At 61.2% G+C, this 114,389-nt stretch carries 108 protein-coding genes, 3 tRNA genes and 1 pseudogene (1 of these 112 running past the window's edge); 35 read left to right on the forward strand and 77 right to left on the reverse strand.

Translation table 11 applies throughout. The features are described from left to right. Positions 1-78: 78 nt before the first annotated feature. From G533_RS0100300 to G533_RS0100320, 5 genes are all read right to left on the reverse strand, one after another. Complete coding sequence (locus G533_RS0100300) at positions 79-978, reverse strand: 5'-nucleotidase (protein ID WP_027948223.1); 900 nt, start codon at positions 976-978, stop codon at positions 79-81. An 83-nt stretch (positions 979-1,061) separates the two neighbouring features. Next, positions 1,062-2,411 (reverse strand): alanine/glycine:cation symporter family protein, encoded by a 1,350-nt coding sequence (locus G533_RS0100305; protein WP_027948224.1) that lies wholly within the window; start codon positions 2,409-2,411, stop codon positions 1,062-1,064. An 18-nt stretch (positions 2,412-2,429) separates the two neighbouring features. Further along, a complete protein-coding gene (locus G533_RS0100310) occupies positions 2,430-3,446 on the reverse strand; it encodes a 1-aminocyclopropane-1-carboxylate deaminase/D-cysteine desulfhydrase (RefSeq protein ID WP_035525771.1) in 1,017 nt (338 codons plus the stop codon). Then, positions 3,446-3,781, reverse strand: coding sequence for a preprotein translocase subunit YajC (yajC, locus tag G533_RS0100315; RefSeq protein WP_027948226.1), 336 nt, complete (start codon positions 3,779-3,781; stop codon positions 3,446-3,448). Before yajC ends, G533_RS0100310 begins: the two co-directional genes overlap by 1 nt. A gap of 105 nt (positions 3,782-3,886) precedes the next feature. Next, positions 3,887-4,669, reverse strand: a complete 783-nt coding sequence (locus tag G533_RS0100320; protein WP_027948227.1) for an exodeoxyribonuclease III — start codon at positions 4,667-4,669, stop codon at positions 3,887-3,889. Between the two features lie 200 nt (positions 4,670-4,869). On the opposite strand from G533_RS0100320, the gene G533_RS0100325 reads away from it, so the two are divergent. After that, positions 4,870-6,576, forward strand: a complete 1,707-nt coding sequence (locus tag G533_RS0100325; RefSeq protein ID WP_027948228.1) for a class I adenylate-forming enzyme family protein — start codon at positions 4,870-4,872, stop codon at positions 6,574-6,576. A gap of 77 nt (positions 6,577-6,653) precedes the next feature. On the opposite strand, the gene G533_RS0100330 is transcribed toward G533_RS0100325, so the two are convergent. The 12 genes from G533_RS0100330 to moaC form a co-directional block, all read right to left on the reverse strand. After that, positions 6,654-7,103, reverse strand: coding sequence for a nuclear transport factor 2 family protein (locus tag G533_RS0100330; protein WP_027948229.1), 450 nt, complete (start codon positions 7,101-7,103; stop codon positions 6,654-6,656). A gap of 66 nt (positions 7,104-7,169) precedes the next feature. Continuing rightward, positions 7,170-7,934 (reverse strand): glutathione S-transferase family protein, encoded by a 765-nt coding sequence (locus G533_RS0100335; RefSeq protein WP_027948230.1) that lies wholly within the window; start codon positions 7,932-7,934, stop codon positions 7,170-7,172. A gap of 9 nt (positions 7,935-7,943) precedes the next feature. After that, complete coding sequence (locus tag G533_RS0100340; RefSeq protein WP_027948231.1) at positions 7,944-8,816, reverse strand: amidohydrolase family protein; 873 nt, start codon at positions 8,814-8,816, stop codon at positions 7,944-7,946. 168 nt (positions 8,817-8,984) lie between these two features. Next, positions 8,985-10,211, reverse strand: coding sequence for a cytochrome P450 (locus tag G533_RS0100345; protein WP_027948232.1), 1,227 nt, complete (start codon positions 10,209-10,211; stop codon positions 8,985-8,987). Positions 10,212-10,294: 83 nt separating this feature from the next. Further along, complete coding sequence (locus G533_RS0100350; protein ID WP_027948233.1) at positions 10,295-12,469, reverse strand: xanthine dehydrogenase family protein molybdopterin-binding subunit; 2,175 nt, start codon at positions 12,467-12,469, stop codon at positions 10,295-10,297. Continuing rightward, positions 12,466-12,942, reverse strand: a complete 477-nt coding sequence (locus tag G533_RS0100355; protein WP_027948234.1) for a (2Fe-2S)-binding protein — start codon at positions 12,940-12,942, stop codon at positions 12,466-12,468. The genes G533_RS0100350 and G533_RS0100355 overlap by 4 nt, the downstream gene beginning before the upstream one ends. 1 nt (position 12,943) lies before the next feature. Beyond that, positions 12,944-13,420 (reverse strand): thioredoxin-dependent thiol peroxidase, encoded by a 477-nt coding sequence (gene bcp / locus G533_RS0100360; protein ID WP_027948235.1) that lies wholly within the window; start codon positions 13,418-13,420, stop codon positions 12,944-12,946. A gap of 52 nt (positions 13,421-13,472) precedes the next feature. Next, positions 13,473-14,018 (reverse strand): NUDIX hydrolase, encoded by a 546-nt coding sequence (locus tag G533_RS0100365; RefSeq protein ID WP_027948236.1) that lies wholly within the window; start codon positions 14,016-14,018, stop codon positions 13,473-13,475. Positions 14,019-14,040: 22 nt separating this feature from the next. Then, entirely contained in the window at positions 14,041-14,520 is a 480-nt protein-coding gene (locus G533_RS0100370; protein WP_027948237.1) for a flavin reductase family protein, read from the reverse strand. A 51-nt stretch (positions 14,521-14,571) separates the two neighbouring features. Beyond that, positions 14,572-15,063, reverse strand: coding sequence for a molybdenum cofactor biosynthesis protein MoaE (locus tag G533_RS0100375; protein ID WP_027948238.1), 492 nt, complete (start codon positions 15,061-15,063; stop codon positions 14,572-14,574). A 1-nt stretch (position 15,064) separates the two neighbouring features. Continuing rightward, positions 15,065-15,316 (reverse strand): molybdopterin converting factor subunit 1, encoded by a 252-nt coding sequence (gene moaD / locus G533_RS0100380; RefSeq protein WP_027948239.1) that lies wholly within the window; start codon positions 15,314-15,316, stop codon positions 15,065-15,067. Continuing rightward, positions 15,310-15,804, reverse strand: coding sequence for a cyclic pyranopterin monophosphate synthase MoaC (moaC, locus tag G533_RS0100385; RefSeq protein ID WP_027948240.1), 495 nt, complete (start codon positions 15,802-15,804; stop codon positions 15,310-15,312). Before moaC ends, moaD begins: the two co-directional genes overlap by 7 nt. 176 nt (positions 15,805-15,980) lie before the next feature. Between moaC and G533_RS0100390 the strand changes: the two genes are divergently transcribed. Genes G533_RS0100390 through G533_RS0100405 form a run of 4 tightly spaced genes read left to right on the forward strand, consistent with a single transcriptional unit; the run spans position 15,981 to position 21,630 of the window. Then, a complete protein-coding gene (locus G533_RS0100390; RefSeq protein WP_084638719.1) occupies positions 15,981-16,994 on the forward strand; it encodes an LLM class F420-dependent oxidoreductase in 1,014 nt (337 codons plus the stop codon). A gap of 58 nt (positions 16,995-17,052) precedes the next feature. Continuing rightward, positions 17,053-18,357, forward strand: a complete 1,305-nt coding sequence (locus G533_RS19955; RefSeq protein ID WP_035525775.1) for a spinster family MFS transporter — start codon at positions 17,053-17,055, stop codon at positions 18,355-18,357. Between the two features lie 31 nt (positions 18,358-18,388). Further along, the gene (locus G533_RS0100400) at positions 18,389-20,269 is read left to right on the forward strand and encodes a DUF3604 domain-containing protein (protein WP_027948242.1); all 1,881 of its coding nucleotides are present in this window, start codon (positions 18,389-18,391) and stop codon (positions 20,267-20,269) included. Further along, positions 20,266-21,630 (forward strand): phosphotransferase family protein, encoded by a 1,365-nt coding sequence (locus tag G533_RS0100405; RefSeq protein ID WP_027948243.1) that lies wholly within the window; start codon positions 20,266-20,268, stop codon positions 21,628-21,630. Before G533_RS0100400 ends, G533_RS0100405 begins: the two co-directional genes overlap by 4 nt. 22 nt (positions 21,631-21,652) lie before the next feature. Here G533_RS0100405 and G533_RS0100410 read toward each other — a convergent pair whose 3' ends face one another. Further along, entirely contained in the window at positions 21,653-22,072 is a 420-nt protein-coding gene (locus G533_RS0100410; protein ID WP_027948244.1) for an SRPBCC family protein, read from the reverse strand. After that, complete coding sequence (locus tag G533_RS19960) at positions 22,072-23,844, reverse strand: N-acyl-D-amino-acid deacylase family protein (protein WP_084638720.1); 1,773 nt, start codon at positions 23,842-23,844, stop codon at positions 22,072-22,074. The genes G533_RS0100410 and G533_RS19960 overlap by 1 nt, the downstream gene beginning before the upstream one ends. A gap of 184 nt (positions 23,845-24,028) precedes the next feature. On the opposite strand from G533_RS19960, the gene G533_RS0100420 reads away from it, so the two are divergent. Together G533_RS0100420 and G533_RS19965 are read left to right on the forward strand one after the other, a co-directional pair. Continuing rightward, a complete protein-coding gene (locus tag G533_RS0100420) occupies positions 24,029-25,987 on the forward strand; it encodes a pyrroloquinoline quinone-dependent dehydrogenase (RefSeq protein ID WP_051229832.1) in 1,959 nt (652 codons plus the stop codon). Between the two features lie 77 nt (positions 25,988-26,064). Next, positions 26,065-28,074, forward strand: a complete 2,010-nt coding sequence (locus G533_RS19965) for a DUF3604 domain-containing protein (RefSeq protein WP_051229833.1) — start codon at positions 26,065-26,067, stop codon at positions 28,072-28,074. Between the two features lie 44 nt (positions 28,075-28,118). Here the strand turns inward: G533_RS19965 and G533_RS0100430 are convergent, their stop codons facing one another. Continuing rightward, the gene (locus tag G533_RS0100430) at positions 28,119-29,585 is read right to left on the reverse strand and encodes an FAD-dependent oxidoreductase (RefSeq protein WP_027948246.1); all 1,467 of its coding nucleotides are present in this window, start codon (positions 29,583-29,585) and stop codon (positions 28,119-28,121) included. A 196-nt stretch (positions 29,586-29,781) separates the two neighbouring features. Here G533_RS0100430 and G533_RS19970 point away from each other — a divergent pair, with 196 nt between their 5' ends. Next, the gene (locus tag G533_RS19970) at positions 29,782-30,708 is read left to right on the forward strand and encodes a DUF1853 family protein (RefSeq protein ID WP_051229834.1); all 927 of its coding nucleotides are present in this window, start codon (positions 29,782-29,784) and stop codon (positions 30,706-30,708) included. A 68-nt stretch (positions 30,709-30,776) separates the two neighbouring features. Further along, on the forward strand, positions 30,777-31,742 hold the full coding sequence (locus G533_RS0100440; protein WP_027948247.1) for a hypothetical protein: 966 nt from the start codon (positions 30,777-30,779) through the stop codon (positions 31,740-31,742). Here G533_RS0100440 and modC read toward each other — a convergent pair whose 3' ends face one another. The 3 genes from modC to modA are packed head-to-tail and all read right to left on the reverse strand — an operon-like array spanning position 31,743 to position 34,285. Further along, the gene (gene modC, locus G533_RS0100445; RefSeq protein ID WP_035525780.1) at positions 31,743-32,813 is read right to left on the reverse strand and encodes a molybdenum ABC transporter ATP-binding protein; all 1,071 of its coding nucleotides are present in this window, start codon (positions 32,811-32,813) and stop codon (positions 31,743-31,745) included. It lies immediately after the preceding gene. Further along, complete coding sequence (gene modB, locus G533_RS0100450) at positions 32,810-33,496, reverse strand: molybdate ABC transporter permease subunit (RefSeq protein WP_027948249.1); 687 nt, start codon at positions 33,494-33,496, stop codon at positions 32,810-32,812. Before modB ends, modC begins: the two co-directional genes overlap by 4 nt. A gap of 15 nt (positions 33,497-33,511) precedes the next feature. Then, positions 33,512-34,285, reverse strand: a complete 774-nt coding sequence (gene modA / locus G533_RS0100455; protein ID WP_027948250.1) for a molybdate ABC transporter substrate-binding protein — start codon at positions 34,283-34,285, stop codon at positions 33,512-33,514. Between the two features lie 155 nt (positions 34,286-34,440). Here modA and G533_RS0100460 point away from each other — a divergent pair, with 155 nt between their 5' ends. Continuing rightward, entirely contained in the window at positions 34,441-34,833 is a 393-nt protein-coding gene (locus tag G533_RS0100460) for an MAPEG family protein (RefSeq protein ID WP_027948251.1), read from the forward strand. Here the strand turns inward: G533_RS0100460 and G533_RS0100465 are convergent. From G533_RS0100465 to G533_RS0100480, 4 genes are read right to left on the reverse strand one after another with little or no spacing between them, the layout of a single operon-like run. After that, a complete protein-coding gene (locus G533_RS0100465) occupies positions 34,823-35,299 on the reverse strand; it encodes a DUF2894 domain-containing protein (RefSeq protein ID WP_027948252.1) in 477 nt (158 codons plus the stop codon). The genes G533_RS0100460 and G533_RS0100465 overlap by 11 nt on opposite strands. Next, on the reverse strand, positions 35,296-35,943 hold the full coding sequence (locus tag G533_RS0100470; RefSeq protein ID WP_027948253.1) for an OmpA family protein: 648 nt from the start codon (positions 35,941-35,943) through the stop codon (positions 35,296-35,298). Before G533_RS0100470 ends, G533_RS0100465 begins: the two co-directional genes overlap by 4 nt. Positions 35,944-35,960: 17 nt before the next feature. Next, positions 35,961-37,808, reverse strand: a complete 1,848-nt coding sequence (locus tag G533_RS0100475; protein WP_027948254.1) for a hypothetical protein — start codon at positions 37,806-37,808, stop codon at positions 35,961-35,963. Further along, positions 37,808-38,545, reverse strand: a complete 738-nt coding sequence (locus G533_RS0100480; RefSeq protein WP_027948255.1) for a DUF3348 family protein — start codon at positions 38,543-38,545, stop codon at positions 37,808-37,810. The genes G533_RS0100475 and G533_RS0100480 overlap by 1 nt, the downstream gene beginning before the upstream one ends. A 127-nt stretch (positions 38,546-38,672) precedes the next feature. Between G533_RS0100480 and G533_RS0100485 the strand changes: the two genes are divergently transcribed. Then, positions 38,673-39,431, forward strand: a complete 759-nt coding sequence (locus G533_RS0100485) for an SDR family NAD(P)-dependent oxidoreductase (protein ID WP_027948256.1) — start codon at positions 38,673-38,675, stop codon at positions 39,429-39,431. A 92-nt stretch (positions 39,432-39,523) separates the two neighbouring features. Here G533_RS0100485 and G533_RS0100490 read toward each other — a convergent pair whose 3' ends face one another. After that, on the reverse strand, positions 39,524-39,832 hold the full coding sequence (locus tag G533_RS0100490; protein ID WP_027948257.1) for a hypothetical protein: 309 nt from the start codon (positions 39,830-39,832) through the stop codon (positions 39,524-39,526). Between the two features lie 395 nt (positions 39,833-40,227). On the opposite strand from G533_RS0100490, the gene G533_RS0100495 reads away from it, so the two are divergent. Continuing rightward, positions 40,228-40,686, forward strand: a complete 459-nt coding sequence (locus tag G533_RS0100495) for a hypothetical protein (protein ID WP_027948258.1) — start codon at positions 40,228-40,230, stop codon at positions 40,684-40,686. 343 nt (positions 40,687-41,029) lie between these two features. On the opposite strand, the gene G533_RS19975 is transcribed toward G533_RS0100495, so the two are convergent. Further along, the gene (locus tag G533_RS19975; RefSeq protein WP_144079742.1) at positions 41,030-41,650 is read right to left on the reverse strand and encodes a hypothetical protein; all 621 of its coding nucleotides are present in this window, start codon (positions 41,648-41,650) and stop codon (positions 41,030-41,032) included. Between the two features lie 588 nt (positions 41,651-42,238). Here G533_RS19975 and G533_RS0100505 point away from each other — a divergent pair. Together G533_RS0100505 and G533_RS25290 are read left to right on the forward strand one after the other, a co-directional pair. Next, complete coding sequence (locus tag G533_RS0100505) at positions 42,239-43,648, forward strand: tyrosine-type recombinase/integrase (RefSeq protein ID WP_027948259.1); 1,410 nt, start codon at positions 42,239-42,241, stop codon at positions 43,646-43,648. Then, entirely contained in the window at positions 43,649-43,906 is a 258-nt protein-coding gene (locus G533_RS25290) for a phage integrase central domain-containing protein (protein WP_420835520.1), read from the forward strand. A gap of 93 nt (positions 43,907-43,999) precedes the next feature. Here G533_RS25290 and G533_RS0100510 read toward each other — a convergent pair whose 3' ends face one another. Beyond that, positions 44,000-46,144: a molybdopterin-containing oxidoreductase family protein gene (locus G533_RS0100510; RefSeq protein WP_027948260.1), complete on the reverse strand. Its 2,145-nt coding sequence runs from the start codon at positions 46,142-46,144 to the stop codon at positions 44,000-44,002. Positions 46,145-46,201: 57 nt separating this feature from the next. Continuing rightward, positions 46,202-47,509 carry an FAS1-like dehydratase domain-containing protein gene (locus G533_RS0100515; RefSeq protein WP_084638721.1) on the reverse strand — a complete coding sequence of 436 codons (1,308 nt, stop codon included), beginning with the start codon at positions 47,507-47,509 and terminating at the stop codon, positions 46,202-46,204. A 220-nt stretch (positions 47,510-47,729) separates the two neighbouring features. On the opposite strand from G533_RS0100515, the gene G533_RS0100520 reads away from it, so the two are divergent. Further along, complete coding sequence (locus tag G533_RS0100520) at positions 47,730-48,503, forward strand: FadR/GntR family transcriptional regulator (RefSeq protein WP_027948262.1); 774 nt, start codon at positions 47,730-47,732, stop codon at positions 48,501-48,503. Between the two features lie 33 nt (positions 48,504-48,536). Further along, positions 48,537-49,355 (forward strand): enoyl-CoA hydratase-related protein, encoded by an 819-nt coding sequence (locus tag G533_RS0100525; RefSeq protein ID WP_027948263.1) that lies wholly within the window; start codon positions 48,537-48,539, stop codon positions 49,353-49,355. A gap of 14 nt (positions 49,356-49,369) precedes the next feature. Here the strand turns inward: G533_RS0100525 and G533_RS19980 are convergent, their stop codons facing one another. Genes G533_RS19980 through G533_RS19985 form a run of 8 tightly spaced genes read right to left on the reverse strand, consistent with a single transcriptional unit; the run spans position 49,370 to position 58,061 of the window. Further along, a complete protein-coding gene (locus G533_RS19980; protein WP_035525784.1) occupies positions 49,370-50,146 on the reverse strand; it encodes a FadR/GntR family transcriptional regulator in 777 nt (258 codons plus the stop codon). A gap of 3 nt (positions 50,147-50,149) precedes the next feature. Continuing rightward, positions 50,150-50,581 carry a Zn-ribbon domain-containing OB-fold protein gene (locus tag G533_RS0100535; protein WP_144079743.1) on the reverse strand — a complete coding sequence of 144 codons (432 nt, stop codon included), beginning with the start codon at positions 50,579-50,581 and terminating at the stop codon, positions 50,150-50,152. A 2-nt stretch (positions 50,582-50,583) separates the two neighbouring features. Further along, positions 50,584-51,777, reverse strand: coding sequence for a thiolase C-terminal domain-containing protein (locus G533_RS0100540; protein ID WP_027948265.1), 1,194 nt, complete (start codon positions 51,775-51,777; stop codon positions 50,584-50,586). Positions 51,778-51,821: 44 nt separating this feature from the next. Then, entirely contained in the window at positions 51,822-53,372 is a 1,551-nt protein-coding gene (locus G533_RS0100545) for an AMP-binding protein (protein WP_027948266.1), read from the reverse strand. Positions 53,373-53,395: 23 nt separating this feature from the next. Then, positions 53,396-54,601, reverse strand: coding sequence for an acyl-CoA dehydrogenase family protein (locus tag G533_RS0100550; protein WP_027948267.1), 1,206 nt, complete (start codon positions 54,599-54,601; stop codon positions 53,396-53,398). A gap of 26 nt (positions 54,602-54,627) precedes the next feature. Beyond that, entirely contained in the window at positions 54,628-55,713 is a 1,086-nt protein-coding gene (locus G533_RS0100555) for an acyl-CoA dehydrogenase family protein (RefSeq protein ID WP_027948268.1), read from the reverse strand. A 37-nt stretch (positions 55,714-55,750) separates the two neighbouring features. Further along, a complete protein-coding gene (locus G533_RS0100560) occupies positions 55,751-56,953 on the reverse strand; it encodes an acyl-CoA dehydrogenase family protein (RefSeq protein ID WP_027948269.1) in 1,203 nt (400 codons plus the stop codon). Between the two features lies 1 nt (position 56,954). Further along, positions 56,955-58,061 carry an acyl-CoA dehydrogenase family protein gene (locus tag G533_RS19985; RefSeq protein ID WP_035525790.1) on the reverse strand — a complete coding sequence of 369 codons (1,107 nt, stop codon included), beginning with the start codon at positions 58,059-58,061 and terminating at the stop codon, positions 56,955-56,957. Positions 58,062-58,299: 238 nt separating this feature from the next. On the opposite strand from G533_RS19985, the gene G533_RS0100570 reads away from it, so the two are divergent. Next, complete coding sequence (locus G533_RS0100570) at positions 58,300-59,094, forward strand: enoyl-CoA hydratase/isomerase family protein (RefSeq protein ID WP_027948270.1); 795 nt, start codon at positions 58,300-58,302, stop codon at positions 59,092-59,094. 59 nt (positions 59,095-59,153) lie between these two features. On the opposite strand, the gene G533_RS0100575 is transcribed toward G533_RS0100570, so the two are convergent. Then, entirely contained in the window at positions 59,154-60,170 is a 1,017-nt protein-coding gene (locus G533_RS0100575; protein ID WP_144079744.1) for a DUF2889 domain-containing protein, read from the reverse strand. Positions 60,171-60,299: 129 nt separating this feature from the next. Here G533_RS0100575 and G533_RS0100580 point away from each other — a divergent pair, with 129 nt between their 5' ends. Beyond that, positions 60,300-61,352 (forward strand): NAD(P)-dependent alcohol dehydrogenase, encoded by a 1,053-nt coding sequence (locus G533_RS0100580; protein ID WP_027948272.1) that lies wholly within the window; start codon positions 60,300-60,302, stop codon positions 61,350-61,352. Between the two features lie 52 nt (positions 61,353-61,404). Here the strand turns inward: G533_RS0100580 and G533_RS0100585 are convergent, their stop codons facing one another. Next, on the reverse strand, positions 61,405-62,085 hold the full coding sequence (locus G533_RS0100585; protein ID WP_027948273.1) for a hypothetical protein: 681 nt from the start codon (positions 62,083-62,085) through the stop codon (positions 61,405-61,407). Further along, entirely contained in the window at positions 62,082-63,392 is a 1,311-nt protein-coding gene (locus G533_RS25055) for a phenylacetate--CoA ligase family protein (protein ID WP_027948274.1), read from the reverse strand. Before G533_RS25055 ends, G533_RS0100585 begins: the two co-directional genes overlap by 4 nt. 204 nt (positions 63,393-63,596) lie before the next feature. On the opposite strand from G533_RS25055, the gene G533_RS23225 reads away from it, so the two are divergent. Both G533_RS23225 and G533_RS23230 read left to right on the forward strand, forming a co-directional pair. Next, complete coding sequence (locus G533_RS23225; RefSeq protein WP_205622515.1) at positions 63,597-64,292, forward strand: TetR/AcrR family transcriptional regulator; 696 nt, start codon at positions 63,597-63,599, stop codon at positions 64,290-64,292. A 65-nt stretch (positions 64,293-64,357) separates the two neighbouring features. Then, a complete protein-coding gene (locus G533_RS23230; protein ID WP_051229839.1) occupies positions 64,358-65,098 on the forward strand; it encodes a FadR/GntR family transcriptional regulator in 741 nt (246 codons plus the stop codon). Between the two features lie 37 nt (positions 65,099-65,135). On the opposite strand, the gene G533_RS0100605 is transcribed toward G533_RS23230, so the two are convergent. From G533_RS0100605 to G533_RS0100630, 6 genes are all read right to left on the reverse strand, one after another. Beyond that, positions 65,136-66,230, reverse strand: a complete 1,095-nt coding sequence (locus tag G533_RS0100605) for an amidohydrolase family protein (protein ID WP_027948275.1) — start codon at positions 66,228-66,230, stop codon at positions 65,136-65,138. A 191-nt stretch (positions 66,231-66,421) separates the two neighbouring features. Then, positions 66,422-67,402, reverse strand: a complete 981-nt coding sequence (locus G533_RS0100610; RefSeq protein ID WP_027948276.1) for an NAD(P)H-dependent flavin oxidoreductase — start codon at positions 67,400-67,402, stop codon at positions 66,422-66,424. Positions 67,403-67,441: 39 nt separating this feature from the next. Continuing rightward, positions 67,442-68,521, reverse strand: coding sequence for an acyl-CoA dehydrogenase family protein (locus tag G533_RS23235; RefSeq protein ID WP_051229840.1), 1,080 nt, complete (start codon positions 68,519-68,521; stop codon positions 67,442-67,444). A 3-nt stretch (positions 68,522-68,524) separates the two neighbouring features. Next, entirely contained in the window at positions 68,525-69,712 is a 1,188-nt protein-coding gene (locus G533_RS0100620; RefSeq protein ID WP_027948277.1) for an acyl-CoA dehydrogenase family protein, read from the reverse strand. A gap of 27 nt (positions 69,713-69,739) precedes the next feature. Further along, positions 69,740-71,260 carry a class I adenylate-forming enzyme family protein gene (locus G533_RS0100625; protein WP_027948278.1) on the reverse strand — a complete coding sequence of 507 codons (1,521 nt, stop codon included), beginning with the start codon at positions 71,258-71,260 and terminating at the stop codon, positions 69,740-69,742. 173 nt (positions 71,261-71,433) lie between these two features. Beyond that, entirely contained in the window at positions 71,434-72,198 is a 765-nt protein-coding gene (locus G533_RS0100630; RefSeq protein ID WP_027948279.1) for an SDR family NAD(P)-dependent oxidoreductase, read from the reverse strand. Between the two features lie 194 nt (positions 72,199-72,392). Here G533_RS0100630 and G533_RS0100635 point away from each other — a divergent pair, with 194 nt between their 5' ends. Further along, on the forward strand, positions 72,393-73,895 hold the full coding sequence (locus G533_RS0100635; RefSeq protein ID WP_027948280.1) for an AMP-binding protein: 1,503 nt from the start codon (positions 72,393-72,395) through the stop codon (positions 73,893-73,895). Between the two features lie 60 nt (positions 73,896-73,955). Here the strand turns inward: G533_RS0100635 and G533_RS0100640 are convergent, their stop codons facing one another. The 4 genes from G533_RS0100640 to G533_RS0100655 form a co-directional block, all read right to left on the reverse strand. Beyond that, positions 73,956-76,304 (reverse strand): TonB-dependent receptor, encoded by a 2,349-nt coding sequence (locus G533_RS0100640; protein WP_027948281.1) that lies wholly within the window; start codon positions 76,302-76,304, stop codon positions 73,956-73,958. 292 nt (positions 76,305-76,596) lie between these two features. Further along, positions 76,597-78,177 (reverse strand): MFS transporter, encoded by a 1,581-nt coding sequence (locus G533_RS20010; RefSeq protein ID WP_051229842.1) that lies wholly within the window; start codon positions 78,175-78,177, stop codon positions 76,597-76,599. A 46-nt stretch (positions 78,178-78,223) separates the two neighbouring features. Continuing rightward, positions 78,224-79,006 carry an SDR family NAD(P)-dependent oxidoreductase gene (locus tag G533_RS0100650; RefSeq protein ID WP_027948282.1) on the reverse strand — a complete coding sequence of 261 codons (783 nt, stop codon included), beginning with the start codon at positions 79,004-79,006 and terminating at the stop codon, positions 78,224-78,226. Positions 79,007-79,072: 66 nt separating this feature from the next. Continuing rightward, positions 79,073-80,098 carry an AraC family transcriptional regulator gene (locus G533_RS0100655; RefSeq protein WP_027948283.1) on the reverse strand — a complete coding sequence of 342 codons (1,026 nt, stop codon included), beginning with the start codon at positions 80,096-80,098 and terminating at the stop codon, positions 79,073-79,075. Positions 80,099-80,219: 121 nt separating this feature from the next. On the opposite strand from G533_RS0100655, the gene G533_RS0100660 reads away from it, so the two are divergent. The 4 genes from G533_RS0100660 to G533_RS0100675 all read left to right on the forward strand — a co-directional run bounded on the left by G533_RS0100660 (position 80,220) and on the right by G533_RS0100675 (position 84,267). Beyond that, positions 80,220-81,344, forward strand: coding sequence for a nitronate monooxygenase (locus G533_RS0100660; protein WP_027948284.1), 1,125 nt, complete (start codon positions 80,220-80,222; stop codon positions 81,342-81,344). Between the two features lie 14 nt (positions 81,345-81,358). After that, on the forward strand, positions 81,359-82,528 hold the full coding sequence (locus tag G533_RS0100665) for an acyl-CoA dehydrogenase family protein (protein ID WP_027948285.1): 1,170 nt from the start codon (positions 81,359-81,361) through the stop codon (positions 82,526-82,528). Positions 82,529-82,539: 11 nt separating this feature from the next. Next, complete coding sequence (locus tag G533_RS0100670) at positions 82,540-83,679, forward strand: acyl-CoA dehydrogenase family protein (protein ID WP_027948286.1); 1,140 nt, start codon at positions 82,540-82,542, stop codon at positions 83,677-83,679. A gap of 75 nt (positions 83,680-83,754) precedes the next feature. Then, positions 83,755-84,267, forward strand: a complete 513-nt coding sequence (locus tag G533_RS0100675) for a hypothetical protein (protein ID WP_027948287.1) — start codon at positions 83,755-83,757, stop codon at positions 84,265-84,267. 17 nt (positions 84,268-84,284) lie between these two features. Here G533_RS0100675 and G533_RS0100680 read toward each other — a convergent pair whose 3' ends face one another. Genes G533_RS0100680 through G533_RS0100690 form a run of 3 tightly spaced genes read right to left on the reverse strand, consistent with a single transcriptional unit; the run spans position 84,285 to position 86,886 of the window. Then, on the reverse strand, positions 84,285-84,605 hold the full coding sequence (locus tag G533_RS0100680) for a 2Fe-2S iron-sulfur cluster-binding protein (RefSeq protein WP_027948288.1): 321 nt from the start codon (positions 84,603-84,605) through the stop codon (positions 84,285-84,287). 28 nt (positions 84,606-84,633) lie between these two features. Beyond that, positions 84,634-85,398, reverse strand: coding sequence for an SDR family oxidoreductase (locus G533_RS0100685; RefSeq protein ID WP_027948289.1), 765 nt, complete (start codon positions 85,396-85,398; stop codon positions 84,634-84,636). Between the two features lie 36 nt (positions 85,399-85,434). Further along, positions 85,435-86,886 (reverse strand): aldehyde dehydrogenase family protein, encoded by a 1,452-nt coding sequence (locus tag G533_RS0100690; RefSeq protein ID WP_027948290.1) that lies wholly within the window; start codon positions 86,884-86,886, stop codon positions 85,435-85,437. A 153-nt stretch (positions 86,887-87,039) separates the two neighbouring features. On the opposite strand from G533_RS0100690, the gene G533_RS0100695 reads away from it, so the two are divergent. From G533_RS0100695 to G533_RS0100705, 3 genes are read left to right on the forward strand one after another with little or no spacing between them, the layout of a single operon-like run. Further along, the gene (locus G533_RS0100695) at positions 87,040-87,648 is read left to right on the forward strand and encodes a TetR/AcrR family transcriptional regulator (protein ID WP_027948291.1); all 609 of its coding nucleotides are present in this window, start codon (positions 87,040-87,042) and stop codon (positions 87,646-87,648) included. Between the two features lie 44 nt (positions 87,649-87,692). Further along, positions 87,693-88,886 (forward strand): protein kinase family protein, encoded by a 1,194-nt coding sequence (locus G533_RS0100700; RefSeq protein WP_027948292.1) that lies wholly within the window; start codon positions 87,693-87,695, stop codon positions 88,884-88,886. Continuing rightward, positions 88,883-90,067 (forward strand): cytochrome P450, encoded by a 1,185-nt coding sequence (locus tag G533_RS0100705; RefSeq protein ID WP_027948293.1) that lies wholly within the window; start codon positions 88,883-88,885, stop codon positions 90,065-90,067. The genes G533_RS0100700 and G533_RS0100705 overlap by 4 nt, the downstream gene beginning before the upstream one ends. 63 nt (positions 90,068-90,130) lie before the next feature. Here the strand turns inward: G533_RS0100705 and G533_RS20015 are convergent, their stop codons facing one another. Together G533_RS20015 and G533_RS0100715 are read right to left on the reverse strand one after the other, a co-directional pair. After that, the gene (locus G533_RS20015; RefSeq protein ID WP_051229843.1) at positions 90,131-91,729 is read right to left on the reverse strand and encodes an acetyl-CoA acetyltransferase; all 1,599 of its coding nucleotides are present in this window, start codon (positions 91,727-91,729) and stop codon (positions 90,131-90,133) included. A gap of 53 nt (positions 91,730-91,782) precedes the next feature. Further along, on the reverse strand, positions 91,783-92,544 hold the full coding sequence (locus tag G533_RS0100715) for an SDR family NAD(P)-dependent oxidoreductase (protein ID WP_027948294.1): 762 nt from the start codon (positions 92,542-92,544) through the stop codon (positions 91,783-91,785). A gap of 215 nt (positions 92,545-92,759) precedes the next feature. Between G533_RS0100715 and G533_RS0100720 the strand changes: the two genes are divergently transcribed. Beyond that, a complete protein-coding gene (locus tag G533_RS0100720; RefSeq protein ID WP_027948295.1) occupies positions 92,760-94,382 on the forward strand; it encodes an AMP-binding protein in 1,623 nt (540 codons plus the stop codon). 48 nt (positions 94,383-94,430) lie between these two features. Here the strand turns inward: G533_RS0100720 and G533_RS0100725 are convergent. The 6 genes and pseudogenes from G533_RS0100725 to G533_RS0100750 form a co-directional block, all read right to left on the reverse strand. Continuing rightward, positions 94,431-94,649: pseudogene (locus tag G533_RS0100725) on the reverse strand (aldo/keto reductase); the annotation flags it as partial. Between the two features lie 1,329 nt (positions 94,650-95,978). Then, a tRNA-Ser gene (locus G533_RS0100730) sits at positions 95,979-96,066 on the reverse strand. 81 nt (positions 96,067-96,147) lie between these two features. Beyond that, positions 96,148-96,555, reverse strand: a complete 408-nt coding sequence (locus tag G533_RS0100735) for a DUF1761 domain-containing protein (protein WP_027948297.1) — start codon at positions 96,553-96,555, stop codon at positions 96,148-96,150. Positions 96,556-96,711: 156 nt separating this feature from the next. Then, positions 96,712-97,533, reverse strand: a complete 822-nt coding sequence (queF, locus tag G533_RS0100740) for an NADPH-dependent 7-cyano-7-deazaguanine reductase QueF (protein ID WP_051229845.1) — start codon at positions 97,531-97,533, stop codon at positions 96,712-96,714. 3 nt (positions 97,534-97,536) lie between these two features. Further along, a complete protein-coding gene (locus tag G533_RS0100745; RefSeq protein ID WP_027948299.1) occupies positions 97,537-98,310 on the reverse strand; it encodes an ABC transporter permease in 774 nt (257 codons plus the stop codon). Next, positions 98,307-99,224, reverse strand: a complete 918-nt coding sequence (locus tag G533_RS0100750; RefSeq protein WP_027948300.1) for an ABC transporter ATP-binding protein — start codon at positions 99,222-99,224, stop codon at positions 98,307-98,309. The genes G533_RS0100745 and G533_RS0100750 overlap by 4 nt, the downstream gene beginning before the upstream one ends. Before the next feature lie 71 nt (positions 99,225-99,295). Between G533_RS0100750 and G533_RS20020 the strand changes: the two genes are divergently transcribed. The 3 genes from G533_RS20020 (at position 99,296) to G533_RS0100765 (ending at position 99,947) form a co-directional block, all read left to right on the forward strand. Next, entirely contained in the window at positions 99,296-99,673 is a 378-nt protein-coding gene (locus G533_RS20020; protein ID WP_051229846.1) for a PA2817 family protein, read from the forward strand. 102 nt (positions 99,674-99,775) lie between these two features. Continuing rightward, a tRNA-Glu gene (locus G533_RS0100760) sits at positions 99,776-99,851 on the forward strand. Positions 99,852-99,871: 20 nt separating this feature from the next. Continuing rightward, positions 99,872-99,947, forward strand: a tRNA-Gly gene (locus tag G533_RS0100765). Between the two features lie 154 nt (positions 99,948-100,101). On the opposite strand, the gene G533_RS0100775 is transcribed toward G533_RS0100765, so the two are convergent. The 5 genes from G533_RS0100775 to G533_RS0100795 are packed head-to-tail and all read right to left on the reverse strand — an operon-like array spanning position 100,102 to position 103,116. Next, positions 100,102-101,229, reverse strand: coding sequence for a 4-phosphoerythronate dehydrogenase (locus G533_RS0100775; protein ID WP_027948301.1), 1,128 nt, complete (start codon positions 101,227-101,229; stop codon positions 100,102-100,104). After that, entirely contained in the window at positions 101,229-101,828 is a 600-nt protein-coding gene (locus G533_RS0100780) for an elongation factor P hydroxylase (RefSeq protein WP_051229847.1), read from the reverse strand. Before G533_RS0100780 ends, G533_RS0100775 begins: the two co-directional genes overlap by 1 nt. Continuing rightward, positions 101,828-102,064, reverse strand: a complete 237-nt coding sequence (gene tusA, locus G533_RS0100785) for a sulfurtransferase TusA (RefSeq protein WP_027948303.1) — start codon at positions 102,062-102,064, stop codon at positions 101,828-101,830. The genes G533_RS0100780 and tusA overlap by 1 nt, the downstream gene beginning before the upstream one ends. After that, complete coding sequence (locus tag G533_RS0100790) at positions 102,061-102,315, reverse strand: YheU family protein (RefSeq protein WP_027948304.1); 255 nt, start codon at positions 102,313-102,315, stop codon at positions 102,061-102,063. The genes tusA and G533_RS0100790 overlap by 4 nt, the downstream gene beginning before the upstream one ends. Before the next feature lie 3 nt (positions 102,316-102,318). Beyond that, positions 102,319-103,116, reverse strand: coding sequence for a class I SAM-dependent methyltransferase (locus G533_RS0100795; RefSeq protein WP_027948305.1), 798 nt, complete (start codon positions 103,114-103,116; stop codon positions 102,319-102,321). A gap of 71 nt (positions 103,117-103,187) precedes the next feature. On the opposite strand from G533_RS0100795, the gene G533_RS0100800 reads away from it, so the two are divergent. Further along, complete coding sequence (locus G533_RS0100800) at positions 103,188-103,721, forward strand: glycine cleavage system transcriptional repressor (protein WP_240472330.1); 534 nt, start codon at positions 103,188-103,190, stop codon at positions 103,719-103,721. Here the strand turns inward: G533_RS0100800 and G533_RS0100805 are convergent. The 3 genes from G533_RS0100805 to prmB are packed head-to-tail and all read right to left on the reverse strand — an operon-like array spanning position 103,707 to position 106,031. Continuing rightward, positions 103,707-103,925: a hypothetical protein gene (locus G533_RS0100805; RefSeq protein WP_027948307.1), complete on the reverse strand. Its 219-nt coding sequence runs from the start codon at positions 103,923-103,925 to the stop codon at positions 103,707-103,709. The two genes, G533_RS0100800 and G533_RS0100805, sit on opposite strands and share 15 nt — an antisense overlap. Positions 103,926-103,933: 8 nt before the next feature. Beyond that, entirely contained in the window at positions 103,934-105,052 is a 1,119-nt protein-coding gene (gene aroC / locus G533_RS0100810; protein WP_027948308.1) for a chorismate synthase, read from the reverse strand. 40 nt (positions 105,053-105,092) lie between these two features. Continuing rightward, on the reverse strand, positions 105,093-106,031 hold the full coding sequence (gene prmB, locus G533_RS20025) for a 50S ribosomal protein L3 N(5)-glutamine methyltransferase (protein WP_240472331.1): 939 nt from the start codon (positions 106,029-106,031) through the stop codon (positions 105,093-105,095). Positions 106,032-106,184: 153 nt separating this feature from the next. On the opposite strand from prmB, the gene folE reads away from it, so the two are divergent. Continuing rightward, positions 106,185-106,733, forward strand: coding sequence for a GTP cyclohydrolase I FolE (folE, locus tag G533_RS0100820; protein WP_027948309.1), 549 nt, complete (start codon positions 106,185-106,187; stop codon positions 106,731-106,733). On the opposite strand, the gene G533_RS0100825 is transcribed toward folE, so the two are convergent. The 3 genes from G533_RS0100825 to htpG form a co-directional block, all read right to left on the reverse strand. Further along, positions 106,730-107,305, reverse strand: a complete 576-nt coding sequence (locus G533_RS0100825) for a DUF4892 domain-containing protein (protein ID WP_205622516.1) — start codon at positions 107,303-107,305, stop codon at positions 106,730-106,732. The two genes, folE and G533_RS0100825, sit on opposite strands and share 4 nt — an antisense overlap. An 8-nt stretch (positions 107,306-107,313) precedes the next feature. After that, on the reverse strand, positions 107,314-108,366 hold the full coding sequence (locus G533_RS0100830) for an NAD(P)H-dependent glycerol-3-phosphate dehydrogenase (protein WP_027948311.1): 1,053 nt from the start codon (positions 108,364-108,366) through the stop codon (positions 107,314-107,316). Positions 108,367-108,444: 78 nt separating this feature from the next. Further along, complete coding sequence (htpG, locus tag G533_RS0100835) at positions 108,445-110,364, reverse strand: molecular chaperone HtpG (RefSeq protein WP_027948312.1); 1,920 nt, start codon at positions 110,362-110,364, stop codon at positions 108,445-108,447. 128 nt (positions 110,365-110,492) lie between these two features. Between htpG and G533_RS0100840 the strand changes: the two genes are divergently transcribed. Next, positions 110,493-112,019: an alpha/beta hydrolase domain-containing protein gene (locus tag G533_RS0100840; protein ID WP_027948313.1), complete on the forward strand. Its 1,527-nt coding sequence runs from the start codon at positions 110,493-110,495 to the stop codon at positions 112,017-112,019. Between the two features lie 96 nt (positions 112,020-112,115). Here G533_RS0100840 and sucD read toward each other — a convergent pair whose 3' ends face one another. From sucD to lpdA, 3 genes are all read right to left on the reverse strand, one after another. Beyond that, complete coding sequence (gene sucD / locus G533_RS0100845; protein ID WP_027948314.1) at positions 112,116-112,991, reverse strand: succinate--CoA ligase subunit alpha; 876 nt, start codon at positions 112,989-112,991, stop codon at positions 112,116-112,118. Position 112,992: 1 nt separating this feature from the next. Beyond that, entirely contained in the window at positions 112,993-114,162 is a 1,170-nt protein-coding gene (gene sucC, locus G533_RS0100850; RefSeq protein WP_027948315.1) for an ADP-forming succinate--CoA ligase subunit beta, read from the reverse strand. A gap of 110 nt (positions 114,163-114,272) precedes the next feature. Further along, a protein-coding gene (gene lpdA, locus G533_RS0100855) for a dihydrolipoyl dehydrogenase (RefSeq protein ID WP_027948316.1) crosses the window boundary here: on the reverse strand, positions 114,273-114,389 show its end. The gene runs 1,323 nt beyond the window's last position; the window shows 117 of its 1,440 coding nt (coding positions 1,324-1,440); its start codon lies off the right edge, out of view; it ends in the stop codon at positions 114,273-114,275.

Consider the following 114,389-nt stretch of genomic DNA (forward strand, 5'->3'; position numbering starts at 1 on the left):
CTTATACAGAATAGTAGTTAAAGCTGGCTGTTGCCAAGAGCAATGGAATAACAGACCCGTAGAATAAGAAACCGTGGGCTAGCGGTTGGCAACGCCGTGTGGCACATGGCCGGTGGCAATGTGCGGACTGGCGAGCTGGCAGTGAGTCTCCTGATCGTCAAAAAACACATCCGCCTGGTAGGCGCGCAGGAACTCGGTCTTGTTCAGGCCGCCGAGAAAGATGGACTCATCAATACGAATATTCCAGGCACGCAGCGTGCGGATGACACGTTCATGCGCCGGCGCCGAGCGCGCGGTCACCAGCGCGGTGCGTATGGGTGCCTCACTGGCGGGAAACGCCTGCTGCAGGCGATGCAGCGCCGCGAGAAAGGGTTGAAACGGCCCGCCACTCAACGGTGTGCGCGCTGCCGCGCGTTCGCTGGCAGTGAAGGCTTCCAGCCCCTGCGACTTGTAGACCTGTTCGGCCTCATCGGAGAACACCACGGCATCGCCGTCAAAGGCGAAGCGCAGCTGGTCGGTGCCTGAATTGCCGCTCTTATTGGACACCAGCGTGGCCGCGGCCACCCCACAGGCGAGCGCATAGCGCACATCCTCGGCTTCGTTGGAAAGAAACAGCTGGCACCCGAAGGCGTTGATATAGCGCCAGGGGCTTTCGCCGCCACAAAAGGCCGCCCGGGTGATCGGTAGCTCGTAGTGCTGGATGGAGTTGAACACGCGCAGGCCGGTGTCGGCACTGTTGCGCGACAGCAACACCACTTCCACGCCCACACTGTCGCCCAGCAGGGAATTCAGCCGCAGCATTTTCTGCACCAGCGGGAAGGCCTCGCCGGGTGCCAGCGGTTCTTCTTCGTGCGCGATCTGGTATTCGGAATAGGCCTTCAGGCCGTCCTGTTCGAACACCTGATGGCTGGCATCCAGATCAAACAGCGCGCGCGAAGAAATCGCGATAACAAGCTTGTTGGGGTTTTCATCTGCCATGGCGGGCAGTGTAACCGCAACCCTCCTGCGCGCCTAGCAACCGTGACACGGGATGCCGGGGCGCCCCGAAAGGCCGCTGCAGCTCAGGCCTCCGGTGCGGGCTGACCGTCGAAATAGGCCCGGCTGATGCGAAACACCAGCGGCGCCAGCAGGATCAACGCAATCAGGTTGGGGATGGCCATGAAGGCGTTGAGGGTGTCGGCAATCAGCCAGACCAGCTCCAGGTCGATCAGCGTACCCACCGGAATGGCCAGCACCCAGAGTAGGCGGAAAGGCAAGCTCGCACGGATGCCAAACAGGAAGACGGCGCAACGCTCGCCATAGAACGACCAGCCAATCATGGTGGTGAAGGCAAACAGGCAGAGCCCCAGGGTCACCACGTATTCACCCCCGGGCATGCCCTGGGCAAACGCCATGGATGTCAGGCTGGCGCCACTGACCCCGGTGGGCAGTACATCCATGATAACAATGACCAACCCGGTCATGGTGCAGACGACCAGCGTGTCGATGAAAGTACCCAGCATGGCGATCATGCCCTGCTGGACCGGCTGACTGGTCTGCGCCGCAGCGTGTGCGATAGGCGCGCTGCCGAGGCCTGCCTCGTTAGAGAAGATGCCGCGCGCGACGCCAAAGCGAATCGCTGCCCAGACCGTCGCCCCGGCAAAGCCCCCCGCTGCGGCCGAGCCACTGAAGGCTGCGTTGACGATGGTGACCACGGCCGCCGGAATCGCCGTAACGTGGGTGACCAGTACCAGCACCCCCATGATGATGTAACCCAGTGCCATCATTGGTACCAGCCAGCTCGCAACGCGCGCAATCCGCTTCACGCCTCCGAGAATCACCGCGGCCACGAGGCACATCAGCACCAGACCCGTTGCCAGCGGCGGTACAGCGAGAAAATCCTCGAGGACCTGTGACACCGAGTTGGACTGCACCGTGTTGGCAATACCAAAGCCCGCCAGGGTACCGAAAATCGCAAAGGCCCAGGCCAGCCAGTGCCAGCGCTGGTGCAGCCCATTGCGAATATAGTACATGGGCCCACCACTGTAGTTACCCGCTGCGTCCTGCTCCCGGAAACGCACAGCGCAGACTGCTTCGGCGTATTTGGTTGCCATACCCACCAGCGCCGTAATCCACATCCAGAACAGGGCACCAGGGCCACCGAGCACGAGTGCAGTGGCGACCCCGGCGATATTACCGGTACCGATGGTTGCCGAGAGTGAGGTCATGAGTGCGCTGAAGGGAGAAATATCACCCTGCCCCTGCCCTCCCCGGCCACTGAAAAGAAGGCGGAATGCGCGCGGGATATTGCGCAGGGTGAGGAAGCGCAAGCCTATGCTCAGGTAGAGGCCGGTGCCCAGCAGGAGAACCAGCATCACAGGGCCCCAGGCCCAGCCATTGATTGTGGTGACGAATTCGCCGAATGCCTGCATCATTATTGTGACCCTGAATTAACCGCTGGCGGCGGTGTGCAAGAAACCGAACTGGTCCGCCTGCGGGAACACACCGAATACGCCCCCGGAGTGCAGAAATACAATATCGCGTTGATCGTCGAAACGGCCCGTCGGCAGCTCCTTTACGAGCCCATGGAAGGCCTTGCCGGTATACACCGGATCGAGCAATACGCCCTCCAGTGCCGCCAGGTCTGCGATAACCCGCAATACCTCAGGGCTCGCCACACCGTAGCCCGCACCGACGTACCCATCGATCACACGCGGTGTGACCGTTGCTGCGGGTTGGCCGGGGAAACGGCTGCGCCAGTCCGCAACATCCGTCGCAACCTTGTTGAGGAAATACGCTTCATCGTCACAGACGTTGACGCCCCAGACCGTGAGCGGCAGAGCGTGCAGGGTCGTGCCCAGGGTGAGGCCAGCCTGGGTGCCGCCGGAACCCGTGGCGGTCACCAGATGGGCCGACTCGATATCCGCCCGGGCGAGGTCCTCGCGCAGTTCCTCGCAGGCGGCAATGTAGCCCCAGATACCCAGCCCATCGCTGCCGCCGGTGGGAATCACCAGCGCCTTTTTACCCCGCTCTGCATAGTGTACGCGCCAGGCTTCAAGCAACGCAGGCAGTTCGGCAACATAGTGGCTCTTGGGATAGCAATTGATGGTGGCACCGGCCAACTGACCGAGCAGATAGTTGCCCTGCCCCGTAAGCGGTGTGTCCCCGCGCAGCACGAGGTGTGCCGAGAGGCCGGCCTGTGCCGCGGCAAAAGCCGTTGCGCGACAATGGTTGCTTTGCAGACCACCGCAGGTGATCAGCGTGTCGTAGCCTTCGGCGAGCGCATGCGCAACGATAAATTCGAGTTTGCGCACCTTGTTGCCACTCAGCAGACAACCGGTCAGGTCATCGCGCTTGATCCAGAGCCGCTTGCCACAGCCCCAGCGCTCAGTGGCCCGGGGCAGGTACTGCAAGGGGGTGGGGCGCTGGGCCAGCGCAATCCTTGGCGGCAGCGCAAGCCCTTTCATCAGCCGATCGACTTGAGGGTTCCTTTCGGCAACACCGCGTGGATATGGATGCGCTGGAACTTCATGTCGACATTATTCGCTACGTTCAAGACCACATAGTTGTCGTCGAGCCCGGTGATACGGCCGAGGATTCCGGAGCTGGTCACCACTTCGTCACCCTTGCCGAGCGCGGCCACCATCTGCGCATGCTCTTTCTGGCGCTTGCGCTGTGGACGGATGGCGATGAAGTAGAACAGCGCGAAAAGCCCCACCAGAAACACAATCTGGAAGATCTCGCCGCCACCCTGGGCGCCACCCTGGGCCTGGGCGTGAGCACTGGCAATGAACAAACTCATGACAACTCCTTGCAGCCTGCGCCGACTGGCGCGAGCGGTAACGGGGGGAAAATAACAGGCGCCAAATGTACAGCGAAACCCTCGGTGCTGCAATCTGGCGGGCAGTCAGGACTGCAGCTCAAGGTCGTACACCATGATTTGTGGCGCGTGATCGGAAAAACGCTCGGCCGTGTAGATACCCGCGTCGCGCACACAGCCGCGCAAACCCGGCGTAATCACATGGTAGTCCAGGCGCCATCCCACGTTCTTCGCCCAGGCTTGCCCCCGGTTGGACCACCAGGTGTACTGATCGGGTTCCTGGTTGACCAGGCGGAAAGCATCGCTGTAACCGAGCTCGTCGTACACGCGGTCCAGCCAGGCGCGCTCCTCGGGCAGAAAACCGGAGTTTTTCTGGTTTGCTTTCCAGTTCCTGAGGTCGATAGGCTGGTGGCAGATGTTCCAGTCGGCGCAGATAATGAACTCGCGACGCTTGCGACGCAGCCCGCGCAGGTGCTCGTAAAAGCGTTCCATGAAGTCATACTTCTTTGCCAGCGCTGCTTCGCTACTCGAACCCGAGGGCATATACAGGGAGATGACGCTCACCCCATCGAAGTCTGCCTGCAGGTAGCGCCCTTCGGTATCTGCAGACTCCCAGCCCAGGCGAGTTGTCACAGCTCGCGGTTTCACACGCGTGTAGAGCGCCGTGCCGCTGTAACCCTTGCGCTGCGCATCATTGTAATAGCAGTGGTAGCCGGGCGGCGTGAACACCGGATCCTGCAGTTGCTCTTCCTGCGCCTTGGTTTCCTGAATGCACACCACATCGGCATCCTGCTGCGCCAACCAGTCGAAGAAACCCTTGCGCGCGGCGGCGCGTATGCCATTGGTATTGCAGGTTATGATAGTCGCCACTGCGTGTCCCCGCTGTCAGGCCCGTGAGCGTTGGCACGAGGTACCTGCGCAGGGCAAAGCGGGGCAGTGTAACGGAATGGACCGGCGCCGTTCAATTCGCGACGGGGCTGCGGCAATACTGCCCATGCCAACGCCGCTTGTGTATCATGCCCCCACTTCACCCCGCATCCCCTGACGACGACTGGAGACTACTGACCGCCATGAATGATGTCGCCGCCCTCAGCGCGAGCCTGCGCGCCGCCGCCGAACAACTGACTGCTCCCGGAGCACCCTTCGAACTCAAAGACTGCAGCGTGAATGGCATCACCATGCGCTGTTACGCCAATGCACCGTCCACCCTGCGCGAAGCGCTGGACGCCGGACGGGCCCATGGCGACAAAACGGCTATCACCTACGAAGATGAGCGCTACACCTTCACGGAGTTCTTTGCCGCGGCCGACCGCTTTGCACACTATCTGGTGCACCAGGCGGGCATTCGCAAGGGCGACCGGGTTGCCATCGCCATGCGCAACTACCCGGAGTGGATGTTCGCATTTGTCGGCATTCAGGCAACGGGCGCGATCGTTGTCCCGCTCAACAGCTGGGGCCGCGCGGAAGAACTGGGCTATGCATTGAACGACGCCGGGGCGCGTCTGGTGGTCTGCGACATAGAGCGCCATACGCTGGTGCGTGCGCAACTCGCCGAGCTGGATTGCCAGGCGGTGGTGGTGCGCAGCGGTTCCGCAGACATCGACGCTGCTACGCGCTGGGAAGCGACGCAGGAAAGCCCGGCACAGGCGCCAGAGGTGGCGCTGGATCGCGAAGACCTGGCAATGATCATGTATACCTCGGGTACTACCGGCAAGCCGAAAGGTGCCGCTTCGACCCACGCCGCCATCTGCCAGGCACTGCAGAACTTCGAGCTGATGGCTTACGTATCCGCCATGACCAACCCCGAAGTCATCGGCAAGATGATGGGTTCCGGCTTTGAACCCTGCACCCTGCTTGCGGTACCGCTGTTCCATGTGTCCGGCTGCTACGCCATTTTCCTGCTCAACCTGCGCGGCGGTCGTAAAACCAGCATTCTCTACAAGTGGGACCCGGAAGAGGCGCTCAAGGTCATCGAGCGTGAGCGCATTACGGTGTTTACCGGTGTGCCGGCCATGACCATAGCCATGCTCGAATCACCGGCCTTTGAGCGCACCGACACGCGCAGCCTGTTTTCCCTCGGCGCCGGCGGCGCGGCCTGCCCACCGCACCTGAAGGATCTTATCTACCGCAAGGTGCCCGACGCCTACCCCGGCACCGGCTACGGCATGACCGAAACCAATGCTACCGGCAGCAGCTGTACCGGCGAGGCCTACCGGTTGCAACCGACCGCGGCAGGCACCATTTCCCCTATCGTCGATATGCAGAGTGTGGACCCGGACGGCACTGTGCTGCCACCCGGCCAACCGGGTGAACTGATGGTGCGCAGCCCGACCAATGCGCGCGAATACTGGAACCTGCCCAAACCCACCGCGGAAACCTTTGTCGATGGCTGGGTGAAAACCGGCGATATCGGTTTTGTGGACGAACACGGTTTTGTTCACGTGGTTGACCGCATCAAGGACATGGTCATCCGCAATGGCGAAAACATTTACCCGGTCGAAGTGGAAGGCGTGTTGACCGCCCATCCACAGGTGATTGAAGCGTCAGTCTATGGGCTGCCCCACCCGGACCTGGGCGAGGAGCTGGCGGCCACAGTGAATGGCGCAGCCAATCTTGAGGTTGACCAGCTGGTGAGCTACCTGCGTGAGCACATGGCAGGCTACAAGATACCCACCCAATGGCGCTTTACGCAGCAACCGCTGGTGCGCAACGCCACCGGTAAACTGCTGAAACCCGATATTCGTGCCGCGCACCTGGCAGAGTGGCCACACCGCTAGCGGGCACCGCACGCCACACGGGTGCCTCGTTGGGGCACCCGCAGCAACCCGGGGTTGGCGGTGATCAAGCGAGTGTTTTAGAGCCCCATGAAATCAGGGGCGTTGAATACCCAGCTTTTCTCCTCGACGCGGCGCCGAATGCGCCAGCCCTGAGCCGTACGCACATACTCGTCGACATACCACAGTCCCAGCAGGAACACGTGGAGCCCTCCTTCGGGCAACGCCATTTCCATCGGGTTGAAGCACATGACGCGGCCGGTCGCCGTGTCGCCATTCACCACGAACTGCAGGTTGGCGTTCAGGTGCTGGCTGTTGGGAAAGATGCCATCGGAAACCGCATCCTTCAAATAGGCGATGGTCTCCTCGAGGTTGCCGACTGAACCACCGAAGGCCGAGTAATCAACGTGTGCGTCCTCGGTGAATACACCGCGCAGGTCATCGAAGGCCTTGCTGTCGATCAGGTGTGAGTAGTGAAATACGAGATCCTGCAGTTCCAGCCGGTCTGACAGTTCCTGTTGTGAAAGCATGACAATTCTCCCTTGTTGTTATCGTTCATGGTTGTACAAAAGCACGCCGTTCGCTATCGCCGGCGCCTAGAAATCCATTGGCAAGCGAATGTGCTCGCGGTACATGGAATCGCGGTGCGCCAGCAGCCGCGGCCTGAGCCAGCGGGTGGTCTTCTCAGCACCGGACGCATACATGCCACGCAGGTAATCCGGCATGGGATTGACCTCCGGGGGCAGCGGCAACACCATGCCGACAAAGTTGGCCCAGTAGAAATCCACCGCGGTGACGCCCTCCCCAACCAGCCAGGGGTTGCCGGCGGCCTCCTGCGCGGCGAGGCGCTCATCCAGCAGTCCGGCGATGGCAGCCATGCGCTGGTCAGCCTGCGCGGCTGCCTGCTCGCTCCAGCCGTACTTGCCGGCCATGCGCACAATCGACTCCGGGGGCTCGGCCAGCGCCATGCCCGGCACAAACAGCTGCAGGCGGCGCTGCCAGCCAAACCCGTCAACGCCGGCAATCAGCGCCGACAGGCCGAGTACTTCGGCACGCTGTGCCGGATCCGCGGGCAACAGCGCCGGCGTCGGCGCCAGTCGTTCAGCCAGGTGCAACAGGTCCAACCAGTGGCACACGGGCGGCAGATCCTCGAACACGGCGACCGGCGCGGAGCTCTGCCCGGTCCAGGCCATCAACGCGGCGTTTTCGCCGCCCCCCTCCTGACGCACCGGCAGGTACTCGAGCCCCTTGTACTCGAAGAGCGACTTCGCGGCTTCACCCCAGGGCCCCGGCACACCAGCGGTGAGAACCAACCGCAGCCCGGGGGCATTTACCGCCTGTTCGACTTCGACGTATTCCATCAACGGTTCCTATTTATCCAGTTTGAATACACGCAGCGCGTTCTCGCGCAGGAACTTGGGCCACACTTCGTCCCGGAAAGGTACATCCGGCATTTCGCGGAAAATACGATCCAGCGACAGGCCCATGGGGAAATAGCCGGCATACATTACTTGATCGGCGCCGCGCGTGTTGGCGAAATGCACGATGTCCTTCGGATAATGCTTGGGTGCAAACGCGCTGGTCATGTAATGCAGGTTCGGGTATTTCAACATCATTTTCCAGGCCACGTCGGTCCAGGGCTCGCAGCCATGACGTGTGACCACGTTGAGCTCGGGAAAGAACCACAGCACCTCGTCAAGCAATTCAACTTTCTGCGGCCCAAAGGGCAAGCGGGGGCCGGGAATACCCATGCAGGGGCAGAAGGGTATATCCAGTTCGACAAGTTTCGCGTAGATGGGGTACCACTTCTTGTCATTCACGGGCACCGGCGGACAGATCATGGCAGGCGATGCGGTAACAGCCTTGATATCGAACTCTTCCTTCAGTGCGACAATGGTGCGCACCTCGTCCATGCCGTTGTTGGGATTGGCTTCGTAACAGGCAAAGAATCGATCGGGGAACCTGCGCAGGGCTTCCTTGTGCTGCTCCGCGTACGGTCCGACCCCGATCATGGCGCGCTCGATATTGTGCTTGTCCATCTGCGCCACGGTGTAGGCCACGTAATCGTCCTGCCCGTCGATCTGCGGAATGTCCTTGAACATGTACTGCGCGGGCATCTTGAACATCTCATGGCTCTGCTTGTCCATGAGCATGGGCTTGATCCACTCGTAGAAATTACTGTTGTCGTCGCCGGGTACGGCCAGCATGAGGTCGATAACACCGATATCGGTAGGCATGGACATGGTCAGTTGCTCCTTCAATGACAGACCCGCCATTGTGCTGCGAGCACGCCGCTACACCAAGGTCAGGGCTCTCGCCGCGGCCAGAATTCAACGTCGGGCACAATAGCATGAACCGTGGGCCAGCCCCACGCGGCCCGCACCCGGCGACCGGGTGCGAGTGGCGGTCCCTCAGGCCACGTCGAACACGATGGGCATGTGCTTGATCCCGTGAATGAAGCTTGAACGCAGCCACTGGATTTCACCGTCGAGGCGCGGATTGCGCATGCGGCGCACAATTTCCTCGAAAATCACGGTCAGCTCCAAACGGGCCAGGTGAGAGCCGAGACAGAAATGCTGCCCCACACCGAACGCACGGTGGCCATTGCGCACATCCTCGCGCTGATTGCGCAGGATATCGAAGCGATCGGGGTCATCGAATACGGTCTCGTCAGCACTGGCTGCACCGTAAAACAGCTGCACCAACTCGCCCTTGCGGATGTTGCGGCCACCCAGCGTGGTGTCCTCCGTCGCCGTGCGCCGGAACGCAATCACCGCCGGGTTGTAGCGCAGGAATTCCTCGATGGCATCGGGCACCAGCGCCGGGTTATCAACCAGCGCCTGAAACTGCGCTGGGTTCTCCAGCAGCATGCGCATGCCCTGGCTGGTGACTGTGCGCGTGGTTTCATTGCCCGCGACAATCAGCAACATGAAGAAATTACAAAACTCTTCATCCGTGAGAGGTTCGTCTTCCACGGTGCCGTCCAGCAATGTGGCAACAATCCCCTCGGATCCGTGCTCCCTGTGGGCTGTGGCCAGCTCCATACCCAGCATGAACATCTCGACCATGGCGTTCATGCCATCCTCCGCCGAGGTGGTGAGGTCAGGGTCGTCCATGCCGAGCATGATATTCGTCAGCTCAAACAGGCGCTGGCGCTTCTCCAGCGGCACCCCCATCAGCTCGCAAATGGCAATCAGCGGCAACTCCATGGCGATATCTTCGACAAAGTCACAGCGCCCCGCGGGGAGCGCGCGGTCCAGAATTTCCCGGGCGATTTCGCGAAACCGCGGTTCGTAGCTGTCCACTTTGCGCGGTGTGAAGGCGGAGCGCACCAGGCGCCGGTACTTCAGGTGCTTGGGAGGGTCCATATTGATCATCAGCGCCTGCATCATCTCCACCTCGTCCGGCGTGGGATTATTCAACATGCAGGTACGTTCGGCGGAGGAAAACAACTGCGGGTTTTTCGACACTTCGTCGATTTCCGCCTGCCGTGTGACCGCCCAGTAACCCGGGCTGCCATGGCTGGGCTCATGCCAGTACACCGGCTCTTCGCGCCGCAGGTAGGTGAAAGTGTCACGCGGCAACCCGCCCCGGTAGCTTTCCGGGTCGTTCAGGTCAAAGTGTGGGCAACGGCTCATGGGTCTCTCCTCGGGCAGATACCGCCATTAGACTAATGCGCATTAGTCTGTACCCGAAGCGAGACCCCGTCAAGGCTTTGCCGTCAGCCCATGCGCAATGGCAGGCGCCGCTGGCGCTCTCCTGTGGCCGCGAACAGGGCATTGGCGAGTGCGGGAGCCGCGGGGGGCGTGCCCGGCTCACCCACCCCGGTAGGCGGCGCCGCACTTTCGACCAGCACTACCGTCATGGGGGGCGTATCGGTCTGCCGCAGCAGCTGGTAATCGTGGTAGTTGCTCTGCTCCACCGCGCCGTTTTTCAGCGTGATTTCACCGTGTAGCGCAGCGCTCAACGCAAATACAATGCCGCCGATCATCTGGTCACGCACTATGTCAGGGTTGATCACCTGGCCGCAATCGATCGCGCAATACACGTGTTCCAGTTTGGGCTTGCCATCAACCAGCGATATTTCCACCACCTCCGCAACGCAGGACTGGAAGGAATCGTGCACGGCAATACCCTGGTAATGGCCCGCAGGGGCATTGCCCCAGCTTGCCGCGGCGGCTACAGCATCCAGCACCCGGCGCTCGCGGGAGTCGGCGGCAAGATGTTTGCGACGAAATTCCAGCGGGTCAACACCGGCCGCATGCGCGAGTTCGTCAACGAAACTCTCTACCACAAACGCATTGTGACTGTGCCCAACTGACCGCCAGTATCCCAGCGGCACCGGCACCTGCACGTTGTGGTAGCTGACACTGACACCGTCGAACTGATAGGGCAGCTCTTTGGAACCCTCCACCGACGCGAAATCCTTTTTGCCGACAAAGTCGCCCACCAGTTGCCGCGGTCCACCCGGAATCCACTGGGGCAACATGGCGCCCATCATCACCGGCAAAACCTGCTGGTTGATACTGGGCCCCGCAATACGGTGTTGCCAATGGCTGATGCTGCCGTCGGCGTGCACGCGGGCTTCAATGGCACCCGCCATGGGCGGCCGGTACCAGTCGTGGCGCATGTCGTCTTCGCGACTCCACACGAGTTTCACCGGGCGTTTCAGTTCCCGTGCGATGGCGACGACCTCGGCAACGTTATCGGCCGCGGCGCGACGGCCAAAGCCGCCGCCGAGAAACTGGTTGTGAATAACCACTGCCTCACGCGGCACGTCGAGCACGCGGGACGCCGCGTCCTGCGCCAGGTCCGGAGCCTGCGAGCCCACCCAGACCTCGCAGCCGTCCTCAGTCAGACGACAGGTGGCGTTGAGCGGCTCCATGGCGGCGTGCGCCAGAAACGGTACGGCGTAACGCCCCGACACCAGCGTGCCCTGCCCCGCCTCGGTGCTAGCCGGATCGTCCCGTACACTGGCGAAATCATCGCCATCCAGTGCCGTGGTGAGCGCCTCGGTAATTGCCGCACTGTCGCGCAGGCCACCGCCGGGCGGAGTAAAGGTCACCTCGACCTTGCCCGCCGCCTGCCGGGCCGGCCAATAGCCTTCGGCGACCACGGCAACCCCGTGTTCAGTGGCAAATACCGCGACCACCCCGGGGTGCTCCAGCGCTTGTTCCGCATTGAAGGACTCGACGGCACCGTCAAACCACGGGCAGCGCAGCAACACCGCGGTCAGGCAGCCGTCGGGGCTTGCATCCATGCCGAAGCGCGCGCTGCCGTCCGTCTTTGCCTGTGCGTCCACGCGTTGGTCGTAATGGCCGATCCACTGCCACTGATCCGCCGGTTTCAGCGCTACATCGCTGGCCACAGGTAGTGCTCGGGCGATCGCCACCAGATCCGCATAGGCGAGGTCCACCGCTCCATCGGTACTGCGCACGCGCCCGTCCCGCGCTTCAAGGCTGGCCCGGTCGAGTCCACTTTGCTGCATGGCAGCGGCAACCAGGGTCTCTCTGGCTGTGGCACCCACCTGACGCAGGATTTCGTGGTAGACGCGGATGGAGGCACTGCCGCCGGTAATCTGCAGGCGCATCTCGGGGTCGGCGAAGGCGCTGTGCACGGGGGCCATGGCATAGCCAATGCGCTCCGGGTGTACCTCCAGCTCCTCGGCGACCAGAGTCACCATGCCCGTCACCACACCCTGCCCCATTTCCGCCTTGGGAATCTGCAGGATGATGGCGCCATCGGGCTCGATGCGCAGGAAAGCATCCGGCTGGAAGTCCGCCTCACTCCCGAGTTGCAGGGGTTTCCCCGAACACGCGGTAAGCTGGAAGCCCAGCGTCAGAGCACCACCGGTCACGGAGACATTGCGAATGAACTGGCGTCGGGTCAGGCTCATGATGCATCCTCCGCGGCGGGCTGCCAGTGCTCTACCGCCGCCACACTCAAGATCGCCCGCTGCACTTTGTGATAGGTGCCACAGCGGCACAGGTTGCCCGACATGGCCTGGCGAATGTGCTCTTCGTCAGGCTGCGGGTTGGATGCCAGCAATGCCGCGGCCGACATGATCTGCCCGGACTGGCAATAGCCGCACTGGGGTACGTTGTGTTCGACCCAGGCCCGCTGTAGCGGGTGATCACCACCGAGGCCTTCAATCGTCGTCACACTGCGCCCGGCAGCCTGCGACACCGGGGTCGAGCAGCTGCGAATAGCCGCGCCGTCGAGATGCACGGTGCAGGCTCCGCAGAGCCCCATACCGCAGCCGAAGCGCGTGCCGGTCAGGCCCAGATGATCCCGTAACACCCACAGCAACGGCGTTGCAGGATCCACCTTGAGTTCAACGTTGCGCCCGTTGAGGCTGAAGGCAACCACGTTACAACCCGAGCTCTTTGATCAGGGCGAGCACATCATCGTGGTGGCTTTTAGTCTTCACTTTATCCATCACGTGCTTGAGGCGTCCGTCCTTGCCGATGATGAAGCTGGTACGCAGGATCCCCATGAATTCGCGGCCCATGAATTTCTTCAGCCCCCAGGCACCATATTTCTCGGCAACCGCGTGATCCTCATCGGACAGCAGCGTGAAATTGAGGTCCTGTTTTTCGATGAATTTTCCGAGGCGCGCTACCGGGTCAGGGCTGACGCCAAGCACCACGGTATCGGCCTTCTCCAGGGCCTTCTTGCTGTCACGGATACCGCAGGCCTGCACCGTGCAGCCCGGCGTCATGGCCTTCGGGTAAAAATAGAGGACAACGTTTTTCTTGTCCCGGAACTGCTTCAGGGTGACGCTGTTGCCGTCCTGATCGAGCAGGGAAAAAGCCGGGGCCAGGTTACCAACTTTGGGGAATGCCATGGGGTGTTCTCCTTATGTATGCGAGTATTTTCCAGCGCGGTGATGGCGATTATCAGCCCGGCGGTCGACGCCGCTCTATGGCCGACACCCGCACGGGAAAATGCCCGGATGCGCTGTCGGCAAAAAACTCCTGAAGCGTTTCCTGAACCACTGGAAAGGCGATTTCTCCCCAGGGAATATCTTCCTGGCGGTAAAAGCCACTGTCGGTGCTTTCCGGCCCAACGCCAAACTCCCCGTCGACCACGTTGCAGCGGTAAAACATGTACACCTGGTTGATGTGTGGCACATCAAAGACGCGGTAAAGCTCGAGCTCTGTGACCCGGGCACGCGCTTCCTCCCAGGTTTCACGCGCCGCCCCCTGCACTGTGGTTTCACCGTTTTCCATGAACCCTGCGGGCAATGTCCAGTAGCCCAGACGCGGTTCAATCGCGCGCTTGCACAGTAGAATTCGCCCCTCGTACACCGGAACGCAGCCCACAATGACGCGCGGATTAACGTAGTGCACCACGTCGCAGGCGGTACAGACAAAGCGCTCGCGATCGTCGCCCTCGGGGATCCGCAGGGCTACGGTTGCGCCGCAGAGCGTACAGTAATTCATGCGGTCAACGCCCCGTCCAGCCTCATGCCAGCGCGCGATAGGCGCCGCTGTAAAACACCAGCGGTTCGCCTTCCACTTGCGCGTGCATAGCGTGCACCCGGCCCACGATAATCAGGTGATCGCCGCCGGGGTGTGTCGCATCCAGACTGCATTCGAACTGCACCAGCGCATCGTTGATCAGCGGTGCCCCACCGTGCTCGCCTGCCGTGAAGTGCTCGGCATCCAGCACATGGTCGCCCTTGCGGGCATAACGCGAAGAAAGCTCCTGCTGATTTCCCGCCAGCACATTGATCGCGAAGTGCCGGGCCTTGGAGTAGGTGGTGAAGACGTCCGAGTTGTTCTGCAGGCTCCACAGCACCAGGGGTGGGTCCAGCGACACCGAGCTGAAAGAGTTGGCGGTCAGTGCCAGTGCCTCCCCCTCCTCATTCACTGCGGTGATCAAGCAAACGCCCGTGGCAAACCGTCCCAGAGCGCTGCGCAGCTCCCGTCCATCCAATTCCATAACCTGCTCCTGTGCATTGTTGTAGTAATACTGTTTTCGGACGCTACAGGTTCACCCGCCAGGGGCCCCGTCGGCATCCCCTGTTCGGGGTAACTGCCAGCGCTGAGCGCGCGCAACGTCGCTGGCGCGGGCATCCACCCAGCGTGCGCCCTGTGGCCCGTGTTCTTTTTTCCAGAAGGGTGCGCGAGTCTTGAGTGCATCCATGATGAATTCACAGGCTGCAAAGGCCTCGGCCCGGTGCGCGGCGCATACCCCCACCCAGACAATAGCCTCTCCTGCATCAAGACGCCCAACCCGGTGCACCACATGCGCGGCCGCGAGTGCCCAGCGCGCCGCCGCCTCCTCGGCAATCGCCTGCAGACTGTGCTCGGTCATGCCGGCATAATGCTCCAATTGCAGCGAGTCGACCGCTCCTCCCGCTCCGGCATCGCGCACGTTGCCGGTAAACGTCACCACCGCCCCCGCTGCGGGCAGCGACCGCTGCAGCTGGTCGGGGCTGAAAGCCGCCTCCTGCACCCGCACGCGACAGTCACTCTGTGTCACGTCAACCCCCGGTAACCGGCGGGAAAAAGGCGACTTCATCACCCGACACAAGCGGGGTTCCCGGCTCGGCGAGCGACTTGTTTACAGCGGCCAGCAGGTTTGCGTCTGCCAGCGCTTCTTTCCACACCGGTCCGCGCTCGGACAGAGCCGCGCGCAGAGCCGCAATACTGTCGATGCCGGGTTCACTGGCCAGCTCCAGCGCCTCGCAGCCGAGCTGTTCACGCAGCCTGGCAAAGAACAGGACCCTCAGCATGCGGCGTCATCCGGCGACCGCTCCCAGCTCCCCGAGTTGCCGCCATGTTTCTCCTGCAGCCCCAGGTTCTGGATCAGCATGCCGCGGTCCACGGCCTTGCACATGTCGTAAATTGTGAGGGCTGCCACCGAGGCGGCGGTCAGGGCTTCCATCTCGACTCCCGTCTTGCCGGACACACGACAGCGGGCAGCAATGTGCACGCAGCTGGCGTCGTCATCGAGCGTGAAATCGAGATCGATACTATTGAGCATCAAGGGGTGGCAGAGCGGAATAAGCTCTGCGCATTTCTTCGCGCCCTGAATGCCGGCAATCCGTGCCACCGTAAGCACGTCGCCTTTGGCGTGCGCACCCTCGCGCAGCAGGCGCAGGGTTTCGGGCTGCATGCTGACGCTGGCCGTGGCAACCGCCTCGCGCCGCGTTTCCGGCTTGGCCCCCACGTCCACCATGCGCGCTGTGCCCGACGCATCGAGGTGCGTCAGCTGAGACATGACATCATATCCTTTCCCGGTTCCAACTGCCGCGCAAGTGTATCCAATGGCCGCGCAGAATAACACGCCTGCACACTTGCGACAGGCCCCATGGCCGTTTTCGCGCATCACCTTGGGGCGCGATTGGGGTAGAGTAGCTCGCACAATAATGCACACCCAAAGTGAGGAAACGCAACATGGGCAAATTGACGCTGGGACTGCAACTCGGCTACTGGGGCGCGCAACCGCAGCCAAACATGGTCGAGCTGGCACAAGAGGCGGAGCGGCTGAACTTTGATTCGGTGTGGGTCGCGGAGTCCTGGGGAAATGACTGTTTCACTCCCCTGGCATGGATTGGCAGCCAGACGTCTCGCATTCGGCTCGGCACGGCCGTCGCACAGCTTTCCGCGCGCACACCCACCGCCTGCGCGATGGCCGCCATGGCCCTTGACCACCTTTCAGGCGGGCGCATGATTCTTGGCCTCGGCGTTTCCGGCCCCCAGGTGGTGGAGGGCTGGTACGGCCAGCCTTACAGCAAACCGGTGACACGCACACGGGATTATGTCGATATCATTCGCCAGGTACTGGCGCGACAGGCACCTGTTACCAGCGACAGTGAGTTCTACTCCCTGCCCTACCACGGCCCAGGCGCCTGGGGCATGGGTAAACCGCTCAAGCCCATCCTCCACCCGCTACGGGCTGACTTGCCCATCTTTATTGGCGCCGAAGGCCCGAAAAATGTCGAACAGACCGCGGAGATTGCCGATGGCTGGCTGCCACTCTACTACTCCCCCTACCGTCAGGAGGTCTACGCCAGCCAGTTGCGCAACGCCAGACCCGGCTTCGAAATTCCCGCGCTGGTACTGTGCAACATCAACGACAATCTCGACGAAGCGCTGTACCCGGTCAAGGCCATGTTGGGCTTCTACATTGGCGGCATGGGGTCCAAAGCACGCAACTTCCACAAGGAACTGATGGCGCGCATGGGTTTCGCGGATGAAGCCGAGCAAATTCAAGAACTATTTTTCGCCGGCAAGCGGGACGAGGCAATTGCCTTGGTGCCCGACGCCTTCGCCGACGAGATTTCGCTCTCGGGTCCCCGTGACCGCATCAAGGAAAAGCTGCGCGACTGGGAAAACTCCCCGGTCACCAGCCTGTTGATCAATGGCGACACAGCACTGCTGCGCGCAATGGCGGAGCTGGTAAATTGACCTGAATACCGCTTCCGTTATATTGGGCACACTATAAAAAGACAAGGATGCCACAGCCGTGACTACAGGCCAGCCGGACTACTCTCCCGCGTACAAGCGTTTTGTACTGGTCATGCTGACCATGGTCTATGCCTTCAATTTCATCGACCGGCAGATTCTGGTGATTCTGCAGGAGCCGATCAAGGCCGACATGGGCCTGTCCGACACGCAGCTCGGCCTGCTCAGCGGTTTCAGCTTCGCCCTGATCTACGTCACCGCCGGGATCCCCATTGCCTACTGGGCTGACCGCGGCAACCGGCGTAATATCGTATCGCTATCACTCGCCGTGTGGAGCGGCATGACCGCGCTGTCCGGGTTTGTGCAGAACTACGCCCAGCTGCTGGCGGCACGTATCGGTGTGGGACTGGGTGAGGCCGGTGGCAGCCCACCGTCGCATTCGATGATCAGCGACTATTTTCCGCCGGAACAGCGAGGGCGTGCGCTGTCGTTCTATTCCATGGGTATTTACGTCGGCATACTGCTGGGCTTCATGTTTGGTGGCATGATCGCGGAGGCCTTCGGCTGGCGCGCGGCTTTCCTGATCGTCGGTATTCCCGGCGTGCTGTTTGCCATCGTGTTGCGTCTCGCGGTGCAGGAACCTCTGCGCGGACGGTGGGAAACCGCCGCCGACAATGCCGCCGCCCGGCCCTCCCTGCACGACACCCTGACACTGCTGCGACAGTTGCCTTCCTTCTGGCTCATCGCAGTGGGCTGCGCCCTCACCGCCTTTGTCAGCTACGGCGTGGGCAACTTTTTCCCCTCGTTCCTGATTCGCAGCCACGGCCTGAGTGTGGCGCAGGTGGGTGTCGTGCTCGCTCTGGTGTCCGGGATTGGTGGCGCACTGGGTACCTATCTCGGTGGGTATCTCGGTGATCGCTTCGGCGCTCGCGATCCTCGCTGGTATCTGTGGGTGCCCATGCTTGGCGGTCTGATCGCCTTTGGGCCCTACCTCTACGTGCTGCTGACTGACAATACCACCCACCTGCTGGTTATCCTGGTGTTCACCAATATCCTGACAGCGATGTACCTGGGGCCCTGCATCGCCCTGTCACATGCCCTGGTGCCGCCCAATATGCGCGCGCTCACCTCGGCCATACTGTTCTTCGTCCTGAACATGATCGGCCTCGGCCTGGGCCCCTTCCTGACGGGGCTTGCCAGCGACCTGCTCGCGCCGCGCTTTGGCACTGACAGCCTGCGCTACGCCATGGTCCTCGCATCACTGTTTGGTCTCGTTGCCATCGGCCTGTTCTTCTTCGCGGCCCGGCGACTGCCTGAGGATCTCGCCAGACGCCGGCGCGCCGCAGAGGCATACAGCGTAGCCTAGCCACATCAACACACCCAATACGGAAACTCCCATGATGCAAAATGTTCCGCTCACCAAGGCCTTGTTCAGTTGTGCGCTATTGCTCGCTGGCACCACCCTGGCCCGCGCCGACGCGTATTCGCCCTGGGCGGACCACGATTACCCACAGCAAGTGTACTGGGGTGACACCCACCTGCACACCGCGACCTCGCTCGACGCCAACCTGTTCGGCGTGCACAACCTGACCGCCGCCGATGCCTACCGTTTCGCCCGTGGCGAAACCGTCACCAGCAGTACAGGCCTGCGCGCTCGGATGAACCAGCCGCTGGACTTCCTGGTGGTTGCCGACCACGCAGAGTACCTGGGTGTCATGCCGCCGCTTCGCGCCGGTGACCCCACGCTCATGCAAAACGACACCGCGCGTCGCTGGCGCGACATTCTCGCCAGCGGCGACCCGGTAGCCTTCGGTCGCATGATGCTGGACATCGGCGCCTCCTACGCCTCGGGAACGCCCCTGGTAACGTTACCCGCCACCCTGCCGTCACCCTGGGAAGCCAATACGCGCATGGCCGATGAAGCCAACGAGCCCGGTGTCTTCAGTGCCCTCATCGGCTTTGAATGGTCGGCCATGCCCAATGGCAACAACCTGCACCGAGTTGTCGTACTGCGCGATGACGCCACGCGTGCCAACCAGGTCACACCGTTCTCCGCTTTCGACAGCGAGGACCCGGAGGCTCTCTGGAGCTTCCTCGCCGACTACGAGCAAAACACGGATGGGCAAGCGCTGGCCATTCCCCACAACGGCAACCTGAGTGGCGGACTCATGTTTGCCGACAAACGTGCCAATGGCGATGCGATCACGGTTGCCTACGCCCGTGAGCGCCTGCGCTGGGAGCCGCTGGTGGAGGTAACGCAGATGAAAGGCGACGGCGAGGCACATCCGCTGCTGTCCCCCACCGACGAGTTCGCAGATTACGGTACGTGGGACCAGTACAACATTGAGATGAGCACTGCGCAGGAAGACTGGATGCAGCGCTTCCAGTATGTGCGCCCGGCGCTGCAGACCGGTTTGCGTATAGAGCAGCAGATCGGCGTCAATCCCTTCCAGTTCGGCATGATTGGCAGCACCGATTCGCACACCGCCCTGGCCGCCGTGGAGGAGGACAACTTCTGGGGCAAAATGTCCAGCCACGAGCCTTCAGCCGAGCGCGCCAGCCGCCTGTGGGGAATACCCGAGGCCGAAATGAGCAGCGCGGGGTTGCTCGCCGCCGGCTATGCCGCAGTGTGGGCAACCGAGAACACCCGCGAGGCGCTGTTTGATGCGATGCGCCGGCGCGAAGTGTATGCCACCACGGGGCCGCGTATGCGTGTGCGCTTCTTTGGTGGCTGGGATTTCAGCGAGCAGGATCTGACGGCAACCGATTCCGCGCTGCGGGGCTACAGGAAAGGTGTGCCGATGGGGGCCGTTTTGCCGACGCGCCAGAGTGCACAGCCAGCGCCCGTCTTCATGGCGCAGGCGCTCAAAGAGCCAGAGGGCGCCCACCTGGACCGGCTACAGGTCGTCAAGGGCTGGGTGGACAGCTGGGGCGAAACACATGAAACGGTCTACGACGTGGCGTGGTCCGGTGACCGCGAACCGAACGCCGAGGGCAAGCTGCCACCTGTCGGCAACACCGTGGACACCGACACCGGGCACTATGCAAACAACATTGGCAGCGCTGAATTGAGCGCCGTATGGACCGACCCGGACTTCGACCCCGGACAGGCCGCCGTCTACTACCTGCGTGTTCTGGAAATACCTACGCCTCGCTGGCCTTTGCACGACCGGGTACGCCTGCAAGCTGACCTTCCGGCGGGCACCGCCCTCACCCACCAGGAACGCGCCTACACGTCGCCCATCTGGTACCAACCCGAGGCGAGCGACACACCATGACCGAGCCCACTCACGACTTGCCGGAAGGCCTGCTGCCCTGGGTCGCCAGCCTGGGCCCGGGACACATATCACGCCTTGAGCGCCACGTTGCGCGACGCGAGGCCTGGGTCGTCGATATCACCCGCGGCGACGGCAGCGTACTCGAAGGTTTTCTGCGCCTCGACCGCGAGCCTGCCGCCGCCCGCAATGTTTCCTTGCAACGCGAAGCGGCCATCTGTCGCACGCTGACGGCTACCGATGTGCCCGTGCCCGCGCTGCTGGGCTGGAGCGATACACACCACGCCGCACTGTTCAGCCGTGTGCCCGGCAGCGCCGACCTCCCGGGTGTCGACGACCCACAGCGCCAACGGCGCATCATGGAGGACTTTATTGGCGCCATCGCCCGCCTCCACTGCCTCGACCTGGACAGTCTGGAGCTGGATGAGATGCTCGGTGCACGCCCCAGCACACCCGCGGAAGCTGCTCTGGGCGACCTCGATGCCCAGCTGCACGCTTTCGCGGCTTTTCTCAAGCACTACCAGGACCCACTGCTCGGCTATGGTGCAGGCTGGCTACGCCGATTTGCGCCCCGCCAGATTGCCCGGGTTTCACTGGTGCAGGGGGATACCGGACCGGTCAATTTTCTGTTTGAGGGTGACCGGGTGAGCGCCGTAGTCGATTGGGAATGGGGGCACTGGGGTGACCCCATGGAGGACCTGGGTAACATTTGCGTACGCGAATTCTGGAATCCCAGCGGCGGCCTGAGTGGGTTGTTCGAACGCTATGAGCAGCTCTCGGGAATCCCCTACACCCGGGCCGCGGCACAGTACTACCGAATCCAGCAGAATGTGCGCGGCATGATCCCGATTCACGCCGCCTGTAGCCAACCGGGTCTGCGCGAGTCCATGGCCTGGTACCTGAGCTACCGCTACGTGGGGGATCGCTCTACCTGCGAGGCGCTGGGCGATGCCATGAACGTTGCCGTGGAGGCGCCGCCCATGCCGGACACATCGGAAGATCGTTCAGTGCTGCTGGCGGCTGCATCCGCCACCCTGCAGCGCGACGTGCTGCCCGAGCTGGGCAGTCCCTTCGCCCGTTCGCGGCTCAATGACGCACGTGTGCTTGTGGCCTGTGCGGAGCGTGAACAGCGCTACGGTGAGGCAGTGCGTGCCGCCTGCTGTGAGGACATCGGACGCCTGCTGAAGACACAAACCCGGCCCTACGAGCAGGCTATTGGACAGCTTGTGGAGGCCATCGCCGAGGAACGCGTTGCCGACGAGCCTCTTATCCAGCTTCTGGCGCGCAAGGCCTATCGGGAGGAGTGGCTGTATCAGCCCGCGGCCGCCCTGTACCCGGAGCGGCGCTGGGCCGCGCTGGACTAGGGGGCTGCCGCGAGCAAGGCGGTCAGGCGTTGGCGGCAACCTCCAGTTTGGCGAGCATATCGGCATAAATGCCTTCGAGCATCGCCTGACCTTCCGTTTCAGAAATGCCCTCGGGCTTGGCGGAGCAATTCCAGCGCGCCAGGGTACGGACGCCGTTGTCCAGAGGTTCCAGCGACACCTCGGCGCGGTATTCGCTCACCGGCATCGGCATTTTCGGAATCGTGTAACTGAACGAGCGACTGGCGGCGTCCATGGCTTCCAGTATTTCGTCAATGGGCTCCATGCCTTCCATATGAATGCGACGTGTCATGCCCGGTCCTTCACCGATAGTCTCCAGATCAGTCCATCCGGGGTACCAGTTCAGGTTGCCGAAATCCTCCAGCAGCGCCCACACCTTGTCGACAGGCGCATTCAATTCACGTTCTACTTTGACTCTGATCATCAGGCAGCTTCCTCTTTGCTGTGGGGTTGGGGGGTGTTCGGTAAGTGGCTATCGCCCTGCTTGCACGCGCGCACGAGGCGTCCTGGCAGTGCCCCTGTCGGCGCACCATCCTGCATGATGACCTCGCCGGACACCAGGGTGTAGCGGTACCCTGTGGCCCCTTGATATACCCGACGTCCGCCCGCGGGCAAGTCGTAAATCACCTGCGGCGATGCGATCGCCAGCTGATCGAGGTCGATAATGTTGATGTCGGCTTTCATACCCGCTTCAAGCGTGCCGCGGTCAGTGAGGCCCATACAGCGGGCAGTTTCCAGCGTGTGCATACGCACGGCCTGCTCCAGGCTGAAGCGCGCTCCACGCTGGCGGTCACGCACCAGATAACTGAGCAGCCAGGTGGGAATACTCGCATCGGAGAGTACACCGCAGTGGGCGCCTGTATCAGCGAGGCTGATGACTGAGCTTTCATCGGCCAGCATTTCCAGCTGACGGTCAAGGCTGCGCATATCATAGCCAAACAGGGGACAGTAGAGCATGCGCTTGCCGTCATTCTCGAGCAGCGCATCGTAGGCATACTCCGCGGGTGTTACGCCGGCGCGCTCGGCCAGGTGTTGAATGCTGTCCTCCCCGGCGGGCTCATAATCGGGGTTTTCTGCCAGCACATAAATGTTGTCGAAGCCGTCGACAATCTTGTCCATGATGTCGTGGCCCATATGCGGCGGCGTTTCGTCGACGATAGCCCTGCGCACAGCGGGATCGCGCAGGCGCGCAAGGCGTTCCTCTGGCGCCAGCCCTGCCAGCGGTGCGTAGTTCTGGTGGAACATGAAGGGGTTCACGGTGCCTTCCCAGCCCATCAGGATATTCACCGGTCGCGCCCCCACATGGGGAATCAAACGCGCTCCCTCAGCACGGGCGTCCTTCACGTATTGCAGCTGTTGCTGCACACGGGGCCAGTCGGCCTCGGAGCGGTAAAAAAGCACAAAGTTCACCTGGCAATCGTTTTCGATGGAAAGACGCTTCATCCACGCCATTTCCTCTTCCCAGTTGCTGAAGTCGGACACCAGGCCGTAGATCCCCTGTCCGGTTTCACCGATCACCCGGCCTATACCCAGAAGCTCATCGGCATCCGCGTAGGTGCCGGGCATGACCTCGCCGTTGCGGGTGGTGTGCAACTGAGTTCGTGAGGTGGTAAACCCCACAGCGCCCGCCGCCAGCCCCTCGCGCACGATACTTGCCATACGCGCCACATCGTCTGCCGTGGCCGGTTCATTACGCACACCGCGTTCGCCCATGACGTAGGTGCGCACGGCACAATGCGGTACCTGTGCGCCGATATCGATGGCGCGCGGCATGCGATCCAGGGCATCAAGGTATTCCGGGAAGGTCTCCCATTCCCAGGTAATCCCCTCGGCGAGTGCTGCTCCCGGGATATCCTCCACGTCCTCCATGACCTCGATCATGCGCTGACGTTCCGCGTCATCCGGCTTGCAGGGCGCAAAGCCGACACCGCAGTTACCCATCACCAGGGTGGTAATACCGTGATTGGAGGCCGGGCTGCAGTAGGGGTCCCAGGTGGCTTGGCCATCCATATGCGAGTGTGTGTCCACCCACCCCGGGGCCACCACCAACCCCCGGGCGTCTATCACCTTGCGTGCCTCACCCTGCACATCGCCCACCGCGACAATGCGCCCGTCGAGTACCGCGATATTGCCGACAAAGGCCGGCTGACCGCTGCCGTCAACAATCTTTCCATCACAAATGAGTAAGTCGTACAAAGGACTATCCTCCGGCAATTGCTTATCTTTTTTGTGTTCGACAGACTACTTCAATGCCCCCGAGGGTTAAAGCAGGTGCATCACGCGATCTGCGGAACCCTGTGCTGGTGCAGAGATTTAGCCTGTTTACGGTCACGGCACGGGCCTGGAATTCACCGGCCTGTACAAGGAGAGTCTGCATACCATGTTCTTCCGCTTCCCTATATCGGCCCTTATCCTGGCAACAGCAGGCTTTTTATTGACGGCCTGTAACGCCAGCGATTCAGAGCCGACACAGCACCAGCCCCTGCCACAGAATCTGGCAGAGAAGCACGCACACTGGGGCCACTACGGCGGAGATGAGGGCGGTGCGCGGTTTGTCAGCCACACCCAAATCACACCGGCGAACGTAGCCGCGCTGGAGCCCGCCTGGACCTATCACACGGGCGATCTGGCACCCGAGAGCTTCCCCGACCCCTTCAACAGCCCCGCATTGCAAACCACGCCAATATTGGCCCACGACACACTGTACCTGTGCTCGCCGCGCAACAGGGTGATTGCACTCGACCCACTCACCGGCGAGGAGCGCTGGCACCACGATGCCGACCCCGCACTGACGGGCCTCTACAGCGTGGCCTGTCGCGGCGTGGCCTTTCATGACAGCAGTGACGCAGGCACAAGCGGTGCGTGTACCGCACGCATCCTGGCCGGCACCCTGGACGGCCGCCTGCTTGCCCTTGATGCCGACAACGGCAAGCCCTGCAAAGACTTCGGCGACTCTGGTGAAATCGACCTGATCGCCGATCTCGGTGATGTGCGTCCCGCCGAATATGCCCTGACCTCAGCGCCGACGGTCGTTGGCGACCGTGTGGTCGTCGGTGCCCATGTCGCCGATTTACGCCGCGGCGGAGTGCCCAGTGGCGTCATACGCGCCTTCGACGTGCGAACCGGTGAGCAGGTGTGGGACTGGGAGGCACTGCCTCCGGAGCAACGCGTGGCAGGCAGTTACACGCCCGGTACCCCCAATGCCTGGGCGCCGTTTTCCGCTGACAGTGCACGGGGCCTGGTCTTCATTCCCACCGGCAATCCGGCGGGGGACTACTACGGCGGCGAACGCAACGGCAAGGATACTTTCGGCAGCTCCGTGGTCGCGCTGGACGCACTCACCGGGGAGCGCCGCTGGTCGTACCAGACGGTGCACCGGGACATCTGGGACTACGATGTGCCCTCCCAACCGCTGTTGATCGACTACCCGGGGCCAGACGGCCCGGTACCCGCGCTGGTACAGGCCACCAAAATGGGTTTCCTGTTTGTACTCAACCGGGAAACCGGCGAACCACTATTACCGATTGAAGAGCGGCCCGCACCGGGTGGCGGGCCGGCGCCCGATGCGCTGTCTCCCACGCAACCCTGGCCGGTGTTGCCGGAGCCGCTGCACCCTACGGAGCTGACTGAGGAGGACATGTTCGGCTTCCTGTGGTTTGACCGACAGGCCTGCATCAAGCAGTTTCGCAGTCTTAATTATGACGGGCTTTTTACCCCGATCAGTACCCAGCCGACACTGGTCTACCCGGGCTTTATGGGCGGCAGTAACTGGGGCAGTGTCAGTTGGGACCCGGTGCGCAAGCTGCTGCTGGCGAACACCTCGCGAATACCGGCCGTCATCGAACTGATTCCGCGCGCCGTGGTGGAGGCACCAGGGTTCAGCGAACCCGTTGAACTGCAGCTGGACACCCCCTACGCGGTCAAGCGCCGCCCCATGCTGTCGCCGCTGGGCGCACCCTGCAACCGGCCCCCGTGGGGTGTGCTCACCGCCATCGACATGACAACCGGCAAGAAGGCCTGGGAGGTTCCGCTGGGCAGCACCCGTGATCTCGCACCCTTTCCGCTGTGGCTCAACCTGGGGGTTCCGAACAGCGGCGGTTCCATGGTGACCGCCAGCGGCCTCACCTTCATCGCCGCAGCCACCGACAGTTACCTGCGGGCATTTGCGACCGAGACCGGGGAAGAGTTGTGGAAAGCCCGCCTGCCCGCAGGTGGTCACGCCACGCCGATGAGCTACACCGGGAAAGATGGCGCGCAGTACGTGGTGATCGCAGCCGGTGGCAACCGCATGCTGGGTTCCACCATGGGTGATGCCATTGTGGCGTTCAGGCTGCGCTAGCCTTCATGGGCAAACTTAACAGGGGCTAAACGCACCTGGCGCCATCCAGCTCCACCAGCAACTCGAGGAGAATAACAATGAACCAGCGCTGGAGATACACGGCGGCCCTTGTGGCACTGTTGTCGCATGCGGCCGCCGCAGACACCATTAACGATTATTTTGGCAGCGCCGCTGCACCGCCTTTCGAAGTCGCCGTGCAGCAGCCCTGTCGCGAGAACAATCCGCACCGCAACGTGCATTTCGGCGCGACCCACATCCATACCACACTTTCTGGTGATGCCAACGCATTCGGCGTGACCAACCGCCCCGATGATGCCTATGCTTTCGCGCGAGGCGCGCCCATCACTCTCCCTCCCCCGTTCAACCAAAGCAATGGCAGCCGTGAGCAGCAGCTCGCGCGCCCATTGGACTTTGCGGTAGTCACCGACCACGCTGAATACCTGGGCGAGGTTGTACGTTGCTCAACGCCCGACAGCTCCAGTTTCAACAGCGCCACATGCAAAATGTTTCGCGGTGAAGAGTTGGGCGGCTGGCCTGAAGAGATGGCCCATCTCGCCAGGATGTTCGCGCTGGTCCTCAAAGGTGACGCGGCACCGCGTAATCCGGATGTATGTGGTGAAGACGGTACGGCGTGTATAGAGGCAATGTCCGGCCCCTGGCTGGAAATACAGCGCGCGGCCGAAACGTGGAATGACGCCAGCGAGGATTGCGCTTTCACCACTTTCGTGGGCTATGAGTATTCACTGGCCATCGACTCCAACAACATGCATCGCAATGTCATATTCCGCAACGCGACGGTTCCATCCTTGCCCGTTAGTGCGCAGGAAGCGGGAACGCCACAGGCCCTGTGGCGCAATCTGGAAAAGAACTGCCTCGACAGCGACACGGAGTGTGATGTGCTGGCGATTCCGCACAACTCCAACTGGAGTGCAGGGCGCATGTTTTATTCCGAATATCCCGGTGCCAATACCCCCGCCGATGAGATCCGCATGGCCGAATTGCGCCAGCGCCTCGAACCGCTGGTGGAGATCATGCAAGTGAAAGGTGACTCTGAGTGCCGCAACGGACTGTACCAGGTACTCGGAAGCGCTGACGAGCTGTGTGATTTTGAAAAACTGCGTGAACCGGCTGAACCCGCAGTGGACTGCGAATTGAGTACGGGTGTGGGAGGCATGCAACTCAGCAGTTGCATCTCACGCCTCAGCTTTGTCCGTTATGGCCTCATAGAGGGCCTGAAAGAACAGCAACGCATCGGCGTAAACCCGCTCAGGCTTGGTATCATTGCCGCGAGTGACAACCACAACGCCACGGGTGGAGCCGTAGCTGAAGCCGGCTTTGAGGGGTCCTCGGGCCAGGACACCTTACCGGCGGACCGCCTTCAAGGTGAAATCAAGGTGGGAAACGTTGCCACCAATTCCCCGGTGCGAAGTAATCCGGGGGGGCTTGCAGGTATATGGGCTGAAGAAAACAGTCGCGAGTCCCTGTTTACCGCGATGAAACGCCGGGAAACTTTTGGTACCAGTGGACCGCGTATTGTGCCGCGGTTTTTTGGCGGTTGGGAGTTCCCGCAGGACATGTGCAAAGGTGGGGACTTCGCCGCGCAGGGCTACGAGCACGGCGTACCCATGGGCGGTGAGCTGCCTTCCACACACGGGCCAGACAGTGCGCCCGTCTTCGCGCTTAACGCCCTGCGAGATGCCAGCGATGAGGGCGCGTCACTTCAGCGCATTCAGGTTGTGAAAGGCTGGGTGGATGATCTGGGCCGCATGCACCAGAATATCTACGATGTGGCAGGCAACGCCAACAACGGCGCCAGCGTGGATCTTGAAACATGCGAACGCAAGGGCAAAGGTCACGCACAATTGTGTAGCGTCTGGCAGGACCCCGACTTCGACGCCAAGCGTGATGCCGTCTATTACGCCCGCGTTATAGAGAACCCAAGTTGTCGCTGGTCCACTTACCAGTGCAAGCAGCTCAACCCCGCAGACAGGCCGCCCAGCTGCAATGATCCCAACGTCCCCAAGACTATCCAGGAGCGCGCGTGGACATCGCCTATCTGGTACACGGCACCACGTCAGGGCAAGTAATGCCGCCCCTCAAGGCGGCCTGGCACTCGGCCGGCCGCCCGCGCCTATTGTGCAGCAACCTGCCGACCCGCAAGGCGGCCAAAAAAGCTGCCATCACCCAGGGAAATACCGGAACAATACGCCTCGCCCCAGCGCGGCAGGCCACAGCTGGTGCGGCCAGCGGCATACAGCCCGGGTACCGCCACGCCGTCGCCATTGAGCACTTCGCCAGACGCCGCCGTGAGTAGACCACCGAGCGTAAAACCGGTCGCCGGGTAATCTTCACCGGTGAAACTGAGCGCCGCGAAGGGCGGCTCAACCAGTGGCCGCATCCAGTCCGCATGCTTGTGCAGCACCGGGTCCTCACCTGCGGCGGCATAGCGGTTGTAGCTCTCCACCGTGTGCACCAGCTCGCCGGACGGTATACCCAGCTCTGCCTCCACCTCAGCCCAGGTTTCACCGACTGCGGCAATCTGGATATCCGGGTTGAAATCGGGACGCGCAAAAATGCCGTTGTCCATCAGCAACCAGGCGCGGCCATTGGGCTGACGCAGGATGTAATGCGTCGCGCGACCGTGGTACGCGTCTTCATTGATGAAGCGTTGCCCGCGCTCGTTGACAAAAATCCCGAACACCATATTGTCCGGCGGGAACGACGGCTTGGTGGCGAAAAACTCGTTCATGTGGCTCACCGCGCCACCAACGGACATGCCCATGCGAATACCGGAGCCGTCATCGTTGCCGCCGCTGGTAGGCATTTCGGCCGCAGCCAGTGCCCCGGGCGCAAAGCGCTGCACCATATCCTTGTTGCAGATAAAACCGCCAGCGCACAGCACCACGCCCTTGCGCGCACGCACAAAGCTGATTTTGCCGTCAATGCGCGCCACCACCCCATGTACCGTATCGGTAGCGTCAGCCACCAGGCACAGGGTACGTGCGTTGAAGTGTGCCTGCGCCCCGCAGGCCAGCGCACGTTCGGCCAGTTTATCCATGACCAGACGCCCGGCACCCATGCCTTCCATTTGTGCTGCGTGGGCGCGCGGTGCCGGGTCCGACACCTCGGAAAACGGCCAGGCCCGCTCGCTGCCAGACCAGATCAGTGTGTCATCGGTGACCGGCTCCAGCCATTTCCCGGGCAAGTAAGTACCCTTGAACGGGATGCCCTGCTCTGCCAGCCATTCGTAGTGCGCTACCGCTCCATCGGCGTACAAGCGTACTTTAGCCTCATCCACACCGGGACCACCGCTTTGCAACAGGTACTTGAACAGCGCTTCAGTGCTGTCCTCAAAACCCGCTGCGCGCTGCACGGGTGTGCCACCGCCAAGATAAAACTCACCACCCGAGAGCGCCGCACTGCCGCCGTGTGTGCCGGCGACCTCGAGTACGGTTACGGATGCGCCGGCGCTGGCTGCTTCAATCGCCACGCAGGCGCCGGCAATGCCAAAGCCCACGACCACCACATCGGTTTCAATGTCCCAGGCCGGCACCTGGTCGAGCCGGCAGGGTGTTGCTGCAGAATAATTCGCCGTCACAAACGCTTCTCCTTTACACTCTCGATAGCATGGCGACCCCAACGGGCCACAATTTCACCGCGCTGATACTACCCGTTCGCTACCCGCTGTGCCGCTCTCGCCCGGATAAAGCGCGATCCGGTTAAACTCTGCAGACCCGCGAGGACCCCCGCCGCCGGGGCCACCGCACCCCCACAGCCACGAGCCGAGAGGATTGATGGACGAACAGGAAGGAGAGGCCGCATTGGCCGCGCTGGCGTTACAAGAACGCACAGTACGGGACCTCGCCTGGGCCTGTTTCACCCCTGCCCTACTGCATTTACAGCAGGCAGATCTCGGCACGGCAGCGTTCCCACTCACCGGGGCCCGCAGTGCCTGGCTACAGGCGCTGGATCGGGACCCGGGGCCACTGCGGGATTGGTTGCAGCAGCGCCCGGCGACGCGGCTGGGAGTCTATTTCGAGCGCCTGTGGCAGTTCTTTCTCCACAGCGACCGTGATACCGAGCTGATCGCCAGCAACCTGCCGGTGCGCGCGGGTGGCCGGACACTGGGGGAATTCGATTGCCTGTACTGGTGCCAACAGCGGCAACGGGTGGTACATCTGGAACTTGCGGTAAAATTCTACCTGGGCCTGGCAACTGCCACGCCAAGCGCTGGCTACAGCAACGGCTGCGACTGGATCGGCCCCAACACGGTCGACCGCCTGGATCGCAAACTGCAACGACTACTACAACACCAGACACAGCTCAGCCAGCAGCCGGCAGCACAGCCTGTTCTCGCAGCCCTGCATGCGGAAAAACCGCTGCGGGAAGCGAGGGTAGCGGGCTGTCTTTTCTCACCTTCGGCGGCTGTACTGCCGCCCCCCCGAGGCTACAACATGGCACTGCCCCTGGGCCGCTGGCTGCCGCTTGAAGAATGGCGCGCTGAGTGCGCGGGCGACTGGCAGATCATTCCGCGCCTCCACTGGCTGGCGCCCCTGCGCGCCTCGCGTCATGGGCAGGCGGGTGCAACGCTCGCCGCCACGTTGGAGGCGCATTTTCGAGAGGGGGGCAAACCGCAATTGGTCGCAGCGCTGGACACTCACGGCAACGAACGCAGCCGCTGTTTCGTGGCGGCAGATATCTGGCCAGATTCACGCAAATAATTCAGGCGGCCCCCCTTGGCAACTGATAGAGTCGCGGCATTGGCAAGGCCTCCCTGCGGGACACATCGATGCCTAAGCAAACCTGCAAAGCTCTGATCCTGATAGCATTCTGGCTGTGGCTGCCCTGTGCCGGCGTCAGCGCTGAAGAGGACGAAGTCGAAGACGAAGACGAGACACCCTGGCTCGACCAGGGGCACCGTTACGTGTCCACCCGCGCAGATGACCTCGCAACCTGGATGGACAGCTTCTTCGGCGTAAGGCGGGTTGATGCGGAAGCAGCCTATTCCACGCTGCGCCTGCGGCCTTCACTGGAGTGGAGCGAGCAGTACGGCTGGGACACTGGCCTGAGCTTGCGCGGCAAGGTCAATCTGCCCAACCTCGACGAGCGTGTCAGCCTGCTGTTCTCGGACGAGGATAGCGGCAGCCTCGGCGATGAATTATTGCGCGATCAGCAGAATCAATCCGATGATGTTGCCCTGCAGGTCGTGGGCCGCGAGGGCACACACGACCGCATAGACTTCCGCCTGGGATTCAGCTCCGGTATCAACCCCGAGCTGGCGGCACGCTACCGCTACCAGACACCGCTTTCCGAGCAGGTTTCGGCACGTTTTCGCCAGGAGCTGTTGTATCGCACGGACGACCGCTTTGGCACGGACACCCGTTTTGACATCGACGTTGCGGTGAGCGCCGACCGCCTGCTGCAGTGGTATAACCGGGCGCGCTGGGACGAAAAGCGCGACGGCTTCGGCTGGAACACCGGGGTGACGGTAAATCAGCGCCTGAGCAACAACCGCGTTATTGGCGTTTACGGCACGCTCAACGGCAGGACCCAGCCGCGCCACCTTACCCAGGCTTACGGCATGGGCATGCGCTACCGGCAAAACCTCAACCGCAAGTGGCTGTTTCTCGAGGTACAGCCCGGCTACTTCTGGCGCCGCGATGTGCTGGAAGATGAGCGCCGCGGCAGCGCGGAGATTGTCCTGCGCCTGGAAGCGGTCTTCACCGGCGATATCGAAGAAGCCTTCTCGCGTTAACTAGCGCAGTAGCGCCACCGATTTGATCTGCAACCAGAAGCGAGCGCCCGGCTCCACACCGATGCGCGCCTGTGAGTGGCGTGTGATACGTGCCAACAGCGATGTGCCGTTAGCGTCGAGTCTCACCAGCACATGCGCCGGTGAATCAGTAGGAGCCAGTTCGACAACGTCCGCCTGCAACAAATTGACGATAGTGCTCTGCTCGTTGCGCTCGTGCGCAAGGCTGACGTCTCGCGCCAGTACGCGGCAGCGCAAGCGTGACCCTACGGGCTCGGCACAGCGCGCTACCCAGAGGCTGCCGCCGGAAAATACCAAACGCGACAAATGCCATTGCGTGTCGTGCTCGGCCACCTCGGCCTCAATGACGACACCGGCATCCTCTGCCGCGGCCAACGGCAGGTCCAGACGGCTCAGCACGCTTTGCAGGGGGCCTTGCGCAACCACCCTGCCCGCCTCAAGCAACACCAGATAGTCGGCCAACCGCGCGACCTCGCGCAGGCTGTGGGTCACGTAGAGCATGGGCACAGCGAAACGCGCGCGCAGCTGTTCAAGAAAGGGCAGTATCTCTGCCTTGCGCGCCTCATCCAGCGCGGCCAGCGGCTCATCCAGCAGCAGCAGTTGCGGGCTGGCCAGCAGTGCGCGCGCCAGGGCAATGCGCTGTCTTTCGCCGCCGGAAAAGGTCTGTGGGTAACGCGCCAGCAACGGCGCTATATCCAGCAGCTGCACCACCTCGTCCCAGGCGATACGACGCTCGTGTGCGGGTGTCCGCTGTAAACCATAACGCAGGTTGCCAGCTCCGCTCAGGTGCGGAAACAGGCTGGCTTCCTGAAAAACCACACCCAGTGGACGACGGTGCACCGGCAGAAACAGCCCCTCGCGCTGCCATTCGGCCCCGTTGACCGAGAGCGCCCCCTGCGCCGCTCGCTCCAGTCCCGCCACGCAGCGCAGCAGCGTACTCTTGCCCGCGCCGGAAGAGCCGTAGATAACCGTGACACCCTCACCCGGCAGGGTCAGGTCCACATCGAGCCGAAATCCCCCCTGTTGCAGGGCAAAGCGTGCCTCGATAGTCACCCGGGCACCCCCACGACCCGCGCCCGCCGGTTGACCGCGTAAACCAGCGTCAACAACGACAGGGACAACACAACCAGGGTGAGGGCCAGCGCGTGCGCCGCGCCGTAGTCCAGCGATTCCACATGATTGTAAATGGCGATCGACGCCACGCGCGTCTCGCCGGGAATGTTGCCGCCCAGCATGATGATGACGCCAAATTCCCCCAGCGTATGGGCAAACGCCAGCACGGCGGCAGTGAGATAACCGCGCCGCGCCAGGGGCAGGGCAATCGTTAAAAAACGGTCCAGCGGCGATGCACGCAGGGTAGCCGCCACGTCGAACAGGCGCGCGCCTGTGGCCGCAAAGGCGTTCTGCAATGGCTGTACCACGAACGGCAGGGAGTACACCATCGAGCCCACGACCAGGCCGCTGAAACTGAACGCGAGGTGTCCTACGCCGATACGCTCCAGCGTGCCGCCCACGGCACCCTCCGGGCCCAGCAGGAGCAGCAGGTAAAACCCGAGCACCGTCGGCGGCAACACCAATGGCAGGGTGACCAGTGCCTCGACCAATACGCGCCCGCGTACGGCGGTCTGCGAGAGCCACCAGGCCAGTGGCGTCGCCAACAGCAGCAACAATACGGTACTGACCGCCGCCAGTTGCAGGGTAACCCACAGGGCTGTGAGGTCTTCCGCTGACAACATCACAGGGGCTCCCGCTCAGCCACGACGGTAGCCCGCGGCTTCAATGATCGCAGCCGCCTCGGCATCGTCCTGCAGCCAGCGCAGAAAATGCCGCGCGGCTGCTCTGGCGCGGGCACCGCTGAGCAGCACTGCGCCCTGCGTCAGAGGGGCATACAGCTCCGCAGGCGGAATCCAGTGTGACCCCGGTATTCCCTGCGCTGTTTGTACCTGCGCCAGCGCCACGAAGCCCAGCTCAATGGCACCGCTGGCAACCTGGCTGTGGGTTTGGGCAACGGAGCTGCCGCGCACCAGCTGTCGACGCCGCTCCAGCGCATCCCACAGGCCCAGTGCCTCCAGCACACTGCGCGCCGCGGCGCCATACGGAGCGGTGCGCGGCTCGGCGAGCGCCAGATAGCGAAACTGCCCCTGACGCAGCACGCTGGCCTCGGCGTCGATCAGCGCGGCGTCCGGGCTCCACAGCACGGGTATGCCCTGCGCGTAGACAAACGCAGTACCCGCCACGGCCATACCGTGTTCAACCAGTTTGCGCGGACGCAGCTCATCGGCCGCCAGAAACACATCAAACGGCGCCGCGTTGGCGATCTGGCTATACAAGGCGCCGGTGGCACCGGGGCTGATGACAAGCCGGTTGCCGGAAGCCTGCTCATACGGAGCGGCGAGCGCTTCCAATGTGGCCGTGAAATTCGCGGCGACAGCCACCCGGATGTCCACGCCGGCCAGTGTCGGTTGACCCCATAGCGCCAGCCAGCCCGCCAACAGCCACACCCTGCGGAGCGCACTTTGTTTCATCACCAGTTTCATCGCGTGAGCATACTTGCTGAAAGCGGCTGTGGGAATCAGGAGCAACCCATAGAGCCTCAATAACCGCGTCTGACAGGCTGGACGGCAACCCCTGCTCAGGGCATGATCCATCGCTAACAACCATAATAGACAGGAGCAACACCATGACGACATTGCTGCAGCTGGCCCTCTACATGACGGTACTGACGTTTGTCGCTATTCTGCTGGGGGCCATTCTGCGCAACCGCGAGTGGACCGCCGAGGGCCTCAAGGCAGGCCTCAGCAATCGCGACCAGCTACCGACAGCGACTGCACTCGGCGGGCGCGCGGAACGCGCGGCAAACAATACCAAGGAAGGATTCCTGCTCTTCGTACCGCTGGTGCTGGTTGCGCACGTGAGCGGCCATGGCGCAGAGGCCCTGCTCGGTGCACAGGTATTCTTCTGGTCCCGGGTGGTGTACCTGCCGGTCTATCTGGTCGGCATCACTTACCTGCGCAGCGCCATCTGGGGTGTCAGTGTTGCCGGCCTGGCCATGATGCTGTTCGCTATGCTTTAACCGACTTGCGTCGTCGGGCGGCACGGGCGGGGGCGGCCGGCCTGGTCGCCCCCTGCAGACTGCACAACATTTCCGCATGACGCATCAGGCGTTCCACATATTCCGGTGATACGGCCTGCAATCGCGCTAATGCCCGAATCACCAGCGTTTCCGGGTTCAATGGCCCCGGCGCTTCCGGCAACGCGGCGCGGAATTCCAGCAACAACTGGTCTATCACCTGCGAGGCATGCTGTTCCCGGTAACGGCGCGCCGCCACCAAACCGTCTGCTTGCGGCTCAGCGGCAGCAACGCCATCTGCACCACCGAACGCAGCGAACTCCTGCCCCTGCAGCCTGGCTTCCAGCGCCAGTCGCGGCGAGGGTGGCGACAGCGCCTGCACACCGTGTTCAAGCAACCCGGGCAGCGCGCGCAGGGCTTCTCTCCCGGGCCGTGCTCGCAATCCACTCGTGGACTTTTCGCTGCTCATCCAGCGGGCTCCTGCTCCGTGCGCGGCGTGCGCGGCACCGGGGCAATCTCCACCCGCCGGTTGCGCGCCCGGTTGTCGGCGTCCGAGTTGGGCGCAATGGGCTGCTGCTCGGCAAACGCCGAGGCAAACACCAGTTCACGCGACAGCCCGGCGTCCACCAACGCCCGGGTCACGGTCAGTGCGCGCTGCGCCGAAAGCTCCCAGTTGTCGGTGAACACCCGGTTATCCGTGTGAATGGGCAGGTCATCGGTAAAACCACTGACCATCAGCAGATGGTCGGTCTGGCTCAGGTAGTGTGCCAGCGGTGCAGCGAGGCTGGCGATCAGCGCCTGACCCTCCGGCTGCAACGCTGCGGAATTGAGGCCGAACAACAGTTGGCCACTGATGCCGATGCGGCCATCGCGCAGGGTAATGCGATTACTGGTCAGCGGGTCTGCCAGCGCCTGTTCCAGCTCCATGCGGCGCTGCTGCTCGGCCTCCCGCAGGGCCACTTCATCCTGCAGGGAGCGCGTCAGCTCAACCTGCAAGCCCAGTGTCCACACCAACAGCAGCACGAAAATGCCCACCAGTGCCGCCATGAGGTCGCCAAACACCGCCCATACCGGGGTGTCCTGACCATCGCCTTCGTACTCGTATTCAGACATTGTCCAGGCCTGCTGCGCTACACACTGCGGCTGATCTCTCGCAGCTGGTCCAGCAACTTCTGCTGTGCCAACGCACTGTGATCAATCACCTCACGCGCCTGAGCCACATAGTAGGCGAGCTGTTCGTCGCTGCGACCCGCCGCCTCCTCCATACCCTGCGCCAGTTGCTGCAGCGTAGCGGACAAGCCCTGGGCTACTGCGTCGAACTGCGCTACGGCGCTGCCCAGAGCATCGCCCAGTGCAGTCAATCCCTGCGCCCCCGCGGCGAACTGGCCGCCCACCTCGGCGAGCCGGTCGGCTTCCTGCCCCACAGTGGATGCAAACTGGAGGGCTGTGGCATCCAGCGCTGTAGCGGTCTGCTGCGCGAACGCCTCCAGGGTGCTGCGATACGCCGCGGAATCCTGCGCCAGCGCCCCTGCCGTCGCCTGCAGCCCGGTCATCAGCTCGCGCTGGGACTGGAGTAAGGTCTCATCGCGCTGCAATGCGTCGCTCGCTTCCTGACGCACCGTCGCGACCGCGCTATCCAGCCCGGCCATGGTCGACTCCACTATCGGACGCAACGTATCGACCGTGAGCTGTGCGTGGGTCGTCATGGCGGCGGTGAGTGCGCTCTGCACGCTCTCCGCCTGGGCCTCAAGACGCGCCTGCTGCTGCTCGTTGAAGCGCGTGCGTTCCGCCAACCACTGCTGTTCCAGCTGCTCGCGGTGAGCGCTCAACTGCTCGCCCACCTGTTGCAGCATCGCGGTGGCGTTCGCGGCCTGCGTGTCGAGACTGCCGCCGGCATCGCGCACCGTGGCTTCCAGCGCCAGCCGCAGACTGTCCTGCGCGGCTACTGCGGAGGCCTGCGACGCCACCAGCGCGCGGGTATCATGCACGGACTGCGCCGCCTGCTCGCGCACCTCGGCCAGCGCGGCGAGCTGATTGTCCACGCCATCGCGAACGGTCGCCTGCGTCGCCTCGGTTTGCGCCGCAATCGCCTGCATGGTGTCGCGCAGTATTGGCGCCATGCTCTCACCGGCTTCACGCCCGCTGGCGGCAAAGCTCTCACGCAATGACTGGCCCACATGCTCGAACAAGCCCGTGTGCAACGTCACTAGCTTGTTCTGCAAGTCTTCCTGCCCCTCGAGCATGCGCGTATGCAGGCTGTCGGTGGCGCTATCGACGCGGGTCACCAGTGCCTCGACCTGTGCCAACAGCAGCGGTAACTGCCCGGTTTGCGTGCGCGCCTCGTGCAGCATCTGTTGGCGGTAATGCAACGGACCCTGGCCGGGGAACAGCCGCGCGCCCTGCACATCGAGTTCGCGCACGACCGCAAGCCTCTGGCGCCTTGCCATGGCTGACAACAGGCCCAGCACGGCGGATGCCGCCACACCGCCCACCGAGGTACCAAACGCCATGCTCAGGCCCTTGATGGGCGCGGTCAGCCCGGCGCGTATGGCGGCGAGTTCTGTACTGCCCTCCAATGCCCCCACGGCTCCCTGTAGGGCGATCATCATGCCAATAAACGTACCCAGCAGGCCCAGCATCACCAGCAGCCCCGTGAGATAGGGCGTCAGCAGGGGACCCGGGAGCGCAATCGGTTCACCCTGGATGCGCCGGGCAACGGCACTGCGCAAGGCCGACGGCAAGGTCGCCAGCCAGTCTTCAAATTCCATTGCCTCGTCATCACCGGCGTGCAGCGCCTGCCGCAAGCGCTGAGTGTCGCGCTGGAACACCCAGAGTTCCAGCGCGCCCACCGTGTAGGCCAGCGCAATCACCAGCGTGACGACCAGCGCCAACAGGCTGCTGCCGGCAAAGCCCAGCGCGAGCCAGGCGAGTAACCCCGCCCCGAGCAAAAACAGGCATCCTGCGAAAAAACGTATCATCAATTTCCTTCCCCGTGGGCTGTACACGCCTCCACCAGCCCCAGAGCTGGCTGCAGACGCTGCTCCAATTCGGCCAGCAAAAGTTCCCTGAGCTCGCTGACCAGCAGATCCCGACTGCCCGCATCAGCGTGATCCGCCAACAGCGCCTCCCAGCGCGGCACCAGCAGTGGCGGCACATTGGCCAGCGCCGCCTCCCCCGCACGCAACACATGGCGTTCAAGGGCTTCGTCCAATGTGGCGAGGCCCGCCAGTGCCGGGCTCACCCGCCGCAGACGCGCCCGCAGGTCGCGCCGTAGCGCCTGTGTACGCAGCTCCATTTCACGCTGCCAGGCGGCGTGGAAGCGCCGCAAGCGTTCCGTGGCACTGAGGCCATCCAATGCACTGGGCGCGTCAAACCTGGGCAGGGGAAGCAGCGCGCCTTCAGCGCCCGCGAAACTCCGAGCTAACTCGCGCAACACACCGCGCTGCACCGCCAGCAGTATTTCCTTGCAACTGCCAGACGCGTCCGCTGCACCACCCTGCCCCGGCGCAGGCTCGACAGTCTCCTTGCGGGTTCCCTGCGTCGACAGCACGTCAGCGAGCTCACTGGCGCTGTGCAAGTCCAGCGGCTGACCGAGCCACGCCAGCAATTCCCCGCTGGGCACGGCGGCCGCGTCAACCGGTACAATCGACAGGGCTCGCTGCAGCCGGGAGGTGATCGCAGGGCGTTGGGGGTTGTTGCCGGGGGCGCGGGACATGAGTACCGAGGTCGCAAAGGGCGAGCATTCTAACGGAGATCAACGCCTGCGTCCTCCCCACGTTTTGCGTACGTCAGGCAAGCACGGCGGGCTATGATGGGTGGCAGGACCCTACGGAGTAGAAACCATGACAGCTGTGCACTATGAAGATATGCGGAACAAGGTGGCCCTGGTAACCGGCGCTGCCTCTGGCATCGGCGAAGCCTGCGCCCGGCAGTTTGCGGCACAGGGCTGCCGCCTGCTGCTGATGGACCGCGACGAGGAACGCTTGCACGGCCTCAGCCAGGCGTTGGGCGCCATTGCTGCACCCGGCAGCGTGACAGACGAGGCGACCGTGAGCGCCGCGGTGGACAGCTGCCTGCGGCACTTTGGCGGGCTGGATTACGCCGTTAACAGTGCCGGGGTTGCGGGCGCACCGGCAGCCATTGCCGACACCACACTGGACGCGTGGCAGGACGTCATCAATATCAACCTGACCGGGGTATTCCTGTGCCTGAAGCATCAATTGCGGGTAATGCAGGCAGCGGGTTCCGGGGCCATCGTCAATATCGCGTCGGGCGCCGGAGTCATCGCGACACCGCACCTGTCGCCCTACTGTGCGAGCAAGCACGGCGTGCTCGGGCTCACGCGCACCGCAGCCATGGAATTGGCGACGGGCGGTGTGAGGATCAATGCGGTGCTGCCGGGCTCCACCCAGACCCCCATGCTGGAGGCATCGCTGCAACAGGGGCCCCAACTGGAGAAGATGATTCTGGCCAGTATTCCCTGCGGTCGCATGGGCAGCGCCGAGGAAATTGCCGCTGCGGCTTTGTGGCTGTGCAGCTCGCAGGCAAGCTATGTGAACGGGCATTCACTGGTAGTGGATGGGGGTACTTTGTGCCGCTGAAGCGCGGCCGGCGTGACCTATAAAGAAGCCAGGTATGAAAACCGCACTTATTGTTGTCTGCGGTTGATCAAGAAAGGAAAAACTGCGCTATTTCAATTGGTTGCCAGCATTTCTTCACGCTTGCGGAAATCTTCGAGCGCACCGTTGTAGCTTGCGGCAACGGTCTCGGCGCGGTCCACCAGCCGGTTGTGCAGCAAGGGGTGAATCAGCGTTCGGCAATCAAGGTAGGCTTCAACGCCGGTAACGTAGTCGGCAACTGCCTCCTGCGCTATCTGCATCTCAGCGTGGCTGGCGCTGGCGCCGTCCGGAACAACAGGGAGCTCTGCCGGCAGGCTGGCGGGGCAACTGGCCCAGGTGTTGGCGGCAAGGAACAGGGCGGGAATTGTGAGCAGGGATTTCATGGCATACACCTCGTGTGATGAAAATCGTATACATCGAGCTGTTACCCGATGTGTTACTTATATTCCCACATAAAGCAGAGAATGCAACTGTTAATCGGCATGAGATAGAGATTTTATCTCACTGTTTTTTATAATTATTACTGATCGAAATTCTTCCTTCGCACCAATTGGCTACATAAGGTAACACCTGAAAATCCGACTCGCCCGGCAGTGGTGCAGATATCCAGGAATTGGCGCGCACATGCGCCGCATTGCGCCCTCATGGTGCAGGGGAATGCCCATTCGCCACGGCTTGGGGCACGACCGAGCGGGCCGCTAAAGCAGAGCCTACGGCGGGTTGCAAATGATAATGGTTATCATTATATTGAAAGCTCACCTTCACTGGAGACTCCACCATGCTTCTGCGCTTCCTGTGCCACGCGCATCGCACTCTGGTTGAGCAGTCACACTCGCGGGCACTCAGCGTCTGGGACTTGAGCCAGCAAAAAGCGCTGCTCTTCCAGCAGCGAGGGGAGCCGGAGCGAGCCGTTGCTGCAGCGGGCGGCGCCCTGGAAGCGGCCGAAGTGCTGCTGACTATGCACCGACAGGCAACCGTAATCGACCTGCACCGCTTCACCGACGCAGCTTGCCTGACCCTGGGCCTGATCCGAGATTTGCGCCAACCCGAGCTCACGCGGCGCCTGCTTTGTGGCTGTATCGCGAAGCTGCAGCCGCAAGTTGTGAGTGGTGCCCACCAAGGGACAGCACTCGCATGTTGCCAGCGTTTAGTGGAGGCGAGTACTCCGAGTGAGTCTATAGACGCACATGAACCGGTGCCCACCCGGGCAGGAGCCGGCGATCGACTCCTGCATTGAACCGCAGGAGCATTGTGGACCCATGACAGTGGAGACTTCAGCCAGCCGTCTCGACCACACTGAGAACGTGCAGCTCGAGATCCCCGGCCATGTCCTGCAGCGCCTACTCAGCGAGCGCGGATTGTGCGTGTGTGAACTTCGGTGCCTGTCGGCTGAGTCACGGCAGCGGTTGCGGGATATTGTAAAGACCTGTGCCATACGCAAGGCGGGTGGTGGTGGACACCAAAATCGCGACAGGTAAACCTAGGAATACTAACCACCGACCTACCAAGCCAAGACTGCTCTTAACTGAGTCTCCGCGTGTCGGGGCAACACCACAGTGATGGAAACGATATCAGCTCATTCACCTCACTTCGACATGAAAATATTCTGGATCGCGGTCACGGGTCAGCTTGACCTGACTAAAGTAGGAGCGGGACTCCCCTGCATTGAGTTCATCGTTCCCCATATCCGATGAAGTCTCGTCTTTCGCAAGCTGCGCCATTCCAACCTGGACGCCCAGGGCATCGAACAGGATTATGGTAACGTCAGGGTTAATACTCCGTTGACCATCGTTCTGTAGCACAGCAAGGTAACCAAAACGTTTTTGCTGCTCTGTACCTGTCCGTGTGAATCTAATGTTCTTCAGGTAGCGTTCGCCGATGGGAACGATGGCGTCAAACGCCAATGGATTGAGATCGGGAATCCGATTCTGCACCAGACTCGCCTTCTCTTCGCGCAATTTCGATACTTGCTGCTCCAGGGCGGCAACCTTGCTTCTCAGGTTGTCTGCACTTGCATCTTCTCCCCTCACTGCCACCTCGCGGCCAAGAAATAAGTCGTTCATCGAAGAGAGCTTGTATGCAGTGACGATCCAGCCAACACCAGTAACTATCAACAGCGCTCCAAGCACCATGGAAACAAGCATGTACTTGACCGCTTTTCTATAATTGCGGCTGTATCGTCGAGGTACGTGATTTTCCACCAAGAGTTCCCGGTTCAGTTGGAGCCGTTGTTTCGAAAGTCTATTTGGCGCCGCCACACCCGGGGCCGCACCATCATGGTACTAGACATCTATGCTTATCGCTTCAGCATATCCAAATGACAGTTGGTGGCGCAAACTTAATAGCCACCATTTGAGTCTGGTAGACGTCAGGCAACGGTGGCACCAGTCGGCCGCCGAGAAATGATGTCGAGGCGAGCGTATGGATTCAGGAACTTTAAGAATTACAGGCTAAGGGTGCTGACCCACTATGGATGGGCGGTGCGGCGTTCCGCTGGCATTATCAACAGGGTTTAGTGAATATCGGCGCATCCCCCGTTAACTGGGTAGAGCCGGGTAAAGCCGGTAGAGCCACTGGGTAGAGCCGGGGGGCTTTAGAATAGCAGTCGAAAATATGGCGGTGAGGGAGCAAGCCAACTGGCACTACAGATTGGGACGGGTTGCCATCAATAGAGGCAGCAATAACGCTATAAATATAGCGGTTTTCCTGATGCTCTGTTGCATCAGTCCCTCGCAACCAATATCATGACTTCCAATGTTTATTGTTGGTAACAATGTGGGTATCAACAAATGCCGAGAGAAGCCAAGCGATTAAGCGACCGGCAGGTCGCTGCGTTAAGGGCTCCCGGGTTCTACCCCGTCGGCGGGGACAAATCCAAAGGGTTGGCGCTGTCAGTTGCCCCTAAACGTAGCAAGGGCGCGCACGGCATGGCGCGCTCATGGATTTTGAGAGTAGCTACCGGAGAGACTCGACTCAGCAAATCGGGCAAGCCATTTGCTGTTCGACGAGACTTCGGGCTGGGCAGCTATCCCGAAGTAGGATTAGCCGAAGCTCGAGAGCGCGCCGCGGAACTTCGGGTACAGCTACGCAGCGGAGTGGATCCCGTGGAGAAGCGCAAGTCCGAACGGGCCGCAAGGAGGGCAGAGTCTGCCAAGCTGCGTACTTTCGAGGCCGTGGCCCGCGAGTGTCACAAGCTACGACAGTCAGAATTCAGGAATGCAAAATATGCCGCCCAATGGCTCGCCACTCTAGAAACGTACGCGTTCCCGAAGCTAGGCAAGCTTTCCGTCGGTGATATAGAGACCGGGCACCTTGTGGACGTGCTGCGGGATATCTGGACAACAAAACACGAAACCGCCAACAACGTCCGGCAGCGCATCGGTAAGGTACTGGACTATGCCAGCGCCTGTGGGCTGCGGACGACGCCCAACCCCGCGGACATGCGCGGAGGGCTGCGGGAACTGCTGCCAAAGTCCGGCGCTGTCCGCAAGAAGGCAGGCGGAAGACGACATCACGCTCGGATTGCCGTGGACGCAATGCCGCGATTCTGGGCCGACCTGACCGCCAAACGGGCCACCAGCGCCAAGGCCCTGCAATTTACCATTCTTACCGCTGCGCGTTCTGGCGAGGTGCGTGGCGCAACGTGGGAAGAGATCGACTTCAACGCCCGCGTATGGCGCCTCAGCGCCGACCGCATGAAGGCCGACCGAGTTCACCGGGTACCTCTCTCCGAGGCCGCTATCAAGCTGCTGGAGGCCATTAAGGCCAAAACCGGAAAGGAAAACCCGAGCGGGCTGATATTCACCAATTACCGCGGTGCTGCGCTGTCAGACATGGCCCTGTCAAAAATGATGAAGGACATGCACGCCTTAGCCATTAAAGCCGGCACCCCCGGCTATGTCGACCCTGACCAGGGACGGGTTGCCACACCGCACGGGACCGCCCGGAGTAGCTTCAAGGATTGGGCGCGGCGTAGCACCTCCCGAGTGTTGGCCGATGGCAACCGTTCCAGCTTCCCGGATGAGGTGTCAGAGCTGGCCCTCGCGCACGTCAATTCCGATGAAACCCGCAGCGCCTACGCCCGCGACGAACTTCTGGAGGACCGCCGCGAGCTTATGCAGACATGGGCCCATTATCTGCAAGCCATCGAGACTGGGGTCAGTACCGCGAAAGTCCGCAAAATAGGATCGCGACCATGAATAACCAATACTGAGTCAGGCTCCACAATGAGTCAGGCTCCGCGGCATATCGAAACCGTTCTCGACTGGGCAACAGTGAGGGGCTATCGGAACGGGGATAACCCAGCTCGATGGCGAGGGCACCTCGACATACTGCTTGCGAAGCCCAGCAAGGTTCGCAAAGTCAAATATCACGCTGCGATCCCATGGGAGGAAGTCGGACGTTTCATGTCGGAGCTGCGCTCCTGGGAGGGGACGGGCTGGGGCGATCAAACATAACCGCGCACGGGTTTCGGTCAGCATTCCGGGAATGGGCCGGTGAGACACCAGCCTACCCTCGTAAGGCAATAGAGCATGCGCTTGCGCACCAGCTCAGGGAAAGGGCAGCACTTCCACTGGCACCGCCGAAAACCAGGGCATGCCGTTAATCTCCTCACTGTAGTCGCCCGCGGGGATGATGTTGTTGATGGCGACACCAAGTTCGGACTGACTATCCTCGGCACCACCCGAGCCGCCCCAGCCATGACAAATGGCGACGGTGCCAACGCGCATGCTCGTATCCGCTTCAACGGTAACCTGCAGCTCGCCATGGGCACTGCGCAGCAAGGCCCGCGAGCCATCCGCAATACCTGCCGCAGAGAGATCGTCCGGGTGCATCCACAGGGGGTTGCCAGGCATGCGCTTGCGCGCAAAGTCCATCTGGCGGTAGCTGGTGTTGATGACTGTCCGTGAACGGCGCACACTCAGCCGCAGGGGAAAGCGGTACTGTTCCCGCCAGGCATTGTGATCCGGAGCCTCAGCCGCCACTTGCGCAAGCTCGGCAAGCACATCTACTGGTGCAAGCTGAAAGCGGTTGCCCCGCCGCTCCGGGCGCGGCGGCTCCACGGTGACGGCTGGCAGGGAGAAAACCCGGCCCCTGGCGTGTTGCTTGACTTCAGCCAGAGGCACTGGAGCAGTTCGCGCAAGAATTTCCAGCAGCTCGTCGGTGCTCGGCGCTGTCGTCATATCCAGCGGGACTCCATCGAACTCGAGTTCCAGCCCCAGCCGCTTCGCCAGGGCCCAGAATACATACCAGTCCTCCACCACGTCAGGGCCCGGCGGGGCGAGCACCGCGCCCGTGTACTGGGTAAACGGCACCGGGTAGGCGGTTTTCTCGAACAAAAGTGGCATGTCCGGGCGCTCCAGCATCATGGTTGGCGGCAGGACATAATCCGCGAGCTGCGCCGTTTCCGACAGGTAGGGATCAATGCAGACAAGCAGATCCAGGGCTCGCATGGCCTCTATCGCGTAGGGGCGATCGGGCAAGGCATTGACCGGATTGCCGCCGTCCACGATGAGCGCCCGCAGCTGCCCGGGGCCGGGCTGCAGGATCTCGTCGGCCAGCGCGCCGGACATTTTCTCGCCATAAAGGGTACCCAGATTGCGCACCCGACTTCTGCGCCCACTCTCCCAGCTCCGCGCAGGTGCCACTACCTCGGCGCGGACGGCTCGGCTTCTGCTCATGGCACCCGGATTCTGCACCTGCTCGCCCGCGCGGATGAAGCGGCCACAAACGACGTTGAGGGCTTCAATCAGGTGCTCGGCGAGATTTGACCGCGGCGCCATGTCAGGCCCCGTACCACTGACGGCGATACCACGACGGGACTCAAGGGCAAACAGCCGAGCCGCATCAAGTAGATCCTTTTCGTCCACACCGGCGCGCGCACTGACGTAGGCCGGCGTGAAGGGCGAGACTGCCTGCCTCAGCTGATCCAGCCCGTCGACGTGTTCAGCGCAGAAGGATACATCCTGCCAACCTTGCTCGAGGATAATATGCAACAGAGCCGCCATCAGGGTGGGATCCTCCCCTGGCAGCAATTGCAGGTGGACATCAGCGAAATGCGCGGTTTCCGTTCGCCGCGGATCTACGACTATCACTTTCATGCCCGCCGCTTTCGCTGCTTTCAATCGCCGCGTGGGATTCAGCACCGTAAAGCCGTTGTTGCCAAGCACCGATAGCAGCGGGTTGTACCCTACAAACATCCAGACATCGGCATCTTCGAAGCGTTGCCTGCCTGCAGCCCAGCTACCGAGACGCTGTTCGGCAACCCACTTGGCGGACTGGTCGATGGTCATGGTTGAGTAGCGCGAGCGGGTACCCAATGCACGAATAAATGCGGTCAGCATGTGAAAGGCTGTGCTGTTGGTATAGTGCTGGGTACCGCGAAAGGTTCCTATCGCATCCGGACCATGGCGCTCACGAATTGCACCCATACGCAATGCAATTCGATCCAGCGCCACTTCTGTCTCGAGCTGCCGGAAGCTGCCATCGGGTTGCCGTTCCAGGGCTCGGGTCAGGCGCGTCTCACTGTGGTGCAACTCGCCCGCCTGCAGCCCCTTGATGCAGGCATAGCCACTGGTCATTGGATGCTGGCGGTCACCACGGATCTGGGTGACCTTGCCGGTCTCCGAATCGACATCCACTTCCAGGCCGCAGCGGCCGGAGCAAAGGCGACAAAAGGTGAAATGGGTTGGCACCGGTTCAACGCAATCGGTGGCTAATGCCCGAGGGCAGCGCCCTGCCCTCGCAGCGGATCACTTCGCGGACAGCTCCGTGTGGCGCGCAAACATCCGCGCCGCCTCCCGCTGCAGTTCCACCGGAACCGGCGGCAGTGGCGGCAGCCCCTGCTCACGGGATGGCAGCGACACAGTCGCGGTCGCATAGGCCGTCTCCACATCACGCTGGCTAACCATTCGCATATCCAGGTCAACCAGACAGCGGCCATCCACTTCGCGCTTGCCAACCACCTTGCCGCTCAGGAACTGGGTGTCACCCATGTAGTTGAACTTACGGATGGAGTCCTCCATAGCCTCGATGAAGGCATCATCACCAGCCCAGTCTGACACCATGTGGTTGAACCAGGCCTGACGCATCACACCATAGTCATAGGCCATGGGATTACCGATGGCCTTGGCCCACTCGGAATCCCAGTGCAGACGCTGCGCCACATCCCAGATACCCTGCTGGTTCTTGATGTAAAACGGCGCAATGCGCTTGCGGTTCTTGTAACCCAGACGCGAGGAACGCAGACCGTAGGGAACAAAGCCGTAACCCCCGGCATGGAAAGCGATAATCTCGGTGACAGTGAGCGGACCCTTGACCATGGGGCACATCTCGTCTCCTATCTGCACGTCCTCAAAATAGCGCTTTTCGGCACCCTGAACACGCTCGTTGGCGTAGATCTCGTCGATCCGCGCATAGTCGTCGTCGGTGTAGCTCGCCGCTTCGATGTCCGCGTACTTGCCTTTTTTCCGGGATTTACCCCGTTCCGCGTAGACACTGAGAATGCGGTAGATCCCCACCACTTCGCCGCGCTGATTGAGGGTCACGTCCTTGCGCACCCGGATCACCGAGCGATCGGCGAACTCCGAGGTCTTCTCTTCAAGACTTTCCTCACCGCTATAGACGAACAGCCGGTCACCAGCGTACAGGGGCCGAAACCATTCCCAGCGACCTCCGGAAACAAATACGTGTACTCCCCGAAACAGGCCTTTCGAGAGCTTTTTCATCTCATCGGGTAGAGGATCGCCCAACATGGGAGTCTTGATATGGCCTACCAACGTGCCGTGACCAATCTGCGCGCCCCAGCGTGTCTTCTCGCCGTAGGCGGGGTCCAGGAACAGGGGGTTGTCATCACCGATACCCTGGGCCCAATTACGGATAGCGTCGGCCGTGGCCACACTATAAAGCTCCTGTTGGCGCAGCGGAGAATACACTCCAAGCAACTCTCGAGCCCGGGCGATGTCTTCGTCCGTGAGCTTGTGCTGCAGTGCGTCCGCAAAGCCCTCTTCCAGACGATCATCTACCTTTAACTTGTCGCTGACGCCGCTTGATTTGCTCATAGCCTGGTTCCCGGTGGAGTCAATGGATACAACCTAGGGCAGGCGATTTACCCCTGCACTTAATTAGCTTAATCATATAACTATTTAACGGAAAGTGTAAAGTCGCGTTTGGGTCCGGTCAGGGAAAATCCGGACCAAGGTTCCATGAATGCTTGTGGTCAATTTGTTTAACTGTTTATACTGTTTTTTACTTCCCACAAGTTCCAAGGCACAATCCAAGATGTCTGACCGCAAGCTCAAGTTCATCACTCCTATCAAGGTGCCCAAAAAGTCCGAAATCATCGCCCGCGAGCTGCGTAACCGCATCATCCGTGGGGAGTTGAGTGAGGGCACCAGCCTGCCCTCCGAAGCGGAGTTGATAGAGCAGTTTGGCATTTCCCGGCCCACCCTGCGGGAGGCGTTGAGGCTGCTAGAGGCCGATGCACTCATAACCGTCAAGCGCGGGGCGCGAGGCGGGCCGACGGTCCACATCCCCGGTCCCGACCTGGCAGCCCACCATTTTGGCCTGGTGCTACAGACGCAGGATACCGAGCTGTCAGACGTTTTTCGCGCGCGCCAGCTGGTTGAGCCGCCGGCGGTGCGTGTGCTGGTTGACGAGGGCGGCGAAGGAGCGGCGGATGCTCTGCGGGAGGTCATCGCCAAGGAGTGGGACGCGCTGGATGAGGACGATTTTCTGGCGCTGACCCAGGCCGCCGCGGAATTCCACGAAACCCTGGTGCGCCTGACCAAAAACAAGACGCTGCTGCTGATCATGCAGATGCTCAACAGCGTCTACGCCAAACATGTTTCATCTGAATACGTGGCAACCAGTGGCCAATTCGACAACCGCAAGGCAAGTCGGCTGTCCATCAAGGCCCACGAAAAGCTTGTGGAACTGATCGCTGCGGGCGATGGCGATGCCGCCACTACCTACTGGCGCGAACACCTTGCCAAAGTGCGTAAAATCCTCTTCAAACAACAGCCGCACAGGCGCGTGATCGACGTGCTTGATTAATCTCCTGCCTGGCTTAAAAAGGAACTGATCACCATGTCCGAACCCGTTCTCCTGAAACAGCGCGATGGCGCCCTGCTGACCCTGACCCTGAACCGCCCGGACCGCCTCAATGCTATCAATGGCGAGTTGATGGACGCGCTGCTGGAGGCGACCCAGCGTGCCGCCGCTGATGACAGCATACGCGCCGTGGTTCTGACCGGAAGCGGCCGTGGCTTCTGCGCTGGTGGCGACGTGCGCGAAGGCGCCAGACCAAAGCAAGCGCCGGTCGCTGACCCAGACAAGCCCCGCGACAAGCGCCAGGAACGTATGGACGCCCACGTAGAGCGCACCCGTACCGCGGAGCTGCTGCACACTATGCCCAAGCCGACTATCGCCCTTGTCCACGGTGCGGCCATGGGTGCAGGCATGTCGCTGGCCCTGGCTTGCGACTACACGCTGATCGGAGAGAGCGCGGTCTACCGCACGGCCTTCGTCAACAACGCCTTGAGTGGCGATTACGGCATGGGTTACTTCCTCGCCGCAGCCGTCGGCGCACCACGAGCGCGAGCCCTGATGACCTTGTCAGAGAAACTTGATGCCAAGGCGGTCATGGCTTTAGGCCTGGCGCTGCGCTGTGTACCGGACGAGGATTTGCTGAGCGAAGGCATGACCTTTGCGGGACAGCTGGCACAGGGCCCCACCGTCGCCTACGCGGGTATCAAACGCTGCATGAATGCCGCAAGCACATTGCCAATTGCTGACTATCTGGTCGTGGAGAGCGAGGCGCAAATTGCCTGCAGCTTTACCCAAGACATCCGCGAAGCGGCGCTGGCCTTCATCGAAAAACGCCCACCGCAGTATCAGGGGCACTGAATACAGGTCAGGAATCAGCCGCGTTCCAACTCCAGCAGCGTGGTTTGCTCATAGCCCTCAATCCACACCCGACCGGCGGTCTCCATGTGCGCATGCCAGTGGGACTCGGCCTCCGCTGCCGCGCCGTTTTCGATGTGCGCCAACAATGTTTCGTAAGAGCGGATCCCGCGGGCCGAATCCCTCATTACCGTGCTTTTGGCAGCTTCCCGGTGTGAGCGGGACACCACCGCCGCCTGGTGCTGCAGAATGATATGGTAGAGCGCGTCAAACAGGTGCAGCAGGGGCCTGTTGCCCGAGGCCACAACCATGGTGCGGTGAAAGTCGGTCACCGCCCGGGAAAAAGCATCGGGGTCACCCACCGCCTCGCGCGCGATTCCGATACAGGCCCGCAGGGACTTGATGGCATCCGGTTTGCGCTGCTCCGCAACCAGTCGCGCCAGCGCAGGCTCAAAGGCACTGCGCGCCTGGTAGATTTCAGCGATCGTCGCATTTTCGGCCTGCAGCACCATCAACAGGTACCGCGACACCAGGCGCGAATCGGGCGCGTGCACCACAGCACCCCCGCGCGCACCTCGATTGATGGTGAGCAGGTTCTCTGACTCCAGAATGCGGTAGGCTTCGCGGACCGTCGGCCGCGACACCGCGAACCGCTCCACCAGAATTGCCTCGGCCGGCAGCTTGTCACCGTCTTTCAGCTCACCCGAAAGAATCTGTTCGCGTACTTTCGCTGCCAGCATTTCCGGCGCTTTCAGCACGCGCACCCTGTCGACATCCGCCCTGTCCGTAGCCACACCCTACTCCGCCGTGGGTCGAAAAATTGGTAGTACCCAGCCGTCGCGAATGGGATTCCAAGCGACCTCCGCCCGCATGCCGATACTGACAGCGGAGGGCTCCACCTCCACCAGGTTGGAAACCAGACGGATACCTGGAGCGTCATCGAGGTCCATCACTACCGGGACATAATGGAACTCTTCTCCCGTGAAGGGCGAGCGGTTACACAGGGCGAAACTGTAGACCGTGCCCTTGCCGGAGATCTCCGTCCACTCCACCTCCTGGCTCTGGCACTGTGGGCAGTAGGGCCGCGGCGGCATACGAAACGTTCCGCAGGCACCACATTTGGGTACTTCGAGCCGATGTTCCCTGGCTGCCTCCCAAAACGGTGCCGTGCAGTTATCCATGGTAATGGAGATGTTATCGCCCGGCAGGGCCTGCGCTATCACAGTCATGTTCATTCACTCCTCAAAATGAGACCCGAAACCGGCAGGGACGCTGGACCACCGGTCACCAGCGCCACCTCGGCGCCGTCAACCTGGTTGACGGCCACACCGCGCAGTTGTTCGACAGCCTCGCGGATATGCGTCATGCCAATAATATAGGCCTCTGACAGTTGCCCCCCGTGGGTATTGACCGGAATTGATCCGCTGCCGTAGCGAATGGCACCGCTCTCGACAAAGGGCCCACCTTCACCGCGTGCACAGAAACCGTAATCTTCAAGCTGCATCAACACCATTGGCGTAAAGTGATCATAAATCAGCGCAACATCAATGTCCGCCGGCCCCAGGCCGGCGTCGGCATAAAGGCGATCGGCAATCGGCCTGTTGCCGGCGGACGCAAAGTACTCGTCGGGCATACCCATCCAGGCAAACGCCCTGCCCCACTCCCGGCGACCGCCATGCGCCGCGGCCCGCACCAGTACAGGCTTGTGCCGCAGGTCCCGGGCGCGCTCGGTGGAGGTGGTGATCACCGCCACGGCACCATCCGTCTCCAGGCAGAAGTCGAGCCGGCACAGCGGATCGGCAATCATCGGCGCTTCAAGATACTGCTCCATCGTCAATGGCTCTCGACGAATGGCGGTGGGTCGATTGACCGCGTTGGCGCGGGTGGAAACGGCAATTTCCCCAAACGCTTCACGACGAGTGCCGTAGAGATGCATGTGCCGCCGGGCCAGGACCGACATCAGGTGACCAGGGCCGACGAGCCCGGATGGCTGCAGGAAGGAGTTGATCGGGTCCGGCGCTGCTGCCGCAAATACGGTACCCAGGCGCTGCTTCGCTTGCTGCAGGGCCATGATGGTCACAACATACCTGGCACTGCCGGCAACAATGGCCGCGGAAGCAAGGCCGATAGAGCCGGCAGAGCCGCCGCCGCCACTGGTGAGCGCGGCGGTGAAGCGCACCTCGGGTATGCCCAGCATTTCCATGATATCGGCGGTATCCATTTTATCGGTGTAACCCGCGCTGGCCCCCGAGTAATAGGCAAAGCCATCTATTTCGCGGACGGATATGCCGGCATCGTCACAGGCCTTGAGCACCGCCTCGCCGATAAGGTCGTAAATGGTTCGCGGCTCGGATTGGCCACGGTAATAATATTCTGTGGCGCCGACCCCAACGATGGCAGTCTTGTCTGCGTGTTCCCAAGTCATGTTGCTGTCTCCCTGCTGATCCGCACACCGGATCCAGTGGTTTGCTAGCGGCTGCGGGTACTGCCGCCAGGGTAATTGCCACCGCCGTGATCGGCGTCGAGTTGGTCGTAATCGACCATTCCGCTGGCCTGACGCGGCAGCGTCTCGACGAACAGCACCTTGCCGGGCTTCTTGTAGGACGCCAGGTGCGCCCGGCAATGCTGCACGATATCAGCCTCGCTCACGGCATGACCGGGCGCCCTGACCACAACCGCGGCCACTGTCTGGATCCACTTCGGGTCAGGCACCCCGATGATGGCAACCTGCGCCACGCCATCCATGCGCTGGATGACCTGCTCCACCTCTGCCGGATAGACATTCTCCACCCCACTCTTGATCATCCGCTGCCTGGGGCCGATGAACACCAGTGAGCCGTCCGGCTCGCGGCGACCGAGATCATTGGTTCGGTGCCAGCCGTTGAGCAAGCGCTGCTCCGGCTCGGCGTGACGCCGATAATATCCCGCCATCACCGAGGGTCCTCGCACCAGGATTTCACCCACTTCACCGGGCGCTACTTCCTCGCCCTCCTCATCGACTATCCTGACGAGCGCGAGCGGCGACGGCCGGCCATGGTTACCGCTCATCTGCGCCGCAAAGGCGGTGAAAGTAATCAGGCCCATGGTCTCGGACTGGCCGTAGCCACCCACACGCCGGTGCCAGAGACTGGTGCCCGAACTGGTCATCGCATTCCAGGCTGGTGAGCCCGGAAAGCCCTTCAGGCACGCAAGATCCCAGGTTCCGTCGCTGTTGAGTGCAACCATCTCCTCCTGGGTGGAGTGCACCAGATAGGCACCCGTACAGCGCTCCCGATGGATAATCTCAAGCAACTCCTGCGCGACTACCCGGCGAACAAAGATATTGGTGCCACCAAAGAGAAACGTAGGCCAGGTCGACATCCAGTTGCCAATGTGGAACATGGGGCCGGAATTGAGGAAGATATAATCACTGTCGATTTCCTGCAGCAGGCCAAACAGGGTTCCCTGATGAATGATGGCCTGATGTGTCATCAGGGCACCACGGGGCTTGCCACTAAACGCAGCAGTGTAGATGGCCATCAGGGGCGTAGCCCCGGTGACCTGCACCCGGGGTAGCTCTACTGTTCCCGCTTTCAAGAACGCTTCGTACTCGCAATCACCTTCGGCATCAATACAGCACCAGATTGCTTCCACCGCACTGTCACTGCGCTCACGCGCCGCCTCGACGGTCGCGCCTATTTCCTCACGTTGCCAGAACACCACCCGGGGACCAAAGTCATCCAGGATGTGTAGCAACTCGTCCTCCGAGAGGCGCCAGTTGGCCGGGCACACAATCGCGCCCAGGCGCGCGCAGGCCAGCACAAGCTCCAGCAGACGGTCGCTGTTCTGCCCCATCCATAGTACGGGCTCGCTGGCACTGACACCGCGCTGTGCGAGAGCTGAAGCCAAGCGGGCGGTGCGCTGCTCCAGTTCACGGTAGGTCTGGCGTCTCTGCCCGCAAACAGTGGCGACTTGCAGCGGATAGCTGGCGGCGTGGGATACCACAATATCGCCCAGCGTGATATCGAACGTGCTGTCCATGGTCTGGTTCTCCTTGGCGGGCCTCAGCGGCCAACGGGCAGTTGGGAAAACGGTACGCCCTTGTCGGCGCGTATTTCTCCCGGCAAACCCAGCTCTCTTTCGGCAATCTGGTTTTTCAGGATCTCGTCGGCACCACCGGCGATGCGCAGGGCAGCGGCCCATTGGTAACCGTACTGAAACCGGGTCACCCGGTGATCCTCAGTGGCAAGGAACGCGGCTTCCAGACCGAGCATATCCAGCCCCATGGCACTGCCGTCCTGCAGTACATTGGCAAACACCAGCTTGCTGATTACGGACATGGGGCCTAGCTGCTCTCCCCGTGACAGGGCGGTAAGCTGGCGGGCCTGGAAATACTTGAGGCCCTGCTCGCGCGCATACAGGGCAGCCAGTTCACGCTGGTTCTTCTCCGCAAGACCGCGCTCCCGCGCCAAGCGCACAAGGCTGGAGACGTCCGGCAGCAGCAGTGATTCGCCGGTCGAATTCGCTCGCTCATTCATCAGGGTGGTCATTGCCACGCCCCAGCCGGCCCCGACCTCGCCGAGACGGCAGCGGTCGGGAATTCTTACATCGGTGAGGAACACTTCGTTGAACTCCGACTCGCCACTGATCGAGCGTATCGGTCGCACATCAATACCAGGAGTACGCATATCCAGCAGGAAGAAAGTCAGGCCCTTGTGCTTGACCTGCTCCGGATCAGTGCGTGCCAGCAGTATGCCCCAGTCTGCCGTGTGGGCCCAGGACGTCCAGACCTTCTGGCCGTTGACAACCCAGTCGTCACCATCGCGCTGGGCACGGGTGCGCACCGCAGCCAGGTCTGAACCCGCAGCCGGTTCCGAAAACAGCTGGCACCAGAGTATGTCGCCCATCAGGGTAGGGTGCGCAAACTGCTCGATCTGTTCCGGCGTGCCGTGGGCGCGAATAGTCGGCACCGCCAGGCCAACACCAATACCGACAAATGGTCCCACCGGTACGTGGTAGCGGTTCTCCTCCTCGGCAAAGATGACTTCCTCGATGGGCGTGGCACCTCGACCACCCGCCTCTGTTGGCCAGCTGATCGCCGCATAACCTCCACGGGCCTTGATCTTCTGCCACTCCCGGCCCATCTCCGCAATACGGATATCGCCCGGCCCCAGTGGCAGGGGCTCCCGATAGGCCTGGGCATTTTCCGCCAGCCAGGTTTTCACTTCCTGGCGAAACGCAGCCTCTTCAGGGGAATCATTGAAATCCATGTTGCTCTCCGCTGTCGCGTAACGACTTATCGAATTGATTCCAGCAGCTCGGCCGCCCATTGGTCAGGGCCACCCACTGCCACGGCCAACAAGCGTGCACGCTGGTAGTAGAAATGGCAGTTGGCTTCCCAGGTGTAGCCAATGCCTCCATGAACCTGGAGGTTTTCCTCCGCGGCCAGGGTGAACGTCTCGGTACCGCTGATGCGCGCGAGCGCTGCAGCTCTGGGCAGCTCCGGGGAGTCGGTGTAGAGTGCCCAGGCCCCGTAGTAGGCGTTGGAGCGCGCCAGTTCGATCGCTACCCGCACGTCCGCCAGTTTGTGTTTGATGGCCTGGTAGCCACCGATCTGGCGCCCAAAGGTGTAGCGCTCCAGGGAGTAGTCCCGGGCCATGGTACAGGCACTGTCGGCGCCGCCGAGCTGTTCAAACGCGAGCAGCACCGCACTGCGCAGGCGCAGCTTATGGTTCAGCGCGACGACCAGTTCACCTCGCGCCAGCACCGTAGTCAATGCCTTGTCAAAGTGGGCAGCGCCCCAGGCAGAGACACTGTCCAGGACCTGCGCTGCAAGCCGTTCCCGCTGCACACCCGGCTGGTCAAGTTCTACTGACAGCAACACCGCCGTCCCGTCCGTTTCGCTCGCCGTCACCAGCAGCACATCGGCGCAATGCAACCAGGCCACCGGTGCCAGCGCACCGTCGAGGCAACTGTTGCCGCCGAGCTCAAGACTGTGGCCCTGGTCAGGATTGGCCACGGCGACGGTACAAGTGCCGGCTGCGATGCGCGCGAGGAGCGAATCCGCCACCTCACCACCGGCCTGCTCCAGTAGCGGGACCGCCTGACAAACTGTGCTGAAGAAAGGCACCGGCGCCAGCACCCGGCCAATCTCCTCGCTAAGAAGGCACAGTTCAAGCACCCCCAGCCCCAGCCCGCCGGCAGCTTCCGGGACCGACAGGCCCGGCCAGCCGAGCTCCACCATCTGCTGCCACAGCGCCCGATCATAGTCCTCACCGGACGCGACAAACTCGCGCAGACGGTCAAAGGTACAGGTCTCACCCAGAAACTGGCGAGCATGATCCGCCAGCATTTTCTGGTCGTCGGAAAAATCAAAATTCATCGGGCTGTCCCTCTGCTGTTCATGGTCGCGCCTCCGCTCAAAGCTGGTTGAACGGCACGCCCTTGTCCGGGCGATGATCCTGCGGCAGACGCAGCACCTTCTCCGCGATCGTGTTCCTGAGGATCTCGTCGGTACCGCCGGCTATGCGAATGGGTGGCGCTTCGATCCAGGCATTCACGGGATCGTTGCTCTGGGCAGCACTGCTGTCATAGAGCAGTGCATCCGGGCCCATGAGATCCATGGCCGCGGCCCCCAGCAACAGGCGGCGCTTGGCAATCAACAGCTTACGGATCGCACCTTCCGGACCCGGCTCGTGACCGGCCGCAATGGCTTCCATAGCACGCCGGTGAATGGATCGCAGCCCCTGGCGTTCTACCAATGTGTCCGCCAGCAATCGTCGCACCTCACCGTCCTCGAGGGCCGGGCGACTGCCGATCCGGGCACGGGCGGCAATATCGATGAACCGCTCTGCGCTGATACCACCGCAGGCCTCGTCAGACACCGCGTAGCGCTCGACCATCAGGGTCTCGATCGCCACCTTGAAACCACCGCCGACTTCGCCCATCCGCTGGCTGTCAGGCACATAGACATTGTTGAAGAAGACTTCATTGATCTCGCTCTCACCCGCCAGTTTGCGGATGGTGCGCACCTCGACGCCCTCACTCTTCATATCGAGGTAGAAGTAAGTCAGGCCCGCATGTTTGGGCACCGTGGGATCGGAGCGGGTCACGATAATGCCCCAGTCCGAATACTGAGCCCAACTGGTCCAGAGTTTCTGGCCGTTGAGGCGCCAGCCATCACCGTCGCGGGTCGCTTTCAGGGTCAGCGCCGCCAGGTCGGACCCCGCCGCTGGCTCAGAGAACAGCTGGCACCAGATGTGCTCGCCTCGAATAGCCTTGGGCAGCAATTCATCTTTCACTGCTTCGGAACCATACCGCAACAGCATGGGCACAGGCATGCCAAGACTGATTCCGAAGTAAGTGTTGGGCAGGTCCCAGGTCTTTTCCTCGGCTTCAAACAGGATCTTCTGCATCTCGGTGCCACCGCCACCGTCATATTGCCTGGGCAGGGTAATGCAGGCGTACCCGGCATCGCTCTTGAGCGCCTGCCAGCGCCTGCCCAGCGCCAGGTCTTCATCCATTGTCAGGCCCTGGCGGGCCTTGCCGCTGTAGTCCGGGGCCTGCTCCTGCAGCCAGTTCCGGGCAGTGGCCAGCCAGTCGTTAAGCTCCTGCGGATTCATCTCAGTACCCCTCTGTCAACATGGCGGCATTGTCGACCAGTAGTTCCCGCCAGTACGGCAGACTCCCCCACTCCAGAGCCAGACTGCGCGAGCGGCGAAAGTAAAAGTGCTCGGTGGACTCCCAGGTCACGCCGATACCGCCATGAAACTGTATGTTCTCTCTCGCCGCGTGCTCGTAGGCCGCTGTGGCACCAATGCGGGCGGCAGCGGCGAAGGCCGGCAATTGCGGACTGGCATTTTCCAGTTTTGCCAGCGCATCAATCGCACAGCCTCGTGCAACTTCCAGATCCGCGTAAATGTCCGCCAAACCGTGCTTGATCGCCTGAAAGGCGCCAATCGGCTGGGCAAAAACACGCCGCTCACGCGCATAATCACAGGCGTCGTGCAAACAGGTCTCCATGCCCCCGATCTGTTCGAAGGCCGTGATCACCGCGGCGGCGGCGGCTAGTCGTCGGGCCGCCGCTACCGGATCCTTGATTGAGAGCACCGAACAGTGGGCGTTCTCGAACGTGAGAACGGCCATGGCACGGGCATTGTCGATGACATTCGGGGTGGATCTGGCAACACCTGTCGCGGAGGTTTCCAGCACAACCCAAACCGGTGATCCAGCGCCACTGTCCCAGGCATAGACAAGGGCGATATCGGCCACAGCAGCAAATGCGACTGCTGTGCTGCTGCCACTCAACAGGCCGTCCGTCAGGGTGGCCAGCGGGCGCTCCGGCAGGCCGGGCTCACCTGGACCAAACAGACTGACACAGGCAATCGCTGCACCGGCTGCCAGCGCCTCGGAATGGCGGGCCTGATCCGCATCAGCTTGCACCAACAAGTCCACCGCAAGACAGGTCTGAAGCAGAGGCAGACTGGCGGCACGCGCGCCCAGCAGTTGATGCAATTCCGCAACCGCGGACCAACCAAGACCCAGCCCTCCCTGCGCTTCCGCCAGACCCGCACCGGGCCATCCCAGCTCTACTACCTGGTCCCAGAGATCGCGGTCAAACGCACCGGGCTGGTCCAGCAGCGCTCTCTGACGCTCGGGGGTGGCCGCCTGCTCCAGCAGGCGCCGCCCCTGATCCCGGATCATTACCAGCGCTTCCATATGTTCACTCATCCAGTTAGCTCTCCTTCAGTCAGCCAAGGCGCCGTAGCTCGATCGTTAATCCGCATAATAATATAGATGATTAGGATATACATCATTGGCCTGCGAATGCGACTGCCCATCTTGCATAACCGCATATACTGGAGAAAAAGCAAAAAAGGCTCATGCTGCGAATCGCATTGCGCGGCACAGATTGCGACAGAAGGTTAAATCATATAGCCTTTTTTCTTTACCCTCGGAACCTGCTGCCATGCACTACGAAACCATTCTCTATCAGGTCACGCCGGACAAGGTCGCCACCATCACCATCAATCGCCCCGAAGCGCTGAACTCATTCACCCTGCAGATGCGCCGGGAGTTTGAACATGTCTGGGCAACAATCAGTGAAGACTGCAATGTCAACGCCGTCGTGTTGCGAGCCGCCGAGGGTCGCGCCTTCTCCACGGGCGTGGATGTAAAACTGGCGGCAACTGAAAACATCATGGGCAGTAACAACCTGTGGAACGGAACCGATCCGGGCGACAGCCTGGGCCCGCGTGCCAACAAGATGTGGAAGCCGGTGGTTACCGCGGTGCACGGGCTCTGCTGCGGTGGCGCGTTCTACTGGCTCAATGAATCTGACATCATCATCTGTTCCGATGATGCCCAGTTTTTTGACCCACATGTATCCTACGGCCTGGTCTGCGCCGTCGAGCCAATTGGCATGAGCTACCACTTGCCCCTGCAACAGGTGCTGCGCATCGCCCTGCTGGGCAATGACGAGCGCATCAGCGCAGAGACCGCCTTGCGCATAGGGCTTGTGAGCGAAGTCCTGCCGAAGGCAGAGCTGTGGGAACGCGCCCATGTCCTGGCGGCAAAAATTGCAGCCAAACCAGCAACCGCCGTTCAGGGTTCTGTTCGTGCCATCTGGGAGTCGCTGGAATTACCGCGCACCGAGGCACTGAATCACGGCTTGCGTTACTGTCTGGTAGGCAATCCGGTGGCAGCACAGGAAATGGATGTGGCCGCCGCCCGGGCAGGCGACAAAAAGTACGAGCTGCGCTGATCTGAAGTAACGCCTCCGCAGCAACGGGGCGCCGAACCGCATGGAACTTCGGGTACCGGCTATTGACTGGCTTTCAGCTTGCGCAGCAGCTGAGGCACTTCGGCCAGGGCACGCAGGGCGTCATTGAGGTGAGTACAGCCGGACGTCGTCCCCAGGCGTTCGAGCACGACCTCCCGAAGGTCCGCCAGCGGCGTGCCTGCCAAGCAAGCAACATTGGCTACGGCTGCGGGACACTCCGGATAGGGCAATACGTGCGGGCGCGGGTTGACGCTGGTGAGGGTCATGCCCGCAAGGTCAGCGGTCGCCGTCAGTGAATATTCATGGACTGCCTCACGTCCACCGTCGGGTAGTGACGCGCTGTCCTGAAACCCCGCATCCATATTCACGACGTCTCCTTCCAGCCAGACATCGATACGTCGTGCGCGGCGCATTGACATACCTGCTTCCAGCGGTAGCGGATGCCACCCCAACGGGTCCTCAGGATTCACCAGCGAGGATACCCGGGCGGTGCGATGATGTTCGGAGCTGCCATACTCCAGTGACATGGCGCTGAGACCAGGCTGGAAACTGATGCATACCCCCTCCATTTTTGCGCGCATGGCCGGATCGCTGCGCAGGGCCTGTTCCAGCTCCGGCGTATAACCGGGCCAACGGGACCAGGCCCAGCCGGCAATCAGGCTGGTACCGGAAAGGTCGTCCAGCAGCAGGTAGAGCGGACTGCCGTCAGCCCGCTCCCGAGGCAGAATGTCCTTGAGTGCTGTCCGCAAGTGGCCACCACCCCGCAGGCCAACCAGCTTGGCCACCGCCTCACGCGGTGGATTGGTGGTGATAGCGAGAAGGGTCCGGTCACGCTGCACCTGCGCTTTCATTGTATCCTCGGCCATCACGATCGGCGGAAGACCGGGATCCGTGGTGTAGACATCTCGCGCCCTACCCAGGAAGGCCATGGGCTTATCACGCCCCTCGGGCCAATTCATGTCAATGGATGAGGTCCGGCGCATGGAGTTTACATGACGCGGGGGCGCGTGGCCGGCAGGGTCTGGCAGGCGCCAGTTACTACTGCTGATCAGGGACAAACTCGTGTTCCTCTTTGGCGTGGAAGGGAAACAGCGCGGGCCCCTTGACTTGACGACACAGCACCATAGGCATACGGTAAATTATACAACTTATATAACTCTTTAATCAAACCTGAGGAGCGCCACACCATGCCACGGATCGTAAAAGGCTATGCCGCACTCGCCGCGGACCAACCACTGGCTCCGCTGGAAATTGAACGCCGCGACCTGCGGGCCGATGACATCCGCATTGATATCGACTACTGCGGAGTCTGCCACACCGACTTGCATTTCGCCCGCAATCACTGGGGCCGCAGTCGCTACCCACTGGTCCCGGGACACGAAATTGTCGGCACCGTCGCCGAAGTTGGCGATGGCGTGACCCGTCATCAGATTGGCGACAAGGTCGCTGTGGGCTGCATGGTAGATGCCTGTCTCAGCTGCCCGGCCTGCCACGCCGACGAAGAGCAGTACTGCCACAATGGCGCCACCCAGACCTATGGCGACAAGGACAGAGTGGACGGCAGCCCAACCCAGGGCGGGTACTCTCGTGGCATTGTGGTGCGTGAAGAGTTTGTGTTGCGTCTGCCGCAAGGCCTGGACTCGGCAGCCGCGGCACCCTTGCTGTGCGCCGGCATCACCGTCTACTCACCGCTCAACTATCACAAGGTGGGCCCGGGTACGCGCGTGGGCGTAATCGGCCTTGGTGGTCTCGGACATATGGCAATAAAGTTTGCCGCTGCAATGGGAGCTGAAGTAACACTATTCACAACATCGGAAGGCAAGGTGGCGGAGGCGCAACGTCTGGGTGCGCATCACGTGGCGCTATCCAAGATTCCCGAGCAGATGCAGGCTCAGCACCGGCAATTGGATATCATCATTGATACGGTGCCCGAACCGCACCCCATGGCCGGCTATCTACAGTGCCTGGCACGCAATGGGAATCTGATACTGGTCGGGCCCGTAGGATTGCTGGAACCACCCATTCACACTGGCATGCTGCTGGCAGGACGCAAGGCCATCTCCGGATCTGCCATTGGCGGCATCGCCGAGACCCAGACCATGCTGGACTTCTGCGCCGAACGGGGCGTCACCTGCGACGTAGAGATGATCCGCATGGATGAAATCGACCAGGCCTATGCGCGCATGGAGAATAATGACGTTCGCTACCGCTTTGTCGTGGATATGCAAAGCCTGCAGTAGCGAACACTCCCGATTCCGGTCGCCCCAGAGGCGACCAGAGTTCAAGCCCGACTCACGCCTCGCGCCAAAGATCGACCCGCGGTGCGATAGCGCCGCAGCCACAGGGTTGAGTCACGATCTCCGCCATCACTCCGGTCGGGCACTCCTGCAGCGAAGGTGCCGGGTCGAGTCTTGACGATACAAGCACACCCCGGGGATCCTTGGCCAACACCCAATCACGCTCACTCACGTGCACGCCACCCCCGAACGCACATTCGAGACCTACGGCGGGCCCGAGCTGAGCCCAGCGCAGCAAAGACTTGCACTCTGCCTCCTGCAGGACTGTATAGGCGCCGGCGTCTGTCACCCAGACATGGGCATTAGCAAAAAGCGTACGGGCATCAAACCCCATCTGCTTGAGTCCCTCGAGCACACCGCTGCTAATACCGAACACCAGCGAAGGCCGCATCCGTCGCATGAAAGCCTCAATCCTTGGCGCCTCAAAAGGTGAGTCCTCTGCATCCATAACAACCTTGCGGTCAGCTATGAGCGCGCGTTGCAGCGGCACCGTCCGCAGCCAGGCGTCATGGGGAGATATCACCAGGGCGCAATCATTGTCGAAGCGGTCGAAGCTCTTCAGCACCCGGCTCACACTGGTCACCATGCGGCTGACTTCGCGCTCGGAGACCTCGAAAAAATGCTGGGTATCACCCATGGAATAGTGCCCGACAAAGAGGGCGTCGCTGTTACTCATGATTTGGTCACCCGCGGAATCTTGTGGGGCGGGCCCAGCTTCAACAGTTCCGCCTCGTCGATCATTTCAATCGCCACAGGAACCCCCGTGACAGCCTTGAGCGCTTCTTCCAGTTTGCCTGCCAAGCTGGCCAGGGGACGCTGCAGTACGGAATTGTCATAACCCACCCGCAGCCTGAGGATATCCATCTCCGGCGCCTCCTTGATAATCTGGAACAGCCCGCTGCGGGTTTCCCGCTCTTCTTCAATGGAAAAACGCACGTCGAGCGGCAGGATCGCCTTGCCCTGCACCAGCAGGCGGTCACCCTTGCGACCGCGCACACGATAGCGGAAGTGAGTGCGGCCACAGCTGCACTGGGAGCGGTCGATCTCCACGAGATCGTCGGTACGGTAGCGGATAAGGGGCATTTCGGGATTACGGAGCGTCGTCACCACCAACTCCCCCAGTTCCCCATCCGCTACTGGCTGGTCGTTTTCCGGATCCAGGCACTCCGCCATGGCCATGTCTTCATAGCCGTGGAGACCAGCATGTGCCCGACACTCGGTCCCGCTCATGACATCGCCAAAACTGGCAGTCTCAAACAATTCGAGATCCCAGGAGTCCGCCACTGCACGAAGCCGCGGACTCAAGGCTTCTCCGCCCGCGATGGCGCCGCGAACGCTGGCAAACACGGCCTTGGGATCAAGACCGCTTTGCTCGAAGAAGCGTTCGAACCAGAGAATCATGGGTGTTGACATCAGAGTGAATGCGGTGGGCCTGAAATGCTGAATCGCTTCCACCATTCGCGGAATCTGCAGTGGGGTATGGGCAAACGGGATGGGAATGATACCCAGCTCAGACAGCGAGGACAGGGTAATTCCTATGCGGAAGGTAAATGACGATACGATGGCATATTCACCGGGACGGATGCCCATTTCCCAATAATCGCGGGCGTAGCCTTCTTCCACCGATGAACGAGCACGAATCGGGAACGGTGTCGGATCACCGGTCGTGCCCGAGGTAGTTTCCACCCGATTGACGTTTGGGTTATCGAGCTCCGCCAGACCACCCAGGGGATGATCGTGGGCGTCACGAAAACTGCGGATATCATCCTTGTCAATAAAAGGCGCGCGGTTGCGGAAGTCCTCTAGGGAGCGGATGTCGCCGCGTCCTACACCGGCCGCCTGCCAACGCGCCTTGATCAAGGGTGAATGTTCCAGCGCATAATCCAGCACGCGGAGAAGCTTCTGCTCCTGGAAGCGTTCAAGCTGCGCCCGGGGCATGGTTTCCACGGCCGGGTTGAGATAGGGGGAAAACTGCTTGCTCATATTATCCGTCTTCTGAGGTTTCGCACGATACGTCAAAGTTAACGGGAATCACGATAATTGTCAGGTGTTACCGGGAAATACGAGAGCACCAGGAAAACAGCTCCGGATATGGTGAAAAGGCCTCGCCTAAACGCGACTATCACGCTTGCCATCCAGTGCGCGTGGGGTAAACTCCAGCGGTATAAAAATAGTAAGGTGTTCGATGTGACTGACGATAAAATCCATGACTCCGAAGTAGACTCTCTAGAGCCACCGAAGCCGCGCAAGCTACCGCAGCAGAGCCGCTCACGCATTCTGTTCGACAGCATCAAACAGGCCTGCCTGATGATCCTCGAGTCGGAGGGCCCTAAGGGCCTGGCGGTCACGCGTATATCGGAGCTGTCCGGCGTCGCCATGGGGTCGATATACCAGTACTTTCCCAATATCGACGCTATCGTGGCGACCGTGTACGAGGACCGGATTCTCGCCAACATCGAGCTGGCAAACAAGCGCGTGGGCCAACGCTACCGCGACCAGACCCTCACGCAGTCTTTGACCTACCTGATAAAGGGCACGCTAACCTTCCACCGAGAAATGCTGGCATTGGACGAGGACTTTCACCGTCGCTTCTATCAGACTTTCGATCTCCAGCGCTGGTTCAATCTCAAGGAGGGTGACCCGCTCGCATCGATACGGGTCATTCGTGAAATACTGGAGGCGCATCAGCACGAGTACCCGATGCGGGACGTGGAGATGGAGGCGTTTGTCATCACCCAGGCTCACCGGGGCACCATACTTGATGCAGTAAAGTACCACCCCGAGTACATTGGCAAGCCCGCATTTGCTCACACTCTGCTGAACATGGCACTTGCCGTTTTGCACCTGCCACCGGTGGATTGCGAACGAGAGAAGGACAGCTGAACCCCTATTAAGGTACCTTTTTCGCTATACTACACGTATGGTCGAGAAGAACAGGGGGGCCCCATATGAGTCGCAGCAACCTGCAACAGGCAGCCAATGAGTTCCGTCACTGGGTCCTGACCCTTGATGACGAGGACGTGTTCCTGGGCTCCGAGAGCGACCTTATCGACCGCTTCAACGTCAGTCGGCCGACCTTCCGCCAGGTGGCGAGACTTCTGGAACAGGAACAGCTTATCAGTATCCGCCGCGGACCAGGCGGCGGCTTCTTTTCCCGCAGACCCAGCTTTGATGGCATCGCCCACATGATGTCCATCTACCTTGTGGCGCAGCGTGCGCGACTCAGCGACATGTTGCAGGTGGGGCGACCGCTACTGGTGGAGGCTGCCCGACTTGCGGCGAACAATAGCAGCGAACTCGCCCGCCGGGCGCCCTCGATCTTTTTACAGTCGCAGCAGCTCGAACTCGAGAGCCGAACCAGCTTTACCCGTCACGCCATCGGCTTCAACAATACGCTTGTCGGAATCAGCGACAACCCCATGCTGGGGATCTTTATGGAAATCATCCAGGCCTTTGCCGGCCATTTCGATTCGCTGCGTGGATTTACCCCCGACCGGGCCAGACGCTACCTAACCGCCCAGCGGCGCCTGGCTCTGGCAATACGGGAGGGGGATGCGGAAATCGCTGCCGTGATGGCGGGTCGCATGAGCGATGAACTGGCCAGCTGGGTAAAGGAAGATACCTCGGAGAATCAAACCTTTGCCGACCTGGTTGGAAGCCGACGCAGGGGACCGAGCGAGAATACCTGATACAGGCAACTTCTCGCACCGGCTCTGCCGCGAACAGTCAGGCGGCGAGCCTTAGGTTCTTGAGTTTGAACAGCTTCGCCGCCGTGCCACCGAGGATGGCGGCGCGCTCCTCGGGTGTAACGTCCACATCCTTGAACAATTCCTCGATCACGCGCTGGGAGTGCGGGAAGGTCCCCTCCTTGTGCGGATAGTCCGAGGCCCAGATCATGGTCTCCAGGCCCATCGCCTTGCGATTGACCACGCAGTTCTTATCGTTCTGGAATGCGCAAACGATCTGCTCCCGCACGATCTGGCTAGGCACGCGGCTCAGCTTCGGCTGGATGAAATGCTCGTGCCCGTGATAGACCTCGTCCATGCGCTCGCCCATCCCGACCAGCCAGGAGGCCCCACATTCGGCGAACACCACCTTGGCGCCGGGATTGCGGTCAAGGACACCGCCACCAACCAGATACATGATGGCATTGGTCGCATCTTCCATCTGTCGGGTGTAATTAATCAACGCGCCACCCGGGCCCCGGGCTGCACGAATGTTCACCTTACCGGTGCCGGTGTGCATGATGATCGGGGTTTTGGTCTTGTCGGACAGAGCGAAAACAGGATCCCAATCGGGCATGTTGTACAGTGCTATCCCATCGCAAGGCACCACCGGCAACATTACCGCCGTGTAGCCCATGTCGATAGCACGCTGCATCTCACTGACCGTGTTGCCAAGATCGCGCACGGGCATGATTGCGGCGGGGACAAAGCGATCAAGATGCTCGCGAAAATGGTTGATACACCAATCATTGTAGGCGCGAGCGGAAATCAGTTCGGCTTCCGCGTCTTCAATCAGGTAGTTGACCAGCCCCAGTGACGGGAAGATCAGTTCGGCGTCGATACCGTCGCGATCCATGTCGATAATGCGCAGGTCTATCTTGTTGGATCCATAACGCTCGTCCGTGACCTGGCCACCGTCCTTGCCCCAATCCAGTGGCACGCGGATGCAGAGCGTGTCGCCGATCATGGTGTCTATGGATTTCTCCTGTTTCACTGCGTTGATCGCATACTGCTGCAAGTGCTCCGGCATGGCCTTAGTGAATAGGTCATAGGGCTCGCGCACATGGGAGTCTGCGCTGAAAATGAAGTCACTCATGATTGTTTTCCTCTGCTGACTGTCAGTTTACGCCGGTGACCCATGCTACCTAGTGTAGCAGAAAGTTCGGACCGGCCCTCACCAAGGACGGTATTAAAGGTACCTTTATTGTACAGGCAAATCAAGAGGCCAAGAATCGCATTTGCCGCCTCAAGGGGGCGGCATAACACCAGAGTCGGCGCCTTCACGGCTCAACGCTGGAACTGTCGCAGGCGCTCATTGAGTATCGCGTCGGCCTCGGCCACGATACGGTCAACCAATTCCTGCACGGTGGGAATGTCGTGAATCAGGCCCTGCACCATGCTGGCCCAAAATACGCCGCGACTGAGATCGCCTGTCTCCAATACCTCGCCACCCGCCTTGCCACTCACCAACGCGGCCACATCACCAAATGTAGCCTCCGGGTTGGACAGAATACGCACCACCTCGTCGGAGACCGCACTCTTGCCGACCCGGGCAGTGTTTTTCAGGCTGCGAAAGATCAGGTTGGTACCCCGCTCGTCGTTGTCGACATAGGCCTGCTTTACATTGGGGTGAATCGGCGCTTCCTGCGTTGCGCAGAACCGTGTGCCCATATTGATGCCATCGGCACCCAATGCCAGCGCGGCAACCAGCCCGCGGCCGTCACCGAAACCGCCGCTGGCGATCATCGGGATTGTCACCTGGTCTGCCGCTGCCGGAATCAAAATCAGCCCGGGGATATCGTCTTCGCCCGGATGCCCCGCGCACTCGAACCCGTCAATGGAGATCACATCGACGCCTTTTTTCTCAGCGGACACTGCATGGCGAACCGCTGTGCACTTGTGCATGACGATGATGTCTGCGGCCTTGAACATGTCCCACAACTCGGCCACCGCGGGCGTGCCCGCGGTTTCCACGATGCGGATGCCACTGTCGATGATGGCTTGGGCATAGGCCTTGTAGTCCGGTGAATTCATGGTGGGGAACACTGTCATGTTCACCCCGAACGGCTTGTTCGTCATGTTGCGGCATCGGGCTATCTCAGCGGCCAGCGCCTCCGGCGTCGGCTGGGTCAGCCCCGTGAGGATACCCAGGCCGCCTGCATTGGAGACGGCCGACGCCAGTTCCGCGACGCCGACCCGCTGCATGCCACCCTGGACGATGGGATGTTCAATCCCCAGCAATTCAGTGATACGTGTTTTAAAGGCCATGGCGGCTCTCCTGCGCAAATTTCAGTGCTTGCTTGTTTGTTATGCCCCTGCTGACTCGCGCATCTGCGCGGCCCGCTCCCGGTGCTGGGCCGCACTGCCCAGCAGGGCAGCGTTGGCCGCGGCGCGGCGAAACCAGATATTCAGGCCATACTCCCACGTGTAACCGATACCACCATGAGCGGCGACTGCGGCTCGGGCCACGGAAACCGCACGGTCGCTGATATGGGCCTTGGCCATGGCTGCTGCATGCTGCGCATCAGGCAGATTCGAGTCCAGCGCGTAAGCGGCATACCAGAGCAGTCCGCGAGCGCTTTCCACCTCCAGCGCCATGGTCGCCAGTTGGTGCTTGAGCGCCTGGAACTGGCCGATGGGGTGACCGAACTGTTCGCGTTCCTTGGCATAGCTCACAGACATTTCCAGACAGCGCTCCGCGCCTCCGAATGCGTCGGCGGCAAACAGCACCAAGGCAGCATTGAACAACCAGTTTACCGTCGGGCTACCGGCATCAAAGGCATGGACAACCGGTGCATTGGCAAAGGTGACTGCGGCCATCTTGCGGCTGCGGTCGGTCGAGGGCTGCGCGGTGATCTCCACCCCCTCTCCCGCGGCCACCAAAGCCATGCCGCCGCCGACAGTGCCCACCAAGAACAGTTTTGCTGCATGGGCGGCCTGCACAAAGCGAACGGTGCCGGTAACGGTGACACCATCGGTAGCCACTTCCCAACCACCGGGTTCGGGTGCATTGTTCCAGGCCAGGGTGGCCACTGAGTCACCTGCGACCACGCCGTCCAGATATTGCTCACGCACCGCGCTACTGTCGCAGCGGCTGAGAGCAATCGCCGTCAGCATCTGGCCAACCAGGGGGCCGGGGGCTCCCGCCTCCCCTGCCACCTCCACCGCCAGGGCAGCATCCACCAGACCGAGGCCGGCACCACCGGCCTCCTCGGCTACAGCAATCCCCATCAGGCCCAGCTCACAGAGACTGCGCCAGCTGGCGGGATGAAAATCATCCTCGCTGTCGACCAGCGCGTGCAGCACATCGCGGTTGACCGTCTCTGCCAGGGTGCCCCGCAGGCTGTCCTGGATGGCAAGCTGCTCTTCGGACAAGTGAAATTGCATCTGCTAAGCCCTCATACCCGGGTCGCGAGGCAGGCCGAGGCCGCGCTCACCAATGATATTACGCTGGATATTGGTCGTACCCCCGGCAATCGAATTGCCCAGTGAGCCCATAATCTGGTCCAGCCATTTCTCCGGGCCACGGCCGCGGGTGCCCGCCGGACCCGGCTCCAGCAGAATATTCTCGCCAAGCAACTCCTGCGCCAGCAGTGCCATGTCATGGCCGATCTCGGTGACCAGCAACTTCATCATCAGGGTTATATTCCCGGGCTCTTCGTTGGCAGCGGCGCAGGAAAATATCCGGTAACTGGAATAACGGTGCGCCAGGACCCAGCCTTCCACCCGGCCCAGGGCCTGGCGAATGGCGGGCTTGAGGATGGCCGGCTCTCCATCAATGTGAATTTCCTTGGCCAGCTCCACCAGCTTGCTGAACTGGAATCCCAGGCCATCGGCTGAACCTATGCTCGCGCGCTCATGCTTGAGTGTGGTGCGGGAGATAATCCAGCCCTTGCCTCGCTCGCCGACGATCCAGTCTGCCGGGGTAGTGGCGTTGTCAAAGAAGAACTCGTAAAAACCGGACTCGCCGGTCATCTGGCGAATGGGCCTGCGGGTTACGCCGGGTTGCTTTAGATCCAGCAGAAGGTAGGAAATCCCGGCGTGCTTGGCTGCGGCGGGCTCGGTGCGAATGAGCGCGAACATGTGGGTTGCATCACGGCCCTGCGAGGTCCATATCTTCTGGCCATTGATCACCCATTCACCGTCCCTGAGTTCGCCTTTGGTGCGCACAGAAGCAAGATCGGAGCCAGTGCCGGGCTCGGAATAACCCTGCCCCCAGACATAGTCACCTTCCAGAGTGGGGCGAATAAAGCGCTCCTTCTGTTCCTCCGTGCCACATTCCAGCAAGGTGGGCACCAACATATTGGTACCATTGCCGCCTACCTCCATGGGCGCGCGGGCGCGGGCGAATTCCTCGCGGATAACCTGGGCACGAATCACGTCTACCGGCTGCTCGGAGCCGCCGTATTGCTGCGGCACACCGCGATACAGGTATCCCTGCTCGACGGCGTCCCGACGAAAGGCGCGAATATAATCCTTCAAGGCCTGGCCTTTATCCGCAGGTCGCCAACGCTGGGCAAGAAAATCTCTTAACTGCGCACGGAACACTTCCGCCTCAGCACCGTAACTCAAATCCATACCGACCGCTCCCTTGTTGTTCCCTGCCTACGAAGACTGGCCCACGGGGCCAAACAATTCCCGTACCTGTGGCAGCGCGGGCTTCATGGATGGTGTACGCGGCACATCCTCGACAAACAAAAACCGGACCGGTACCTGGTAGGGCAACAAATGCTGCCTGGCGAAGCCGGTGAGCTCCGAATCAGAAGGACGCAGCGCCTTCGCCCTCAGGATCAGGGCAGCAACGGGCACAGCTCCCAAGCGGGGATCATCAATGCCGACCACCACGGCCTCACGTATCGCCGGGTGTTGCTCCAGTACCGCCACCACATCGTCAGGGTGCACCTTGAAACCGCCGCGAATGATGGCATTGTCCGCCCGGCCACGGATAAACAGGAAACCATCGGCATCGATCATGGCGCGGTCCGTGGTACGCAACCACTCCACGCCGTTGCCAAACTGCGCCGCCCTCATCTCCAGCACACCCTCCTCCCCGTACTCAAGGACGGCGCCGGACTCCGGGCTCACCACCCTGCCCTCCACACCGGGCTGAAAGCGGCCTACGCTGCCACTCTTGGCCTCGTGAAACTTGTGAAAGTCTCCCAGCGTCCAGCCGGCAACGGCGCCGGAAAACTCCGTGGCGCCGTAGTTTTGCAGCACCGGGATCTCGTATCTGCTCCAGAACTCGCGAACAATCGCGGGATCCAGCGGCGCGGCACCGGTGCGAATGGCAACCAGGCTCGCCAGGTCTGCCTTGGGAATATCTGCATCCAGCAGCATCCGCAAACCGGCGGGTACGGCCGACGCCACCTTGGGGCGATGGCGCACCACGGCAGAACGCCACTCCTCCACGGAGAATTTCTCGACAATGCAGAGTTGGCGCCCACCGAGGATGGTAGTCAGCGCCCCCCACAGTCCGCCGATATGGGTCATGGGATTGGTGAGCAGGGAGATACCAGGACGCAGCTGCGGTGGATCGTCCGCCTTGCGGTCCTTCTCGTAGGACAGCGCGGACAGAAAACTGGTTTCAAACGCCGCTCTCTGCAAGGGGATTCGCTTCGGTGTACCGGTGGTGCCACTGGTGAGCATCTCGATAATCACGGCGGGATTTGTGGCAACGATATTGTCGCCCGTGACCTGCTCAAAGCCCGGCAACAATTCACTCGTGCCCAGGATAGGGTTCAGCTTGATCACTGCAGATCCGGCCTTGAGGATACTGTCGAGCACACCCGGACGCTCCAGGTCCGAGGCATCTGTGACAATCACCGGCAACTGCAGGGACTCGATATCACGACACAGGCGATCATCCGGGTACAGCGGATTGATGGAAACAATACTGCCGTCGGCTGCCACTGCGGCGAGTACCGCCGCCACATTGTCGGGACGATTGCGCATCATCACGCCCACTCGGGCGCCCTCGGCAAGTCCCAGTTGCTGCAGATTGCCGCAGATCGAATCCACGGTGCCCTTGAGGCTGCCCCAACTGTACCACTGACCTTTATAGTCAACGGCCTGCGCCCTGTCATCCAGGGCCAGCACTCCTCGCAACATTCCGGACAAAATCGACATTGATACTCCCACTCCACAATGAAGGCCATCGCCACCGGGCATCTAATTAGTTAAATCATATATATTATTATGCCAGCCTACAAGACGCGCACAATCGCATTTGCCCGAGGCAGAAACCACGACGCCGAATACCCGGGGCTCCAGCTGAACAAATTCATACAAGTGCCGGAAAACTAGCGGCAGAGCATGCCACCATCCACTGGCAGGGAAACACCATTGATGTACCTGGCCGCGTCCGAGGCCAGAAATACGACTGCATCGGCCACCTCCTCCACTTCTGCAAATCGTCCCAGAGGGTGCTCGCGCAGCAATGCTCTCTGTACCCTCTCATTACCTGCAAATGATTCCGTAATCAGGTCCGTGTTAACGAGAGCTGGAGCGACTGCATTGACGCGTATACCGTGGCGGGCATAGTCGATCGCCGCCGTTTTGGTGTAGCCCTCCACAGCGTGCTTCGATGCCGTGTAGTGCGCGGCATATCCCCAGGTGATATGCCCTTGTACGGAGCTGTTATTGATAATGACACCGCCACTACCCTGACTCAGAAATTGACGGATCTCCTGCTTCATGCATAGCCAAAGACCGCGCACGTTAATGCCGAATACCCGATCGAAATCGTCTTCCGATAACTCGTGTAGCAAGCCCAACCCACCCTCGACGCCCGCATTGTTGAAAGCAATATCCAAACGCCCAAAGCGCTGGACTACTTCGGCTACGAGTAACTCGACCTGCGCGCTACTGGCAACATCCGCGCGCAAGAATATGGCATCACCCCCGCTCGCCTCGATCATCGCCACAGTCTCAAAACCTTCCCGTTCGCGGCGTCCACAGACGGCGACCCTCGCGCCCTCTTGTGCCAGTGCCAATGCCGCAGAACGCCCTATGCCGCCTGTGCCACCCGTGACCAGCGCGACACGCCCTTCCAAAACGTTTTGCATACTCCCCCCTGAGTCGGTTGATGCCCAGTTGCCAACTCGACAAACCATTAGTATGCGATAGCCACACAGAACCGAGCAGTCGCATTCGCTGTTGCCGACTCGAAAACACCAGAAATGCGACTGCGCGGGCGCGGATGCAAGTAGCTACTTCAGGTAACATCAACTCGAAACGCAGATGCCGACTGGACACCAACATGACTATCTCACTACACGCGTGCCAGCAACCGGCTACCATGGCCGCGATCATCGAGCAAACCGGCGCCGCTCTGAGCTACGCCCGACTGGAAGAACGGTCCGCACAACTGGCCCGGCTGCTGCGTGCTTCGCTGGCAGAGGGCGACCGGATCGGGGTTCTGATGGAGAATTGCCCGGCCTACTTCGAGGTCTGCTGGGCGGCACGCCGGGCTGGCTTGCGCTGGGTACCCATTAACTGGCACCTGAAGCCAGAAGAGGTCTCCTACGTGGCAGAGAACAGCGACGCTCGCGTGCTCATCGCCTCGCCGGCACTGGCTGAGCTGGCCCGTGCCGCCGCGGCACAAACTCCCACACTGGAGGCCTGTTACTCCACAGGCGCATCTTTCACCGATTTCCGCAACCTGGATGAGGTGCTGGCTGAGCGTGCATGGCCGGACTTCGGCGAAGAGCGGGAAGGCAGCTTTATGTTCTATTCCTCGGGCACCACGGGCAAGCCCAAGGGCATCCTGCGGCCATTGCCGGACGCACCCTTCGGCACGCCGCTACCGATCGAACAGATCATGCAGGCAATGTATGGTTTTGACAGTGATACCGTATTCTACAGTCCCGGTCCCCTCTACCACGCCGCGCCACTTGGATGGACCATGGGTGCGCAGCTGCACGGGGGCACCTCCATCTGCAGCGAGAAGTTCGATGCCGAGCGCGCCCTGGCCACCATTGAAATGTACCGGGTGACTCACGCCCAATTCGTGCCCACGCATCTGGTTCGCATGCTGAAATTGCCGCAGGAGGTTCGCGAGCGCTACGACTGCTCCAGCCTGAAAATGGTAGTACACGCCGCCGCCCCCTGCCCACCTGAAGTGAAGCGCAGCATGATCGAGTGGTGGGGTCCGATCCTGCATGAGTTCTACGGCAGCAGCGAAGGTGCCGGCTTCGCCGCCATCACGTCGCAGGAGTGGCTGCAGCACCCGGGCTCCGTCGGCCGGATCATGGCCGGGGTTCCCCACATTGTCGACGGAAAAGGACGCGAATTGGCGCCAGGCGAGGTGGGCGAGCTTTGCTTCGAGGGCGTGGAGCGCTTCGAGTATCACAAGGATCCGGGCAAGACCGAGGAATACTTTGATGCGCGCGGCTGGGCACATACGGGCGACCTCGCCTTGCTGGATGAGCAAGGGTACCTGTATCTGCAGGGCCGTTCCAGCGGCATGATCATCTCCGGCGGAGTCAACATCTATCCGCAGGAGGTCGAGAACGTACTCGCCATGCATCCGCTAGTGGCGGATATCGCCGTGATTGGCATTGCGGATGAGGACCTGGGGGAAATTGCCCAGGCGGTGGTGCAGCTACGTCAACCCGCTGCAGACCTTGAGGCAGTTACCGCAGAACTGAAGGCGGCCTGCCAGAGACAGCTGGCGCGGTATAAGTGCCCGCGCTCCTTTCGCTACATCGACACCTTACCCCGGTTGCCCAGCGGCAAACTATTGCATCGGTATCTCAACTAAAATCCCCCAGCTACAAAAAGGGCCAGCAAGCTGGCCCGGGAAATACGCTGACCGGAAGAATCAGAATCGGTAGGTGATATCCAGACCATAGCTACGAGGTGCGCCGACACCAGAGCTGTACAGGTCAGCTGCCACACTCAGCACCAGCGGGGAGAGCAGGTATTCCTCGTCGGTCAGGTTCCGTCCCCAGACAGCCACCTCAATACCGTTGTTCAGTGACAGTGCCGCGCGGCCACCCAAGAGGCTCACCGAATCGACAATGCCCGCCTTTGAGTTATCCAACTGCTGCCGGGTTGAAGATGAGTTGGTGTAAAACTCGCCACGATAGGAGTAGTTCAGGTCAAAGTCCCAGGTACCAAAATCTGCCGGCTGACGGTAGTTGACCCGCAGCGTGTACTCCTCATCAGGTACCGAGTTGGAGTAGTCCGCGGGATCCTCGTAGGACCAGTCGATCGCAGCCGCGGTACCCGTGACCATCCACTGTTCGTTGATAACCCACTTCACCTCCAGCTCCACCCCATCGTAGTCCGCTTCACTGGTATTGGAAACGAAGGTGGTGAGACCAGCCGGAGTACTGAGCAAATTGGAGCGCTGAATATCGGTGTACCAGATGTGGTAATAGGCGGCGTTCACCTGCAGTGCATAGTCGAAGAAGGTACCTTTCAGGCCCAACTCAAAATCAGTTGCCTCCTCAGGCTCAAACGGCGTGAAGGTATCAATCACCGTACCGTCTTCCAGTTCCACCAGACCCAGTCCGCGCAAATTCTGCCCCCCCGACCGGCTGGAGTTGGCGGACTTGGCGTACACCATGACGTCCTCACTCAGGTCCCAGTCCGCTCCGACCGTCCAAGAAACAAAGTCATACTTTTCCGAGCTGCTCCAGGTACAGTCATCGAGATTGACGTTGGGCGCGGCATTGACGTCGAAGCGGCAGGCGCTGGTGCCATCGCGGAAGAACGAGCGAGCCTCAACACTGACCGGCTTATCGTCTTCCGTATAACGCACTCCCGCGGTCAGCCCTATTGTGTCTGTCAATTCATAATTGAGCGACACGAATGCAGATTTGCTCTCGTTCTGATCGATAGTGCCGTTGTAGGTCCCGTTCAGCAAGGGCCGCCCGGTGGCCAGGGAACCCAGGTAGCCGTTGATACCTCCCGAGTTGGAAAAGTCGATCCCCTCTTCCTCAAAGTAATAGATACCGGCCAACCACTCGAGACGCCCTTCCAGTGCCTCACCACTCAGTTGCCATTCCAGCGAGCGCTGTTCTGCATTTTGCGCAAATGGCTCCACAAACCAGTTCAGTGGCGCAGCGGTGCCATCCACATCAGAAATGAACGAGGATTCCATGTCACGCCAGCCCAGCACCAACTTGGTCGCAAGAGTGTCGTTGAGATCATACTCAATCGTGAGTGATGCGGTATCGGTCTCATTCCAGGACTCTTGCAGCGCATTGACAACACCACCGTCGTAGATGTCATCCAGGGGAGGAACGAATGCATTAGCCGCCAGAGCGCCAAAGCTGGGCAATGGGCGCACCGCATTGATCAGCAGGGCATTGGCGTAAAAATCGCTTCTTTCATAGGCGAACAGCACGTTGGTGCGGTCATCTGGCTGCCAGTTCACGCCTAAGCGGAACATCTCCATATCGCTCTGACCGGCATCCTTGCGCGCCTCCTCAAAATCCATGTAGGGATTTCCGGGATACAGTGCCGGCAAGCCAGGGAAAGCGCCACCCAGTTCCGGGCCTGCGGGCTTCACCAGCACCGATCCAAAGCCATCCTTGGTTTCATCAGAGAGCGCTGTTAGGCGCACAGCGAGAACATCTTCGATCAATGGAATATTGACCGCTCCACCCAGGCGCTGCTGGTTGAACTTGCCGTAGGTACCGGTGACGAAGCCTTCCACCTCGCCAGAAACCTCTGGTTTGGCGGTAATCAGACGAATCGCGCCGCCTGTGGTGTTGCGTCCGTACAGCGTTCCTTGTGGCCCCTTCAGCACCTCAACACGCTCGAGGTCAAACATGCTGGCGCGGGTCCCCGTAGTACGGGCAAGGTAGACATCGTCTATGTACCAACCAACCGACGGGTCCAGCGTGGACAGTGAGTCCGCCTGAACCTGACCGCGGATAGTAGTCTTTAAGGAAGACAGGTTGTTGGCGGCGTTGGGTTCAATGAACAGGCTAGGCGTAAACGCGGCCAGGTCGGAGGTCTGGGTCATGTTGTAGGCCGCCAGGTCCTCTTGGCTGAAAGCGCTTACAGAAACAGGAATATCCTGCAGCGACTCCGTGCGCTTTCTTGCCGTGACGACGACTTCCTCCAGCGCGAAACCGCCCTGCGCGTTGACCAGGATAGGTGTGCCGGTGGCACCGATTGCGGCAATGGTGGCAAGTGCGAGCTGCTTCTTTAACATGATGTCATACCTCTGCTGGGAGCGTGTTATTAATATTGGTCAGCCCGGTGCTGCATTCAGTTTCACATCATACACCAAGGCGGCTATATATATAACTAATTAAACCTAATTTCCGCTATTCGCCTGCGATCTGCAAGTCGCATTAATGACAGGTGTTGCAGGCAACCCGGGGGATGACCACCCTAGGAAAACGCTTGCTACAGCGGGTTTTCTCCGGCCAGCTGGCTCATCCGGATACAGTGGCAGGTCGTGACCAGGCCACAATCGCATTCGGCGCCACTTGATGCCGGAGCTAGGACGGTGTCTTGTTGACGCGGGTCAACAGCAAGGTCAAGATGGCCGCAAGCGCCAGTACGACATAGAGTATGTATCCAACCTGAGGCAAGGTGGCGGCCATACCGTCCAAGCGGGAGTCCGCAACCAGCTCGGCATAGTCAACACCCAGGATCACCAGCTGCGTATGCAGCTCCGGCGGCACACTGGCCCCGGAACTGGCCAGGGCCTCGGCCAAGGCGGGCAGATAGTCATCGTTCAGGCCCAGGCCGGCTGCACGGACTTCAAGGGTCTCGGAAGTCCTGCGGGCGAGAGTCGCGCCGTACAGCGCCAACCCGACGGAGACCCCGGCCGGGGTACCGAAGTCTCGCATCATGGAAAACATGCCACTGCCGGCTCCCATCTGCTCCCGGGGTACCGCACCCAACGCTATCTTGGTGATCGCCGGACCCTTCATGCCCTGGGCCAGACCCAATACCATGGCAATGGCACAGACGATCCAGATTGATGTATCGAGCCCAATGGTGGTGTACAGGAAGAGACCGCAGAACATCAGCAGGACAATTCCGATAATCACTGTCTTCTCGGCAAACCAGTCCACCAGCTTGCCGCTGATGAGTCCCGCCAGCATGCTGGCGCCGTAGGCAAACATGTTCACCAGGCCAACCTGGGATGCACTGCCCCCGGGGCGATCGTTGACGAAGAACGCCAGCGAGTAGATGGTCCCGCCGTAAACAATCAGGAACAGCAGGTAGATCACGCCCGGGACAAGAAAATTGCGCTGGCGCAGGATGCCGATATCCAGCACCGGAGAAACGGAACGCTGCTGTGAGTGCCACAGCAGGATGAAGCCACCCACTCCACCTGCAAGTGCCAGCAGTGCCTGCCAGGACGCGAAACCGAAATTGCTGATCCAGGTGGGAACGGACAGCAGGGCCCCCACACTCAGCAGCAACAGCAGCATACCCGGCCAGTCCAGCCGCCAGGGCCGGTCATTCCGCGTCGTCTCCGGCACTCTCCAGGCCACCAGCGCGAGGCCCAGCAAGGCTAGAATACCGCTGACCCAGTACACGGAACGCCAGCCCAGATGATCAATCATCAAGCCGCCAATAATGGCCCCGGTGGTAGCCCCCAGAGACATTGAGAACACCATCACGCCCAGTGGCATGCCGCGCTTCTCCTGGGGGAACAGGTAGGCGATATAGGACAGAATTACCGGCAGGATGCAGGCCACGGAGATGCCTTGGAAAAACCGCGCCAGAATCAGCAGCGTGAAGTTGGGAACGGCAGCAGCAGCGAACTCGGACAGCGAGAACATGGCAAGGCCAACCATCAGTATTCGCTTGCGACCGTAGCGATCCGCCGCCCGGCCGAATACCGGGCTGAATACCACCAGCCCCAGGTAGTACACCAGGGCAATGAGTGCCGAGAGCCCGGCGGAGACACCAAAAAAGTGCGCAATGGTGGGAATCGCAGGTGCCTGGAAGGCGGCGGCTTCAATGGTTATGAAACAACTGACCAGCAGAACGATGTAAGTCGGCCAGGGGCGGGCAAGCTCCACCGCTTCGCCGGGAGGAGATGCACTTGAGGTCTGCAACATGGTCCAACATCCTGCTTATATGATTGTGAGGGCTCCCGCCCGCTATTCAGCTGTTGACCGGGGGAAGTACCCCACGAGACAAACGAGAGCCACCGTCAATAACAATACTCTCGCCACTGATGTAACCCGCTTTTTCCGAGGCGAGGAAGACCGCCAGCTCGGCCACTTCCTGCATGCGTCCAGCGCGGCTGATCGGAATGGTTGCCGCAAGCGCCTGTTGCTGTTTGCTATCAAGACGCTCGCGCATCCGATCAGAGGCGATCAGGCCGGGATTGATGGTGTTCACCGTGATGCCGTCTTGCCCCGCCTCCAGCGCCAGGCCGCGGGCAAAGGCATCGAGTCCGGCCTTGGCGGCACCGTAATGAGCCATGCCCGGAATGGCGGTATAGGATCCCGCAACTGAGGAGATAAAAATAATCCGACCCTCGTGCGCAGCCGCCAGCAACGGCAGTGCCGCACGCGACAGGTAGAACGCCGCATACAATACCGAGTGGATGCTGCGGTCAAATTCCTCATCCGCAAGCTCCGCTACCCGGGCATGGGGAATATCGGCCGCACAGTGTACGAGTATATCCAGGCCGCCGAAGGTGTCGTGGGCACGGGCAACAATCGCCTCGCAGTCTGCCTTGACCGTGACATCGCAGGGCTGCAGCACCGCTTGCTGACCGCGGGCGAGAAACTCTGAGAGCGTGGCGTCGCCATGGCTAATGGTGCGCGCACCGAGCACGATTCGCGCGCCCTCTTCCGCCAAAGCCTGGGCAATGGCCTTGCCCATGCCGCGGCCTGCTCCCGTTACCACTGCGGTTTTGCCAAACAACAGATCGCCCATACCACTACCCCATACACAGTGGGGGAACTGTAATCAGCGCGGGCAAGCGAGGCCAGCAGCCGACCGCTAATGCGATTGTTGGCCGGCACCCTGTTCGTAGGCAGACGGTGGATAGCCAGTCCAGGTCTTGAAAGCCCGCGTGAAAGAGCGCGGCTCAGAATATCCCAGTAACGATGCAACCTCTGCCACGGTCTGCCCTTGGCTGAACAGGCGGTCGATGGCCACGCTGCGGCGAAACTCGTCCAGCAGATGCTGGTAACTGCCACCCTCTGCCTGCAGCTTGCGCCGCAGGGTCGCGGATGAGACGCCAAGCTCCGCTGCCATGGTATCCAGACTGTGGTGCAGGCAACCGCTGTCCAGTGAGTAGCGCAGGATGCCACGCACCGTTGCGGATATGCTGCCGTCGTCTACGGGCCAGTGCAGAATACCCGCCCTGACATCCGCCACGTGGACCCGCCAGTCCGCCGCTGTCCGCACCAGCGGCAAATTGACATAGTCCCGGCTTATCAGCATGGCTACCCGACCGGTATCGCTGCGCTGCTTCGCGCGAACAAGAGACGCCAGGCCCGGACCTGGCAGCATCAATGCCAAGGGTATCTCCAGACTCTGGACCGGCACCAACAAGCCTACAATCCAACTCAGGGTACGGTGCCATGAGAACAGCAGGTAATCGATCAGAAAGGGATGGGTGGCCATGTTGGTTCGCGGGGTCATTACCATCGCCAGGTACTCCCCCTCGTTACGGTACTGGCATTCCAGGCCCTCCAGCAGCACACCGTAGAAACGCGCACTCATCTCGCAGGCCGCGCCAAAATGAGCACAACCAAGCAGCGCCTCCACCATCAGGGAATGGGAGTCCAGCGGGATCTTCCGGGCGTCGAGCCCGAAGCAGCCGTCGCTCTGGTGACCCGAGGCAGCAGTCAGTACGGCAACGAACTCTTGCACCGGCACTCGCTCCCGGGTCTGTTGCCAGCGCGGAAATGCCGAAGCATGACGACCCGTGGCCGCCGCAAGCGACATCCCCCGGGAAGCCCAGGCCACTTCCAGCCAGTCCAGCAGATTGCGGTAGAGATCTCCGTTTTCAATCGCCATGCCGATCCTGCAGCCCAACTCGTGAGCATATTTGTGAGCATCGCTGCCTGCTATTGTCATTCGCTTGTTGCAGCACAAGGCATATAGTTAACCTATTTGCAGCGGACCACAAGAACCAGCCATGAAAACACCCGCCACAGAACTGCTCAATATCGAGCTGCCCATCTTTGCATTTTCCCACTGCAGGGATGTCGTCGCGGCAGTGTCCAAGGCCGGCGGCATGGGGGTGCTGGGGATCTCGGCATTCACTCCAGAGCAGCTGGAAGAGGAGCTGGCCTGGATTGACGCCCATGTTGATGGCAACTCCTACGGCGTCGATATCCTGATCCCCAACCGCTATGACCAGGCCGCCTCCCAGCAGATGACCCTCGACAAGGTCCGGGCGCGGGTGCCAACGGCACACAGGGAATTCAGTGATGCGCTATGCGCCAAGGCTGGCGCGGCGCCGCTGACAGCCGAAGGCGAGGCCCAGCTGGCAGACCATATTGGCAAGATCCACATGACGCCGGAAACCGCCGAGGAACTGGTGGCGGTAGCCCTGCGCCACCCGCAGGTAAGCCTGCTGGTGAATGCGCTGGGGACCCCGCCGCGGGAACGCGTTGCTGAACTGCACGCCCGCGGCCTCAAGGTTGGGTCACTCATCGGCAAGGTGGAGCACGCCGCTGCACAGGTGGAGGCCGGGGTAGACCTGATCGTGGCGCAGGGTTCCGAGGCCGGCGGTCACACCGGCAGGATCAGCTCAATGATCCTGTGGCCCCAGGTCATCGGAACTGTATCCCCGGTCCCGGTGCTGGCGGCGGGCGGCATCGGCAGCGGTCGCCAGATGGCTGCCGCCATGGCCATGGGTGCAGCGGGCATCTGGTGTGGATCCATCTGGCTGGGCACCGCGGAGAGTGAACTGTCCACCGCCATGAAAGCACGCCTTTTCGAGGCGCGCTCCGATGATGCCATCCAGTCGCGCTGTCGCACCGGCAAACCCTGCCGCATGCTTCGCAGCAAGTTTACCGAAGCCTGGGATTCGGCGGATGCGCCACCGGCGCTGCCCATGCCAATGCAAACCATGGCCGTGGCCGAAAGCCTGATGCGCATTGAGCGCGCCCACGCCGACGATTACCTGACCTATCCGGTGGGCCAGTTGGTCGGGGACATGCAGCATGAGACCAGCGTGCGCCAGGTTATCCAGGACATGCTGGCGGATTTCATCGATGCCAGCGAGCAACTCAACAAGCTGCTGGCCAGCGCCTGACACAGGAGACGATCATGAATCTAGACCTCAACCCCGACCAGGAATCCTTCCGCCAGCGCGTCCGCAAGTACATGACCGAGGTCATGATGACACCGGACTTTGTCGCCGAGCTGGCGCAGCGTGAATTCAGCCATGGCGGGGGCCCGGTCTACTGGGAGAAACTGCGCCAACTGGGGGCGGACGGCTGGATACGGCTGTCCTGGCCGAAGGAACTGGGCGGCGACGGCGCCGATGCGATAAGCCAGTACCTGCTGGTGGATGAAGCCAAACGCGCCGGCTTCCCCTGGCCCCAGCTCTCCGCCAACTCCATAGGCCCGGTGCTGGCGCGCCACGCTCAGGACGCTATCCGCGAGCGACTGGTAACGGAGATACTGAATGGCGACAGCTACCTCGCCATTGGCTACTCGGAACCTGGCGCAGGCAGCGACCTCGCCGCTCTGAAAACCCGCGCCGAGCGCGACGGCGACGATTGGGTGATCAATGGCCAGAAAATCTGGACCAGCTGCGCCAACTTTGCCCAGTACATCTGGCTCGCTGCTCGTACCGACCCGGACCCGGCGTCCCGACACAAGGGACTGACCGTCTTTCTGGTACCTACCAACACGCCGGGCTACTCGCACACCTTGATCGAAACCATGGGCGTGACCACTACCGCCACCTACTACGACAACGTGCGCATCCCTGACACCTGGCGTATCAGCGGAATCAACCAGGGCTGGTCGCTGATTACCGGCCAGCTCAATATCGAGCGTCTCTCCCTGGCGAGCTATGGCCATGTCGCCAAGCTCTATGACCAGGTCCTGCAACTGCTGCAAGCAGACGCTGCCTGGCAGCCCCTGCTGGAGCTCCCCTGGGTGCAGCGCAATCTGGCCTGGTGCCACGCCAGGCTCGAAGCGCTTCGCGTGATGTGCCTGCAGGCTGCCTGGCGCATGGACCAGGGCAGCACCGGCATGGTCGAGGCATCGACCTGCAAGGTCTACGGCTCCGAGCTGTTCGTTGAAGTCTGCCGCCGACTGGGAGAGATCCTCGGCACCGCTGGCGCCCTGCGCAGCGGCAACGCTGCGGCTCTCGACGGCCTGATCGAGGCCTGGTATCGCAAAGGCTCTGTGCTGACCTTTGGCGGCGGCGCCAACGAACTGCAGCGCACCATCATCGCCAATGCCGGCCTCGGCCTGCCACGCTAGAGGAGATCAACGTGGATTTTTCCCTGAACGACACCCAGCAACAGGTACAGGATCTGGCACGGCGCCTGTTTGCCGACTTCTGCACCCAGGATCGCCTGCGCCAGGTCGACCTGGAGCAGGACCGTTTCGACCCGCAGCTGTGGCAGGAAGTGATCGCGGCCGGCCTGCCCGGTCTCGCCATCGACGAACAGTTCGGCGGTATGGGGCTGGATCTGGAAACCCTGTTACTGGTGCTGACTGAGGCGGGCCGTTATGTCGCGCCCCTGCCACTGCTGCCTACGCAGGCAGCGGGCACGATACCACTGCAGTTATTGCCATCCAGCGCTGACCGCGACAAGCTGCTCAACGAGATCGCGGCAGGGCGCGCGCTGCTGGCGCCCGCCTTACAAGCCGCTGAGGCTGGTGCAAGACCGACCAGCGGTAGCGCCAGGCACAGCAGCATCTGCAGCAACAACGACAGCGGGGACCTGGTTCTGGACGGTAGCCGACTGCTGGCGCCAGGTGACAGCTGCATCACTCACCTGTGGACTGTCGCAGACTACCAGGGTGAAACCGCCATCTGCCTTTTTGCAGCGGATGCGCCGGGTGTGGAACGCAGCCTTAACATCACTACCAGCGGCAATGCCATCGCCACTATGACACTCGTTCAAACGCCCTGCCGTTTACTGACGACGGACGGACCAACCCTCGATTTTTTGCGCCGGGTTGAATGGCTGTTGGTGCTTGGCAACAATGCAATTGCCATAGGGCTTTGTGAGCAGATGCTGCAGCTGGCGGTCGACCATTGCAGCGAACGAGTACAGTTTGGCAAGCCGATAGCCACTTTCCAGGCAGTTGCCCACCGGCTGGCCGATTGCCACATCGACCTGGAGTGCCTGCGCGCCACCCAAGCCCAGGCAGTGTGCCATTACGATTCTGCCACAACCGACCCGGTCACCATCGAACAGGCTGTCCTGAGCGCGCGCATCAATGCAGTGGAAGCCCTGCACCGCATCAGCCACGCCACCCAGCAGGTGCATGGCGGCACGGGTGTGGATCGCGACTATCCCCTGTTTCGCTACTGCCTGTTGGCCCGGGAGCTGGAGATGGCAAGCCCCCACGGCGCCAGCGCGCTGGAGAGCCTGGGTCGCACCATCGCTACCGTCACTTGAAGGGCACCACGGAAACGCGACTGGGGCGGCACGCAGGCAGGGGCTACACTGCAGGTTCGACGCTGGGAGGAAACGATGACGGAGCAACCGCGCACACTGGACCTGGATGACTGGCCGCTGCCGGACAACTATCTAGCAGCGGTCGGCCGCATCGCGCTGCTGTGGGAGCGCCTGCAGCAGCTGCTGAGCCTGGCTAACGCCAATCTGGCGGGGTTCAACAGCCTGGGAGACGCGCGGGTGGATACGGTTTTCACCCGGGGCAGCTTTGCACAGCGCCTGGCGTTACTGGAAGACCTGTGCCAGACACTTCTTCCACAACACCCGGGACTGGCCGATTACCATACTGTTGTGGAGGAACTTCGCGGCGCCGAGACGCAGCGCAACGAGTATCTGCAAGGAGCTATGGCGCCCAACCCGGCGGACGGCACGGTGGAAATGGCAGTCACCACGGGTGATGCGCACAGCTCCCGGCCAGTGTCACTGGCTGAACTGCAGCAGGTAGCGGTGGGCATCGACGCCGCGCAACATGCGCTGTACAAGCTGGTGATGGCGATGAGCAAACCTTCGTCCACCTGGCACAGTGACTGAGCGACAATGCCCCGCGATCAGTACTGAGCGCGCGGCAGCCGCACCACCAGGCCGTCCAGCGCCTCAGTGACTTCAATCTGACAGGACAGACGGCTGTTGTCCCGGGGCTCCAGGGCGCAGCCCAGCAACCCCTTCTCCATGACATCGGGCTCCGGCAATTGCTCCAGCCATGCCTCGTCCACATAGCAGTGACAGGTGGCGCAGCTGCAGCAGCCGCCGCATTCGGCGAGGATGCCGTCTACACCGTTGTCGACCGCAGCCTGCATGACCGTGGTACCAACCGCGGCTTCCACCTCGAACTCACCTCCGTCATGCTGAATGTAATGTATCTTTGGCACAGTTTTTTGCTCCTCAAAAAGTACGCACCTACAGGCGCATGATCCAGCCGCCGTCAATACTGAGCGTCTGCCCGGTTACCCAGTCGCTCTGGGATGAGCACAAGAACAGCAGCCCCCCCACCAGGTCTTTCGCCTCACCGAGTGTTTTCAGGGCTACCGCGTGGGACAGCGCGGCCACCAGCGCGTCGTCATGGTGGCGGGCCTCATGCCCGGAACTGGTATTCATGTGCCCCGGCGCAAGCGCATTGACGTTGATCCCGGAGGAACCCAGCTGCTTGGCCAGGCTGGTGGTCAGGCTGACCAGGCCCAATTTCGACACACCGTAAACCCCAGAGGGGATGAAGGCACCGCCGGAGCTGACGTTGACTATCTTGCCGCGACCCAACGCCTGCATGTGCGGCACCGCCGCCCGAATGGTGCGCAGGGGTCCGGTGAGGTTTACGTCCATTACCCGGTTCCACCAGGTGAGATCCAAAGCCAACGGATCCATGGTCGGAATTTCCTTCATCAATGCAGCGGCATTCACCAGTATGGTCACCGTACCAAACCGGGACATCGACCGCTCAAAAGCGTCAGCGACGCTCTCCTCGGAAGTCACATCCATCGCCACCCCGAAGGCCTGCAAGCCCTCGTTCTGCAGCTCTTCTGCCTCGGTTTCTGCCTTGCTCCCATTGAGATCGGCCAAAACCACACTGGCGCCTGCCTCTGCCAATGCCCTTGCGAATACCGCCCCGAGATCGCCTGCCGCACCGGTGACCAGCGCGACTTCCCCTGCCAGGAGTTGTTTCGTCATGCCTGCAATTCCTTGTCGATGTTATGGAGTGAAAACTCAGCCGAGGATGCCGACCGTTTTGTAGTGCAGATATTCGTCGAGACCCGCGCGGCCACCCTCTTTGCCGAAGCCGGAGATACCGACGCCGCCGAACGGTGTATGCGCATGAATCTGAAAGGCGCCGTTGACGTAAACGCCTCCGGCATGCAACTGCTCCGCCAGCCGGTGGACGCGCGACACATCGCGGGACTGGATATAGGCAGACAAGCCATACTCGGTGTTATTGGCAATCGCCACCGCTTCCTCTTCAGTAGTGAACTTCATCACACACAGCACCGGACCGAATATTTCCAGCTGCGATATCTCGCTCCAGGGGTCCACATCGGCAATAATCGTGGGCTCGATGAAATAGCCGTTCGCAAGCTCACCACCACAGCGTTTCCCGCCCAGCAATATCCGCCCCGCATCTTCATTGCGCACACGATCCAGCATTGCAGTGATACGATCACAGGCTGCGGCGCTGATAACAGGCCCCACCTGCACACCCTCCTCAAGCGGATTGCCGACCTTGTATTCACGGGCAATGGCCACGATCCGCGCCAACACCTCGTCGTAGATATCGTCATGTACCAGCAGACGTGTGGGAATGGCACAACCCTGCCCGGACAGTATGCCGATGCTGCCGCGAACCGCCTCTTCACAAGCACGGTCGAGATCTGCATCCGGAAACACCAGACTGGCCGACTTGCCACCAAGTTCCATGATGGTGGGCTTGATCTGTTCCGCACAGGTGGCCATGATCTTGCGCGCGGTGACGGGACCGCCGGTGAAGCTGATCAGCCGCACGCGCTTGTCCTCACACAGTGCCTGACCCGCTTCTGCATTACCGGGAAACAGGGACAAAACGCCATCCGGGATACCCGCTTCGGCAGCCAGTCGGGCAAACAGGTCCGGGGCAAAAGGGGTGATCTCGGCGGGCTTTACCACCACGCAATTGCCGGCTGCCAGTGCTGGTGCAACTTTCATACCCAGGGAGATCAAGGGACCGTTCCAGGTAATGATGATGCCGACCACTCCGATGGGCTCTGGCACGGTGTAGGAAAACTCACCACGATTCTTGATCGTTCCCAGTACTTCGCCTGTCAGCTTGTCGGCCAGACCGGCATAGTAGCGGAACCACTCCGCCGCCAATTGCACGGCATAGCCACCGAAATGCAGGGGCGAACCTCCATCCAGCGTGGTCAGCCGGGCAAACTCCTCGGTGCGGGCTTCAATCAGATCGGCAAACTTGAGCAGGATCTGGCGCCGCTGCGAGGGGTTCATCCAGCGCCATTCCTGAAATGCTGACTGGGCTTTCGCCACAGCTTTCTCCACCTCTGCCCTGCCAGCCAGCGGTACCGAGGCCTGCCATGCACCGGTCGCAGGATTGTGATGCTCGTGCACACCACCCGACGCCGTGGCCAGCCCCTCTTGTCCTACCCAGACTTTCGCTCCCAGAGCTTGCGACATGACAGTTTCCTCAAAGCACATAGTTGAACAAGACCGTGGCGGGCTTCAGCTTCGACTCGGCCAGACAAAATTCAGTATATGCAAAAAAGCATTTGACATACAATAGTGTATTTGAATACATTTAGGTATGCGATTTTTTCAAAGCGGCCTCTTATGCCACGTCTGACACGGGACCAACAGCGCGAACAAACGCGACAACGCCTGCGGGACGCGCTGGTCACGCTGGTTGCGAAGCGGGGCTTCACCGGCGCCACCATCGATGCGGTTACCGAAACCGCGGGCTACAGCCGCGGTGCCTTCTATGCCAATTACAGCAGCAAGGAAGAGCTTCTGATCGATGCGGCACTGTTGCGTCAGCAGGAGGAAGTGGACTCCTGGATACAGGCAATAGAAGCCTGTGACTCGGTGGTCAGCTTGCTGCCCCTGCTGGAAACGCGCTTTGCGCAATTCATTGCCGATAGCCGCTGGAACCTGTTTGTCATTGAGCTACGCCTGCAAGCCCGAAGAGACCCGGCCTTTGCCATCAGCTATAACGAGGCATCCGATCGCGTCACCCACCGCGTGGGGGAAATGCTGGAGAAGCTTTTCCGCAAGGCTGGAGTAACTCCGCGCCTGCCATTGCGCAAGCTCGTACCCATGATCGCCGCACTGACGGTGGGACTGGCCCTGGGCGATGCTCTGCAAGACCACAAACAGCGCATGGACCACCAGCTGCTGATTCTGTTCCTGGCAGACCAACTTGGTCTCGACTACCCGTCCTGAATGCAAAATCAGCTGAAAATGCCGCCGTAACCAGGAGCCCGATGATGACCGAAGCCAATCAACACGCGCTGCACAAAAATGCCCTCGCCATGCTGGAGACCGCGGACATGGCCTTGGCACATGCGCCGAACCTGGCAGCGGATGGGCCCTGGCATGATACCGACGTGACACCGGCGTTCCTGCAGGAAAGCCTTGCCCACAATGTGCCCGGCGCCGTACTTGAGCACGGCACTCTGGTCGATTCCCATGACGGAATGACACAGCGGCGTCTCTGGAAACTCGACTGGAACCGTGCCGGCCGTGATGCAGGTTTACCCGCTGCCATCTTCGTCAAGGCGACACCCGAGGAACCTTACCTGCGGGAAACCCTGTCGCTATTACACATGGCGGAAAACGAGGTACGGTTCTACAACCAGCTGCAGGCGGAGCTGACAGAGATCAGCCCCAGGGCCTGGTTCGCCCAGTTTTATCCCGGTGGCCGCTTCCTGTTGTTGATGGAAGTGCTGGAGGAGCGTGGACTGAAGCCATTCTGGCAAGCCGACGACTGTCCACTGGAGCATGCGCAGGCAGTGCTCACCGCACTCGCTCAAATCCACGGCCAGTACTGGGAGACACCGCGCTTTGCCTCCGACCTTGCCTGGGTCCGCCCACGCACACTGCGCTTTGGTTTCGAATGGCATCAGCGCTCATTCCACACCGCCCGCCAGCAGTACCTGCAGAGTGAGGCGGGCCAGTCGCTGCCCGCTGACATTCGCGAGCTTGTGGCGCTCTGGGACAAGAATGATCGCGCCGTCTACAGCTACTGGGAGACCCTCCCCGCTACCGTACTGCATGGGGACAGCCATCTGGGGAATACCTACTCAGCACCGAACGGAAGCGCAGGATTTTTTGACTGGCAGGTGATGTACCGGGGTCACGGACTGCGCGATGTCGTGTATTTCCTCATGACTGCACTGGACCCGGAAGCTCGTGAACAGCATGAGCGGGCACTGTTCGACCACTATCTCGCCGAGCTCGCCGGCCGCGGGGTGACACTTGAGCCGGAGCCGGCCTGGCGGGACTACGGCCTGTTCAGCCTGGATTCCCTTGACGCGCATATCAAAACCGTGACTCGTGGCGGCTACGGCCACGGCGCCAAGGGTCTGGACAGGGCAAGGGAAAACCTGCTTGCTGTCCTGCTGGAACACGATGTTCTGGGTTTGCTCAAGGATGTCATCAACAAAGGAAAACTGTCATGAACGCACCCGCCCATGTACCCGCCGAGCTCATCTACGAATTCGACTACCTGACCGACACTGCGCTGCTCACCGATCCCCATCAACGATTCGCCGAGTTGGGCGCCCGCTTCCCGGGTGGCATTTTCTACAGCACCGCCAACGGCGGTCACTGGGTACTGACCAGCTACGAACGGTTCTGCGCGGCAGCCAGGACCCCTGAAATATTTTCCAGTAACAAGGTCAATATCCCGCCTACAGAACAGCCCTTCCTGCTGATCCCAATCAATATCGATCCTCCCGAGCACGGGCATTACCGGGCGGCCATCGCTCCGGCATTCGCACCCGCCAAAATGCGAACCATGGAGCCCGCCATTGAGGAGTTGTCACGCGAGCTGATCACTGCAGTGGCGCCAGATGGTCACTGCGAATTTGTCAGCGCAGTTGCCGAGCCCCTGCCCATCAGCATTTTCATGCGCTGGGTTGGCCTGCCCCTGGAGCGTCGCCTTGAATTCCGCGACTGGGCTGTCACCGCCCTGACTTCCACTGAACCGCCAGTACGCATGGAGAACATGCTGAAGATCACGGAGTTCATGAGCGAAGTGATTGAGGAGCGGCGCCAACATCCGGGGGACGACATCATCAGCAGTCTGTTCAGCGCCGAAATTGACGGCCGCCCGCTCAAGACCGAGGAAATCCAGGCCTATTGCCTGCTGTTCTTCCTGGCGGGCCTTGATACGGTAGTCAACGCCATGTCCTTCGGCGCGCGGCATTTGGCCACAGACCATGATCTGCAAGCACGCATTCGCAACAACCCGGATATCGTCCCTGCGGTGGTCGAGGAAGCGCTGCGCCGCTACAGCTTTGTGAACACCGCTCGTGTGGTTACCCGCGATTACGACTTCGACGGCATCCAGCTGGCCGAGGGTGACATGGTCATGCTCAGCGAGGCAGCGGCTGACCTCGACCCCAACGCATTCGAGAACCCACAGGACTTTATCCTCGACCGCAAGGGTCCGCGGCATGTCGCCTTCAATACCGGACCGCACGCGTGCCTGGGAGCGCACCTGGCTCGCATTGAGTTGACGATCGCCTATCGCACGCTGTGCCAGACCTTGCCTGCGTTCTCACTGTGCCCGGACCGACCGGCCGTGTTCACAGGGGGCTCGGTTATGGGGCTGCGTGAGCTGCACTTGATCTGGTAAAGCGCGGTAGCCAAGACGGCGCGCACTCTCCGCCCCCAGATCTCCGCAAAAGGACAGCCGGAGTCAGGCTGGTGCTGGCGATGAGTCAGATGCAGGAAATTGGATTTCGAGGCTCTCTTCGGAAAACGCAAAACGGTTGCCGATACCATAGGAGCGGACAAAGATATTCGCAGCCAGCGGATCCTGGGCCAGCATACCCTGCAACGTCTCTGCATCCTCGGTCAGCGCAACGAAGCGAGCCCCACCCAGATGCAAGCGGCCGACCACAATCGCGGTGACCGGTCGATCTTTCTGGTAAAGCACCGTATAGGTCTCAACGCCTGCCCAGCCTTTCGGGGATTCGTTGAACTCAGGCACCGGCAGGGCGTCGATTTTTTCCTGCAGGTCGCGGCTGGCCCACGCCCGCCAGCGCTCGGGTGCTGCGGTGGAATAGACACCCACCGAATGCTTGGACAGGTAACCGCCATTGGCGCCGACGATACCGAAGCTGCCGGGGTCTGCACGCAGCTTCTCCACCATGCTGGCAATACCGTGCATAGAGTAATTGTTGCCTGGACCACCAAAGAAAGGCAGACCACCGGTAACCGTGAGACCACAAGGATCGTCACTCGCTATGTCCAGGGCGTCGCAGGCAGCGAATACGGCAATGGGAAAGCAACTGTAGATTTCGAGATACTGCATGTCATGAATGGTCTTGCCCGCGCGCTGCAGGGCGTTGTTGTAGGCCAGCGCCAGCGCCGGCGATGCCCCCAAGTCCTCCCGGTCCAGTACCCCCTGTTCGCTGACGTCAGCGTAGCCGTGCAGATAAACCCACTTGTTTTCGGCAATACCCAGCTCACGTGCCAGGCCCACGGAAGTGAGCACCACTGCTGCGCCCTGATTGACCCAATCCCTGGCGACCATGGCCTTGGTGTAGGGATCCGCGATCAGCCGATTGCGCTCGCCGGTCTCGGCTATATCCGCTGCGGTTAACGCCTCGCGGGACATCGCGTAGGGATTGTCTGCGGCGACTCGGGCAAAGCCAGAGAAGAGCTCACCGATGCATTGGCTGTAGTCTTCCCTGGATAGCCCCAGCCGCGACCGACGCGCGTGGTCCAGCAAGGGATACACAGTGGCAGGCATCTCCATCTTGTGGTCAGTCATGTGCCGCGTTTTCAGCTGGGCTGTACCACGACCCCGGTCTTCCAGCGGTCCCGGAACAGACTCGCTCCAGTCCAGTCGCCGCCGCTCCGCCTGCGCCTTGCGCTGAGTGGCGATGGCTTCCGCCCCCACCAGCAGCGCGGCACGGCAGTTGCCCAGCGCAATCTGTTCACTGAACTCGCCCACCAGCTTCTGGGGCTCGTCGCCGCAGGCGGGTGAGTATACAAGCCGCGCAGGCTCACACCCCAGACGGCGCGCTACCGAGCCCGGGAAGTTGTCACTACCGCCGAAGGGCGCCATGAACTTGCGCATTGGCGGGGCCACCGAGTCACCGACTGTACGTACGGCGGCAACAACGTCCAGGCAAGCCAGCAGTTGCTCGCCGGCACCGGCGTCAGCCAAAGCTCTCAGCGCCGCATTGGTTGCCAGCTCTTGGGGCGACAGGCCGCGATACTCGGGGTCATCCAGGTGTTCGGTAAATTGGCCGACGCCGACCAGGACCGGTGTGTTGTCCATAGGCATGCTCTCTACTCCGCAGGTCAAGTGGCTGGCGCTTTCGTTGCTGCAGCGCGGGCTTACTTGGGCGTGAAGCGAATACCCGCATCAAGGCGGATGGTCGTCCCGTTCAGCATTGGATTCTCAATGATGCTGCGAGCCAGCAGTGCGTATTCATGTGGCTGCCCCATGCGCTTGGGAAAGGCCGCGTCCCTGGTCAGGTCGGAAGCCATCTCCGCCGGAATCCCTTTGGTGATGCCGGTGGCGAAAAGGCTGGGAGCGATAGTCATGACCCGTATTCCCAGACTACCAAGGTCCCGCGCCATGGTCAGGGTCATACCAGAGACACCCGCTTTCGCCGCCGAATAGGCCACCTGGCCAATCTGCCCCTCAAAAGCTGCGATAGACGCGGTGTTGATGATCACCCCACGCTCGCCGTCCTCATTGGCTTGCTCCGCCCGCATGATATCCGCCGCGATGCGCGAAATATTGAAGGTCGCGTTAAGACTCAGGTCAATGACCCTGCTGAAATCCGCCATTGGGTGAGGACCCGATTTGGACAGGGTGCGTTTAGCGATACCGCCGCCGGCAGTGGTCACGACAATATTGAGCCCTCCAAGCTTGGCCGATGTGTCTCGCAGGACCTGCTCCGTCTGCTCATAGTCCAGAATATTGCAGGCGGCGAATGGAATGCCAAGGCCCGCGGCCAATTCGGCACCGTTCGACGTTTCCAGATCCAGTATCGCGACTCTGGCGCCTTGCTTTACAAGCAATTCGACAGTCGCCAGCGCCATACCCGAAGCGCCTCCAACAACGATGGCCTTGCTATTCTTGATATCCACATTCACTCCCGATTACAGAAGAAACAGGCTGCCTTTATAGCACTGCGCGCGACCCCCGCCCAATCGCATTAGGACTGTGGGACAAGCCTGAAATGCGACTGTACTTCGCGAGACCAGGCCCACAGAATCTTTATATCAGCGCTTCATGCCGCGCGCATTTTACTTCCAGTATTGTGTGGGGCAGGGTCAGCGAAATAAATACGCGAGGTAGCAGCATGCCCATGAACTTCGGTGATCTATACGATCGTGTCGACAGTATTCTGCAGCCTGAGGTTCCAGTCTTTGTCGAAGAGGATGACGCCGGCACTTGCCGCACGGTATATGCCGGTGAGTTCAAGTGCCGCACCAACAACCTGGCGCAGCAACTGCTTGCGTTGGGCGCGCGACCTGATGACAAGATCGCCATCTATCAACGCAACCGGGTGGAGTACATGGAAACCGCCGTCGCCGCCTTCAAGGCCCGGCTGGTTCACGTCAACGTCAATTTCCGCTATCGCGAGGACGAACTGTATTACCTGTTCGACAACAGCGATACACGCTTCGTTGTTTACGATGCCGAGTTTGCACCGGTGCTGGAAAACATCCGTGCGCGCCTGCACAAGGTCGTGGCATTCATTGAAGTCGGAGCAGCGACCGCGGATCTGGAGGGTGCGCTCGCCTACGAGAATCTCGTGTCTGCTGGAGATGGCAAGCCCTTGCAGATCCAGCGCTCGCCTGAAGACCTGATTTTCATCTACACCGGCGGTACCACCGGCCTGCCCAAGGGCGTCATGTGGCAGCACAAAGCCCTCTGGAACATGATCGGACGGAATATCAAGGATCCAATGGGAACCATTCCGCAAACACCCGCGGACATGCCTCTGACCCCGAGCGGCAACCAGGCCTCCATGATTACCGTAATGCCGTTCATGCACGGAGCAGGCCTTTACTCCAGCATGAACTCCCTAGCGTATGGAAACACCAATATCATCATGGCCACACGGGGCTTCAATCCACAGCGTGTGTTGGAGTGCATCGAAAGGTACCAAATCCGGGTTTTGACCATCGCCGGAGACGCATTCGCCAAGCCACTGGCCGATGCCCTGGACGCACACTCTGGCAAGTTCGACCTCTCCAGCCTGATGGTCATCAACTCTACTGCGATGATCTTCAGCCCGGTAAACAAACGCCGCATAATAGCTCATATCCCCGATGTGGCCATCATGGACAACATGGGCTCGTCAGAATCCCCCGGATCTGCGACGGCCACCACAACCAGGGACAGTGATCTCGACAACAAGAACATTGTCATGAAACTGAAGCCCAACGCCAGAGTATTCACGGAAGATCTGCGCGAAGTGAAACCCGGCAGTGGCGAACAGGGCTTTCTCGCAGTAACCGGCGACCTCCCCGTCGGCTATTACAAGGACGATGCGAAGACTGCCGAAGCCTTTGTGACAGTCGACGGCGTACGCTACGCCAAACCCGGTGACTGGTGTGAGTTGCTCGCAGATGGCACGATCAAATTCCTGGGACGCGGCAATATCTGCATTAACACCGGTGGTGAAAAAGTCTACCCGGAAGAGGTAGAGGCCACACTGAAATCACACCCTCTGGTGCACGACTGCCTGGTAGTCGGAGTCCCCGACGAGCGCTGGGGCCAGGTTATTACCGCAGTTATCGAACCGAAGCCGGGCTCGCAACCAACACCAGAGGCACTGCAGGCGCACGTGCGCGAACATCTCGCCGGCTACAAGGTACCGCGTCACATTCTGACCATCGATACCATTGGCCGCGCGGCCAGCGGCAAGGCCGACTATCCGCGGATCAAGGAATGGGTCCTTACGGCGCTCGACTAGAGTAGACTGCTGCCGCAGGCACCGCACAGCGTACCAAACCGGGGAGGACTATTGATGGCCCAGAACCCCGCGCGGCCGATACACCTCCTCCAATCGGGCCAGATCTTCCGTGGTCAGTTCAATCTCCAGTGCCACAACCGCATCCTCGCGGTGCTGCATCTTACTGGCACCAATAATGGATGACGGAATCTCTGGCCTGGCCAGTACCCAGACCAATGCAAGCTGCATGGCGGGCAAGCCCGTGTCTATCGCCACCTCTTGCAAACGTTCAGCAACGGCAAAGTCGGCGTCCTGTTAGTAGAGACGTTGCACAAGCTTGTCTGCGCCGGCACGCGCCGTATCGCGGGCCCTGTCTCCACCATTGCCAGCGAGGCAACGTCACGAAATCGCACTTGAATTGCCATAACCTAACCGCGGTAAAGTGGTTACAGTGTAACCACAAACCCCGACACGCGCTGACAGGGATTTTTGTCGCCCATTGGTCTGTACCTTCCGCCCTGCAACGCAGAGCCGTCCTGGTTTCGCGGGCAGAGCTGCTTGATTTGGTAGTTCAGGTCTCTCACGGTGTTTTATCTGTCTCGGTTAGTGTTTCTGATCAGGCAGGGGGACTAACCCACCGCATCCGGAAACCGGCAAGGATCACGGGACACCACTCCCTTACGACCTGAATGCGCCTGTAAACAGGCTACACAACTGATCTCCTGGGGGAGATCGCTGTCGTGTATACACACGTGGCCCCAGGGGGCCGACTGATAACGGGTGTGACATAAACACCTCCTTTGAGTTAAGCGACGATCTGTCGCGATGTGGATCAAATCGTTGCCCCGAGACTCTGTAGGCAAGCCTGGAGAATGCCGGAGACAACGAGGGACTTGATGGAAAGCACCGACCTGAGTCGATGGCGTGGAGAATGGACTGACGACCCTGGGGTCGGTGCGCCGAGTACAGTCCTGGACGCACAGGCCCGTTGTAACCGAACGGTCGAGGGCGGGCGCCCTCTGTGCCACTGATCCGCAGTGGCCACGGGTATTTCGGTCTACGGCGGGTATTCTAGGAACCCGTCACGCGCGCGTCCTGCCGAAAAGCGGCCTGGCGCCGGCGTACTTTCGGGGCTCCGAGCCCTCGTCACTACCCCGCTACGCTATGTAGTGACGAGGGCGCATCGGACGGCACAACGCATCCAAGGGGGACAAGAAGAGAAGAGCAAATGGCCAGTACGCAGGATAACCCGTCATCGCCGGGCGCGTGTATGGCCACACGGTAGGACCGCGCGACTTGGCGCAACGGAATACGACGCCTGTGCCAAGGGAAAGCCCGTCAGGCCCCGACGGACTAAGTGGTGCCACTGGCACCACTTAGTCATCCAAGGGCAGGCGGGGTTTTTGGCGGACAGTACGAGATGGTGGCCCGAAAAGCCTATGGGTCCAAGAATTTTGAGAATTACCGGCTGAGGGTGCTGACCCATTGTGGATGGGCGGTGCGGCGTTCCGATGGCATCATCCACAGTGGGTAGAGCCGCAGTATGTTGGTATTTTTGTTGGTAACTATTTCGGTATGGATTTTTATCTAATTAAATCAACAGCTTACTTTCCATAATGGCGGTGAGGGAGAGATTCGAACTCTCGAACGGTTGCCCGTTACACACTTTCCAGGCGTGCGCCTTCGACCACTCGGCCACCTCACCGTGAGGGCGCGGATAATAACATAACCGCTAGCGCTTGCCAGCGTTTTAGCGGCAGTTTGTTCTACCGCGTTGACGTCCTCGCTAGCGCCAACCGCCCAACACCGCACCCATCGCGGTGAGCGCCACCACCCAATAGCCCCCGTTTATAAGCAGGTACGACCAGGGGCGTTGCTCGAACAGCGTGATAACCCCCGTGGCGAAAAACAGCCAGCCAAACCCTGTAAGAAAGCCGTAGAGCGTGCCGGTGGCCAGAGTCACGCCGGGTGCGGCCAGAAACCGCTCCAGGCAGAGCGCCATCACCAACAGGAAAACGAAGGCGAGGCCAAAGATTCTAGCCTTGTTTCCACTGTTTACCTGCGCCTCGGTCAGGCCGGCAGCCCGCATCCACGCGGCACCAAACAGCAGGGGGGAATACCACAGGCCGCCGATCACAAACGCGGTGAACGTGGCGACCAGAACGGCGAGAAAGTGAACAGGAACTTCAGCCATGTCGACCTCCAATAAACGTTGATTTTGTTGTTGTTGTCGCACAACTGTTGCCGAGGGCGGCGCTGGAGTCAAGACCTGCCTGGGCGGCCATAGCGGCGGCCCCCAACACTTGCAGGAAAAACCACTGCGCCTGTGCGCTAAGCGCGGGTTCTGGTGCTACTGCCGCGCCAAACGCAGCCACGGCGGCTCGCCGCCACCGCTGCTGCGAAATGGATTGATGTCCAACCCACCGCGGCGGGTGTAAAAGGCCTGCAGGTGTAGAAATTCGGGGTGGCAGGCCTGTTGGAGGTCGCAGAAGATACGCTCCACGCACTGCTCATGGAAATCCTGATGTTCGCGATAGGCCAGGATATAGCTGAGCAGCGCCGCGTGATCCAGTGCGGGCCCGCGGTAGTGCAACCACAGCGTTGCCCAATCGGGCTGACCGGTTACTGGGCACAGAGAACGCAGGAGGTGACTGTACAGCCGCTCCTCCGCCACATTTGCGGGCGCGCACTGCAGCATACTGGCGTCGGGCTCCCGCCGGGGCCAGCGCCCGGCAGCGCTGTCAATGCACAACCCATCGGGCTGAGCGCCCGTCAGAGCAGGGTCATCGGGGGCGAATACTGCCAGCGCAACCTCACCGCCCGCGGCGGCACTGACATCCCGCACAATACAGGCCAGGGCGGCAGCCTCATCGTCAAACACCGTGTTGTTGAGGGAATTCAGATACAACTTGAAAGACTTGGACTCCACCAGGTTCGGCGTGCTGGCGGGAATGGTGAAACGCCCTACTCTGGCCAGCGCCTTGTCCTGGCTATCCAGCCAGGACAGCTCGTAGGCATGCCAGACGTCAATGCCCTCGAAGGGAAGCTGCTCGGTCAAACCCAGCGCAGCGCGCCCTTCGCGGCGGGGGATGGGATAAAGCAGTTCCGGCGCATACTGGGTGGCTGCGGGTACCTGCTTGCCCAGCAGCAGCGCTTCTGAGTCCAGTGCCACGGCTTACTGCCGCAACCGTTTACCGGTATTCAGCAGGTGCATGCTGTAGCACCAGGCCGCGACGGTGAACACGGCAATCATGCCAAAGGCCACACTGAGACTGACGTCAGACACACCGAGCACGCCATAGCGAAACGCATTCACCACGTAGACCAGCGGATTGAGCTTCGATACAGCGGCCCAGAAATCAGGCAGCAGGTCCATCGAATAGAACACACCGCCCAGGTAAATCAGCGGCGTCAGCACAAACGTTGGAATAATCGAGATGTCATCGAAGTTGTTGGCGTACACCGCGTTGATAAAACCCGCGAGCGCAAACAGGATGGAGGTCATCAGCACAATGATCACCACGACCGCAAAGCTGTGCATGTGCAGGTCGGTGAAGAACAGCGACACCAGCGTAACAATAACCGCAACCAGCAACCCCCGGCTCACGCCACCAATCACATAGCCCAGCAGAATAATGTAGTTCGGCGTGGGCGACACCAGCAGCTCTTCAACACTGTGGTTGAATTTGGAGCCGAAGAAAGACGACACCACATTGGAGTAGGAGTTGGTCACAATGGCCATCATGATCAGGCCCGGCACCACGAACTGCATGTAGGTGAAGCCGCCCATGTCACCGATGCGCGACCCGATCAGCGAGCCGAAAATCACGAAATACAAGGACATGGTAATCGCGGACGGCAGCAGTGTCTGGGTCCAGATACGCAGGTAGCGCTTCACCTCCTTGCGCAGGATCGTGACCAGGGCGACCCATTGTTCCTGAAAATTCATTGCGCACCCTCCACCAGCCGTACAAACATCTCTTCCAGCCGGTTTGCGCGATTGCGCATGCTGCTGATGCGAATATCGGCCTGACTGAGCCCCGCAAACACCTCGTTGATATGCTGGCCCTTCTCGACTTCTATCTCCAGCGTGCGCTCATCCACGCGCCGCACACCAAACCCTTCGATCTCCACCACGTCGGGCAGCTCGTCCACCGCATCGAAGATGAACACCTCGCGATGCAGCCGGCGCAGCAGGTCGCGCATGGAGCTGTTTTCCACGATCTCGCCGTGGTTGATGATGGCGATATTACGGCACAAGGCCTCGGCCTCTTCAAGGTAGTGCGTGGTGAGAATGATCGTTGTCCCCTCCTGATTGAGTTTTTGCAGGAAGTCCCACATGGAACGGCGCATCTCGATATCCACCCCGGCCGTGGGCTCATCAAGGATCAGCAAGCGCGGATTGTGCACCAGGGCACGGGCAATCATCAGTCGCCGCTTCATGCCACCGGAGAGCATGCGCGAGGGCACATGACGCTTGTCCCACAGGCCCAACTCACGCAGATATTGCTCAGCGCGCTCGCTGGCCAGCGCCTTCGGCATCCCGTAGTAACCCGCCTGATTGACCACAATGTCGAACGGCTGTTCGAACATGTTGAAGTTGAATTCCTGCGGCACGATGCCGATATTTTTCTTGGCCCCGGCAAAGTCCTCGTCGATATCAGTACCGTATACCGCCACCCGGCCCGCCGTTTTTGCCACCAGCGAGCAGATCACGCCAATGGTCGTCGACTTGCCAGCCCCGTTGGGGCCGAGCAGCGCAAAGAAATCGCCATGCTGCACTTCAAGGCTTATGCCTTTCAGGGCCTGGAAGCCGCCGGCGTATTGCTTGGTGAGATTTTCAATGGTCAGTGCTGGTATCATGCCGCCTCGGTATACCCACGGGAGAATTCAAGCGCTGCATTGTACCTGCAATCGCCGCACTGAACGAGACGATGGACGACACGCAATATTTACAGCACTGCCGCGGGCTCTGGCGCGAGTTCGCAACGACCCTCAATCAACGCACAGCAGGCCTGGATTCGGAGAACCCGCTGCGTGAGCTCGCCGATGCCTGCTATCGCCTGCCCGATGAGGCGCTGTATATCCAGGGGCCGCCGCTGGTGATGCGGTTGTTCACCCACCAACCCGAGTTTGCCCCCACGTTTCCGCGCACACTGCTGTGGTTTCTGGGCGGCGATTGCCTGCACGTGCTGACCGATGAGGAAATCGCGACTTTCCAGGCGCTGGATGAAGCGCGCCTCGAGGCGGCCGCTCGCGGCGAGCTGTTTGACTATCAGGGTAACGCCGCCGCACGCCTGCAACTCACCTAGCCAGCCCTCTGCCCCCGCGAGATCGCAAAAAGTGCACCTTCAGGTATTGACGTCTTCTGGCTCTCTACCTACAATGCGCGCCTCTTGATTGAGAGCCTTTGCGTCCCCTTCGTCTAGTGGCCTAGGACACTGCCCTTTCACGGCGGTAACAGGGGTTCGAACCCCCTAGGGGACGCCACTCTCTCACACTCAAGAGCTGCGGGAATAGCTCAGTTGGTAGAGCGCAACCTTGCCAAGGTTGAGGTCGCCGGTTCGAACCCGGTTTCCCGCTCCACTCTGCAACACCAACAATCTTCTCAACCCGCTCATCGCTGCCTACTGTTTGGTAGAGTGCAACCTTGCCATGGTTGAGGCGGGGCGCGTAGCCTCGCCGGTTCGAACCCGGTTTCCCGCTCCACTCTGCAACACCAACAATCTCCTCAACCCGCTCATACCACGACTGCGCCCAGAGCCTTCACCCACTCGACCTGGTCGGAGTTGGCTGCCGCCACCAAACTTCCCGCCAGTTCCCGCCGCACGGGGTAGGTTTTGCGCAGCTGGTCAAACGCGTGACGCGCCTGCTCCACAGGTGCACCAAACACAACCTCGCGCAGGCGACTGTCGTCTGCGTGGATGTCATAGCGCGCCGCGCACAGCCAGCGCAGCACGTCCACACCGCGTAAATGCGGCGGTAATTGCAGGGTTTCAGGCAGCACGGCGGTGAGGGGCGATGCCTGCTCTTGCGCACGCAACTCCTGCTGCAGCGCCCGGGCCAGTTGCCGGGTCGCCGTCAGTTTGGCATCCAGACTGTAGCCGGCGATATGCGGTGTACCGATATCGACGCGCTCCAGCAGTGCCGGCGACACCTCCGGCTCGAATTCCCAGACATCCAGCACGCAGCGCGGGGCATCCGACGCCTCCAGCCGCGCCTGCAGTGCAGCGCTGTCGATCACCTCCCCCCGGCTGGCGTTGATAAGCAGGGAGCCGGCACCCAGCTGTGCGAGTTGCGTGTGGCCCAGCAGGTGGTAGCTGGGCCAGGGCGCGGCGCGGGTGAGTGAGGTGTGCAGCGAGACCACATCGCACGCCAGCACGCTGGCCAAAGGCGCCGGCTCAGGCACCGCGCCCGCTGGCAGCCAGGGGTCATACTGCAGGCTGGCAATTCCCAGCGCTGTCAGGCGCGCCCGCAGTAACTGACTGACGTGGCCATAGCCGACGATACCGGCACGGCCTCCGGCGAGGAGCCGCTCCAGCACCCCGGGTTGCGCCGCAATGGCTGCCAGCACGTATTCCACCACCGCGTTGGCGTTGGCACCGGGGGCTGCCGCAAAGGCGATACCGGCCGCCCGCAGCCAGTCGATATCCACATGGTCCAGCCCCGCGGTGGCACTGCCGACAAATCGCACCGGGCTGTTGCGCAATAACGCCGCATCGACGCGTGTCACCGAGCGCACCAGCAGTACATCCACCACGCGCAAGTCCGCGGCGGTAATCCGGCGACCCTCCACCGCTCGCAGTTCGCCCATATGACCGAAGCAATCGTGCAACCCGGGAATATTCTGGTCGGCGAGAATGCGCATCAGCGGGGATCAGCTGAGGGCACCGCCGTTGCCCTCACCAGCGCCGGCGTCAGGGCGCCTCGCTTGTCGAACTCGACCTGCAGCGCGCGGAAAAATACTGCGGCGCGGCGCGGCAAGGTGGCTCCGGCGAGGCGCAGGGCCTCACGACGCACGGCGGACTCGAAGGCGCTGTGGTCGCCAGCCTCCCCGACCTCTGCCGCCAGATTGTCGGTACTGATCCGAAAGGGAAAGCCACAGGCAATGGAAAAACACCACTCCAGTGCCTGTGGCCGTACCTCTACCGACTCGAAGGCGGCCTGCGCCGCAGGATCACGGCCCTCCGGCGCATACCAATACCCGAAATCCACCTGTTGCCTGCGCGCGGCACCCGCAATGCACCAGTGCGCGGTTTCATGCAGCGCGCTGGCAAAGTAGTCCTCGCGAAACCAGAGCCGATGCGGTTCACCCGGTTGGGTCGACGGCGCATACAGCGGCTCGTCTGCACCGCCGCACAACAGCGTGTTTTCAGACTGCAGGAAACACTGCGCGAACACACGCTCCACGCGGCGGGCACAGAACACGGGCGCGTGGGCGCGAGAAGGCTGGGTGGTGGACGCCATCAGCTGCCTTTGCGCAACAGGAACAGAAAGTTGCCGGCCTCCTCCGTCTCGGAGAGCAGTTCATGGCCGAGAAAGGAGCAAAACTTCGGAATGTCGCGCTGCGTGGTGGGGTCAGTCGCGACCACGCGAACCGTTTCGCCCACCTGCATGTCGCGAATACAGTTGTGCAACAGCATGACCGGCTCGGGGCAGTACAGCCCGCTCACATCCAGGGTGTGGTCTGCGGCGCCGGTCACGACAGCACCCCGCCGGACAACAAAACCCGGGCGCTGTCACGCGGCAGCAGGTCCCAGGTTTCACTGTCGCCGTCATACAGCAAGACGAGCTCGCCAGTGTCCAGCTGGCCACGCAACTGCTGCACTTTGGCGCCCAGGCTCAGCTCGCGGTCGCCGTAATCGGTACCATCGCGACTGGCAAACTCCTCCAGCAGCGCGCCCAGAACCTCTGGCGACAGGCGGGAAGGCGGTATCTCGAGCAGGTCAGCCAAGGCTCACGCCGGTTTGACGAAGCGCAGGGTCATGCGGTCGCTTTCGCCGATGGCCTCGTACTTGGCGCGGTCTTCTTCAGCGCCGCGCAGCGCCGGCGGTAGTGCCCAGACGCCAGCGGCGTGATCAGCTGTATCCCGCGGGTTGGCATTGATCTCACTGCGCGCGTCCAGCTTGAAGCCGGCTTTCTCTGCAGCGGCGATGACATGCGCTTCAGTGACATAGCCGCTCTTCGCCATTGCCGAGAGGTCATCACCTGAAGGCGCGCGATGCTGCACAACGCCCAACGTGCCACCGGGCTTGAGTGCCGTGAACGCGGCGGCGAGCGTTGCATCGAGGCTATCCATGCGCATCCAGCTGTGGATGTTGCGGAAAGCAACCACGAGGTCAGCGGAGCCCGCGGGGGCGACGGTGGTCTCTGCCGGTGGCGCCAGTTGTGTCACAGTGACAGCGCCGTACAAATCATTGTTTGCGGCGAGCTTTTGCAGGAATCCGCCCAACGCGTTGCGGAAATAGCCATTGGACGAGATATTCATGCCGAAATGTGCCGCGTAGAGCTGCCCGTCCTTGGCCACCAGTGGCGCCAATACCTCGGTATACCAGCCACCACCGGGCGACAACTCGACCACGGTCATGCCTTCCTTGAGGCCAAAAAACTCCAGTGTCTCGCGCGGGTGACGGGAGCTGTCCCGCGCCTTGTTCTCTGCGGCACGTTGCTCGCCGTTCAGGGCGCTCTCCCAATCGAGAGCAGCATGAGCCGGAGCCAGGGCCACAGCCAATAACAGTGCCAGTACATATTTCATGGTTGTTTCCTTCTGCCACATGGGGTTGCGGGTTAATATACGGGCTGTGGCAGTGAATGTGGAGCCTGATTGTGCAATCTTCTTTTATCGTAACCTTCATTGGGGACGATCGCCCCGGCCTCGTCGAACAATTGTCCAGCGCGATTGAGCGTTGCGGCGGCAACTGGCAGGAAAGCCGGCTCTCACAGCTAGGCGGCAAGTTTGCGGGCCTGGTGCTGGTTACCCTGGCGGAGGACGCCGGAGATACCCTGGAGCAAGCGCTCAAGGGCCTGGCGAGCAGCGGCATCAGCGTGCGGGTCACACCCGCGAGTGTCGCCGCGGCACCCGCTGCGGGTCAGCGCATCACCCTGGCAGTGCTCGGGCCGGATCGGCCCGGCATTGTGCGGGAGATTTCACGTGCGCTGGCGGCAGAACAGGTCAATGTCATCGACATGGAAAGTGAAGTGAGCAGCGCGCCGATGAGCGGTGAGCCCCTGTTTCGCGCGGAGATACTCGCGGAAGTACCCCAGGGCGCATCGCAGGAGGCCCTCACCGACGCGCTCGATGGCATTGCAGAACAAATGACCCTGGAGATAGACCTGGGGGCCAATTCAGTCGCGCGTTGACAGGCGACGCAAGCCAATCCACAGCGCGGCCGCGAGGGCCGCTGCGAGCACCAGCAAGCCAACCACCGTCAGCGTCATCAGGAACATGTCCCAGATGCGCTCGGGGGGAATGTCGAAACTGTCCACCGCACCCCATACCAGAGCCGCCATGGCCAGCAACCCGAGAATAAGCGTGCGTAGATAACGGCGTCTGGAGCGTGCCATGGCAGCGCCTAGCGCGACGATGCCGGTGCAGGTGCCGACGCGGGTAAAACGGGCGTGGTACAGCTCACATCCATGTTCTGACCGCGGTGACGCAACACATGGTCCATCAGCACAATCGCCAGCATCGCCTCGGCGATAGGGGTGGCGCGAATGCCGACACAGGGGTCGTGACGCCCGTGGGTCACCATCTCCATCGCGGTACCTGCGGTGTCGATGGTCGCACCGGGCTGGCGGATGCTGGAGGTGGGTTTCAGCGCCAGGCTCACGGTAATATCCTGTCCGCTGGAGATGCCGCCCAGCACGCCGCCGGCATTGTTCCCGACGAAGCCCTCCGGCGTCAGCAGGTCGCGGTGCTCACTGCCCTGCTGCTCCACAACCGCGAAGCCGGCACCGATTTCCACGCCCTTGACCGCGTTGATACCCATCATGGCATGGGCAATATCGGCGTCGAGGCGATCGAAGACCGGCTCTCCCAACCCAGGCATCACGCCGCTGGCCACCACGTTGATGCGCGCGCCAATGGAGTCCCCGCGCTTGTTCAACGCCGCCATGTAGGTTTCCATTGCACTGACTTTTGACGGGTCGGGGCAGAAAAACGGATTGCTCTCCACGCTGTCCCACTGCACGGTTTCAGCGCGAATGGGGCCCAGCTGGGCCAGATAGCCGCGGATAACAATGCCATAGCGTTCGTGCAGGAATTTGCGCGCGATCGCTCCGGCGGCCACGCGCATGGCGGTCTCGCGAGCCGATGAGCGCCCGCCGCCGCGGTAATCGCGAAAACCGTACTTCTGCTGATAGGTATAGTCTGCATGTGCCGGACGGAAGGTATTGGCGATGTCTGAGTAGTCCTTGGAACGCTGATCAGTGTTGGCGATCAGCAGGCCAATGGAGGTACCGGTAGTGCGCCCTTCAAACACCCCGGACAGAATCTGCACTTCATCCGCTTCCCGCCGCTGGGTAGTAAAGCGTGAGGTGCCCGGCTTGCGCCGGTCCAGGTCGCGCTGCATGTCTGCCGTGGTCAGGCTCAGCCCCGGGGGGCAGCCATCCACGATGCAGCCCAGCGCCGGACCGTGACTTTCACCGAAGCTGGTCACCGTGAACAGCTTGCCAAGAGTATTGCCAGACATGGTTAACCAACCTCCGCCAGAAACGCGCCAGTATACGCTATCAGGCCGCGCTTGGCCGACTTTCAGGCAGTTCCGCCGCGCTCAACACGCACACACCGTGGCCTCCGTGCTCGAATTCGATCCAGGTGAAAGGCAACTGGGGAAATACAGCCTCCAGGGCCTCCCAACTGTTCCCGACTTCGAGCACAAGGAGGCCGTGGGGCTGCAGGTGAGCTTTTGCCTGCATCAGAATCCGCCGTGTGACATCCAGCCCGTCTTCACCCGAGCCCAATGCCAGTGCTGGCTCGTGGGCATACTCGGCGGGCATCTCCGACAGGTCGGTGGCATCCACGTAGGGCGGGTTGGTCACAATGATGTCATAGCGCTCACCTGCCACAGCGTGAAACAGGTCGGACTGCCGAATGCGCACCCGCTGTTCCAGCCCCAGGGCTCGCGCGTTGACCGCGGCCAACGCCAGGGCGTCGGCGTCCAGATCCAGCAGGTCGACCTGCGCCTCTGGCAAATACCATGCGCTGGCAAGCCCGATGCAACCGCCACCGCAGCAGAGATCCAGAATACGGGCAGGACCGGGACCCCGGTACCAGGGCTGGTAACCGGCGCGCAGCAATTCCGCGATCGGGGAGCGCGGGATAATAGCGCGGGGGTCGCAGTGCCAGCGCAGCCCGGCAAACCAGGCTTCGCCGGTCAGGTAGGGCAGCGGCATCCGTTCGGTGACTCGGCGGTGCAGGAGGTCAGCTGCTGCACTCGCCTGTGCGCTGGCAAGCGGTAGCGACAACACGCGGTCGTCACTGTCTGCCGGCAACTGCGCGCACCACAACACCAGTTGCACAGCCTCATCCCAGGCGTTGTCGGTGCCGTGGCCATAGTACGCCGGGGAAGCTTCCAGCGCGGCGGCTACCGCCTCGAGCGCTTCACCCACGGTCGCCGCAGCGGCCACGGCCTGTGTCGGTGTATTCTGCATGCCGCGAGTGTAAATCATCCACCGCAGCTGCAATAGTCTCGCGCACCCCCCTAACCCCATACACGGGCCTCCAACGGCGGCAAGTCGAACGCCAGCAGGTTTGCCTTCGCCGGGGCCGGTTGCTACTATCGCCGGCCGGCCGCAGGGCGGGTAAACAAGGGGAAACAACGCATGGAACAAGAGTGGGCCAGAATCATCGAGGCGATTGGCGAAGACCTGTCACGCCCCGGCCTTGCCGACACACCGAAGCGGGCAGCCAAGGCCTTCGAGTTTCTAACGCGCGGCTACCATCAGTCTGTTGAAGATGTAGTCAATAACGCCCTGTTTCCCTCCGACTCCAGTGAAATGGTTCTGGTACAGAACGTTGAGCTGTACTCGCTCTGTGAGCACCACGTACTGCCCTTTATCGGCAAATGCCACGTAGCCTACATACCCACCGGCAAGGTGCTTGGCCTATCCAAGGTCGCGCGTATCGTGGATGTGTTCGCGCGGCGCCTGCAGATTCAGGAATCCCTGACCACGCAGATTGCGCAGACCATCATGGACGTGACGGAAGCGGAAGGTGTGGGTGTGATTATCGAAGCGCAACACATGTGCATGATGATGCGCGGTGTAGAAAAGCAGAACTCGGTGATGAAGACCTCGGCGATGCTCGGCAGCTTCCGCACCGAGCAGAAAACACGCGACGAGTTTCTCTCGCTGTTGCAGCTCGGACGCTAGAGCAGCCCCTCGCCGGCTTCCGGCGCCAGGGTAAGAACGTCCACATGCAAATACTGGCGGTCCGCCGTGCGCGCGCCGCTGTAGAGCAGCACGCGGTAGGCGCCCTCGGCACCCTCCACCGCATACACGCGATAACTCTGGTCGTCTGCGCGGCCATACAGCAGACGCTGACCAAACACCCGGTTAGCCCACTGCGAGCCCGAACCGCAGGCGCGGCCGTCACAGGCAAATAAACGCGTGGCAGTGCCCTGCCCGGCCAGATTACGCTCCAGCCGCTTGAGCACCTCGCGCGATGTGAAGCCATCGACAATCTGCCAGGTGGCGCGCTGCAGCTCACCGTTCATACGCACACTGTCGCGAAACACCCAGGCCCCCATGGATTTCTGGATGGGGCCAAGGCCTATCTCGTGGTCTCTCACCACTTCAGTTGAGCGCGCAATGGACAGGGCGTGAGGAAACGATTCCAATTCATCCAGCAAGGCCTGGGGGCTGTAATCAGCGGCCCGTGTAGCACTGGCGCCGACAGCCACAACACAGGCCATTAGCCAGAACGCCACTCTGCAATGTTGCACGAAAGACTTCAATCCTCTCTCCTCGCCCTGTGCGCCGCGCGCAAATCGCCCACCGCAAATTCGACATCACGCGCCTGCTCGCTGGACATCATATCACTGAAGATCTCCGATACCGGGCGCTGCTCATACAGAATACCGAACAAACCATTGACCAAAGGCATGTGCACACAGCGCCGGTCTGCTTCGGCCTTCAACAGTGCAAGGGTATTGATGCCTTCCGCAACCTGGTCCATATCCGCCAGCACGGCATCCAGCGGCTGCCCCTTGCCCACCGCATAGCCGATCCGGTAATTGCGCGACAGCGGCGAGGAGCAGGTGACGAAAAGGTCACCCACCCCGGACAGACCCAGAAAGGTCAGCGGGTTGGCTCCCAGCTGCACCGCGAACTGCGACATTTCGGCCAGCGCTCGCGTCAGCAGCATGCCCACCGTATTTTCACCAAACGACAAGGCGGCCCCCAGGCCGGCGAGAATGGCGTACACGTTCTTCAGCGCACCACCCAGTTCTACGCCAAACATGTCCTGCGAGGCGTAGACGAGAAAGCGCTCGCTGTGCAGCAGGTCGTGCAATGCCGTGTTCAGTGCATCGCTGTCGCTGGCGACAACCGAACCCGTCACGTGCCCGGCCGCGATTTCACTGGCCAGGTTGGGGCCGCTGAGTACCGCACGCGGATTGTCCGGCGCCTCGGCACGCAGAATTTGGCTCATCAGGCTGAAACCACCGGGTTCAATGCCCTTGGTCAGGCTGACCAGGCAGGTGCGTGACGCAACGAGTGGTGCAACGTCCCGCACGATCTGGCGAAAGGAGGCGCTCGGCACAGCGACGAACACAGTATCGGTGTCTGTCACCGCATCCGCCAGCGAGGTAGTGGCCCGCAAGCGGCTGTCCAGCCGGTAACCGGGCAGATAATCGGTGTTCTCGTGGCGCGTATTGATCTGCGCAACGCGTTCCGCGTTGCGCCCCCAAAGGGCGACCCGGTGCCCGTTGACAGCAACCAGGTTGGCAATCACGGTTCCGAAACTGCCCCCCCCGAGAACGGCAACCCGGTGTGAACGAGGCATGACGTACTCCCTATTCTTATGCGCTCCAGCTTGGCAGCGTAGAGCGGGCCTGGCAAGCGCCGGGCCCGCGACGGGAGATCAGCCCTTGCTCAATTGCAGCAACAGACTGTTGAGGCGGCTGACGAAGCTCGCGGGGTCTTCCAGCTGGCCGCCCTCCGCCAGCGTCGCCTGATCCAGCACCACGTGTGCGAGATCACCGAAGCGGGCTTCGTCCTGCTCTGCGTCCAGCATTTGCAGCAGCGGGTGCGAAGGGTTGATCTCCAGAATGGGCTTGCTGTCTGGCACCGGCTGACCGGCGGCTTCGAGAATACGCTTCATCTGTGCGCCCATATCGAAGTCGCCCACCACCAGGCAAGCCGGTGATTCCGTGAGTCGTGCCGAAGCACGCACTTCCGCTACCGCATCGCCCAGCACGCTGCCCAGCCGTTCGACCAGGGCTTCGCTGGTCTCCTTCAATTTCTCCTGCTCGGCTTTCGCCTCCTCGGAATCGTCCTCCAGGTCCAGCGCGCCGCGCGCCACATCCTGCAGTTTCTTGCCGTCAAATTCCTGCAGCTGATTCATCAGCCAGTCGTCGACGCGATCGCAGAGCAGCAGCACTTCAATGCCCTTCTTGCGGAACACTTCGAGATGCGGGCTCTTGCGTGCGGTATTGAAGTTCTCCGCCACCACGTAATAGATTTTCTCCTGCCCTTCCTGCATACGGCTGACATAATCCGCGAGCGATTGATCCTGCTCGGGCTGGTCGGTATGCGTGGTGCTGAAACGCAGCAAGCCGGCAATCTTCTCCCGGTTGTTGAAATCTTCCGCGGGGCCTTCCTTGAGTACCTGCCCAAATTCTTTCCAGAAATTGGCGTAGTCATCACCCTCCTTTTTCGCCAACTTGGCCAGCATGTCGAGCACGCGTTTGGTCAGGGCGCTGCGCATCGCGTCAACCGCACTGTCCTGCTGCAGAATCTCGCGCGACACATTCAGCGGCAAGTCGTTGGAATCAACTACACCTTTCACAAAGCGCAGATACAGCGGCAGGAACTGCTCGGCGTCGTCCATGATGAAGGTGCGCTGCACGTACAACTTGAGGCCGCGGTTCATGTCCCGATTCCACAGGTCGAAAGGCGCACGACGCGGGATATACAGAAGGCTGGTGTATTCCTGCTTGCCCTCGACCTTGTTGTGGCTCCAGGTCAAAGGTTCGTCGAAGTCGTGGGAGACGTGGCGATAGAACGCCGCATAATCCTCATCGCTGATCTCCGTGCGCGGCCGTGTCCACAGCGCGGTGGCTTCGTTAACCGGCTTGTATTCCGGCTCGGCGGCCTCCTCCGCGGACTCCTCCTCGGCCTCGTTGCCAGCAGCGGTTTCCAACATCATCACCGGCACCGAAATATGGTCGGAGTACTTCTTGATGACGCTGCGCACGCGCCAGTCATCTGCAAACTCGCTGCAGGCGGGTTTCAGAAACAGGGTGATGGTGGTACCGCGGCTCTCCTTGCTACGCGCCTCAATGGTGAATTCGGCCTCACCGTGGGACTCCCACAGCACGCCGCTGTCATTCTCGGCCCCCGCCTTGCGGGTATGCACTTCCACCCGGTCGGCGACGATAAACGCGGAGTAGAAGCCCACACCGAACTGGCCTATCAGCTGCGAGTCTTTTTTCTGGTCACCGCTCAGGTTTTCGAGAAAGGCCGCCGTGCCGGATTTGGCGATGGTGCCGAGGTTCTCGATCACCTCTTCCCGATTCATGCCGATGCCGTTATCGCTGATGGTGATCGTATTGGCGTCCTTGTCGACGTCCACACGCACTGCAAACTCGCCCTGCCCCTCCAGCAACGCGTCATCCGCAAGGGCGGCAAAACGCAGCTTGTCGATGGCATCCGAGGCGTTGGAGATCAATTCGCGCAGGAAGATCTCCTTGTTGCTGTACAGGGAATGAATCATCAGGTGCAGCAGTTGGCGCGCTTCGGTTTGAAAACCAAGAGTTTCTTTCTTCACATCCGCAGTCATGGGTCCCTCGCGAGTAGTGACAGGTAAATGAGTGTATTGCCGTGGGCAACTGCAGAGGTGGGGGCTAAGCGCTGGCATTTCAAGTCAGGCTAATGCATATTAGCCTCATAACAATCAGGAGCGACGGTATGAACCCGACCACCCACCGCTGGCCGCTTGCCCTCGGGCTGTCTTTCTCACTTCTCGTCGGTTGCAGCGATGGCAGCGATGGCGTGCCTGCACCGCCGGAGCCACCACCGCCGGTAGAGCCAGACTACCTGCCTATTGCCCAACCCGAAGTGGCCGACCCGCCGGATGAAGGCGACCTGTTCCTGCTCTCCACCACATTTGATTTGGCTGATGTCGGCTACCAGCAGCGCGAGTATTTCCTCTCGGGCACGGCGACCGCGTTCGGCAACCTGAACGAATTGACCAGTGACGGCGTCTGGGAGGCCGAGCCCGCGAGCAGCGCCGACTACCGCACCCGGGTGGTGGTCTATCGCCCGATTGATGCGGCGGATTTCAGCGGCACCGTGCTGGTGGAATGGCTGAACGTTACCGCGGGCTTTGACACGGGCCCCTCCTACGGTTCCGGGCATGTGGAAATGCTGCGCCGGGGGCATGTGTGGGTCGGTATATCGGCACAGCGTGTCGGCATAGAGGGCTCTTCCGGCACACCTGTGGCACCGCTGAACCTCAAGGCCGTGAATCCGGCGCGCTACGGCTCGCTGGAACACCCTGGCGACAGCTTCTCCTACGACATGTTTTCCCAGGCGGCACAGGCTCTGCGGGAACCGGCCGCTGTCGACTTGCTGGAAGGCCTTGAGGTGCAGCAGATGATCGCATTGGGGGAGTCCCAGTCCGCCGGGCGCCTGATGACCTACATCAATGCCATCCACCCGCTGTACAACACCTTCGACGGCTACATGGTGCACAGCCGCGGGGACGGCAGCTCTCCCCTTTCCCAGGAGCCTGAAGCCGAGATCCCGACGCCAGAGAGTGTACGCGTACGGGAAGATCTGAACGTGCCGGTTTTCAACTTCCAGACCGAAACGGATGTCCTGCTGTTGGGCGCCATCAATGACCGCCAGCCCGACAGCGACAATTTCCGGCTGTGGGAGGTCGCCGGCACCGCGCACGGTGACTACTACTCCTTCATTATCGGCCGCGAAGACACCGGCACCGATCCACGCTTCCTGCTGGTTGAAGAGGCCAATGGCATTCCCGGCTTCCTGAACTGCGCGCGGCCTGTGAACGCCGGCCCTATGGCCTGGGTTTTCAGTGCGGCATTGCGCGCACTCGACACGTGGGTGCGCGACGGTACCCCGCCACCCACGGAAGAGCTGCTCAGCGTGGACGACAGCAACAGCGCCTTCGTCAAGGATGAACAGGGCAACGTGCAGGGCGGTGTGCGCACACCCTGGGTGGATGCACCGGTCGCTGTGCTCTCGGGGGAAGGTCAGGAGGGAGACCGACTGTGCTTCCTGTTCGGCACCACTGTGCTGTTTGATGCCGCACAAATGGCCGCACTCTATGTGGACCAGGCGGGCTATGAAGCAGCGGTCGCGGAATCACTTGACCGCGCACTGGAGGGCGGATTCCTGCTCCCCGAGGACGCGGAGCGCATTCGTGCCGTGGCGCCGCTGCAGTGGCAATCTCAGGTGCCGGGCGACTGATCACGCAACATACAGACAAAAAAAAGCCCGCACTAAGCGGGCTTTTTTCTTGCTGGGGAAGGCGACTACCAAGCCACCAACCCCTGATACAACGGCTTATTTCCAGCCAGTGACCTCGGCGAGGGCCTTGCCGATATCGGCCAGGCTACGCACGGTCTTCACCCCGGCATCTTCCAGTGCAGCAAACTTCTCGTCTGCTGTACCTTTACCGCCAGAGATAATCGCGCCCGCGTGGCCCATACGCTTGCCTTTCGGCGCGGTAACGCCAGCAATGTAGGACACAACAGGCTTGGTCACATTGGCCTTGATAAAGGCCGCTGCCTCTTCTTCGGCGGTGCCGCCAATTTCACCGATCATCACGATGGCTTCGGTCGCCGGATCCTTCTCGAACATCGCCAGGATATCGATGAAGTTGGAACCGGGGATAGGATCGCCACCGATGCCAACGCAGGTGGACTGGCCAAAGCCTGAGTCCGTGGTCTGCTTGACGGCTTCATAAGTGAGTGTGCCTGAACGCGACACAATGCCCACTTTGCCGGGCAGGTGGATATGGCCCGGCATGATGCCGATCTTGCATTCGCCGGGGGTGATAACACCGGGGCAGTTGGGGCCGATCAGGCGCACGCCCAGCTCATCGCACTTCACTTTGCAATCGAGCATGTCGAGGGTCGGAATACCCTCAGTGATGCAAACGATGAGCTTCACGCCACCATTGGCCGCTTCCAGGATGGAGTCCTTACAAAAGGGCGCCGGCACGTAAATCACTGACGCATCGGCCCCGGTGGCCGCTACGGCTTCCGCCACAGTGTTGAACACGGGCAGACCGAGGTGGGTCTGGCCACCCTTGCCAGGCGTTACGCCACCGACCATCTGGGTGCCGTAGGCAATCGCCTGCTCGGAGTGAAAGGTGCCCTGGGAGCCGGTGAAGCCCTGGCAGATCACCTTGGTGTTCTTGTCAATCAGAATACTCATTTCAGGCGGCTCCTTCAGCTGCTTTGACTGCCTGCTGGGCAGCATCGGTGAGGCTGGTAGCGGCGATGATGTTCAGGCCGCTGTCGGCGAGAACCTGGCGACCGAGCTCGGCGTTGTTGCCTTCCAGGCGCACAACAACCGGCACCTGCACCCCAATTTCCTGCACGGCGCCGATCACGCCTTCCGCAATCAGGTCGCAACGCACGATACCGCCGAAGATGTTGATCAAGACGGCCTTGACCTTGTCGTCGGAGAGAATGATCTTGAACGCTTCAGAGACGCGCTCCTTGGTCGCGCCGCCGCCCACATCGAGGAAGTTCGCCGGTGCACCACCGTGCAGCTTGACGATATCCATGGTGCCCATGGCCAGGCCAGCACCGTTGACCATGCAGCCGATGTTGCCATCCAGAGCGACGTAGTTCAGTTCCCACTTGGCGGCGTGCGCCTCACGGGCATCTTCCTGCGAAGGGTCGTGCATCTCGCGCAGCGCGGGCTGGCGGTACATCGCATTGCCGTCAACGCCCAGCTTGGCGTCCAGGCAGTGCAGGTTGCCCTGGTCCGTGATCACCAGCGGGTTGACCTCGATCAGCGCCAGGTCCTTGTCCTTGAACAGCTGTGCAAGGCCCATGAAGATCTTGACGAACTGCTTGATCTGGTCGCCCTGGAGGCCCAGCTGGAAGGCCAGTTCACGGCCCTGGTAAGGCTGGGCACCGACCAACGGGTCGATAATGGCGCGCAGGATTTTTTCCGGCGTTTCTTCCGCAACTTTTTCGATTTCCACGCCACCTTCAGTGGAGGCCATGAAAACGATGCGACGGGTAGCGCGGTCAACCACCGCGCCGAGATAGAGTTCCTCGGCGATATCGGTGCAGGTTTCGACCAGGATCTTGCTAACCGGTTGGCCGCCTTCGTCCGTCTGGTACGTGACCAGATTCTGGCCCAGCCACTTGGCAGCGAAATCGCGCACTTCGTCAGTGGTTTTCACCAGCTTGACGCCGCCCGCCTTGCCGCGGCCGCCCGCGTGCACCTGAGCCTTGACGACCCACATGTCACCACCGATGGTCTCCGCTGCCTTGACCGCCTCTTCCGGCGAATCGACAGCATACCCCTTGGATACGGGCAAGCCGTACTCGGCAAACAGCTGTTTGCCCTGATACTCGTGAAGGTTCATGCTTTGTCCTGTGTGTTGCTTAGTGTCCTGGAATGCGCCCTAACGGCCCATACCCCCCAGTGCCTCGTCTGCGCCAGAATAGGTTTTATGCGCGCGCGACCGGGCAAAGTTCATTTCCGAGGCTTGCGATTGGCGATGTGAATGGCATGACCATGCACCGCCAGGGCGGCCTCGTGTACTGCTTCCGACAAAGTCGGGTGTCCAAAAACGGTCAGCGCCAGATCTTC

Source organism: Haliea salexigens DSM 19537 (assembly GCF_000423125.1).
GTDB lineage: Bacteria > Pseudomonadota > Gammaproteobacteria > Pseudomonadales > Halieaceae > Haliea > Haliea salexigens.

Excerpts from the sequence above, each read along its gene's own strand:
- G533_RS0100330 (WP_027948229.1), bottom strand. The coding sequence starts at position 7,103 with ATGCTTTCACAACAGGAACTGTCAGACCGGCTGGAACTGCAGGATCTC.
- G533_RS0100495 (WP_027948258.1), top strand. The coding sequence starts at position 40,228 with ATGCTTCTGCGCTTCCTGTGCCACGCGCATCGCACTCTGGTTGAGCAG.
- G533_RS0100550 (WP_027948267.1), bottom strand. The coding sequence starts at position 54,601 with ATGGATTTCAATGATTCCCCTGAAGAGGCTGCGTTTCGCCAGGAAGTG.
- G533_RS0100475 (WP_027948254.1), bottom strand. The coding sequence starts at position 37,808 with ATGATACGTTTTTTCGCAGGATGCCTGTTTTTGCTCGGGGCGGGGTTA.
- bcp (WP_027948235.1), bottom strand. The coding sequence starts at position 13,420 with ATGGCATTCCCCAAAGTTGGTAACCTGGCCCCGGCTTTTTCCCTGCTC.
- G533_RS0100775 (WP_027948301.1), bottom strand. The coding sequence starts at position 101,229 with ATGCGCATTCTCGCCGACCAGAATATTCCCGGGTTGCACGATTGCTTC.
- sucC (WP_027948315.1), bottom strand. The coding sequence starts at position 114,162 with ATGAACCTTCACGAGTATCAGGGCAAACAGCTGTTTGCCGAGTACGGC.
- G533_RS0100720 (WP_027948295.1), top strand. The coding sequence starts at position 92,760 with ATGCCCATGAACTTCGGTGATCTATACGATCGTGTCGACAGTATTCTG.
- G533_RS0100635 (WP_027948280.1), top strand. The coding sequence starts at position 72,393 with ATGACTATCTCACTACACGCGTGCCAGCAACCGGCTACCATGGCCGCG.
- moaC (WP_027948240.1), bottom strand. The coding sequence starts at position 15,804 with ATGTCTCAGCTGACGCACCTCGATGCGTCGGGCACAGCGCGCATGGTG.
- G533_RS0100795 (WP_027948305.1), bottom strand. The coding sequence starts at position 103,116 with ATGAAATATGTACTGGCACTGTTATTGGCTGTGGCCCTGGCTCCGGCT.
- G533_RS0100300 (WP_027948223.1), bottom strand. The coding sequence starts at position 978 with ATGGCAGATGAAAACCCCAACAAGCTTGTTATCGCGATTTCTTCGCGC.
- prmB (WP_240472331.1), bottom strand. The coding sequence starts at position 106,031 with ATGATTTACACTCGCGGCATGCAGAATACACCGACACAGGCCGTGGCC.
- G533_RS0100625 (WP_027948278.1), bottom strand. The coding sequence starts at position 71,260 with ATGTCGATTTTGTCCGGAATGTTGCGAGGAGTGCTGGCCCTGGATGAC.
- G533_RS0100780 (WP_051229847.1), bottom strand. The coding sequence starts at position 101,828 with ATGGCGTCCACCACCCAGCCTTCTCGCGCCCACGCGCCCGTGTTCTGT.
- G533_RS0100460 (WP_027948251.1), top strand. The coding sequence starts at position 34,441 with ATGACGACATTGCTGCAGCTGGCCCTCTACATGACGGTACTGACGTTT.
- G533_RS0100735 (WP_027948297.1), bottom strand. The coding sequence starts at position 96,555 with ATGGCTGAAGTTCCTGTTCACTTTCTCGCCGTTCTGGTCGCCACGTTC.
- G533_RS0100515 (WP_084638721.1), bottom strand. The coding sequence starts at position 47,509 with ATGAGCAAATCAAGCGGCGTCAGCGACAAGTTAAAGGTAGATGATCGT.
- G533_RS0100465 (WP_027948252.1), bottom strand. The coding sequence starts at position 35,299 with ATGAGCAGCGAAAAGTCCACGAGTGGATTGCGAGCACGGCCCGGGAGA.
- G533_RS0100405 (WP_027948243.1), top strand. The coding sequence starts at position 20,266 with ATGACCGAGCCCACTCACGACTTGCCGGAAGGCCTGCTGCCCTGGGTC.
- G533_RS19985 (WP_035525790.1), bottom strand. The coding sequence starts at position 58,061 with ATGAGTGAACATATGGAAGCGCTGGTAATGATCCGGGATCAGGGGCGG.
- G533_RS0100605 (WP_027948275.1), bottom strand. The coding sequence starts at position 66,230 with ATGAGTGACTTCATTTTCAGCGCAGACTCCCATGTGCGCGAGCCCTAT.
- G533_RS0100555 (WP_027948268.1), bottom strand. The coding sequence starts at position 55,713 with ATGAATTTTGATTTTTCCGACGACCAGAAAATGCTGGCGGATCATGCT.
- G533_RS0100640 (WP_027948281.1), bottom strand. The coding sequence starts at position 76,304 with ATGTTAAAGAAGCAGCTCGCACTTGCCACCATTGCCGCAATCGGTGCC.
- G533_RS0100410 (WP_027948244.1), bottom strand. The coding sequence starts at position 22,072 with ATGATCAGAGTCAAAGTAGAACGTGAATTGAATGCGCCTGTCGACAAG.
- G533_RS0100665 (WP_027948285.1), top strand. The coding sequence starts at position 81,359 with ATGAATCTAGACCTCAACCCCGACCAGGAATCCTTCCGCCAGCGCGTC.
- moaD (WP_027948239.1), bottom strand. The coding sequence starts at position 15,316 with ATGCTGAGGGTCCTGTTCTTTGCCAGGCTGCGTGAACAGCTCGGCTGC.
- G533_RS0100420 (WP_051229832.1), top strand. The coding sequence starts at position 24,029 with ATGTTCTTCCGCTTCCCTATATCGGCCCTTATCCTGGCAACAGCAGGC.
- G533_RS0100840 (WP_027948313.1), top strand. The coding sequence starts at position 110,493 with ATGAACCCGACCACCCACCGCTGGCCGCTTGCCCTCGGGCTGTCTTTC.
- G533_RS0100675 (WP_027948287.1), top strand. The coding sequence starts at position 83,755 with ATGACGGAGCAACCGCGCACACTGGACCTGGATGACTGGCCGCTGCCG.
- G533_RS20015 (WP_051229843.1), bottom strand. The coding sequence starts at position 91,729 with ATGCCTATGGACAACACACCGGTCCTGGTCGGCGTCGGCCAATTTACC.
- G533_RS0100805 (WP_027948307.1), bottom strand. The coding sequence starts at position 103,925 with ATGGCACGCTCCAGACGCCGTTATCTACGCACGCTTATTCTCGGGTTG.
- G533_RS0100305 (WP_027948224.1), bottom strand. The coding sequence starts at position 2,411 with ATGCAGGCATTCGGCGAATTCGTCACCACAATCAATGGCTGGGCCTGG.
- G533_RS0100370 (WP_027948237.1), bottom strand. The coding sequence starts at position 14,520 with ATGGAATTGGATGGACGGGAGCTGCGCAGCGCTCTGGGACGGTTTGCC.
- G533_RS0100335 (WP_027948230.1), bottom strand. The coding sequence starts at position 7,934 with ATGGAATACGTCGAAGTCGAACAGGCGGTAAATGCCCCCGGGCTGCGG.
- modA (WP_027948250.1), bottom strand. The coding sequence starts at position 34,285 with ATGAAACAAAGTGCGCTCCGCAGGGTGTGGCTGTTGGCGGGCTGGCTG.
- G533_RS0100745 (WP_027948299.1), bottom strand. The coding sequence starts at position 98,310 with ATGAATTTTCAGGAACAATGGGTCGCCCTGGTCACGATCCTGCGCAAG.
- G533_RS19970 (WP_051229834.1), top strand. The coding sequence starts at position 29,782 with ATGGACGAACAGGAAGGAGAGGCCGCATTGGCCGCGCTGGCGTTACAA.
- G533_RS0100630 (WP_027948279.1), bottom strand. The coding sequence starts at position 72,198 with ATGCAAAACGTTTTGGAAGGGCGTGTCGCGCTGGTCACGGGTGGCACA.
- G533_RS0100525 (WP_027948263.1), top strand. The coding sequence starts at position 48,537 with ATGTCCGAACCCGTTCTCCTGAAACAGCGCGATGGCGCCCTGCTGACC.
- G533_RS0100700 (WP_027948292.1), top strand. The coding sequence starts at position 87,693 with ATGACCGAAGCCAATCAACACGCGCTGCACAAAAATGCCCTCGCCATG.
- yajC (WP_027948226.1), bottom strand. The coding sequence starts at position 3,781 with ATGAGTTTGTTCATTGCCAGTGCTCACGCCCAGGCCCAGGGTGGCGCC.
- G533_RS23235 (WP_051229840.1), bottom strand. The coding sequence starts at position 68,521 with ATGCAATTTCACTTGTCCGAAGAGCAGCTTGCCATCCAGGACAGCCTG.
- G533_RS0100390 (WP_084638719.1), top strand. The coding sequence starts at position 15,981 with ATGGGCAAATTGACGCTGGGACTGCAACTCGGCTACTGGGGCGCGCAA.
- G533_RS0100440 (WP_027948247.1), top strand. The coding sequence starts at position 30,777 with ATGCCTAAGCAAACCTGCAAAGCTCTGATCCTGATAGCATTCTGGCTG.
- G533_RS0100310 (WP_035525771.1), bottom strand. The coding sequence starts at position 3,446 with ATGAAAGGGCTTGCGCTGCCGCCAAGGATTGCGCTGGCCCAGCGCCCC.
- G533_RS19965 (WP_051229833.1), top strand. The coding sequence starts at position 26,065 with ATGAACCAGCGCTGGAGATACACGGCGGCCCTTGTGGCACTGTTGTCG.
- G533_RS0100350 (WP_027948233.1), bottom strand. The coding sequence starts at position 12,469 with ATGAGCCTGACCCGACGCCAGTTCATTCGCAATGTCTCCGTGACCGGT.
- G533_RS0100485 (WP_027948256.1), top strand. The coding sequence starts at position 38,673 with ATGACAGCTGTGCACTATGAAGATATGCGGAACAAGGTGGCCCTGGTA.
- G533_RS0100620 (WP_027948277.1), bottom strand. The coding sequence starts at position 69,712 with ATGGATTTGAGTTACGGTGCTGAGGCGGAAGTGTTCCGTGCGCAGTTA.
- G533_RS0100585 (WP_027948273.1), bottom strand. The coding sequence starts at position 62,085 with ATGAGTAACAGCGACGCCCTCTTTGTCGGGCACTATTCCATGGGTGAT.
- G533_RS0100570 (WP_027948270.1), top strand. The coding sequence starts at position 58,300 with ATGCACTACGAAACCATTCTCTATCAGGTCACGCCGGACAAGGTCGCC.
- folE (WP_027948309.1), top strand. The coding sequence starts at position 106,185 with ATGGAACAAGAGTGGGCCAGAATCATCGAGGCGATTGGCGAAGACCTG.
- G533_RS0100650 (WP_027948282.1), bottom strand. The coding sequence starts at position 79,006 with ATGGGCGATCTGTTGTTTGGCAAAACCGCAGTGGTAACGGGAGCAGGC.
- G533_RS0100345 (WP_027948232.1), bottom strand. The coding sequence starts at position 10,211 with ATGAGCCGTTGCCCACACTTTGACCTGAACGACCCGGAAAGCTACCGG.
- G533_RS25055 (WP_027948274.1), bottom strand. The coding sequence starts at position 63,392 with ATGAGCAAGCAGTTTTCCCCCTATCTCAACCCGGCCGTGGAAACCATG.
- G533_RS0100610 (WP_027948276.1), bottom strand. The coding sequence starts at position 67,402 with ATGGCCTTTAAAACACGTATCACTGAATTGCTGGGGATTGAACATCCC.
- sucD (WP_027948314.1), bottom strand. The coding sequence starts at position 112,991 with ATGAGTATTCTGATTGACAAGAACACCAAGGTGATCTGCCAGGGCTTC.
- G533_RS0100470 (WP_027948253.1), bottom strand. The coding sequence starts at position 35,943 with ATGTCTGAATACGAGTACGAAGGCGATGGTCAGGACACCCCGGTATGG.
- G533_RS0100505 (WP_027948259.1), top strand. The coding sequence starts at position 42,239 with ATGCCGAGAGAAGCCAAGCGATTAAGCGACCGGCAGGTCGCTGCGTTA.
- aroC (WP_027948308.1), bottom strand. The coding sequence starts at position 105,052 with ATGTCTGGCAATACTCTTGGCAAGCTGTTCACGGTGACCAGCTTCGGT.
- G533_RS0100325 (WP_027948228.1), top strand. The coding sequence starts at position 4,870 with ATGAATGATGTCGCCGCCCTCAGCGCGAGCCTGCGCGCCGCCGCCGAA.
- G533_RS23230 (WP_051229839.1), top strand. The coding sequence starts at position 64,358 with ATGAGTCGCAGCAACCTGCAACAGGCAGCCAATGAGTTCCGTCACTGG.
- G533_RS0100400 (WP_027948242.1), top strand. The coding sequence starts at position 18,389 with ATGATGCAAAATGTTCCGCTCACCAAGGCCTTGTTCAGTTGTGCGCTA.
- G533_RS0100580 (WP_027948272.1), top strand. The coding sequence starts at position 60,300 with ATGCCACGGATCGTAAAAGGCTATGCCGCACTCGCCGCGGACCAACCA.
- G533_RS0100535 (WP_144079743.1), bottom strand. The coding sequence starts at position 50,581 with ATGACTGTGATAGCGCAGGCCCTGCCGGGCGATAACATCTCCATTACC.
- G533_RS0100705 (WP_027948293.1), top strand. The coding sequence starts at position 88,883 with ATGAACGCACCCGCCCATGTACCCGCCGAGCTCATCTACGAATTCGAC.
- G533_RS0100340 (WP_027948231.1), bottom strand. The coding sequence starts at position 8,816 with ATGTCCATGCCTACCGATATCGGTGTTATCGACCTCATGCTGGCCGTA.
- G533_RS20020 (WP_051229846.1), top strand. The coding sequence starts at position 99,296 with ATGGACGACACGCAATATTTACAGCACTGCCGCGGGCTCTGGCGCGAG.
- G533_RS0100660 (WP_027948284.1), top strand. The coding sequence starts at position 80,220 with ATGAAAACACCCGCCACAGAACTGCTCAATATCGAGCTGCCCATCTTT.
- G533_RS0100830 (WP_027948311.1), bottom strand. The coding sequence starts at position 108,366 with ATGCCTCGTTCACACCGGGTTGCCGTTCTCGGGGGGGGCAGTTTCGGA.
- G533_RS0100560 (WP_027948269.1), bottom strand. The coding sequence starts at position 56,953 with ATGAATCCGCAGGAGCTTAACGACTGGCTGGCCACTGCCCGGAACTGG.
- modB (WP_027948249.1), bottom strand. The coding sequence starts at position 33,496 with ATGTTGTCAGCGGAAGACCTCACAGCCCTGTGGGTTACCCTGCAACTG.
- G533_RS0100655 (WP_027948283.1), bottom strand. The coding sequence starts at position 80,098 with ATGGCGATTGAAAACGGAGATCTCTACCGCAATCTGCTGGACTGGCTG.
- htpG (WP_027948312.1), bottom strand. The coding sequence starts at position 110,364 with ATGACTGCGGATGTGAAGAAAGAAACTCTTGGTTTTCAAACCGAAGCG.
- G533_RS0100695 (WP_027948291.1), top strand. The coding sequence starts at position 87,040 with ATGCCACGTCTGACACGGGACCAACAGCGCGAACAAACGCGACAACGC.
- G533_RS0100480 (WP_027948255.1), bottom strand. The coding sequence starts at position 38,545 with ATGTCCCGCGCCCCCGGCAACAACCCCCAACGCCCTGCGATCACCTCC.
- G533_RS0100750 (WP_027948300.1), bottom strand. The coding sequence starts at position 99,224 with ATGATACCAGCACTGACCATTGAAAATCTCACCAAGCAATACGCCGGC.
- G533_RS20010 (WP_051229842.1), bottom strand. The coding sequence starts at position 78,177 with ATGTTGCAGACCTCAAGTGCATCTCCTCCCGGCGAAGCGGTGGAGCTT.
- G533_RS0100540 (WP_027948265.1), bottom strand. The coding sequence starts at position 51,777 with ATGACTTGGGAACACGCAGACAAGACTGCCATCGTTGGGGTCGGCGCC.
- G533_RS0100520 (WP_027948262.1), top strand. The coding sequence starts at position 47,730 with ATGTCTGACCGCAAGCTCAAGTTCATCACTCCTATCAAGGTGCCCAAA.
- G533_RS0100685 (WP_027948289.1), bottom strand. The coding sequence starts at position 85,398 with ATGACGAAACAACTCCTGGCAGGGGAAGTCGCGCTGGTCACCGGTGCG.
- G533_RS0100490 (WP_027948257.1), bottom strand. The coding sequence starts at position 39,832 with ATGAAATCCCTGCTCACAATTCCCGCCCTGTTCCTTGCCGCCAACACC.
- G533_RS0100690 (WP_027948290.1), bottom strand. The coding sequence starts at position 86,886 with ATGTCGCAAGCTCTGGGAGCGAAAGTCTGGGTAGGACAAGAGGGGCTG.
- G533_RS0100545 (WP_027948266.1), bottom strand. The coding sequence starts at position 53,372 with ATGGACAGCACGTTCGATATCACGCTGGGCGATATTGTGGTATCCCAC.
- G533_RS0100365 (WP_027948236.1), bottom strand. The coding sequence starts at position 14,018 with ATGAATTACTGTACGCTCTGCGGCGCAACCGTAGCCCTGCGGATCCCC.